At 47.6% G+C, this 115,343-nt stretch carries 75 protein-coding genes and 1 riboswitch (2 of these 76 cut by a window edge); of the genes, 56 read left to right on the forward strand and 19 right to left on the reverse strand.

Annotation, left to right across the window (positions count from 1 at the left end):
* From ilvD to H065_RS0112855, 3 genes are all read right to left on the reverse strand, one after another.
* A protein-coding gene (gene ilvD, locus H065_RS0112845; RefSeq protein WP_026136204.1) for a dihydroxy-acid dehydratase crosses the window boundary here: on the reverse strand, positions 1–849 show its 5' portion. The gene continues 825 nt to the left of window position 1, outside the view; only the first 849 of its 1,674 coding nucleotides appear in the window; its start codon is at positions 847–849; its stop codon lies beyond the left edge, outside the window.
* 295 nt (positions 850–1,144) lie between these two features.
* Positions 1,145–1,393 carry a KGG domain-containing protein gene (locus tag H065_RS0112850; protein ID WP_017813475.1) on the reverse strand — a complete coding sequence of 83 codons (249 nt, stop codon included), beginning with the start codon at positions 1,391–1,393 and terminating at the stop codon, positions 1,145–1,147.
* A gap of 121 nt (positions 1,394–1,514) precedes the next feature.
* Complete coding sequence (locus H065_RS0112855; RefSeq protein ID WP_238557955.1) at positions 1,515–2,603, reverse strand: acyltransferase family protein; 1,089 nt, start codon at positions 2,601–2,603, stop codon at positions 1,515–1,517.
* 212 nt (positions 2,604–2,815) lie between these two features.
* On the opposite strand from H065_RS0112855, the gene H065_RS0112860 reads away from it, so the two are divergent.
* The 6 genes from H065_RS0112860 (at position 2,816) to mgrA (ending at position 8,765) form a co-directional block, all read left to right on the forward strand.
* The gene (locus H065_RS0112860; RefSeq protein WP_017813477.1) at positions 2,816–3,778 is read left to right on the forward strand and encodes a sugar kinase; all 963 of its coding nucleotides are present in this window, start codon (positions 2,816–2,818) and stop codon (positions 3,776–3,778) included.
* Positions 3,779–3,925: 147 nt separating this feature from the next.
* A complete protein-coding gene (locus H065_RS0112865) occupies positions 3,926–4,588 on the forward strand; it encodes a bifunctional 2-keto-4-hydroxyglutarate aldolase/2-keto-3-deoxy-6-phosphogluconate aldolase (protein ID WP_017813478.1) in 663 nt (220 codons plus the stop codon).
* Positions 4,589–5,003: 415 nt separating this feature from the next.
* A complete protein-coding gene (locus tag H065_RS0112870; protein WP_017813479.1) occupies positions 5,004–5,816 on the forward strand; it encodes an alpha/beta fold hydrolase in 813 nt (270 codons plus the stop codon).
* A gap of 254 nt (positions 5,817–6,070) precedes the next feature.
* Positions 6,071–6,844, forward strand: coding sequence for an HAD family hydrolase (locus tag H065_RS0112875; RefSeq protein WP_017813480.1), 774 nt, complete (start codon positions 6,071–6,073; stop codon positions 6,842–6,844).
* Positions 6,845–6,935: 91 nt separating this feature from the next.
* The gene (locus H065_RS0112880; RefSeq protein ID WP_017813481.1) at positions 6,936–7,676 is read left to right on the forward strand and encodes an NAD-dependent protein deacylase; all 741 of its coding nucleotides are present in this window, start codon (positions 6,936–6,938) and stop codon (positions 7,674–7,676) included.
* A gap of 78 nt (positions 7,677–7,754) precedes the next feature.
* Positions 7,755–8,765, forward strand: coding sequence for an L-glyceraldehyde 3-phosphate reductase (gene mgrA, locus H065_RS0112885; RefSeq protein ID WP_017813482.1), 1,011 nt, complete (start codon positions 7,755–7,757; stop codon positions 8,763–8,765).
* Between the two features lie 270 nt (positions 8,766–9,035).
* Here the strand turns inward: mgrA and H065_RS0112890 are convergent, their stop codons facing one another.
* Positions 9,036–9,899 (reverse strand): AraC family transcriptional regulator, encoded by an 864-nt coding sequence (locus H065_RS0112890; protein ID WP_017813483.1) that lies wholly within the window; start codon positions 9,897–9,899, stop codon positions 9,036–9,038.
* Between the two features lie 251 nt (positions 9,900–10,150).
* Here H065_RS0112890 and H065_RS0112895 point away from each other — a divergent pair, with 251 nt between their 5' ends.
* The 10 genes from H065_RS0112895 to H065_RS0112940 all read left to right on the forward strand — a co-directional run bounded on the left by H065_RS0112895 (position 10,151) and on the right by H065_RS0112940 (position 44,761).
* Entirely contained in the window at positions 10,151–11,323 is a 1,173-nt protein-coding gene (locus tag H065_RS0112895; protein ID WP_017813484.1) for a galactokinase, read from the forward strand.
* 274 nt (positions 11,324–11,597) lie between these two features.
* Entirely contained in the window at positions 11,598–12,590 is a 993-nt protein-coding gene (galE, locus tag H065_RS0112900; RefSeq protein ID WP_017813485.1) for a UDP-glucose 4-epimerase GalE, read from the forward strand.
* Entirely contained in the window at positions 12,583–14,190 is a 1,608-nt protein-coding gene (locus H065_RS0112905; RefSeq protein ID WP_017813486.1) for a UDP-glucose--hexose-1-phosphate uridylyltransferase, read from the forward strand. Before galE ends, H065_RS0112905 begins: the two co-directional genes overlap by 8 nt.
* A 936-nt stretch (positions 14,191–15,126) precedes the next feature.
* Complete coding sequence (fabI, locus tag H065_RS0112910; RefSeq protein WP_017813487.1) at positions 15,127–15,900, forward strand: enoyl-ACP reductase FabI; 774 nt, start codon at positions 15,127–15,129, stop codon at positions 15,898–15,900.
* A 12-nt stretch (positions 15,901–15,912) separates the two neighbouring features.
* Positions 15,913–17,397, forward strand: coding sequence for a class I adenylate-forming enzyme family protein (locus H065_RS0112915; protein WP_017813488.1), 1,485 nt, complete (start codon positions 15,913–15,915; stop codon positions 17,395–17,397).
* Between the two features lie 120 nt (positions 17,398–17,517).
* The gene (locus H065_RS0112920) at positions 17,518–18,741 is read left to right on the forward strand and encodes an aldehyde dehydrogenase family protein (protein ID WP_017813489.1); all 1,224 of its coding nucleotides are present in this window, start codon (positions 17,518–17,520) and stop codon (positions 18,739–18,741) included.
* Complete coding sequence (locus H065_RS0112925) at positions 18,738–20,441, forward strand: thiamine pyrophosphate-binding protein (protein ID WP_017813490.1); 1,704 nt, start codon at positions 18,738–18,740, stop codon at positions 20,439–20,441. Before H065_RS0112920 ends, H065_RS0112925 begins: the two co-directional genes overlap by 4 nt.
* Positions 20,442–20,470: 29 nt before the next feature.
* Positions 20,471–21,712, forward strand: a complete 1,242-nt coding sequence (gene fabF / locus H065_RS0112930; protein WP_026136205.1) for a beta-ketoacyl-ACP synthase II — start codon at positions 20,471–20,473, stop codon at positions 21,710–21,712.
* 20 nt (positions 21,713–21,732) lie between these two features.
* Positions 21,733–22,131: a 3-hydroxyacyl-ACP dehydratase FabZ family protein gene (locus tag H065_RS0112935; RefSeq protein WP_026136206.1), complete on the forward strand. Its 399-nt coding sequence runs from the start codon at positions 21,733–21,735 to the stop codon at positions 22,129–22,131.
* A 28-nt stretch (positions 22,132–22,159) separates the two neighbouring features.
* Positions 22,160–44,761 carry a non-ribosomal peptide synthase/polyketide synthase gene (locus H065_RS0112940; protein ID WP_017813493.1) on the forward strand — a complete coding sequence of 7,534 codons (22,602 nt, stop codon included), beginning with the start codon at positions 22,160–22,162 and terminating at the stop codon, positions 44,759–44,761.
* Between the two features lie 603 nt (positions 44,762–45,364).
* Here H065_RS0112940 and H065_RS0112945 read toward each other — a convergent pair.
* Positions 45,365–46,459, reverse strand: coding sequence for an alpha/beta hydrolase (locus H065_RS0112945; protein WP_017813494.1), 1,095 nt, complete (start codon positions 46,457–46,459; stop codon positions 45,365–45,367).
* 616 nt (positions 46,460–47,075) lie between these two features.
* On the opposite strand from H065_RS0112945, the gene H065_RS0112950 reads away from it, so the two are divergent.
* The 7 genes from H065_RS0112950 (at position 47,076) to ptsP (ending at position 57,012) form a co-directional block, all read left to right on the forward strand.
* Positions 47,076–48,242, forward strand: a complete 1,167-nt coding sequence (locus H065_RS0112950) for an iron-containing alcohol dehydrogenase (protein WP_017813495.1) — start codon at positions 47,076–47,078, stop codon at positions 48,240–48,242.
* A 371-nt stretch (positions 48,243–48,613) separates the two neighbouring features.
* Entirely contained in the window at positions 48,614–49,156 is a 543-nt protein-coding gene (locus H065_RS0112955; protein ID WP_017813496.1) for an NfeD family membrane protein, read from the forward strand.
* 150 nt (positions 49,157–49,306) lie between these two features.
* The gene (floT, locus tag H065_RS0112960; RefSeq protein WP_081604128.1) at positions 49,307–50,911 is read left to right on the forward strand and encodes a flotillin lipid rafts scaffold protein FloT; all 1,605 of its coding nucleotides are present in this window, start codon (positions 49,307–49,309) and stop codon (positions 50,909–50,911) included.
* A gap of 288 nt (positions 50,912–51,199) precedes the next feature.
* On the forward strand, positions 51,200–52,051 hold the full coding sequence (glcT, locus tag H065_RS0112965) for a glucose PTS transporter transcription antiterminator GlcT (RefSeq protein ID WP_017813498.1): 852 nt from the start codon (positions 51,200–51,202) through the stop codon (positions 52,049–52,051).
* A 411-nt stretch (positions 52,052–52,462) separates the two neighbouring features.
* Positions 52,463–54,517 carry a glucose-specific PTS transporter subunit IIBC gene (gene ptsG / locus H065_RS0112970; protein WP_026136207.1) on the forward strand — a complete coding sequence of 685 codons (2,055 nt, stop codon included), beginning with the start codon at positions 52,463–52,465 and terminating at the stop codon, positions 54,515–54,517.
* A 514-nt stretch (positions 54,518–55,031) separates the two neighbouring features.
* On the forward strand, positions 55,032–55,307 hold the full coding sequence (locus H065_RS0112975; protein ID WP_017813500.1) for an HPr family phosphocarrier protein: 276 nt from the start codon (positions 55,032–55,034) through the stop codon (positions 55,305–55,307).
* Entirely contained in the window at positions 55,300–57,012 is a 1,713-nt protein-coding gene (gene ptsP / locus H065_RS0112980; RefSeq protein WP_017813501.1) for a phosphoenolpyruvate--protein phosphotransferase, read from the forward strand. The genes H065_RS0112975 and ptsP overlap by 8 nt, the downstream gene beginning before the upstream one ends.
* 218 nt (positions 57,013–57,230) lie before the next feature.
* On the opposite strand, the gene H065_RS0112985 is transcribed toward ptsP, so the two are convergent.
* The 5 genes from H065_RS0112985 to gcvT all read right to left on the reverse strand — a co-directional run bounded on the left by H065_RS0112985 (position 57,231) and on the right by gcvT (position 62,922).
* Positions 57,231–57,554 carry a putative quinol monooxygenase gene (locus tag H065_RS0112985; protein WP_017813502.1) on the reverse strand — a complete coding sequence of 108 codons (324 nt, stop codon included), beginning with the start codon at positions 57,552–57,554 and terminating at the stop codon, positions 57,231–57,233.
* 147 nt (positions 57,555–57,701) lie between these two features.
* Positions 57,702–58,253, reverse strand: a complete 552-nt coding sequence (locus tag H065_RS0112990; protein WP_017813503.1) for a GNAT family N-acetyltransferase — start codon at positions 58,251–58,253, stop codon at positions 57,702–57,704.
* 586 nt (positions 58,254–58,839) lie between these two features.
* Entirely contained in the window at positions 58,840–60,375 is a 1,536-nt protein-coding gene (gene gcvPB, locus H065_RS0112995) for an aminomethyl-transferring glycine dehydrogenase subunit GcvPB (RefSeq protein ID WP_017813504.1), read from the reverse strand.
* Positions 60,372–61,727, reverse strand: coding sequence for an aminomethyl-transferring glycine dehydrogenase subunit GcvPA (gene gcvPA, locus H065_RS0113000; protein ID WP_017813505.1), 1,356 nt, complete (start codon positions 61,725–61,727; stop codon positions 60,372–60,374). The genes gcvPB and gcvPA overlap by 4 nt, the downstream gene beginning before the upstream one ends.
* 79 nt (positions 61,728–61,806) lie before the next feature.
* Entirely contained in the window at positions 61,807–62,922 is a 1,116-nt protein-coding gene (gene gcvT, locus H065_RS0113005) for a glycine cleavage system aminomethyltransferase GcvT (protein ID WP_017813506.1), read from the reverse strand.
* Between the two features lie 272 nt (positions 62,923–63,194).
* Positions 63,195–63,292: riboswitch (glycine riboswitch) on the reverse strand.
* Positions 63,293–63,473: 181 nt separating this feature from the next.
* On the opposite strand from gcvT, the gene gcvH reads away from it, so the two are divergent.
* The 4 genes from gcvH (at position 63,474) to H065_RS0113025 (ending at position 66,513) form a co-directional block, all read left to right on the forward strand.
* A complete protein-coding gene (gcvH, locus tag H065_RS0113010; protein WP_017813507.1) occupies positions 63,474–63,866 on the forward strand; it encodes a glycine cleavage system protein GcvH in 393 nt (130 codons plus the stop codon).
* Positions 63,867–64,331: 465 nt separating this feature from the next.
* A complete protein-coding gene (locus H065_RS0113015; RefSeq protein WP_017813508.1) occupies positions 64,332–65,177 on the forward strand; it encodes an SDR family oxidoreductase in 846 nt (281 codons plus the stop codon).
* A 208-nt stretch (positions 65,178–65,385) separates the two neighbouring features.
* Positions 65,386–65,919, forward strand: coding sequence for a DUF2569 family protein (locus tag H065_RS0113020; RefSeq protein WP_017813509.1), 534 nt, complete (start codon positions 65,386–65,388; stop codon positions 65,917–65,919).
* Between the two features lie 81 nt (positions 65,920–66,000).
* Complete coding sequence (locus H065_RS0113025; RefSeq protein ID WP_017813510.1) at positions 66,001–66,513, forward strand: GNAT family N-acetyltransferase; 513 nt, start codon at positions 66,001–66,003, stop codon at positions 66,511–66,513.
* 162 nt (positions 66,514–66,675) lie between these two features.
* Here the strand turns inward: H065_RS0113025 and H065_RS27905 are convergent, their stop codons facing one another.
* Positions 66,676–66,846, reverse strand: coding sequence for a hypothetical protein (locus tag H065_RS27905; RefSeq protein WP_017813511.1), 171 nt, complete (start codon positions 66,844–66,846; stop codon positions 66,676–66,678).
* Between the two features lie 342 nt (positions 66,847–67,188).
* Between H065_RS27905 and map the strand changes: the two genes are divergently transcribed.
* The 6 genes from map to H065_RS0113065 all read left to right on the forward strand — a co-directional run bounded on the left by map (position 67,189) and on the right by H065_RS0113065 (position 76,281).
* A complete protein-coding gene (map, locus tag H065_RS0113040) occupies positions 67,189–67,935 on the forward strand; it encodes a type I methionyl aminopeptidase (protein WP_017813513.1) in 747 nt (248 codons plus the stop codon).
* 396 nt (positions 67,936–68,331) lie between these two features.
* Entirely contained in the window at positions 68,332–71,226 is a 2,895-nt protein-coding gene (gene pulA, locus H065_RS0113045; protein ID WP_017813514.1) for a type I pullulanase, read from the forward strand.
* 132 nt (positions 71,227–71,358) lie between these two features.
* On the forward strand, positions 71,359–72,396 hold the full coding sequence (locus H065_RS25915) for a Ppx/GppA phosphatase family protein (RefSeq protein ID WP_081604126.1): 1,038 nt from the start codon (positions 71,359–71,361) through the stop codon (positions 72,394–72,396).
* A 179-nt stretch (positions 72,397–72,575) separates the two neighbouring features.
* The gene (locus H065_RS0113055) at positions 72,576–73,949 is read left to right on the forward strand and encodes a GntP family permease (RefSeq protein ID WP_017813516.1); all 1,374 of its coding nucleotides are present in this window, start codon (positions 72,576–72,578) and stop codon (positions 73,947–73,949) included.
* Positions 73,950–74,026: 77 nt separating this feature from the next.
* Positions 74,027–75,604 (forward strand): gluconokinase, encoded by a 1,578-nt coding sequence (gene gntK, locus H065_RS0113060; RefSeq protein WP_017813517.1) that lies wholly within the window; start codon positions 74,027–74,029, stop codon positions 75,602–75,604.
* Between the two features lie 206 nt (positions 75,605–75,810).
* Positions 75,811–76,281, forward strand: a complete 471-nt coding sequence (locus H065_RS0113065) for a GNAT family N-acetyltransferase (protein ID WP_017813518.1) — start codon at positions 75,811–75,813, stop codon at positions 76,279–76,281.
* Positions 76,282–76,477: 196 nt separating this feature from the next.
* Here H065_RS0113065 and H065_RS0113070 read toward each other — a convergent pair whose 3' ends face one another.
* Positions 76,478–78,193 (reverse strand): glycoside hydrolase family 13 protein, encoded by a 1,716-nt coding sequence (locus H065_RS0113070; RefSeq protein ID WP_017813519.1) that lies wholly within the window; start codon positions 78,191–78,193, stop codon positions 76,478–76,480.
* A gap of 223 nt (positions 78,194–78,416) precedes the next feature.
* Entirely contained in the window at positions 78,417–79,001 is a 585-nt protein-coding gene (locus H065_RS0113075) for a GNAT family N-acetyltransferase (RefSeq protein WP_017813520.1), read from the reverse strand.
* Positions 79,002–79,296: 295 nt separating this feature from the next.
* Here H065_RS0113075 and H065_RS0113080 point away from each other — a divergent pair, with 295 nt between their 5' ends.
* The 4 genes from H065_RS0113080 (at position 79,297) to H065_RS25920 (ending at position 85,044) form a co-directional block, all read left to right on the forward strand.
* Positions 79,297–80,766 (forward strand): carboxylesterase/lipase family protein, encoded by a 1,470-nt coding sequence (locus H065_RS0113080; RefSeq protein ID WP_017813521.1) that lies wholly within the window; start codon positions 79,297–79,299, stop codon positions 80,764–80,766.
* Between the two features lie 248 nt (positions 80,767–81,014).
* Entirely contained in the window at positions 81,015–82,070 is a 1,056-nt protein-coding gene (locus H065_RS0113085; RefSeq protein ID WP_017813522.1) for an HD-GYP domain-containing protein, read from the forward strand.
* A gap of 328 nt (positions 82,071–82,398) precedes the next feature.
* A complete protein-coding gene (locus H065_RS0113090; RefSeq protein WP_017813523.1) occupies positions 82,399–84,426 on the forward strand; it encodes a S9 family peptidase in 2,028 nt (675 codons plus the stop codon).
* A gap of 33 nt (positions 84,427–84,459) precedes the next feature.
* On the forward strand, positions 84,460–85,044 hold the full coding sequence (locus H065_RS25920; RefSeq protein WP_051058723.1) for a GNAT family N-acetyltransferase: 585 nt from the start codon (positions 84,460–84,462) through the stop codon (positions 85,042–85,044).
* 114 nt (positions 85,045–85,158) lie between these two features.
* On the opposite strand, the gene H065_RS0113100 is transcribed toward H065_RS25920, so the two are convergent.
* Complete coding sequence (locus tag H065_RS0113100; RefSeq protein WP_017813525.1) at positions 85,159–85,899, reverse strand: S-layer homology domain-containing protein; 741 nt, start codon at positions 85,897–85,899, stop codon at positions 85,159–85,161.
* Positions 85,900–86,311: 412 nt separating this feature from the next.
* Here H065_RS0113100 and H065_RS0113105 point away from each other — a divergent pair, with 412 nt between their 5' ends.
* Positions 86,312–86,491, forward strand: coding sequence for a hypothetical protein (locus tag H065_RS0113105; RefSeq protein ID WP_017813526.1), 180 nt, complete (start codon positions 86,312–86,314; stop codon positions 86,489–86,491).
* A 299-nt stretch (positions 86,492–86,790) separates the two neighbouring features.
* A complete protein-coding gene (locus H065_RS0113110; protein ID WP_017813527.1) occupies positions 86,791–87,579 on the forward strand; it encodes an alpha/beta hydrolase in 789 nt (262 codons plus the stop codon).
* Between the two features lie 218 nt (positions 87,580–87,797).
* On the opposite strand, the gene H065_RS0113115 is transcribed toward H065_RS0113110, so the two are convergent.
* The 3 genes from H065_RS0113115 to H065_RS0113125 all read right to left on the reverse strand — a co-directional run bounded on the left by H065_RS0113115 (position 87,798) and on the right by H065_RS0113125 (position 90,466).
* Positions 87,798–88,871, reverse strand: a complete 1,074-nt coding sequence (locus tag H065_RS0113115) for a mechanosensitive ion channel family protein (protein ID WP_017813528.1) — start codon at positions 88,869–88,871, stop codon at positions 87,798–87,800.
* 180 nt (positions 88,872–89,051) lie between these two features.
* Positions 89,052–89,309, reverse strand: coding sequence for a GlsB/YeaQ/YmgE family stress response membrane protein (locus H065_RS0113120; RefSeq protein ID WP_017813529.1), 258 nt, complete (start codon positions 89,307–89,309; stop codon positions 89,052–89,054).
* Between the two features lie 257 nt (positions 89,310–89,566).
* Positions 89,567–90,466, reverse strand: coding sequence for a manganese catalase family protein (locus H065_RS0113125; protein ID WP_017813530.1), 900 nt, complete (start codon positions 90,464–90,466; stop codon positions 89,567–89,569).
* Positions 90,467–90,880: 414 nt separating this feature from the next.
* Between H065_RS0113125 and deoR the strand changes: the two genes are divergently transcribed.
* The 3 genes from deoR (at position 90,881) to H065_RS0113140 (ending at position 94,013) form a co-directional block, all read left to right on the forward strand.
* The gene (deoR, locus tag H065_RS0113130; RefSeq protein WP_017813531.1) at positions 90,881–91,822 is read left to right on the forward strand and encodes a DNA-binding transcriptional repressor DeoR; all 942 of its coding nucleotides are present in this window, start codon (positions 90,881–90,883) and stop codon (positions 91,820–91,822) included.
* A 283-nt stretch (positions 91,823–92,105) separates the two neighbouring features.
* Positions 92,106–92,555: a MarR family winged helix-turn-helix transcriptional regulator gene (locus H065_RS0113135; RefSeq protein WP_017813532.1), complete on the forward strand. Its 450-nt coding sequence runs from the start codon at positions 92,106–92,108 to the stop codon at positions 92,553–92,555.
* Positions 92,556–92,642: 87 nt separating this feature from the next.
* Entirely contained in the window at positions 92,643–94,013 is a 1,371-nt protein-coding gene (locus H065_RS0113140; RefSeq protein ID WP_017813533.1) for an MFS transporter, read from the forward strand.
* Between the two features lie 88 nt (positions 94,014–94,101).
* On the opposite strand, the gene bglS is transcribed toward H065_RS0113140, so the two are convergent.
* Complete coding sequence (bglS, locus tag H065_RS0113145) at positions 94,102–94,815, reverse strand: beta-glucanase (RefSeq protein ID WP_017813534.1); 714 nt, start codon at positions 94,813–94,815, stop codon at positions 94,102–94,104.
* Positions 94,816–94,878: 63 nt separating this feature from the next.
* Positions 94,879–96,408: a glycoside hydrolase family 43 protein gene (locus H065_RS0113150; RefSeq protein ID WP_017813535.1), complete on the reverse strand. Its 1,530-nt coding sequence runs from the start codon at positions 96,406–96,408 to the stop codon at positions 94,879–94,881.
* 615 nt (positions 96,409–97,023) lie between these two features.
* Here H065_RS0113150 and H065_RS0113155 point away from each other — a divergent pair.
* From H065_RS0113155 to H065_RS0113220, 14 genes are all read left to right on the forward strand, one after another.
* The gene (locus H065_RS0113155) at positions 97,024–97,278 is read left to right on the forward strand and encodes a hypothetical protein (protein ID WP_017813536.1); all 255 of its coding nucleotides are present in this window, start codon (positions 97,024–97,026) and stop codon (positions 97,276–97,278) included.
* 24 nt (positions 97,279–97,302) lie between these two features.
* Positions 97,303–102,786, forward strand: coding sequence for an RHS repeat-associated core domain-containing protein (locus tag H065_RS0113160; protein ID WP_152425893.1), 5,484 nt, complete (start codon positions 97,303–97,305; stop codon positions 102,784–102,786).
* Positions 102,787–102,788: 2 nt separating this feature from the next.
* Positions 102,789–103,079, forward strand: a complete 291-nt coding sequence (locus tag H065_RS0113165) for a hypothetical protein (RefSeq protein ID WP_017813538.1) — start codon at positions 102,789–102,791, stop codon at positions 103,077–103,079.
* A gap of 405 nt (positions 103,080–103,484) precedes the next feature.
* On the forward strand, positions 103,485–104,150 hold the full coding sequence (gene deoC / locus H065_RS0113170) for a deoxyribose-phosphate aldolase (RefSeq protein WP_017813539.1): 666 nt from the start codon (positions 103,485–103,487) through the stop codon (positions 104,148–104,150).
* Between the two features lie 194 nt (positions 104,151–104,344).
* The gene (locus H065_RS0113175) at positions 104,345–104,740 is read left to right on the forward strand and encodes a cytidine deaminase (RefSeq protein WP_017813540.1); all 396 of its coding nucleotides are present in this window, start codon (positions 104,345–104,347) and stop codon (positions 104,738–104,740) included.
* A 220-nt stretch (positions 104,741–104,960) separates the two neighbouring features.
* Positions 104,961–106,142, forward strand: coding sequence for a NupC/NupG family nucleoside CNT transporter (locus tag H065_RS0113180; protein ID WP_017813541.1), 1,182 nt, complete (start codon positions 104,961–104,963; stop codon positions 106,140–106,142).
* Between the two features lie 190 nt (positions 106,143–106,332).
* Complete coding sequence (deoB, locus tag H065_RS0113185; protein WP_017813542.1) at positions 106,333–107,514, forward strand: phosphopentomutase; 1,182 nt, start codon at positions 106,333–106,335, stop codon at positions 107,512–107,514.
* Between the two features lie 288 nt (positions 107,515–107,802).
* Positions 107,803–108,516 (forward strand): purine-nucleoside phosphorylase, encoded by a 714-nt coding sequence (deoD, locus tag H065_RS0113190; protein ID WP_017813543.1) that lies wholly within the window; start codon positions 107,803–107,805, stop codon positions 108,514–108,516.
* A 230-nt stretch (positions 108,517–108,746) separates the two neighbouring features.
* Complete coding sequence (locus H065_RS0113195) at positions 108,747–110,048, forward strand: pyrimidine-nucleoside phosphorylase (protein WP_017813544.1); 1,302 nt, start codon at positions 108,747–108,749, stop codon at positions 110,046–110,048.
* Between the two features lie 416 nt (positions 110,049–110,464).
* A complete protein-coding gene (locus H065_RS0113200; RefSeq protein ID WP_145953948.1) occupies positions 110,465–110,638 on the forward strand; it encodes an aspartyl-phosphate phosphatase Spo0E family protein in 174 nt (57 codons plus the stop codon).
* Between the two features lie 313 nt (positions 110,639–110,951).
* Positions 110,952–112,373, forward strand: coding sequence for a helix-turn-helix domain-containing protein (locus H065_RS0113205; protein ID WP_017813546.1), 1,422 nt, complete (start codon positions 110,952–110,954; stop codon positions 112,371–112,373).
* A 322-nt stretch (positions 112,374–112,695) separates the two neighbouring features.
* Entirely contained in the window at positions 112,696–113,313 is a 618-nt protein-coding gene (locus H065_RS27020; RefSeq protein ID WP_017813548.1) for a DUF1269 domain-containing protein, read from the forward strand.
* A 307-nt stretch (positions 113,314–113,620) separates the two neighbouring features.
* On the forward strand, positions 113,621–114,652 hold the full coding sequence (locus H065_RS0113215) for an FIST signal transduction protein (RefSeq protein ID WP_017813549.1): 1,032 nt from the start codon (positions 113,621–113,623) through the stop codon (positions 114,650–114,652).
* 11 nt (positions 114,653–114,663) lie between these two features.
* Positions 114,664–115,343: the 5' portion of a methyl-accepting chemotaxis protein gene (locus H065_RS0113220; RefSeq protein WP_017813550.1), read on the forward strand. Its footprint extends 271 nt past the window's final position; only the first 680 of its 951 coding nucleotides appear in the window; the start codon lies at positions 114,664–114,666; its stop codon lies off the right edge, out of view.

Genomic DNA, 115,343 nt, shown 5'->3' on the forward strand with positions numbered 1-115,343 from the left:
CTCGGCTTCGTGTGCCAGTGCCAGCGTGTGCAATACCGTATTGGTGGAACCGCCCATTGCCATATCCAGTGCAAAAGCATTGTCGATGGCTTCCAGTGTAACGATATCACGCGGCTTCAGATCCAGCTTGATCAGTTCCATTAGCTGCTTAGCGGATTTTTTGACGAATTCCTTGCGGTCTTCGGAGACAGCGAGGATCGTACCGTTACCCGGTAGTGCGATACCAAGTGCTTCGGCCAGACAGTTCATGGAGTTGGCTGTGAACATACCGGAGCAGGAGCCACAGGTTGGACAGCCGAACTGTTCCAGTTCCAGCAGACTCTTGTCATCGATTTTACCTGCCTGATAAGCACCTACGCCTTCAAAGACAGAAGTCAGGGAAATCGAACGGCCTGTGCTGTCTTTACCAGCTTTCATCGGTCCGCCGCTGACAAACATGGTCGGGATATTCACGCGCAGTGCGCCCATCATCATACCCGGTGTGATTTTGTCACAGTTCGGGATACATACCATGCCATCGAACCAGTGAGCAGAGACTACCGTTTCCAGGGAATCTGCGATAATCTCGCGGCTTGGCAGGGAATAACGCATGCCGATATGACCCATGGCAATACCGTCATCAACACCAATTGTATTGAATTCGAATGGAACGCCGCCAGCTTCACGGATCGCTTCCTTGACGATTTTACCGAATTCCTGCAGATGCACATGTCCCGGTACGATATCGATGTAAGAGTTACATACCGCGATAAACGGCTTGCCAAAGTCTTCCTCTTTTACCCCTGCTGCACGCAGCAAACTGCGATGTGGCGCCCGATCAAAGCCTTTCTTGATCATATCGGAACGCATCTTTTTGTTTGTGTTGACTGCCATGGTGTCGGTTTCCCCCCAAATATATAATATAGTAGCTTTTTTGCTTTAGCGCGTTTGAACGCCAAAGGCACAAGCTGAAAAGAAGATGCATAATACGACAGGATACTACACGAATTACACAAAAGTTTTTAATAGAGTCTATCATAACTGCTATCTTTTTACTAGCTTATATTATATAACATCACAAAAAGCAGACGTCTCTGCCGATTGTGACCAGAGAAGTCTGCTTGATCTTGCATTATGACAGAGCATAATGCATCTATAGGGAGAATTAACGGCTGCCGCCCTTACGTCCAATTTCTTTGTAGAAATCTTTATCATGGGACTCTGAAGTTGCTTCTCCGCCTTTGCGCCCGATCTCCTGATAGAATTCCTTGTCATGGGATTGGGAAGTGGCCTGACCACCTTTTTTACCAATTTGCTGATAGAACTCTTTGCTGTGATTTTTGGAAGTAGCCTGTCCGCCCATGCGCCCGGCTTCTTCGCGGCTCATTTTCCCAGTACTTTTGCTGCGTGCCATAACAATATCACTCCTGTCAAAATAGATTAGGTAAAGCTACATGTAGTTGCTCTTTAATTACCCGGTCCATTTGCCATGAAACGATATTTAGCCATTTATTTAGATATCGACTGCGAATTCTTCAGCGCAAAAACGAATATCGGCGCTGTGCGTGACGGAATTTAAGACGTACATAACGCGGAAGCTCCGGTTCTACCCAGTAATGTGTCCAGTGCCGGACAGCTGGCTGGGCAAGCAGCAGCGTGATCAGAATTGCCAGTACGATCATTAGCATAACTCCGGTTGTACTACTGATATGACCAAATATACCGGAAGCTTCCATCGTACGGACAAGCAGACCATGCAGCAAAAATACATACAATGTGCGCCGTCCAAGCTCGGTAATATAATGGGATCGCCACGGAACAAAAGCGAGAAAAGCGAGAGAGGCAATCAACTGCAGCACATACATACCCAGTCTTCCTGCCAGACCTTGCCATAGATCTACACCCAGCTGGATAAAGGTCTGGTTGCCGTAGAACCAACCGGTATTCAGCTGCCATTCTGCCAGAACGAATCCGGCAAGCAGTATTATCGACAATCCGGCGGCTAGCAGCTGACGATAATTACGGAACCAGGCTGTAAATCGTTCAAATCTGAAGTGATAACCGATAATGAAAAAAGGAAAATAGATGAGCGTCCGCGATAATGCCAGCCATACGCCGTCTACAGGCAATGAACCTACGAGCAGTCCAAGTACAACCGACAGAGTGAGCTGCTGGGCAAAGGTGAGCTGACGCATCATGATCATCATCAGCCGCCACAAAATATGTCCGGCGAGAAACCAGAGCAGCAGATAGGGGGCAAAAAACGAATGTGTAATCCCGTGCACCCGAAATACCGTAAAATCCAGCAGCGAATAGATGCTCTGAAACAAAATATACTGCAGCCCGATAGTGCGCAGGATTTTAAGTCCTGTGCGACCATAGAGATTGGAACGGGCAAAATATCCGGTAACCAGTACAAACAGCGGCATATGGAATGAGAAAATCCACAGGAAAATACCATGTGCCACATCGGAATGATGGATCAATGGTTCCAGCATATTTCCGATCACCACACATATAATTAACAGAAAACGCAAATTTATAAAGTAAGTCTCGCCTGCTGCGGAGCAGTGGGCATGAGCTGATGTACGCGGCGGTTGATAGAGATGGCTGATATTCATCATTTTCCCTCCACAAATTCTGATGATTTAAAAATAAGACAAAAAAGATTTTAATATTGTGATTAAATTCACAATAGAAAGCGTTCTCTGTCATTAAAATTGTGTATATATGATGAAGCTGCATCATTGACAACAAAGAAAGCGGTTGCGAAAATGGATAATATGACCAGCTACATACCACGGCATGAAATGATGCCGAATCAGGAGGATGGATAATGAATAATAAGAATGGTTATCCGGAAGTGGTCACTTTCGGGGAATCCATGGGTTTGCTGACTGCGGAAGACTCCCGCGGACTGGAATATGCGGCACAGCTGCGAAAATCATTCGGCGGTGCGGAGAGCAATCTGGCGATCGGTATTGCACGACTCGGTCACTCAGCCGGATGGTGCGGTCGACTCGGCGATGATCCGTTGGGTCATATGATCCAAAAATCGATCCGGGGAGAAGGCGTGGATGTATCCCGCTCTATTCTGGCAGAGGGGGAACCCACCGGGCTGATGCTGCGTGAAAATGCGTCGGGTCATGCATCCGTCTACTATTACCGCAAGCTGTCAGCGGCCAGCCATATGACGCCGGAAGATCTGGATGAGGAGTATATCCGTAATACCCGCATCCTGCATGTGACCGGTATTACGGCAGCGATCAGTGCATCCGGACTTGCTACAGTGAACCGGGCCATGGATATTGCAAAAAAAGCCGGTGTAACCGTATGTTTTGATCCGAATCTGCGGCTGAAGCTATGGACACTGGAAGAAGCTCGTCCGGTACTGCTTGCGCTGGCGGAGAAATGTGATTATTTCCTGCCCGGGCTGGATGAACTGGCATTGCTATACGAGACAGAAGATCAGAACGAGATCTTTGCCCGTCTACGTCAGCTACATGCGGTAAGCATTGTCAAAGGCGGTCCTGATCTTACGTATGTGGTCGAAAAGGATAATACGCTGGAAGTTCCCTATTTCAAAGCAGATCGTGTACTCGATACAGTCGGGGCAGGTGATGGATTCTGTGCTGGCTTCATTACAGGATTGCTGCGCGGCTATACGATTGAAGAAGCGGTACGGCTGGGTAATCTGAATGGTTCCATGGTAATTCAGGCAGTCGGAGACTGGGAAGCATTACCGACAGACAAGCAGGTACAGGCCAAGCTGAGCAACAAAGTCCATGTAGAGCGTTAATTGGATGATTGCAGAGGTTGTTAATTACAGGTTATGAGAAGATGGAGTTTAAGGTGTTTGATAGACATATATCAGCAGAACATAAGCAGTTCTGACAGGTATATGGATTTATTTCTAATCTAATTTCGATAACGAAGGAGTAACGACATGAAAAAACTACAACTGCTGCAAAAAATGATGGATAATGGTGTGGTCGCTGTACTGCGTGGAGATTCTGCAGATCAGGTATTCGCGATGGCTGAACAGGCAATTGCCGGAGGGATCAAAGTTATCGAAGTTACACTGACGGTACCGGGAGCACTGGGTGCCATCGAGAAGCTAAGCCGGATGTACAGCTGGAAATCGGATGGCGACAATTTTGCGATTATCGGAGCAGGTACTGTACTCGAGCCGCAAACTGCACGTGCAGCCATTATGGCAGGTGCCGAATTTGTTGTAGGTCCATCCTTGAATCCGGAAACCGTAAAAATCTGCAATCTGTACCGTATCCCTGTCCTGCCGGGTGTAACGACACTGGAAGGTGTTCAGCATGCATTGGAACTGGGTGTGGATATTGTCAAACTGTTCCCTGGCAACCTGTATCAACCATCCATTATCAAAACGCTCAAAGGTCCTATGCCACAGGCCAACTTTATGCCAACAGGCGGAGTATCTCTGGATAATCTGGGAGAATGGATCAAAGGCGGAGCAGTAGCTGTAGGGATTGGGTCCGATCTGACGACAGAAGCTGTCAAAACAGGCAACCTCAGTCTGGTACGTCAAAGAGCCGAGCAGTACATGCAAGCTTACCGGGAAGCCAAACAGGGATAATTCCCCTTTTTAATCATTTTTGCAGACGTGTGCATAAAAAATAAAGAAAACTGCTTCAAATGAGGATGTACAACAGTGCAGATGTTGCAGGATGGATAAGCTGTATTTATCTGTAAAACACATCAAACATATCGGTGCAGTCACCGGGTCCTAATTATTACTCCTAAATAACTATTTTGATCGGAAAGACGACCGAAAGTGTATTCCGTCTCATGGAAAGTGGTATACTACACATAGAGCAGCCTGTTGTCCTGCCAAGGAAACAGGCTGCTCTTGTATATCAGCAAGGCTCCGGCGGACTATAGATCAGGGTATCTGTTCATATCGGCACAAGCAAAAAGCAAGCTGGCGTTTATGACCCATTTCTGATCTGATACAATCCATAATGACCGGACTTGAAGTGGAAGGAGAACTTATGTTTAGACGGAAACGTAAATACGCAGGAAGTTATGGAGGCAGCCGCCGCGGCGGACGTGCCGGCAAGATTGGCAAGATTCTACTGGGTATTCTGATCGTGCTGCTTATTGTGGGCGGACTGGCTGCCTGGTATCTGTTGACGCCTTATGGGCCGACAGGAGAAGCAGAGCAGGCATTAACTGCACAGCAGCAAAAGGTAACCGTACATACGACAGAGAACTGGATAGCATTTGATGCGGCCAAGCCGAAAGGCAATAGTGTGATTTTCTATCCTGGAGCACGGGTGAAACCGGAAGCGTACAGTCTTTTTGCCAGAGATCTGGCTGCATCGGGTCATTCCGTATATATTATGAAATTCCCATTTAATTTTGCTTTTACCAAAGCGGATGCGGCCGATGCCGTAATCAGCAGCCATCCCGATGAGAAGTTTGTAATCGGAGGACATTCACTGGGTGGCGTGTTTGCTTCACGATATGCAGTCGCTCATACAGACCGGATTGCCGGTGTCTTTTTCCTGGCATCCTATCCGGATCAAAATGGCAATCTGGCGGAGCTCGGTCTGCCGGTGATGTCGATTACAGGCTCCAATGACGGTGTCCTGCAAAAAGACAAGTATGAAGCTTCCCGTTCCATGCTGCCAGCGGATACGGCTTACTATAGTGTACAGGGCGGCAACCATGGACAGTTCGGCAGTTATGGTGAGCAGAAAGGCGATCAGCCTGCCCAAATCAGCGAGAAAGAACAGCGCGCCCAGACGGTCAATGCCTTGATCAGCTGGATGAAAGGCATCCCGGCAGACAGCAAAAAGTGATCATTCCGATCTGAAGATGGTCCAGATATGGAAGCGGAGTCAGTCCTCTATTAGGTATAAATACTGGGCTGCAGAACTGGCTCATAGAGAATTGTGCAATGTCAGCAGATCAGCAAATAAATACCAAAGCATGATGCATCCAAGCAGTGTCTTTTTCCGTTGTTTTATCCGGGGGAAGACACTGCTTTTTGTATAGGTGGTTTTGGGGGTAAACTAATAAGGAAGATCATAGAATCACGGAAAGGAGACAATCAGTGGCAATTATCACGTATCAGTCACGTCAGATTCACTGTGATGCCATACTATGGGACAAAGATGGAACACTGCTTGATTTTATGCAGCTGTGGGGCAAATGGGCGGAGCTGCTGCTGGGTCATATGGAAAATTACTTACATGAGCGTGGTGATTCTTTTACAGGCAGCCGTGAAAAGGTCATGGGAACGATCTATGATCATTCCGGCCGCTTGGTTGGTTATGATCCACGGGGGCCGATAGCCATAGCTTCTGCACCGGAAACGGTAGCGATTCTGTCCTGGCAGCTGTACAGCGCCGGTGTACCTTGGGACGAAGCGGTGCAGCATATTACAGACTTCAGTCGTCAGGCGATGGAGCATATGGAACAATCGAGGCCTGTTCAGCCGCTGCCCGATCTGGTACCGCTGCTGGACAGCTGCCGCCAGGCTGAAGTGCCGATGGCAGTCGTGACTTCGGACTATACTTCCGAAGCAATCAAGCATCTTCGCTGGAGCGGGCTGGAGACTTACTTTACCGAGATTATCGGCAGTGATCAGGTAGCGACAGGCAAGCCTGCACCGGATCTTGCTCTGCTGGCCTGTCAGCGTCTGGGGGTTCTTCCGGAACGAACCGTATTGATCGGAGACAGTAACGCCGATATGCAGATGGGCCGCCATGCAGGCTTGGATTGCTGTATCGGTATTTCGCCGACTGCGGGAGTTTCTGGACATTTGCCGGATGCAGATATTGTTATTGAACATTACGGAGAACTGCAGATGTTATCCATGAGATAGCCTGTCTTGCTGGTCCTGCCATAGAGGGAGATGAATTCTCTCCTGTTACATGGATATAGATCACAATTAGCAAATAAGGAGTGATTAATAGATGGATAAAGTAAACCAGCTGGCTCAGTGGATCAGGGAATCCGACCGAATCGTCTTTTTTGGCGGAGCAGGAACATCAACCGAGAGTGGAATTCCGGACTTTCGATCGGCTGCCGGACTGTATCAGGAAATGGGACAGCGTGGATATTCGCCGGAAGAAATGCTGAGCCGTCGATTTTTTGACCGGGAGCCAGAGCTGTTTTATGAATTTTACCGGTCCAAAATGCTGTACCCGGATGTACAACCCAATCCGGTGCACACGATTCTGGCTGAGCTGGAACAGCAGGGCAAGCTGCTAGCCATCATTACGCAAAATATTGACGGACTGCACCAGAAAGCAGGTAGCCGCAATGTGCTGGAGCTGCATGGTTCGGTACACCGCAATTACTGCATAGACTGCGGACAGAAATATACGCTGGCAGATGTGCTGGCACAGTCCGGCGTACCACGCTGTCCGGTGGATGGAGGCATTATCCGTCCGGATGTAGTGCTGTATGGAGAGTCACTGGATGCAGACGTGATCGACCGCGCAGTAGCAGCACTATCCTCTGCCGATCTGCTCATTATCGGTGGGACTTCGCTAACGGTGTACCCGGCTGCCGGATTCATCTCTTACTTCAAAGGCAGACATACGGTACTGATGAATGCCTCGACTACAGCGCATGATCGTCATGCCGATCTGCTCATTACCGATCCAATGGGACAGGTGATGAAACAAGTGCAGCAGCTGTTGGCAGAATGAAGATTGCATAATGATAACGCTTCCGGTATGATTTGTGAGGATATATGGATTTTATTCAGCTGAAGGGTGGGAATTACTTTGGTATATGTAGCTGCGGAAAATCGTTATGAGAATATGAAGTATAATCGTACCGGTCGTACCGGTCTGAAATTGCCTGCGATCTCGCTGGGGTTGTGGCATAATTTTGGAGGAATCAATTCCTATGAGAATTCCAGAGAGATGCTGACACGCTCCTTTGATCTGGGGATTACTCATTTTGACCTGGCGAATAACTATGGACCACCGGCAGGATCGGCAGAAGAGACATTCGGTCAGGTGCTCAAACATGATCTGGCTGCTTATCGGGATGAGATGATCATCTCGACCAAAGCCGGTTATTATATGTGGCCCGGTCCATATGGCGAATGGGGCTCCCGCAAAAATCTGGTAGCCAGTCTGGACCAGAGCCTGAAGCGGATGGACCTGGACTATGTGGATATTTTCTACTCTCACCGTTTTGATCCGGAGACGCCGCTTGAAGAAACAATGATGGCGCTGGATCATATCGTACGCTCCGGTAAAGCATTGTACGTCGGTATCTCCAGCTATAATGCGGAGCAGACCCGTGAAGCAGCACGTATTCTCAAAGAGCTCGGTACGCCGCTTGCGATTCATCAGCCGCGTTATTCCATGCTGGATCGCTGGATCGAGAACGGTCTGCAGGATACGCTGGATGATGTGGGAGCAGGCAGTATTGCTTTTTGTCCACTGGAACAGGGTGTACTGACCAGTAAATATCTGAATGGCGTACCGGAAGATTCCCGTGCTGCCGGTTCTTCGGTCTTCCTCAAGCAGGATCAAATCAAGCCCGAGACAATCCGCAAAGTGCGTGCACTGAACCAATTGGCTGCAGCTCGTGGGCAGAGTCTGGCACAGATGTCACTTGCCTGGGTGCTCCGTCATGGCCGTCTGACTTCCGCATTGATCGGAGCAAGTCGTGTATCCCAGATTGAAGAAAATATCGTTGCGCTGAACAATCTGGAATTCTCTGCAGAAGAACTGCAGCGCATTGATACCATTCTCAAATCATCGTCCGACCACAGCGAATAAACGGATACGATAATAGCATCATAGCTTCCGATATGGACTTGACCAGACAAACTTGTTCAATCAAGTATAAAAGGGTCTGTAGATTCGTAACATAAGGGTTATACAGTTGACCTTACCATGATTCTGTCGGAGGCTGTACCTGCCATTATCGACCCTGCTATTGGCTGAATAGGCGATAACACATATCAGAAAAGGCTCCCTTGATTGAGGGGGCCTTTTTATTTGTTTTGCAAGAAGTAGACAGATCGTATTCGATCAGGCATATCCACCTCACATTCGGGGCTGGATCGAGGCACGGTACTGGCTTGGAGAGACCCCATAGAAGCGCCGGAATTGCTTGGAGAAATACAGCGCATCGGTCAGTCCTACCGAAGCGGCGATCTGCTGGGTGGATAATTCCGGTCGTTCCCGCAGCAGCTGACGCGCTTTGTCGATCCGAAGCTTGAGCAGGTAGGTAACAGGGGTCATCCCGGTTTCTTTTTTGAAAATACGGGACATGTAGGCACGGTTATAACCGATACTACTGCACATATCCTCGATCGATACTGGATGGGCATACTGGCTGGACATATAATGGATCATCTGCTTGACGGTTCGCCGGGTGATGGATTCGGCTCCAGGCAGCGCCGCCTGACGGGTAAGGCGTTCGCTGGCTTCCGCCATAATCAGATGCAGGTAACCCAGAGCAGCCAGATCGGAGCTTTCCTTTTGGGTATAAAAGGCCTGTAGCATGGACTGCAGATACGAACCGATCGGACCCGGATCTTCGTGCTGTTCCGAGCGTGCAACTGGCGAACCGGCATGAAATCCGGTTTGCTCGGCCAGAGCATCTGCCTGTTCACCAGCGAAAGCGACCCAGTGATAATGCCAGGGCTGCTGACGATCGGATACATAGCTGACCAACTGGCCGGGATGAATCAGAAAGGAATCACCTGCGCTCAGCTTGTATGTGTGATCTTCGGTAATAAACTGTCCCTGTCCACTATCGATGTAATGATACAAATAATAGTCGTAGATTTTGGGACCCAATCGGTGGGATGGTGGAGTCTGGCTCTCTCCGGTGAACAGTACATATAGTGTACCCTCATCATGGAAGATTGGATTGGGAGCGACCTGATAGGTTTTTTCCGGCATCGATGCAGTGACCTCCTCGCTTGAAATAGGGCAGAAGAACATCTGTAGAAGGAGTGAAGTTAAATGAATATGAGTATGCCTTGTGAATAGATGTCGTTTTATAATAGAATTATACAATAGTGAAGTCACATTTATCCATATACATAGCACATCTGTTCATTACATATCATAACGCTTTCAGGATATACTGGGATCAGAACAAAAGAGAACTGATAGCAGATTGAATTTATTGAATAAGGTGGAATCAACCCATGAATCAGGAACAGATGAAACAGGCATTTACAGATAAATACGGTGCAGCTGGCGATATCCGCGTCTTCCATGCTCCCGGTCGCGTAAACCTGATCGGTGAACATATAGATTATAACGGCGGCTATGTACTGCCCGCAGCGCTGGAGTTCGGTACGGCGCTGGCTGTAAGAGCCAATGAAGATGGCAAGGTACGTCTGGCATCGGTGAATTTCCCCGAGCTGGCAGGAGAGTTTGCAGTCGAGACGATTGGTACGGAACGTACCGGTGAATGGATGGATTATCCGCTCGGTGTTATCACGGTACTGAAGCAGCAAAATCAGCCGCTGACCCGTGGATACGATCTGCTGTTCTTCGGTAACATCCCGAATGGTTCGGGATTATCCTCTTCCGCATCGATCGAGGTTGTTACCGGCTACGCATTGATTAGCATGGAGCAAGGTCACATTGACACTGTCGAAATTGCAGTTATGTCCCAAAAGGCAGAAAATGAATTTGTCGGTGTTAACTGCGGCATCATGGATCAATTTGCTGTTGCCAACGGGGTCAAAGATCATGCGATTCTGCTTATGTGCGATACGCTGGAGTATGAACGTGTACCTTTCCGTACGGGTCAGTACAAGCTGGTAATTGGCAACACCAACAAGCGCCGCGGACTGGTGGATTCCAAGTACAATGAACGCCGTTCCCAATGTGAAGCTGCGCTAACTGCCCTTCAGCCGCATGTGGATAACCTGAATTACCTTGCCCAACTGACACCCGAGCAGTTCGGTCTGCTGGAAGAACAAATACAGGACAGCATTGTGCGTGATCGTGCCCGTCATGTCGTAGAAGAGAATGCCCGTGTGCTGGCTTCAGTAGAAGCGCTGAGACAGGATGATCTTCAGCAGTTTGGACAGCTGATGAACGCTTCACATGAATCTCTGCGTGATCTGTATGAAGTAAGCTGCACAGAGCTGGATGTGATGGTAGAGGAAGCGCGCCGGATTCCCGGCACACTCGGCTCCCGTATGACAGGCGCGGGATTCGGCGGCTGTACGGTATCACTGGTGCATGAGGGTGATACCGATCTATTCGTACAGCAGGTAGGTCAGGCTTACCGCGAACGTACCGGACTGGAAGCGGACTTTTACATTTGCGGCGTCGGTAACGGCGTAGAGGAATGGAACGGATAACAGGAAGCGTACAGATAAACGAATAACAAGAAGCATACAGATAATGGATGCATCAATGTAATCGAAGCAACAACGTCTCATTCATAATTCATCCAAAGTTAAAATTCAGACGGTATAATATAACAATAGATGCGAACAGAACATCAGGAGCGCATAGAGCAATTTAATTATAATAACAGCCATCCGCCATACGGACTGACCGGTACATTATGAAAACCGATGTATTCGGAACAGACAGATCTTATGGCGGAAGGACTGACAGGAGGAAGAAAACATGGCTATTTTGGTAACAGGTGGCGCAGGATATATTGGATCGCATACGGTAGCGGACCTTTTGGAACGCGGCGAAGAGGTAGTGGTAATTGATAATCTGATGACAGGTCATCGTGAAGCCCTGCTCGGAGGCAAATTATACGAAGGCGATCTGCGCGACAAGGAACTGCTGGCCCGCATTTTCAGTGAGAACAACATCACGGCGGTAATCCACTTTGCAGCCAGCTCGCTCGTCGGCGAGAGCATGCAGAATCCATCCAAGTATTATGATAACAATGTGTACGGCGCAATGTGTCTGCTGGAAGAAATGCAAAAAGCCGGCGTCAAAAATATCGTCTTCTCTTCCACAGCTGCTACCTATGGCGAACCGGAAAAAGTGCCGATCGAAGAAAGTGACCGCACTGAGCCTGCCAATGTGTACGGCGAGACCAAGCTGGTTATGGAGCGCATGATGGCCTGGTTCGACAAAGTACACGATATTCGCTATGTAGCCCTGCGCTACTTTAATGCAGCAGGTGCACATGCCAGCGGCAAAATCGGTGAAGACCACCGTCCGGAATCTCATCTGGTACCACTGGTACTGCAGACAGCACTGGGTCAGCGTGAACATATATCCGTCTTCGGCGACGATTATCCGACAGAAGATGGCACATGTATCCGCGACTATATCCATGTCAGCGATCTGGCGGATGCGCATGTCAAAGCGGTAGAGTATCTGGGAGCCGGTGGCGGCAGTAATGTATTCAATCTGGGTAACGGACTCGGCTTCTCTGTAAAACAGGTTATTGAAACAGCCAAAAAAGTAACCGGACGCGATATCCCGACGAACTATGAACCACGCCGCAGCGGCGATCCTGCCGTACTGGTCGCTTCTTCGGACAAAGCACGCAGCGTGCTCGGCTGGAAGCCTTCACGCGATCAACTGGAAGATATCATTGCCAGCGCATGGCAGTGGCATGAATCTCATCCACAGGGATATGGTAACCATGAATAATATGACCGAGCGTACAACCGAACAAAACAGCGCATTGCTGGCTATCGATGAACTGATCAAGTTCGCGTTTGCCAAGCAAATGATCAAAATAGCCGACCTGGATTATAGCCGTAATCTGCTGCTAAGCAAGTTCCAGTTTGATGAGCCATATAATCCCAATGTGGCGATCTTGAGTATGGTAAATGAAGGGCAAGCAGCTGCAGAGCCGCAGATCATGATCGATACACTGATCGATTATGCACATAGCATCGGGCAGCTGCAGGAGAATACCGATACGTACCGGGATCTGATGGATGCCGAGATTATGGGGCTGCTGATGGCACGCCCGTCGGAAGTAACGGCTGACTTTTACGATACGCTGGACCGGGAGGGGATTGAAGCAGCGACAGACCAGTTCTATCAGCTGTCGATCAATTCCAACTATATTCGTATGGATCGTATCTCCAAAAATGTATACTGGAAGCAGCCGACAGGCTACGGCGATCTGGAGATGACAATCAATCTGTCCAAGCCGGAGAAAAGCTCGGCCGAAATCGCACAGGCTAAGCTGATGCCGCCGCCATCCTATCCGAAATGCCTGCTGTGCCGGGAGAATGTTGGTTATGCCGGACGGATCAACCATCCGGCTCGTCAGAATCTGCGTGTTATTCCGCTGCAGCTTAGCGGGGAATCCTGGTTCCTGCAGTATTCGCCATATGTGTATTATAACGAGCATTGTATCGTGTTCCATCATGATCATGTACCGATGCAGCTTACCAGTCAGACGTTCCGCCGTCTGCTTGATTTTGTGGATGAGTTCCCGCATTACTTCCTCGGCTCCAATGCCGATCTGCCGATCGTGGGCGGTTCGATTCTGACCCATGATCATTTCCAGGGTGGTCGTCATACATTCCCGATCGAAAAGGCAGCTGTCGAGCAGGTCTATCAGCATCCGGCTCGTGAAGGACTGACACTCGAACTGGTGAACTGGCCGATGAGCGTCGTGCGTCTGCGTGCCTATAATGACTCGCAGCTGCTGGAAGCGGCGAATGATATCTATGAACAATGGAAAGTGTACAGCGATGAACAGGTAGATATTCTGGCTTCATCGGAAGGTCCGGATGGTGTACCTGTGCGTCATAACACGGTTACACCGATTGTACGCCGCCAGGGCGAGCAGTACGAGATGGATCTGGTGCTGCGCAATAATAGGACGAGTGAGCAATATCCCGATGGCATTTTCCATCCACATCCGGAGATGCATCATATCAAGCGGGAGAATATTGGCCTGATCGAGGTCATGGGTCTGGCGATTCTGCCGGGCCGCCTAAAAGAAGAACTCGATCTGATCGCTTCCATTCTGACTGGCGATGCTGCCCTGCTTGAAGCGGTACGTGCGCAGCCGGATCATCAGCTGGCTCTGCATGGACCATGGATTGAAGTGATGGTCGATCAGTATGGAACCGAGCTGGAACATGATCAGGCGACTCTGGCTGTACAGGACGAAGTGGGTCGCAAATTTGCCCATATTCTGGAGCATGCCGGCGTATACAAAAAAGATGCTGCCGGTCGTGAAGGGTTTGCACGCTTTATGACACATCTGGGATATCGCTTAAAATAATATTATATTAAACCGCGTTAACCTGACGGGTACATTCTGTTAACACTGTCTCTGTTTTTTTATATGATGACCAAAGACGATTCCTTTGTATACAAAGGGTCGTCTTTTTTTGATGTAATTTTATAAAGAATACGCAGGTAACAAGATAGATCGTACAACAGGGATGCTTCTGCAATATCCCGATTATCAAGCTGGATGATAGCAGGCAATCCATATATAAAATAGACTCTTCTTCATCTGTACTTAAATACGTACAAATATCGAATTATGGCAGTATGTCACAAAAACCGAAAAACAGGTGGATATCGTTGCGACCTGCTGCAGTACGCAATTTCTGTAAGCTGAATGTTAAGAATCGGGAAGGATAGGAAAATAAGGAAGTGAAGTTGAAACTGGTAATAAGTGGTGGTTATAATACAAGAAAACATACCAAATCTTCCCAAATGAAAAGAGCCTACACAAAACACTATACCTAAACTCTGTATTTCGAAAACAGGATGCCTGTCTCTGTTATTGATCTGGTAACTAAGAGGATAAATGACTCTATACAGCAGCGGTAGCTTTAGAGGGTTGTGGTACATAATGGTATAACGCTGCGCTTTTGTTCCAGCGACCCAAGCACAATTTGAGGGGAAAAGGAATGCATACTTAAAAGCGTATCCGCTGCATAATCTTTGAGGATTCTTGGGAGTCAGCCAGATGTAAGAGTCACCAGCGTCTTTTGCAAAACGACGAATATGGTGCTTTTCGTGATGCTCTTTTTAAATAGGATTAATTAACATATATACAATAATTGTTATTTTTGAGTTATTTTTTGTTAAATTTTCGAAAAACGTATTTACAGCTCTCTCTGGATGTATTAAGGTAGCCTTGTAAGTTCGATACACATTATTATTTTTTTTATTTTAACTATCAAAATTTAAAAAAGGAGAGAGTATGGGATTAAAATTGCTGGCAAATAAAAATATCTTGATTATGGGGGTGGCCAATAACCGCAGCATTGCCTGGGGGATTGCCCAATCGCTCGCTGAACAGGATGCACGGCTCGTTTTTACATACGAGAATGAACGCGTGAAGAGCCGTGTTGAGAAGCTGGTAGAGTCTATTCCCGGAGCTGTTTTGCTGCCCTGTGATGTGCAAAACGAATCGGAGATCGATCAGCTGGCCGCTTATTTGTCTGAACATATAGGTGTACTGCATGGATATGTTCATAGTATCGCTTATGCACGTCCGGAAGATCTAGATGGGAACTATGTGGATACATCGCGTGAAGGGTTCGGTCTGGCGCAGGAAATCAGTGCCTATTCGCTGGTTGCTGTAGCCCGCCGTATTTATCCGCTGATGACCGAAGGCGGCAGTATCATGACCATGACCTATATCGGCGCAGAGCGTGCTATCCAGAACTACAATGTAATGGGCGTAGCCAAAGCCACGCTGGAAGCTTCAGTACGTTATCTGGCCAATGATCTGGGTATGCATGGTATCCGCGTCAATGCGATTTCTGCAGGTCCTATTCGTACACTGGCTGCCTACGGAATCAAGGATTTTAACGGCATGCTCAAAAAAATCGAAGAAACTACGCCGCTGCGCAAAACGGTAGATACGGCCGAAGTCGGAGATACTGCCGCTTTCCTGATGTCGGACTGGTCCCGCGGTATTACGGGCGAAGTGATCCATGTGGATGCCGGTTATCATATTACTGGAATGTAAGGAGGAGCCCTTTTGCTGACCGCACAGATGAAATGTCAGATTATTTCAGTGGACGGCAGATCGAGTCGGGAACAGCTCGAACAGGATGCAACCGGGATTAGCCGGTTATTGTCGCTCCGAGGATTATCCTCAGACAGCAGGGTCATTCTGAAATCCGCCAACTCGTACTTGTTTATCGCTGCGTTGTTTGGCCTGTGTCATCACGCTGTATCGATAGTTGTCGTTGATCCGCAGATTGGTCTGGATGAGCTGCTGTATATTCATGGCGAGACCGAATCGGATCTGCTGCTTGCGGATATCGATCCGCAGCTGCCAGGATTGGAAACTGTGCTGCTCTCCGAGTTGGCAGAGAGTGTGGCGGTGTCGCATCGAATGGCAATCCAGTCTCCACAGGAGACCCTTTCGCTGGATGCCTGGTGTGCCCGGCGTGATGCACTGATTCTGTATTCATCAGGCACCACCGGCAAGCCCAAAGGCATTGTCAAATCGGGACAGCTGTTTATGGAAAATATCGTACATTCGATTCGGGCGATGGGCTATCAATCTTCGGACTGTATGCTGCCGGTTGTGCCGTATTCCCATTTTTATGGAATTTCATTAATCTTCTCATGGTGGTTAACTGCCTGCTCCCTCATCGTATGTAACCCACAGAATCTACGGAGCGTGATTACCAATATTACTCGTGAACGAGCTACAATCGTAGATGCCAACCCCTCTGCTTATTACACCTTGTTACGCATGTTAGCCCGTAAACCAAGACAGCTGGAAGCCCTGCAACATGCTCCGGTTCGGATGTGGTGCGTGGGCGGATCTCCTCTGACGAGAGACCTTGAAGAAAAGTTTGATGCTTTGTTCCACAAGCCGCTGCTCAATGGCTACGGATTGTCGGAACTGGGAAATGTAACCCTTGGAACGCCCGGTAATCCGCATGGCTGCGGTGCTCCGCTGCCTGGTATTGAAGTTCGGGTACTGGATAATCAGGGGAATCTACTACCCGATCAGGAGATCGGTGAAGTATGGATACAGACGCCCGGTTGTATGGAAGGCTATCTCCATCGCCCGGATCTGACCGAAGCAGCCATTATTAACGGCTGGTTCCGCACCGGTGATATGGGATTTACCGATAATGGCAATCTTCATGTTGTCGGACGCACAGGCAAAACGGTAAACCGGATGGGCTACCTGGTCTCGCCTGCCTATATCGAGAGCCGAATCAGTCTGCTGGGCTGTCGCTCATGCGTTATCGCACTGGAAGATGAACTCAAAGGCAGTCTGCTGATCACCTTTGTGGAAGACGAAGCTGTTCTGACGCTCGCCGAACTGCGCAGGGAAATGAACCAGATTCTGCCGACCTATATGTATCCGGATCTGCTGATTCCACTGCCAGGATTTCCACTGAATCGTAACGGTAAGGTAGACCGGCTGGAATTAGAGAAACTTGCTATAACCAAAACTACAGAGCGTAGTGTGCGTAAATCCGCCGAAACAGTAGTGTGAAGCAGATAACAACGATTTAATAAACTACAATTTGTAGTTTTTATACTGACCTTTCTTCGGTTTTAAACAAGAAAACGACGAAAGATCAGAACCAATTCAAGAGAGAAGGGATGATTAATAATGAGTATGGACCAGAAGCTGACGGAGGATTTGTTGTTGTTGGAAAGGCACGGAGCGGTACTGAAATGCCTGAATTATCTGATGACACAACGTCAGGAAGTACTGGATATCCTGTCACAAATCTCGTCGTATCGTGCTGCGAATGCCGAGATTGATTCTACGATCATGACACTGCAGGGGGCACTGGAAGAAGTGCGCAACAACAAGCCGGGCTGGCAGCAGTCGATGGCGGTATTTATGCCTTCGAACGTTATTCTATACTCCTATGCGCTGTATCTGCTGATTCCTTCGCTGTATGTAAACGAGATTGCGTTCCGCCCGGCTTCTTATGTGGCTGAAAATGTAGGTCTGCTGCATGAGAAGCTGCAGGCGGTACATGGTCTGCCTATCCATCATCAGAAGGTCAGCCAGAAAGTATTCGTAAATGAATATGTCAAACCGGCTGATATCGTTGTTTTCACTGGTGGATACTCCAATGCAGAACAGATCAAAAAACAATTGCGCAAAGAGCAGCTGTATATTTTCTTCGGTCAGGGAATCAATCCATTCATTATCGGTCCGGATGCGGATCTGGCACTGGCAGTAACCGATGTGATCCGTATGCGTCTGTTCAACTCCGGTCAGGATTGCCTCGGACCCGATATTATTCTCGTTCATCAGGAAGTTGCAGATACATTCAAGAATTTGCTGATCGAGCGTGTGCAGGGATTGACCTATGGACACAATCAGGACCCGGATGCACACTATACGCCTATTTTCTACAAAGACACGCTGTATAGCGTATCCGAATATTTCAATACGCATGATCAGTTTATCGTATATGGTGGCGGGATTGATTTCCGTACCAAAAAGATGGATCCAACGGTTCTGTACAGCACGCTGGATGAAAACCTCGACATTATCGAGTATTTCTCGCCAGTGTTTAACGTAGTGAGTTATCGGGATGATGAACAACTGATTCAGCGTATCTCTTCCAGCTACTTCAGCGAGCGGGCGATGGGCTGCAGCCTGTATGGCTCCGAGCATCTGAGTGATATTTTGCGCCGCAAGCATACGCTGACGATCAACGAAACACTGGAAGATGTGGATCAGGGGAACAAGGCATTCGGCGGCTATGGAACCATGTCCAACTATATTTTCCACAATAACAATCTGGTCTCCAAACCGATCCTGATCTCGGCAGTTGTTGCAGAGTACCTGCAGGACAAGAGGACTCTGGTATGACCGCTTCACTACCTGCCTGGGATATCGTCGTACGCTATCTGGAATCTGTGGGTGTGAAGCATCTGTTCGGACTGCCCAGTGATGATCTGAAAATTCTGGAGCCGTTATCCAAAGCCGACATGGAATTTGTCATCTGCAAGGATCAGCGCAATGCGGTATTTATGGCTTCCGGATATTCACTGGCTACCAGTCGTCTCGCCGTCTGTGTGGTAGGGAAAGGACCGGCGCTCAGCAATACGCTGACCGGTCTGCTGGAAGCGCAGAACCTGAGCGTTCCGCTGCTGTTGTTGGCGCTCGGAACCGGTGGAGACAAGCTGGGAACACGTTCTTTTCAGGAAGCTGATCAGATGTCAATGGTGAAGCCACTGGTCAAATGGGCTTACCGGGTTGAGCATGGTGAGCGGCTGCAATGGGCGCTCGAAAGAGCTGCCTTTATGGCAGTCAATGGCGCTCCCGGTCCAGTGTATATCGAACTGCCAGAGCAGCTGGTTGATCAACTGTCACCGGTACAAGAGCCTTTTGCTCCACTGGAACGACTGAGTGTACTGCCAGGACGTGATCAGCTGGAAGCAGCAGATATACTGCTGCGAAATGCACGTCGTCCGCTTATTCTCACCGGTGGTGGCATGAAAAATGGAGACGGCAGTCGATTGGAACAGCTGGCTTCCAGATATGGAGCTGTCATATTTGCAACGGCGTCAGGTCGCGGAACAGTGGATGAGTATCATCCGCTGTTCGGCGGAGTCGCCGGATTGTACACGGATGTCAGCTGCCGGGCGCTATGGGAAGAAGCCGATCTGGTCATTGCGCTGGGCAGTCGCTTGGAAGAGACAGCAACTTTTGAATGGGAATCGTGGCTGGAGCAGAAGCCTTTGATTCAGGTCAATATGGAGCTGAATGATCTGGCGCATCAGTACAAAGGACTCAAGCTGCTGGGTGATGGATATGCCGTCCTGGATCACTGGCTGGAGCAGCCGCTTCGTCCGGCAGATTCGGACTGGGTACAGCGGATTGCCGATTGCAAAGCGGCAGCCGTAGAACGCCGGGAAGCTGCAATGATCGAAATCGCTGCAGAACCTGGCTTGCATGTACCGGAGCTGCTGAAGATGATCAATAACGAGTGCGGCGAAGAACTGGTGCTGGTACAGGAGAATGGGCTGCAGGATATGTGGTCATATTTCTACCCCTATTTTGCTTTTGGCAAGCAGGCATGGTCGATTGTACCGAGTGATCAGACAAGTCTCGGATTCGGAGCCGCGGCAGCGCTTGGAGCCGCAGTAGCCGGGCAGCGTCCGGTAGTAGCACTGGTGGGAGATGGTGCGTTCAACCTGTTCCGCTCGGATCTGATCACAGCAGCGGAATACCGTATTCCTGCACTGTATCTGGTACTTAACAATGGCGGATACGGATGGCTGCAGAATCAGCTGGGCTATCAATCTTCTACACTGAATGGTTCCTATCCATTCGTATCCGGTCAGGAGCAGTTGGATGTGAGCAGTATTACTCACGAATTTGTGGATAACCGGGTCATTCGCAGCCGCGAAGAAGCGGAACAGCAGCTGGCTGCAGCCTGGGAATCCTATCGCGAAGGCCGCTTGGTCATCGTCGATGTTCAGGTCACGCTGACGGATATCCATGAGAAAATCCGCCATGTATATGGAGACTTCCCGCTGCCGGAACGGTCGGCAGTTACGAAATAATCTCAACAACAATAAAGGACGTGAACCTATTGAAAAGGCGTGTAGTGGTGACCGGTCAAGGTGTAATCACACCGGTTGGACTGAATACCGAAGACTTCTGGAAATCACTGGTTGAAGGTCGCAGTGGAGTAGGTCTGGTAGATCATTTTGATGTATCCGATATCCCGACCAAGATTGGAGCTCAGGTCAAGGACTTCGATCCCCTAGAATATATGAGCAAAAAAGAAGCCAACAAAATTGCACAATTCACCCAGTTTGCATTGGCTGCTGCCCATCAGGCGATGAAGCAGTCCGGTCTGGTCATCAATGAAGAAAATGCGTCCCGTATCGGTGTTGTTATCGGCTCGGGAGCAGGGGGTCTGGATGTGGTGGAAGAGAATTATCGCAAGCTGACCGAGATCGGTCCCAAGCGGGTGTCCCCTCATTTTGTAACAGCCATGATGATTAATTCGGCACCGGGTGAAGTTGCGATTGCTTTTGGCGCCAAGGGTCCTTCGTTTGGAGTGGTTACGGCATGTGCAACCGGCAGTAATTCTATCGGTGAAGCGCTGCGCACGATCCAGTACGGTACTGCCGATGCAGTAATTGCCGGAGGCGCAGAAGCGAACTTTAGCCAGCTTGATCTGGCGGGATTTGCCAATATTCATGCGCTGTCCAGACGCAATGAAGAACCGCAGCAGGCCAGTCGTCCATTTGACTCGGCGCGTGACGGGTTCGTCATCGGCGGGGGAGCCGGCGTAGTGATTCTGGAAGAACTGGAACATGCACTCAAGCGGAATGCGACTATTCTGGCAGAAGTAGTCGGCTATGGTTGTACAACCGATGCCTATCATATTACAGCTCCGGATCTGAGCGGCGAAGGCGCAGCCGATGCGATCCGATTGGCTCTGCAAGATGGCGGACTTCAGCCGGAAGATGTGAATTATGTGAATGCACACGGAACCAGTACTCCTTTTAACGATCAGATGGAAGTAAACGCCTTACGCAAAGTATTCGGCGAACATGCACCGAATCTGGCGATCTCTTCGATCAAGTCGATGACCGGTCATCTAATGGGCGGTGCAGGAGCGGTAGAACTGATCGCTACCGTGCAAAGTATGCTGCACAGTACCGTTCCGCCAACGCTCAACTGTGACGATCCGGATGATAAGGAACTGAATTTTGTACCGAATGTAAGCCAGGAAAGGGAAGTTAATGCAGCCATCAGCAACTCTTTTGGTTTTGGTGGACATAACGTATGCATCGCTGTACGCAAATGGAAGGGAGAGTAACTCCTTTGGATTTGACCAAGATTCATATTCCTGACGTACTTCCTCACCGCTATCCATTTCTGATGATTGATGAGGTATCCGGCTACGAGACATCCGGCTGGGCCAGGGGGTACAAGCTGGTCAGCTGGAACGAATGGTATATCAGTGAAACCCAGCCTTATATGCCGTCTACACTCATTGTGGAAGCACTGGCACAGCTGCTGGCTTTTGCCACGATTGACGAAGCAGGTATTTCCTTTTTGACCACATTAAAAGGAGTGCGTGTCCATGGGCAGGCTGCTGCCGGAGATCGTATTGATCTATATGTGGAAGTGCTTCGCCGCCGCAAAGGTTATGTACTTGGCAAAGGAACAGCTTCTATAGGAGAACGAATTATCCTCGAAGCGGATGAGATCGTGTCCTACGATCTGAAGCGTTAAGACCATCATAGAAAGGGAGTTAACAGAAATGCAGCTATATTCCTTAACGAATGCCCAACAACGGATATGGTACACAGAACTGCTATATCCAGGCACTTCCGCATCCCAGCTCTCTGCGACGATCCGAATGACAGGGAAACTGAATCTGCCTACTTTTATGAAAGCAATCAATCTGGTTATTCGTCAGTATGATGCTTTTCGCCTGCGCATTACTACCGTGGAAGGGGAACCGCGCCAATACGTGGTTCCTTATGAAGAACAGCAGTTCGAATGCGTAAGTCTTGAAGACTTTGACAGCATGGAACATCTGGAAGCCTGGCTGGAAGAGCAGAAACGCCAGCCGTTGCCGGTAATGGATTCCTGTATGTTCCGCTTCCTGTTCGTACGGATCAGTGAAGAGGAATACTGGCTGAATATCAAGGTTCATCATATCATTTCCGACGGAATCTCGATGGTGCTGTTCGGTAATCAGTTTACCGATTATTATATCGAGCTGATGCAGGGCAAAGAGCCGGTGATCCCGGAAGACTGTTCCTATATCGATTATCTGACAGCCGAGGAAGAATATGTGGAATCCGAGAAATATGCCAAAGATCGCGCTTACTGGATGGATAAATTCGCCGATATTCCAGAAGTGACCGGCTGGAAATCGTATAACCCGATGACAGTTAGCACGGCGGCAGTGCGGGAACATTTTGAAGTACCGGGTTATCTCAAGGACGAGATTCATGCCTTTTGCCGGGAAAATCGGATCTCGCTGTTCCAGCTGTTCATGAGTTCCATGTATGTCTATATGCACAAAATGACCAATCAACAGGATATTGTGATTGGTACGTCCCTGGCCAACCGTCGTACCAAAAAAGAAAAGCAGACGATGGGGATGTTTGTCAGCACGATTGCCGAGCGTGCACTGGTAGACAAGGATATCCAGCTGCTTGATTTTGTCAAAGGAGTTGCCCGGGGACAAATGTCGGTACTGCGGCACCAACAGTATCCATATAATCAGCTTATTCAGGATTTGCGGGATGCGCATCACCATAATGATCTGCAGCGGTTATTCGGTGTATCGATGGAATACCGTCCAATCAGCTGGGTCGATCTGGAAGGAATCCGTATCTTGACGGATTATGACTTCTGTGGAGACGAGATCAATGATCTGGTGCTGCATATTACGGAGATGCTGGATGAGGACCGGATGATGCTGCATGTCGATTATCGCAAAGAGCTATTCGATCATGCGGAAATTGCCAATATGGTCGATCATCTGGGCATGATTACCGCACAGATTGTACGCTATCCGGAGATGACAATCGGGAATGTCTCCCTGCTGAGTGAAGCGGAGAAACAGCAGGTATTGTCCTTTTCCCAAATGGCTGAAGCGGATTATCCACGCGAGCAGAATATTCATAGTCTGTTCGAACAGCAGGTGCAGCGCACACCGCAGCATATCGCTGTACAAATGGATGAACAATCTCTTACATATCAGCAGCTGAATGAGCAGGCGAATCGTGTAGCTCATCAGCTGCGCGCTCGTGGAATCGGTGCGGATTCCCTGGTGGGTGTGATAGCGGAACGCTCGCTGGATATGGTCGTCGGTATGCTGGCCGTACTCAAAGCCGGCGGTGCCTACGTGCCGGTCGATCCGGAGTACCCGGAAGAGCGCATCCGCTATATTCTGGAAGATTCCGGTGTGCAGGTCGTGCTCAGTCAGGTACATCTGCAGGGGCAGATTCCGTTTGACGGGATCTGGATTAATATCCACGAAGCTGCAACTGAGGGGGAGACCGTCAATCTGCCGCATGTATCGGGACCGCGCAATCTGGCATATGTCATCTATACATCAGGCACCACCGGCAAGCCCAAAGGCACACTGATCGAACACAAAAACGTTGTTCGACTGCTGTTTAATGATCGGAACCGTTTTGACTTTGATGATCGTGATGTATGGACGATGTTCCACTCGTTCTGTTTTGACTTCTCGGTCTGGGAAATGTACGGGGCGCTGCTGTATGGCGGCAAGCTGATCATTGTCCCATCGATGGTTGCCAAAAGTCCCGAATCGTTCCTGCAGCTGCTCAAGCAGGACGGCGTGACCATTCTCAATCAGACACCGACCTACTTTTATCAATTGATGCAGGCGGAGCTTGCACATACAGGCAGTGAACTGAACCTGCGCAAAATTATTTTCGGCGGTGAAGCCCTTAGTCCTTATTTGCTCAAAGACTGGCATGATCGCTATCCGCGCACACAGCTAATCAATATGTACGGTATCACCGAGACAACGGTCCATGTCACGTACAAGGAAATCGGAGCAGCCGAGATTGCTGCAGGCAAAAGCAATATCGGGGTCACGATTCCGACGCTCAGCGCCTATATTCTGGATGAACAGCGTCGTCTGCAGCCGGTAGGTATTCCGGGCGAACTGCATATTGCCGGAGATGGTCTGGCACGAGGATATCTGAATCGTCCAGAGACCACTGCCGAGAAGTTTATCGAGCATCCTTTCCAGTCTGGTGAACGCATGTATCGTACCGGTGATCTGGCACGCTGGCTGCCGGACGGCAATCTGGAGTATCTGGGACGGATTGACCATCAGGTCAAAATTCGTGGCTATCGGATCGAATTGGGTGAAGTGGAAGCGCAGATTCTGCGTATTCCGTCTGTACTGGAGACCATTGTACTGGCACGTCCGGATGAGCAGGGACAGGATCTGCTCTGTGCGTATTACACCGCCTCCGCAGAACTGCCTGCGGCAGAGCTTCGTCAGCAGCTGACTGCAGCGATGCCGGCTTATATGGTGCCGTCCTACTTTATCCAGCTGGATCGTATGCCGCTCACATCGAACGGCAAGCTGGATCGTCGTGCACTGCCTGAACCGGTGACCGGTGTGCAATCTGCTGTAGAATATGTGGCTCCGAATACGCCGGAAGCTATGGCACTTGCTGCATTATGGCAGGATATACTCGGTGTGCAGCGTGTAGGTATGCTGGATAATTTCTTTGAAGCAGGTGGACATTCCCTGCGAGCTGCACAGCTGTCTTCGCGGATTCAGCAGGAATTCGGCTGCACAATTTCGCTGCGGGATATTTTCCAGGCACCGACGCTTGAGAATATGTCCCTGCTGCTGCAAAGCCAGATTCCGGTGCTGTACGAATCGATTGCTCCGGCAGCGAAGAAGGATTACTATCCGGTATCTTCGGCGCAGAAGCGGCTGTATGTACTGAGCCAGCTGGAAGGCGGCGAGACAAGCTACAATATGCCTGGTGTCTTTATGATGGAGGGAACACTGGATACGGAGCAGCTGCAGACGGCTTTCCGTGCATTGATCCGTCGTCATGAATCCCTGCGTACCAGCTTCCATTTGCAAAATGGGGAGCCAGTACAGCAGATCCATGAGCAGGTAGAGTTCGCGCTTGACCATATCGAAGCGGACGAAGCGCAATTGGATCAGGTTATCGAGCAGTATGTACGTGCTTTTGATCTGAGCCGGGCTCCACTGCTGCGTGCCGGTCTGGTATCGCTTGGTGCAGAGCGTCATCTGCTGCTGTTCGATATGCATCATATCGTATCTGACGGGATCTCGATTGCGATTCTGACCGAAGAATTATCCGCTCTGTATGAAGGAGAGACACTGCCGGAGCTGGCTATCCAGTACAAGGATTATGCAGTATGGCAGCGCGAACAGCTGGAACAGCAGCGGATGAAAGAAATGGAAGCCGCCTGGCTGAGCATTTTTGAAGAAGAGATTCCGGCTCTGGATCTGCCAACGGATTATGTCCGTCCGGCGGTGCGGCATTTTGCCGGTAACCGGATCGACTTTGCCGTAGGATTGCAGGAGAGTGAAGCGATTCAGCAGTTGACCCGTGAGACAGGAACTACGCTGTATATGGTGCTGCTGGCTGCGTATTCCGTACTGTTGCACAAATATACTGGGCAAAATGATCTGGTTATCGGTTCTCCGGTAGCGGGTCGTCCGCAGGCCGAGCTGGAAGGCACCATCGGTATGTTCGTTAATACGCTGGCAATGCGTGTACGTCCGGAAGGCACTGTTACTTTCCGTGATTACCTCGCAGAAGTGCGCGAGACCGTACTGCACGCTTTTGACCATCAGGAATATCCATTTGATCTGCTTGTGGATCGTCTACAGCTGGATCGTGATTCCAGTCGTAACCCGGTTTTTGATACTCTATTCGTTTTGCAAAATATGGATCGCAGCGAACGGGGAATGGGCGATCTGCGCTTTACGCCATATCCGCAGGAGGCCCATATTGCCAAATTCGATCTGTCGCTCAATGCAGCAGAGGAAGCAGATGGACTTGCTTTTAGCCTGGAGTATGCAACTTCACTGTATCGCCGCGAAAGTATCGAACGTTTGGCTGCCCATTTCCTGAAAGTGATGGAGTCCATCAGTGCCAATCCTTCGATCACACTGAATGAGATTGAAATCATTACACCGGCAGAGAAGCAGCAGATTCTGGAGCAATTCAATGATACGCAGGTTCCTTATCCGCATAACAGTACGATTCATGAACTGTTCGTGGAGCAGGTCAAGCGTACACCGGATCAGATTGCACTGGTCAACGGAGACCGTAGAATGACCTATTATGAACTGGAACAGCGCTCTGCTGCTCTGGCCCGTACTTTGCTGGCTCAGGGAATGCAGCCAGAAGAACCGGTAGCGGTCATGAGTACCCGCAGTATGGAAATGGTCGTGGCTCTGCTCGGTATTCTGCGTGCAGGCGGTGCCTATGTACCGGTTGATCCGGAATATCCGGAAGATCGTGTACAGTATATGCTCGGCGATGGCGGCGTCAAATTGATGCTCGTTCAGGATTGGGAAATGGCCCAGGGAGATTTTGGTGTTACGGTGCTGAATCTGAATGACAAACATGCCTATACGGATGGTCATTCCCTCCCGCAGTCTGCAGGACACGCCGGATCACTTGCCTACCTGATGTATACATCCGGTACAACCGGTCGTCCCAAAGGTGTTATGATCGAACACCGCAATGTAGTTCGTCTGGTAAAAAATACCGATTACGTTCAACTCGATGTATCAACGCGGATTCTGCAGACCGGATCGGTTTCCTTTGACGCTTCGACTTTTGAGATCTGGGGAGCACTGCTTAACGGCGGACGACTCTACCTGGCTGATAACGATGTGATTCTCGTCGCCGAACAGCTCAAGGAAGCGATTCGGTCATGGGAAATCAACACCATGTGGCTGACTTCACCACTGTTCAATCAGCTGACCCAGCAGGATGATCAGCTGTTCACAGGTGTACATACACTCATCGTCGGTGGCGATGTATTGTCTGTACCGCATGTGAATCGTACACTTGCCAATCATCCGCAGCTGACGATTGTTAATGGCTATGGTCCGACCGAGAATACAACTTTCTCTACAACACATCGCATCACAGGCCCAATTCATGGCAGTGTGCCAATCGGACGCCCGATTCACAACTCTACTGCCTATGTGGTGGACAAAGGGTTCCATCTGCAGCCGGTAGGCACATGGGGAGAACTGCTGGTCGGCGGCGATGGCGTAGGACGCGGCTATCTGAATCAGCCGGAGATGACAGCAGACAAATTCCTTCAGGACATTATTCGTCCAGGTGAAATCTGCTATCGCACCGGTGATATGGCGCGCTGGCTGCCGGACGGTACAATCGAATACAAAGGGCGGATTGACGAACAGGTCAAAATTCGCGGCTACCGGATCGAATTGCCGGAGATTGAAGCACAGATTCTCAAGCTGGATGCCATCCGTGAAACAGCGGTTATCGTGCATCTGGACGAAAATGGACAAAAGCAGCTTTGTGCCTATTATGCCGCTGACAGCGAATGCTCACCTGCAGATGTCCGTCATCTGCTCAGTCAGCAGTTGCCGGGTTATCTGATTCCGTCCTACTTTGTCCAGGTAGACCGAATTCCGCTGACCGTCAATGGTAAAGTGGATCGTCGCGCACTGCCTGCACCGCAAACCGGAGTGCAGCAGAGCGGACGTACCTATACAGCACCGCAGACTCCGGCCGAACAGGCACTGGCACGCGTCTGGCAGGAAGTACTGGGAACCGGTCCGGTGGGCGTGCATGATCATTTCTTTGAACTCGGCGGCGACTCGATCAAAGCGATTCAGGTATCTTCCCGTCTGCTTCAAGCCGGCTACCGGATGGAAATGAAGCAGCTGTTCAAATATTCGACGATTGCCCAACTGGCTCCACTGCTGCAATCGGCAATACAGCATATCGATCAGAGTACGGTGGAAGGCGAGATGATACTCACTCCGGTACAACGTTGGTTCTTCGGGCGAAACTTGCAGGAGCCGCAGCACTTTAACCAGGCTGTCATGCTGTATCGTGCCGAAGGCTTCGATGAATCTCTGGTAGAACAGGCTACTGCTGCACTGGTGGCTCATCATGATGTACTGCGTGCGGTATTCACTGCCGGTGCAGAAGGTTATACCGCATGGAATCGCGCTGCCGATGCAGAGCAATTGTATAGTCTGGTTGTTCATGAGCTGCGTGGACAGCAGCAGTCTGCCGATCGGATCGAGCAGCTGGCTACCGATATTCAGTCGGATATGAACCTGTCCGAAGGACCGCTGGTGAAGCTGGCAATTATGCGCTGCGATGATGGCGATCATCTGCTGATTGCTATTCATCACCTGGTCGTGGATGGTGTATCCTGGCGGATTCTGCTGGAAGATCTGGCTGCAGCCTATGAGCAGGCAGCACAGGGACAACAAGTACAACTGCCTCTGAAAACTCATTCATTCCGTGAATGGAGCCAGGCGCTGACCGAGTATGTCCGCAGTCCGCAGATGAGTATACATCGGAATTACTGGCTTTCCCTGCAGACGGAACAAATAGCGACTCTGCCTGCCGATCACCAGCCGCAGTCGCTGGAACGCAGTGGCAGTCGATCCGAGACGATCCGCTGGAATGCAGAAGAGACCGATCAGCTGCTTCGTCAGGCGCATTATGCCTATCAGACCGAGACCAATGATCTGCTGCTCGCTGCTCTCGGTATCGCCCTGAACAACTGGTCCGGACAGAATCGCTTCCTCGTGAATCTGGAAGGACACGGACGCGAGCAAATTATCCCGGATATGGATATTACGCGTACAGTCGGCTGGTTTACAACCCAGTATCCTTTCCTGCTGCAGCATGCGGGTGCAGGTACAACAGCCGACTGGATCAAAGGAATAAAGGAAGGACTACGCCGTATTCCAGGCAAAGGCATCGGCTACGGACTGCTGACCCGGATGGATGATCAGCTGCCAGCCGATTATCAGCCACTGATGCCGGAGATTTCCTTTAACTATCTTGGTCAATTCGATCAGGATCTGAGCAGTAATGGACTGGCATTGTCACCCTACTCTACTGGTGAAGCACAAAGCTTGCAGGATCAGCTGGAATACAAGCTGGATCTAAATGGAGCAGTAGTTGATGGACAGCTGGAACTGACCATTACGTATCATGGTGAACAGTATGAGTCTTCTACCATCCGTCAGCTGGCGGATCAATTGGAAAATAGTCTGCGCGACGTTCTGCAGCATTGTCTCACCCAGGAATATCGCGAGCTGACACTGAGCGATATTATGGCCAAAGGCATTTCCAATGAGGAACTGGAAGAACTGGTACAGCATACCCGTCACATCGGCGAGATCCAGAACATCTATAATCTGACGCCTATGCAAAAAGGGATGCTGTTCCATCATCTGCTGGAGCCGGAAGATGGAGCTTACTTCGAACAGGCTGCCTTTGATGTGAACGGCAGCTTCCAACCAGAAGTATTTGGCCGTAGTCTGAATCTGCTGGTGAGCCGTCATGATATTCTGCGGACTAATTTCCATACCGGATGGGGCAGCGAACCGCTGCAGACCGTATTCCGTGATCGTCCTGCCGAGCAGATCTACGAAGATCTGCGGGGAATGGATGAAGAGGCACAAACAGAATATATGCAGACTTTTGCCAACCGGGACAAAGCACGCGGATTTGACCTTGCCGAAGGCAGTCTGCTGCGTATCTCTGTTCTGCGTACAGGCGAAGAAAGCTTCCGGCTGATCTGGAGCTTCCACCATATTATTATGGATGGCTGGTGCATTCCTCTGATTACGCGCGAAGTGTTTGATTATTACTTTGCTTATATAGAAGGAAAAGAACCGGAACTCCATGATGCACCGCCATACAGCGAGTATATTCAATGGTTGGAGCAGCAGGATCATGAGGAAGCGGCGGGTTACTGGAGCCGTTATCTGGAAGGATATCGTTCTCTGACAACACTGCCAGCGATTGCAGATGCAGCAGTGCAAACATCTACAGGAACAGAATCAACATCGTCTGCGACAGCGCAAGCATCTGACGTGGGGACCAGCTATATTGCCGAACAGATGAAGTACAGTGCTGGTGAGTCATTAACTGCACAGCTGGAGCAAGTAGCTCGCGAGCATGGCGTGACTATGAATATTCTGATGCAGTCGGTATGGGGCATAGCCCTGCAGCGTTACAATCATACCCATGATGTTGTATACGGTACAGTCGTATCAGGCCGCCCTGCCGAAATTCATGGGGTAGAGCAGATGATCGGATTGTTCATCAATACGATTCCGGTTCGTGTGCAGACGGCACCAGGCATGACATTCCCGCAGCTGATGAAGCAGCAGCAGGAGCAGTACGTGGATGCCCAGCCGTACAGCACACACCCATTGTTCGAGATTCAGGCAGCTACTTCACAGAAGCAGGAACTGGTATCGCATATTCTGGTATTTGAGAATTATCCGGTCGAGCAGGAGATGGAGCAGGCTGGTGGCGAAGCGTCTTCCTTTGAAATCAAGGATGCGGAACTACAAGAGCAGACCAACTATGATTTCAACCTGGTCGTACTGCCCGGACGTGATATGCAGCTGATGTTCCAGTACAATGCGGCTGTATACAGTATCCACGATATCGAGCGGATTCAGCAGCATGTAGTCTGTCTGCTGGAGCAGGTAGCGAGCCAACCGCAGATTGCTGTCGATGAGCTGACACTGATTGATACAGAACGTTATCAACTGCCTGCCTGGAAACTGGCTGCAACCTATCCGCCGGAATCGATCTTGTCCCGTCTGGCCGAATTGGAGCAGAATGCCGAACAGGAGCAAGCGTATGAGATTGTGATCGTAGATCGTCAGCTGCATCATCAGCCGGTAGGCATTATGGGTGAACTGTGCATGGCTGTTGGATCCCTGAGTGATACTGTAATCAATCAGCAGATCGGAATGATGACATCTTCCAGTCATCCGCTGCGTGATGGAGAGCAGGTATATCATACCAGTGAACTTGCCCGTCTGCTGCCGGATGGAACGATTGAATATATGGGCCGTCTGACAGATCTGGAACTGGCTGGATCGGTATCGCAGGCAGATACGGTATTCCAGGCACCACGTACAGCGACTGAGCTGACACTGGCAGCGATCTGGCAGGATATTCTTGGGGTAGACAACATTAGTGTAACGGATAATTTCTTTGATCTTGGGGGTCACTCGCTGCGCGTAGCTCTGATGGCCTCACGCATCCGCAAAGAATTGAATCGTGAGATCAAGCTGCGCGAAGTTTTCGAAGCACCGACGATCACCGAACTGGCACAGGTACTAGATAGCCAGGCAGAGGATCAGAATGAACAGATCACTACAGATATTACAGCTGCGGAAGTGCGGGAATACTATCCATTATCCTCGGCACAGAAGAGGTTGTTTATTCTCGGACAGATGGAGAATGGCAAAGTCAGCTACAATATGCCGGGTGTGATGCAGGTGGATGGTCCACTGGATTCGACTCGTCTGGAGGAAGCATTCCGTGATCTGATTCAGCGCCATGCTGCTCTGCGTACCACTTTTGTCACGGTAGAGGGTGAGCCGGTACAACAGATTCTGGAGCAGGTTCCGTTTGCTATCCATCATGAGGTGGCAACTGAGGAGCAGGCAGAGCAGGTAATCAGCCGGTTTGTACGTCCGTTTGATCTGGCACAGGCTCCGCTGCTGCGTGTAGGTCTGATTCAGCTGGCAGAAGAGCGTCATCTGTTGTTGTTCGATATGCACCATATCATTTCCGATGGTGTGTCCATGAATATTCTGATCGAAGAAGTAGTTCGTTACTATCATGGTGAACAACCTGAGCCGTTATCGATTCAGTATGTAGACTATGCCGTCTGGCAGCAGGAACATATCCGCAGTGAGGCCATGCGTCAGCAGGAAGCCTACTGGCTGGAGACATTCCGCGGCAGTCTGCCGGTGCTCGATCTGCCGACAGATGAAGTGCGCCCGGCGGTGCGTGACTTTGCCGGTCATACGATTTCTTTCCGTATGGATTCGGAACTGAGCAAATCGCTGTATGAACTGGCAGCACGTACAGGCTCTACGCTATTCATGGTACTGCTGGCAGCCTACAAGACCATGCTGCACAAATATACCGGTCAGGAAGATATCGTAGTCGGTTCGCCGGTAGCTGGCAGACCGTACGATAGCCTGCAGGAAATGATCGGAATGTTCGTTGGTACGCTGCCACTGCGCACATATCCAGCGGGCGAGAAGAGTTTCGAAGAGTATGTGCAGGAAGTAAGAGATATTGCGCTGCAGACTTTTGACCATCAGGAATATCCATTTGAAGAACTGGTAGAGAAGCTGAATATTCCGCGTGACCTGAGCCGGAATGCACTGTTTGATACGATGTTTGTTCTGCAAAATATGGAGCAGACCGAGCGTACGATTCAGGGCTTGCAGTTTACACCATACGAGCTGTCCCATCCGGCAGCCAAGTTTGATCTGACACTTACCGTCACTGAGCTGGATGATGCACTGGAATGCACACTGGAATATGCAACTTCCTTGTACAAACAGGAGACAATCGAGCGCATGGTTGGTCATTTCGTACAGCTGATCCAGTCGGCGGTACAGCATCCGGAAGCTCCGCTGGCCGAGCTGGATATGGTTACACCGCAGGAGAAGGCGGCATTAATGCTGCAATCAGCAGGGTTACCTGCAGATTATCCAAGGGAATCAAGTATCCACAGCCTGTTCACCGCGCAGGCGGCGCGTCATCCGGAAGCGGTAGCCGTACGACTGGATGATCAGTTCCTGACTTACCGTGAATTGGATGAACGCACCAATGCACTGGCACGCAGACTGCGCCAGGAAGGCGTACAGCGTGATCATTTGGTAGCTGTTGTCGCCGATCGTTCACTGGAAATGATCGTCGGTATGCTGGCTATTCTCAAAGCCGGTGGAGCTTACGTACCGGTAGATGCCGATTACCCGGAGGAACGTATCCGGTTTATGCTGGAGGATTCCGGCAGTCAGCTTCTGCTGCTGCGCGGCGAGCTGCGTTCGCAGTTTGACCATTTCACTGGAACGATGATTGAGCTGGATCATGCGGCATCATACAGCGAATCCGCTGCACCGCTCGAATCGTACAATCATCCGGAAGATCTGGCTTATGTTATTTATACATCCGGTACAACAGGCAAGCCAAAAGGAACATTGATCGAGCATCGCAATGTAGTACGACTGCTGTTCAATGATCGCAATCTGTTTGACTTTGGACCGGGAGACACATGGACACTGTTCCACTCCTGCTGCTTTGACTTCTCGGTCTGGGAAATGTATGGAGCGCTGCTGTACGGTGGCTGTCTGGTAATTGTACCGGCGATGACTGCCAAGAGTCCGGCACAATTCCTGCAGCTGCTCAAGGATCGTCAGGTGACTGTACTCAATCAGACACCAACTTATTTCTACCAGCTGATGCAGGAAGAGCTGGGTCACGAGGACAGACATCTGGGATTGCGGATGATTATTTTCGGCGGAGAGGCACTCAGCCCGGCACTGCTCGGCGAATGGAGAAGCCGTTATCCGCATGTACAGCTGATCAATATGTATGGTATTACCGAGACAACGGTTCACGTTACGTACAAAGAAATTACCGAGACCGAGATTGCACTTGGCCGCAGTAATATCGGAACAACGATCCCGACACTCGGCGCTTATATTCTCAATGAACAGCGTCATCTGCAGCCAATCGGTATTGCCGGGGAAATGTACATTACCGGCGATGGTCTGGCACGCGGCTATCTGAATCGTCCGGAGACGACTGCCGAGAAGTTTATCGAGCATGCCTTTGTACCGGGTGAGCGGATGTACCGTTCCGGTGACCTGGCGCGCTGGCTGCCGGATGGCAGTATCGAGTATCTGGGCCGGATTGACCATCAGGTCAAAATTCGCGGTTACCGGATCGAGCTGGGTGAAGTGGAATCCAGATTGCTGCAAATAGACGGTATCCGGGAAGCGGTCGTGATCGCACATACCGAAGCTTCCGGGCAAAAATCGCTGGCTGCCTACTTTACAGCCGATATCCAGCTGACTGCCAGCACGCTGCGCAGTGAGATGGCAAGTGAACTACCGGGCTATATGATTCCATCCTATTTTGTACAAATGGAACAAATGCCGCTGACACCAAACGGCAAGCTCGACCGTCGCGCACTGCCGCAGCCGGAAGCTGGCGTATGGACAGGTGCAGTCTATGAAGCACCGCGTACTCCGGCAGAGCAGGCACTTGCCGAAGTATGGCAGGGCATTCTCGGATCGCAGCAGATCGGTATTCATGATCATTTCTTCGATCTGGGTGGAGATTCAATCAAAGCGATTCAGATTTCCTCCCGCCTGTTCCAGGCCGGGTACAAGCTGGAGATCAAGGACCTGTTCAAATATCCGACGATTGCCGAACTGAGTCCGTATCTTCAGCAGGCAGGACGTACCGCCGAACAGGGCGAGATTATCGGAGCGACCGAATTGCTGCCGATCCAGCACTGGTTCTTCGAGCGTCATCTCGCAGAGCCGCATCATTACAACCATGCGATTATGCTGCATCGTGCCGATCGTTTTGAAGAGCAGGCGCTGCGAAGTACCATGGATGCGGTTATCCGTCATCATGATGCGCTGCGCATGATTTTCCGCAAGGGCGAGCATGGCTATACCGCATGGAATCGCAGCACGGAGGAGGGCGAGCTGTATACGCTGGATATTATGAATATCCGCTCTGCTGCAGAGCCGGAAGCTGTTATTCGTCAAGAAGCGGACCGTGTACAGGCAAGCTTCAATCTGGCACAGGGACCACTTGTACAAATGACACTGTTCCAGGCCGAAGATGGCGATCATCTGCTGATTGTTATTCATCATCTGGTGGTCGATGGCGTCTCCTGGCGAATTCTGTTCGAAGATATCGCAGCAGGATATGAACAGGCATTGTCCGGACAGCCGGTTACCCTACCGCAGAAGACCGACTCTTATCGTCTGTGGGCAAATGAGCTGGCTGAATATGCAGCAGGTTCTGCACTGGAGCAGGAACGGAAATATTGGAATTCGATCAGCGGTAGCTATATTGCACCACTGCCAAAAGATCATGATGTGGCAGCAGGGACAGTGGCTGACAGTGAATCGGTACAGGTATCCTGGTCTTCCGAGGATACGGAACTGCTGCTGCGTCAGTCAAACCGAGCCTATTACACCGAGACCAATGATCTGCTGCTGACTGCGCTGGGTATGGCACTGCGTGACTGGGCAGGAACCGAGCAGGTGCTGATTAACCTGGAAGGTCATGGACGCGAGATGATCCTGCCGGATATGGATATTACCCGTACCGTCGGCTGGTTTACGACCCAGTATCCGGTTCGCCTGGAAATCCCGGTACATTCCGATATCTCACCGCTGATCCGCCAGGTCAAGGAAACCTTGCGGGCCGTCCCGGAAAAAGGCATTGGGTATGGGCTTCTGAAATATATGAACAGTACCGGACTGACAGCAGGTGCTGCCGAACCGGAAGTATCCTTTAACTATCTGGGACAGTTTGACCAGGATCTGGACAACAATGCACTGAGCATGTCTCCATATAGTGTAGGCCAATCACTGGGCGGTCAGACACCACTGCATTATGCACTGGATCTGAACGGCATGATCGCGGATGGACAGCTGTCGATCTCTATCATGTACAGCCGCAATCAGTATGAGCCGGAACGCATTCACCAGCTGGCCGATATGCTGAAATCCCGTCTGACCATGGTGATCCGTCACTGTGCTGTTCAGGAACAGCCGAAGCTGACACCAAGTGATCTGTTATTCAAAGGACTGACGATTCCCCAGCTTGATCGTCTGATGGAACGTACTACTTCCACAGGTGAACTGGAAGATGTATACCAGCTGACACCGATGCAAAAAGGAATGCTGTTCCATAGTCTGATGGAGCCGGACAGTGTTACGTATTTTGAACAGGCAAGCTTTGAACTGCGCGGACAAATCAATATCGAAGCATTCAAAGGCAGCCTGCAGGCGCTGATGAGCCGGCATGCCATTTTGCGGACCGGGTTCTACAGTGATATTCATGACGAGCCGCTGCAGGTGGTATTCCGTCACAGAGAGATGCCCGTCGATTATGTAGATCTGCGCTCCCTGTCTTCCGAGCAACAGCAAGAGCGGATGCAGAAGTATGAAGAGCAGGATATGACACATGGATTCCGTTTGGATACCGATCCGCTGATGCGAGCAACAATTTTCCATCTGGATCATGGCTGCAGGGTGCTGTGGAGCTTCCATCATATTATTATGGATGGCTGGTGTATCCCGATTGTGACCGGCGAGATTTTCACACATTATACAGCGCTGTGTCAGAATCAGCAGGCACAGTTGCCACCTGCACCGCAGTATAGCACGTATATTGAATGGCTGAACCGGATGGATCAGGATGCCGCTTCTTCCTACTGGAAGCATTATCTGGCGGATCACGAGGGACACACCATTTTACCGGAGACAGCCAAAAAATCCGGTGGTGCCTATGTGCTGGAAGAACAGACTCTTCAGTTGGGTCATGAACTGACAGCGCGTCTGGATCAGATTGCAAGACAGCATCAGGTAACGGTGAATACCCTGCTGCAATCGGCATGGGGAATTATGCTACAGCAGTACAATGGCAGCCGGGATGCCGTATTTGGCGGCGTCGTATCCGGTCGTCCGGCCGAGATTCCGGGGATCGAGGATATGGTGGGTCTGTTCATCAACACTGTGCCGGTTCGGGTTCAATCTCAGGCGGATGATACTTTTGCCGGCGTTATGCGTCGCGTACAGGAGCAGTCGCTGGCCGGTGGTGCCTATGATACGTATCCATTGTACGAAATCCAGAATTATACCGAGCAGAAGCAGGATCTGATTTCGCATATTATGATCTTTGAGAATTATCCGCTGGATGAGCAGGTAGAGCAGTCGGGCAGTGAAGATGCGGATGCACTGGAAGTCACGGACTTCCGCATGTTCGAACAGACTAACTACGACTTTAACCTGATCGTTATTCCGGGACAGGATATACGGATTTGCCTGCGCTACAATGCTTCTGTCTATCAGGAAGATACTATCGCACGCACCCGCGGTCATTTGTTGCAGCTGCTGCAGCAGATTGCGGATCAGCCGGAAATGCCGGTAGACCAGCTGGCCCTCGTGACGCCTGCCGAACAGCAGATGCTGCTGGAAACATGGCATGGCATGATCGCAGATTATCCGCAGGATCGCTGCATTCATCATCTGTTCGAAGAACAGGCACAGCGTTCACCGGATGATGTGGCTGCTGTCTGCAGCGAGCAGAGTATGACTTTCCGCGAGCTGGATGAGCAGTCGAATCGTCTGTCCAATCATCTGGCAGCCCGTGGACTGGGTAAAGGAGATACAGTGGGTCTGCTGATGGATCGTTCACCGGAACTGATTGTATCGATTCTGGCAGTATTGAAGCAGGGCGCAGTATTTATTCCGATAGATCCGGAATATCCACAGGATCGCACCGAATATATTTTACAGGATTCTGGTGTACAGATTTTGTTAACCCAGCGTCATCTGAATGGAACGGTAACCTTTGACGGTCTGACCCTAGAAGTGGATCAACCGGAAAGCTATAGCGATAACGCACAGCGTCCAGATGTAGAAGTAGTTCATCAAGACCTGATCTACATGATCTATACTTCCGGTACAACGGGCAAGCCAAAAGGAACCATGATTACCCATAAAGGTCTGCTCAACTATATCTGGTGGGCCCAAAAAATGTATAGCAATGGCTCAACCATGAGTTTCCCGCTGTATTCATCGATTTCCTTTGACCTGACGTATACGTCGATCTTTACCCCGCTTATTACCGGCGGTCAGATTGTGATCTACGATGCGGCAGACAAAATTGGTGTGATCCAGCAAATTGTGCGGGAGAATGCAGTCGATATTCTCAAATTAACACCGACACATCTGAGCATTTTCAAGGATATCCAGCTGCCGGAGCAGTGCCGTATCCGCAAGTTTATCGTCGGCGGGGAGAATCTGAATACCCAGCTGGCTCATGCCATATATGATCTCTACGATGGCGATGTAGATATTTATAACGAATATGGTCCGACAGAGACGGTGGTCGGCTGTATGATTCACCGCTACGATCCAGCTACGGATCAGGGCGAATCGGTACCGATCGGACTGCCGGCAGATAATTTCAATATTTATCTGCTAAACGAACAGATGCAGCTGGTACCGGTAGGTGTAGCCGGAGAAATGTATATCAGTGGCGATGGCGTAGCGCCGGGTTATCTGAATCGTCCGGAATTGACTGCAGAGCGGTTTATGGACGATCCGTTTGTACCGGGCAGACGCATGTACCGTGCAGGCGATCTGGCCAGAAGGCTGCCATCCGGAGCGATTGAATATCTCGGACGGATGGATCATCAGGTCAAGATTCGGGGCTACCGGATAGAGATGGGCGAGATCGAAGCGCGTCTGCTGGATCTGCCGGCAGTTGAAGAATCGATTGTTGTCGCCTGGAAAGATCCGGCGGGTCAGACCTCGCTGTGTGCTTACTTCGTTGCAGACCGCGAGTGGACGATCAGTGAACTGCGTGAGCAACTGGCTCGTGAGCTGCCGTCATATATGATTCCATCGTACTTTGTACAGCTGGAACAGATGCCGCTGACACCAAATGGCAAGCTGGATCGCAAAGCACTGCCAGAACCGGATCTGAGTACACTGTCCAGCAGTAGCGCCTATGTGGCGCCGCGCACCGAGGCAGAGCAGGCACTCGCAGAAGTATGGCAGAGCACGCTAGGTACTGCCGCTGTCGGTATCCATGATCATTTCTTTGAACTGGGTGGCGATTCGATCAAGGCGATTCAGGTTTCTTCCAGACTGCTCAACCTGGGCTACAAGCTGGAGATCAAGAACCTGTTTACGTATCCGACGATTGCCGAGTTGGCTCCTCAGCTGGGTCAGGTTCGTCATCAGATTGATCAATCCGAAGTGAGTGGACAGGTCAGACTGACACCTGCGCAGCAGTGGTTGTTCGAACATCAGCAGCAGGATCTGCATCATTTCAACCAGTCAGTCATGCTCTATCATCCGGGACGAATGGATACCCATGCATTGGAAAAATCCATCGTTCGAATTACCAGTCATCATGACGCACTGCGTATGGTAATTCGTATGGAGGAAGATTCAATGACTGCATGGAACCGCAGCATTCAGGAAGGTCCTTTCCATACACTGGACATTGTGGATCTCACTGCAGAGGCGAATCCGGTATCACTCGTAGCTGCACATGCACAGCGTATTCAGGAGAGTCTGTCCATTACCGGAGGACCGCTGATGAAGCTGGCACTGTTCCAGTGTGAAGACGGGGATCATTTGCTGGTCGTGATTCATCATCTGGTTGTCGATGGTATTTCCTGGCGCATCCTGCTGGAAGATCTGGAAAATGGCTATGAGCAGGCTTGCCGCGGCGAAGATATCAAGCTGCCACAGAAAACAGATGCCTACCGTACATGGGCAGATCAGATTGCCCGTTATGCAGACAGCGAGCAGGCAGAGATCGATCGCCGTTACTGGTCACAACTGCCGGATCAATTTGCCCAGCTGCCGAAAGATGAACATCATTCGGTTCTGCATGTACAAGACAGCGAATCCGTTACGATCGAATGGAACCGGGAGATCACTGCCCATTTCCTCAAAAAAGCTTATCGTGCCTACAATACGGAAGCCAATGATCTGCTGCTTACCGCCCTGGGAATGGCGGTACGTCAGTGGAGCGGACTGGAACAGGTAGCGATTATTCTGGAAGGTCATGGACGGGAAGAACTGGTGCCGGATCTGGATATCAGCCGTACCGTAGGCTGGTTCACCAGCCAGTATCCGGTCGTACTGGACATGTCCACCCTGGAGCCGGGAACAGCGATCAAGACGGTCAAGGAAGGACTGCGCCGTATCCCGAATAAGGGTGCAGGCTATGGCATTCTGAAATACATGTCTTCGGATGCCGGCACATGGGCGCATCGTCGCGAGCCGGAAATTGCCTTTAACTATCTGGGACAATTTGACGATAGTCAGGCGGACGGAGTACTGCAAATGTCCAGCTATCCGACCGGACGCGAAGTCAGCGGACAGATGATCCAGCATCAGGCACTGAATATGAACGGTCTGATCGCGGATGATGTACTAAAACTGACAATTAGCTACAATCAACGCCAGTTCCGCAAGGAAACGATCGAAAGGCTGGCCGGACTGCTGCATGAGTGCTTCAGCCAGATTATCGAGCATTGTGTATCCAGACAACGTACATCGCTGACACCGCATGATGTACTGCTTCAAGAGGCAACACTGGAACTGATCGAAGCTTTGGAAGCACAGACCGCTTCGATCGGCGAGATGGAGAATATGTACTCCCTTACGCCAATGCAAAAAGGGATGCTGTTCCATAATCTGCTGGATTCGCGCTCGGAAGTTTACTTTGAGCAGGGACGATTCGAGTTGAAAGGCAGCTTCGATATTGTCGACTTTGAGCGCAGCTTCAAGCATATGATTCAGCGGCATGCCATTCTGCGTACCAATTTCTACAGCGGTTATCATGATGTGCCGGTGCAGGTTGTATTCAAGGATCGTCCTTTCCGTATTGCCTACGAAGATTTGCGCAGTTGGAGCGGACATGAACAGCAGCTGCAGATTGATGCACTGATGACCAAGGACAAGCAAAAAGGATTTGATCTGGCCCGTGACCCACTGCTGCGCGTAACGGTTATGCAGACGGCAGATGATTGCAATCTGCTGCTGTGGAGCTTCCATCATATTATTATGGATGGTTGGTGTATGCCGCTCGTGATCCAGGAGGTATTCGATACGTATGCGGCGCTGCATGAAGGTCGTACGCCGGAGCTGGCGGATACCGTACCTTACAGCCGTTATATCCAGTGGCTGAATGAACGCGGGGAAGAGGAAGCATCTGCCTACTGGAAACAGTATCTGTCCGGTTATGATCGTCAGACTCTGATTCCGCAGGCACGCCTGCAGGGTCAGGCCAAGCAGTACGAATCCGAGAAAATGGAATTTGCTCTGGGTACCGTACTGACCGAACGTCTGGAACAGCTGGCCCGTCGCCACCGGGTGACGATGAATATCCTGATGCAGTCTGCGTGGGGATTGGTACTGCAGCGGTATAATGCCAGCCGTGATGTTGTGTTTGGCAGTGTCGTCTCCGGACGTCCGGCCGAGATTCAGGGAATCGAAAGTATGATCGGTCTCTTTATCAATACCGTGCCGGTTCGTGTCCAGGCGATGGAAGAAGACAGCTTTGCCGATTTGCTGGCTCGTCAGCAGCAGCTCTATGTACAGGGACATGATTATGACTTCTATCCATTATATGAAGTGCAGGCACAGAGCGATCAGAAGCAGGAGCTGATCTCGCATATTATGGTATTCGAGAATTATCCGGTTCAGGAAGAACTGGACGAGCGTCAGGTTGGCGGAAAATCGGGCTTTGAGATTACCGATGTACAGATGTTCGAGCAGACCAACTATGACTTCAACCTGATTGTGATGCCGGGACATAATCTGCAAGTACTGTATCGTTATAACGGTACGGTATACGATCAGGAGAGTATTGAGCAGATTCAGGCTCACCTGGTACAGATTCTGGAAGAAGTGGCTGCCAAACCGGATCAGCCGGTGAACCGTCTGGATATGATGACAGAAGCAGAGCAATCGATGATTCTGGAACAGTGGAACGATACGGTCGCACCTATCCGTACCGAGAGTACTTTGTATAGCGTGCTGGAAGAGCAGGCAGCCCGCATACCGGATCAACCGGCACTGATCAGCGGCAATCATCAGCTAACCTATGATGAACTGAATCGCAGAGCCAATGCACTGGCGCGTACACTGCGAGCCAGAGGAATCACACCGGATCAGCCGGTAGCGATTATGCTGGAGCGTTCCCTGGAGATGATGATTGGTATCCAGGCTATCCTCAAAGCCGGCGGTGCCTATGTACCGGTCGATCCGGAATTCCCGGAAGAACGTATTCGGTATATGCTGGAAGATTCGGGAGCACAGCTGATGCTGACACGCAGCGCTTGGCAGAATCTGATTCCACTGCCTTATATCCAGCTGGTCGATATTGAGGATGAAGTCAACTATGATGCTGACGAATCCAATCTGGAGCCATTGTCCGGACCGGAACATCTTGCCTATATCATCTATACATCCGGGTCAACAGGCCAGCCAAAAGGCGTTATGATTGAACATCGTTCGGCAGTCAATCTGCTAGATCAGCTGCAGGCGGAGTATCCGATGCAGCAGGGAGATCGATTCCTGCAGAAGACGACGATTACGTTTGACTTCTCTATTCCGGAGTTGTTCAGCTGGTTCTTCGGTCCGGGCACCCTGGTTATTCTGCCGCCGGGCGATGATAAGAATCCGGCTGCTCTGTTGGAAGCCATCGACAAGTACCGGATTACGCATCTCAATCTGGTACCGTCCATGCTGCAAATTCTGGTACAGCAGCTCAAAGTCAGCGGACGTGACAGTATGAGCAGTCTGAAATACCTGTTCGCCTGTGGTGAAATCCTGCCATCGCGTCTGGTTGGAGAATATTATAAAGTGGCTCCATATAGCCGCCTGGAAAATATTTATGGACCGACAGAAGCGACTGTATACGCAACACGTTATACAACAACACCGGATACGGCTGCATTGCCGCTTGTACCAGTTGGCAAACCATATGGCAATATGGAAGTGCTGATTGTCGATGAACATGCAAGACTTGTACCGGTCGGCGTACCGGGCGAACTGGTCATTGGCGGGAAAGGCCTGGCGAGAGGCTATCTGAACAAACCGGAGCTGACCACTGCCCAATTCACTGCTCATCCGTACAAGCCGGAAGAACGCATTTATCGTACCGGTGATATGGCCAGATGGCTGCCGGATGGTAATATCGAATATCTGGGACGGATGGATCATCAGGTCAAAATCCGTGGTTACCGTATTGAGCTCGGAGAGGTAGAGTCTCAGCTGCTGCGTATTCCGGCTGTACAAGAAACAGTAGTGCTGACTCTGCAGGATGCTGGTGGAAGTGCACAGCTATGTGCTTACTTTGTCGCCAGTCAGCCGCTTGGCACGGTTGAACTGCGCTCGGCATTGGCAGAGGAACTGCCTGCCTACATGATTCCGAGTGCATTTATCCAGCTGGATCAGATGCCACTTAACGTAAACGGCAAGCTGGACCGTAAAGCGCTGCCTGCACCAGAGCAACTGCAATCGTCGGCAGACTATGTAGCACCAGCGACTGCGCTGGAGCAGCAGCTGGCGGATATCTGGAGCGATGTGCTTGGTGTAGAGCATGTAGGCATGAACGATAACTTCTTTGAACGGGGCGGTCATTCTCTCAAAGTGCTTACACTGATTCAGCGTATTCAGCACGAGCTGAACGTAGAAGTCGGCCTGCAGACCGTATTTGCCCATCCGGTACTGAAAGATCTGCTGCTGCAGTTCGATCAGACTGCGTCTGGAAGCCCTAGTACCGATGAGATGGAGATTATTCGTTTCCACAGCAGCAGTGACCGCAAAGTCTTCTGCTTCCCGCCACGTGTCGGTTACTCGCTGGGTTATTACGAAATGGCAAAAGAACTGCAGCAGGATGCCGAAGTAATCGGTCTGGAATTTATCGGGGATCGTCTGCAGGGTGAAGACATGCTGGAACAGTATGTAGATACCATTACAGGTATTCAGCCGGAAGGACCGTATTTGTTCCTTGGGTATTCGCTCGGAGGCAATCTTGCCTTTGAAGTAGCCAGAGCGATGGAAGCGCGCGGTTATGCCGTGAGCGAGGTGATTATGGTCGATTCGATGCGCAAAACAGCCAAAGACGAGATGACTCCGGCAGAAATGGAGAATATCGTTGATACCGTATTGAACAGCGTAGCAGATCAATACCGCGAATTCCTGGGTAATCCGGATGATCGCGAAGCCGTCCGCAATAAAATGCTGGTCTACTCCGCTTACCGAAATGATCTGATCAATGCAGGCGAGATTCAGGCCAATATTCACGCATTGATTGCCGAAGTGGACTGCAGTGGTATGAAGCCTACTGATCATCTGCAATGGCAACGTTCCACAACCGGTCAGTATGCAGAATATCCGGTACAGGGAACCCATGATGTACTGCTGGATGCGGAATACGTTGGACCGAATACATCAGTCATTCGCCGTATTCTGATAGAAGCTGGTATATCTGAAGGACAGCAAAAGCCAATTTTATCCTGATATCCGATCCAGGATCGATTCGATCAGATCACAAGTCTATCCTGGATCGCCCAATTTAAGCTTGACCTCACGCTGCCGCTTCAACAAAATCTGGTAGAGCAACAGAGCAACAGAGCAACAGAGCAACAGAGCAACAGAGCAACAGAGCAACAGAGCAACAGAGCAACAGAGCAACAGAGCAACAGAGCAACAGAGCAACAGAGCAACAGAGCAACAGAGCAACAGAGCAACAGAGCAACAGAGCAACAGAGCAACAGAGCAACAGAGCAACAGAGCAACAGAGCAACAGAGCAACAGAGCAACAGAGCAACAGAGCAACAGAGCAACAGAGCAACAGAGCAACAGAGCAACAGAGCAACAGAGCAACAGAGCAACAGAGCAACAGAGCAACAGAGCAACAGAGCAACAGAGCAACAGAGCAACAGAGCAACAGAGCAACAGAGCAACAGAGCAACAGAGCAACAGAGCAACAGAGCAACAGAGCAACAGAGCAACAGAGCAACAGAGCAACAGAGCAACAGAGCCAGGGATATAGATACCCTGGCTCTGTTGCTTTTATTTTTGTTAATCAAGCTCATATCTGTTTGGCTGTATACAGGTTGATCAGGAGGATGCAGAAGAGTTAGTCTTCGGACTTTTACCATCACTGGGAGATTTCTGCCGAATCTCGGTCAGCAGTTCTTCGATAACCCGGATCACCAGCTTGGGCTGATCATGAATAATCATATGTTCACTTCGCTTGGCTATAATCAACTTGCTGTTATTCGAAATAGAGAGCATCTCGCGCTGTCCAATCTGCCAGCTCAGTTCAATCTTGTTATTCGCTTCTTCACTAATTCCAAAGCGGGTGAGATCCTGTTCCTGTCCCCGGGCAATAATGCGCACAGGCAGGTTGCCGAGCTTCTGACCACGAATTGCATCTTCGGTCGTACTGGCGAGCTTGCCTTCTTCAGCTACAGCTTTAAAATATTTCGGTGAAGCGACCACATTTATAAAATCCTGCCGATCTTCCGGTTCGACTCGCCCGGTCAGCATAAAATTGGGGAATAGTCGAAATGCACCTATCTCATCCAGAAAAATCGAGATATACGGTGAAGGGGTAGAACTGCCTGCGTGTTCTTCCTTGTAAATCTCTTCTGTACGCTCGGCATCATTTTCCGGTCGTGCATCGATCAATACCATACCCGCAATCTCATCCGGATACGTTTGTGCGAATAAACGGGAGTACATACCACCGAGAGAATGACCGGCGAGCAGATATGGACCCGGAATATCCGCTTTTTGTAGAGCAGCATGCAGTTCTTTGACAATGTTCTGCCCGGTTCGAGGCAGTGGACTGGTATCGCTCCAGGCGTAACCTGCCCGGTCGTAGGTCACGACAGTAGCTCCTGTAGATGCTGCCAGCTGCTCCGGAATTTTCCGCCAGGAGAGACTGGATTCTCCACTGCCGGCCTCCAGCAGAATAGTCGGTGATCCTTTCCCATAGGTATGGACATGCAGGCGATAGCCATTAATGTCGATCATTTTACCCGGCGGTGGATAAGCGGATTGGGAGTGACGAGAAGCCACATTTTCATAAATAAATCCTGCTGCCAGCAGAAGGACGACGACTCCGACCAGTGAACCGGCAGTGCGGAGAATGATCTTTTTCCAGGAATGTCCGCTTTTGTGGTGCTCTTCAGAGTGGGGTGTTTTCATAAGTAGGGTAATCCTTTCTTCAATAGTGTGAACGGATGGAGTAGATCAATAGGATATGGATAGTACAAGTCAGAGGAGAGACTGCAGACAGATTAGTCTGATTTAAGTAGAAATTGGTAAATCCTCTACACGTATATTGGACACGGAAGAGGCAATTTTAACTACCTAGCAGGTAAAATGGACCAAATTCAATCTATGGGTGGAGCTGTTTCCCTTGGTTGAATTTCTGCCTCATCTATTTGGATGAAATCGAACCAACTATTATGCTCTGATCTCATTATCAGTATCCGCATAACTATCGCCGTATAGAATAAAGCCAATCATTCAGGGAACAGATAATCCCGATGTCAGCAGAACAGTTGGCTAATCCAGTATCCATAAACGATTCGTGCTGAAAAGCTATGAAGCTCCCGTTTGGCAGGTGTCTGTTGTGGTTAAATCTGCAAAGGACACGTCGGATTTTATTTTTATGCCATGACAGTGTATACTTGTAAAGTAGTGAGAAACCGTAACTTACTTATCACTTCCTATCAACATTCTGATTCGAGGAATGAGAAGGGAGTCGTTTCTCATGTGTTTTCCTAAATCTTATATCCTGTAAGGGAGGCTATTTCAGATGAAATCATTTGAATTTTATAATCCAACACGCCTGATTTTTGGTAAAGGCCAATTGGAGACATTGAAGCGTGAAGTGCCAAAATACGGCAAGAATGTACTGCTGGTATACGGCGGCGGTAGCATCAAGCGTGCAGGTCTGTATGATCAGGTAATCAAATACCTGGGCGAGATCGGTGCGAATGTAACCGAACTGGCAGGCGTAGAACCTAACCCGCGTCTGACTACCGTCCACAAAGGTGTAGAACTGTGCAAAGCCAATAATATTGATCTGGTACTCGCTGTCGGCGGCGGCAGCGTTATCGACTGCGCCAAAGCGATCGTAGTCGGTGCCAAATACGATGGCGACATGTGGGATATCATTGAACGTAAAGCGGCTGCAACCGATGCACTGCCACTCGGCGTGGTACTGACAATGGCAGCAACCGGTTCCGAAATGAACTCCGGTTCTGTTATCACTAACAGCGACACGCAAGAGAAACTGGGCTGGGGCAGCGCGTATTCCTTCCCGGCATTCTCGATCCTGGATCCGGAATTCACGTATTCCCTGCCTAAAGATCAGACAGTATACGGTATGGTGGATATGATGTCCCATGTACTGGAGACGTACTTCCATCCGGAACAAAATACACAGGTACAGGATGGCTCCTGCGAATCCGTACTGCGTGCTGTTATCGAAGCGGCTCCCCAGCTGATCAATGATCTGGAGAACTATGAACTGCGTTCGACTATTATGTATTCCGGTACAATGGCGCTGAACGGCGTACTGAGCATGGGCGTAACCGGTGACTGGGCAACCCATAATATTGAGCACGCGGTATCCGCAGTGTACGATATTCCTCATGGTGGCGGTCTGTCGATCCTGTTCCCGAACTGGATGCAGTATAACCTCAAAGTCGACCCTGCCCGTTTTGCGAAGCTGGCGGTTAACGTATTCAACGTTGATCCTGCAGGCAAGAGCGACGAAGAGGTAGGTGCAGCAGGTATCCAGGCTCTGCGTGATTTCTGGACATCGATCGGTGCACCTAGCCGTCTGGCCGACTACGATATCGACGACAGTCAGATCGACCTGATGGTCGAGAAAACACTGAAGTTCGGACCTTCCTTTGGTAACTTTGCCAAACTGCAGGCAGACGATGTACGCGAAATCTATCGTATGTCCCTGTAAGCAGGAGAGTTTTGGAGCCGAAGTATTAGATTTAATGAACGAACTGTAATGGTAAGATCAGTCCGACTATAACATTTCGTATTCAAAAGCACAGTTTCTTTGATCCTATGGATCATGGGAAGCTGTGCTTTTTTGACATATCCCAAAGGAATAGAACCATCTGAATATGCGTAGCAATGAGAGATGAATAGAAGAGGGAAAATCGAATTTTTGTAATTTGATTTCCTTAAAAGGTAAAAATATGCAACCTCATCTGTATTTATACGTAAATAAAGGTATATCGCCAACCAGCAGTATTTTTGCTTTGAATAAAGCCGGTCTTGAAGGCTATGCGGCGATTATGTCACAAAAACGGAAAGGAGACCGCAGTTATGGAAACGCTATATTGGACTTGTCTGATTATCGGAGCAGTATACGCGCTGTTCAGCCTGCTTTTCGGTGACTTGCTGGGTGACGTCCTGGGCGGATTGGAATTGCCTGGAGTTGACGTGTTCAAGCCGATTGTGCTGGCAGGTATGGTTACCGTATTTGGTGGAGCTGGTATTTTGCTCGCCAGGTATACAGATATGTCTATAGGTGTCGAGTTATTACTATCCATTCTGGCGGCTATTGCAGGAGCATTGTTTGTGTTTTTCGTCTATGTCAAACCGATGGAGAACAGCGAAGTATCCACATCCTATTCGATTCGGGAGATGATCGGACGAATTGGAGAAGTGACCATACCTGTACCGGGTAAAGGGTATGGCGAAGTCATGATCAAGGTAGCAGGTGGCAATACGGTACATATCGCGTCGAGTTTTGAGCATTGTCCTATCGCGGCAGGTGTCCGTGTCGTCATTGTAGAGGAGTCGGCAGGTGTCTTGGCAGTAGCGGAATTTGAACAGGGTCTGGCAGCAGATCCGGCACCACTATAAATAAAACTATACAGCTGTAATCCAGCGATGTCTGACTCAAACAGGTCGTATTTGGAAATAAGCACGTGACGGAAGTAGTAATCATAAAACAAGCAGTCTTATCCATTTAGCTTTAAATACATGTTCAAAGGGGAGAATACAATGACAATAATGAACGAAATGATTCTGATTCCTGCCATTGTAGTAGTTGTTCTGATCGTACTGGGTATTACATTCTGGGCACGGTACAAAACCGTTAGTACAGATGAGGCAATGGTCGTGACCGGTTCTTTTCTCGGCAGCAAAAACATCTCGGATGATGGTGCCGGACGCAAAATCAAGATCGTACGCGGCGGCGGTGCATTTATCTGGCCGATTTTCCAGAAATCCGAGTTTCTGTCCTTGCTGTCCCACAAGCTGGATGTCACCACACCGGAAGTGTATACCGAACAGGGTGTACCGGTACTTGCTGACGGAGTAGCCATTATCAAGATCGGCAGCTCTGTCGAAGATGTAGCAACAGCAGCAGAGCAGTTCATGGGCAAGCCGATCCAGGCGCTGCAGGGAGAAGCCCAGGAAGTGCTGGAAGGTCATCTGCGCTCGATTATGGGTTCCATGACTGTAGAAGAAGTGTATCGCAACCGTGACCGCTTTGCGCAGGAAGTGCAGAGTGTTGCCGCCCGTGATCTTAAAAAGATGGGTCTGCAGATCGTTTCCTTTACGATCAAGGATATCCGCGACAAGCATGGTTATCTGGAATCCCTCGGTAAACCGCGAATTGCAGCCGTGAAGCGGGATGCCGATATCGCTGAAGCCGAAGCGCTGCGCGACTCACGCATTCAGAAGGCCCGTGCCGAAGAAGAAGGACAAAAAGCCGAGCTGCTGCGCGATACTCATATCGCCGAGGCAGAAAAAGAAAAAGAACTGCAAATTGCCGCTTTCAAAAAAGATCAGGATACGGCTCGCGCCGAAGCCGATCAGGCGTATCAGATTCAGGAAGCCAAAGCCAAACAGATCATGATCGAAGAACAAATGAAAATCGAACTCGTCCGCAAAGAGCGCGAGATCGATCTGAAAGAAAAAGAAATTACGGTACGTGAGAAACAATACGACGCCGAAGTGAAAAAGAAAGCCGAAGCCGATCGTTATGCTGTCGAGCAGGCGGCGCAGGCAGACAAAGCCCGCAAAATGCGTGAAGCCGAAGCCAAACAGTACTCTATCGAAACCGAAGCCAAAGCATCTGCCGAGCAGCAGCGTCTGGCGGGTATGGCGACAGCCGATGCCGAACGTGCCAAAGGTACGGCGGAAGCCGAAGTCATCCGTCTTCGTGGTCTCGCCGAAGCAGAAGCCAAGCAAAAACTGGCTGAAGCTTTTGAAAATTATGGCCAAGCAGCTATTCTCGATATCGTTGCCAAAATGCTGCCGGAACTGGCAGGCAAGATCGCAGAACCACTTGGCAGCATTGACAAGCTGACTGTCGTCGATACAGGCAAAGGAGAAGGTGGAGGCGCGACCAGAGTCAGCAATTATGTGACTGAACTGATGGCGACTGCTCCTGAAATGCTGAAAAGTGTATCCGGTCTTGATCTGGAGCAGCTGATTCAGGGATTCGCTGGCAAAAATAACACTTCTACCGACCGTCAACCTGTACTTTCCGATAAGGCTTATACAGCGCCTATCGAAGCAGGCGATATTCACCCGGTGGAGCTGACAGCACCGACTATGGATGTCCAATCGACCAACCGCATCCCGGATGCAACACTAGATAAAGAATAAAAGTAATCGATACTTCATATTCTTATGATATAGAGTAGCAGCCATTTGCATACTGGTTTATTGTTTGTAACTGTAAGGTAGTAAGTGTATAATACGTGTATCTGTGTACAACGATTCTGGATATCCGGCAGGGATATTCATGAAATAGGTCAAAAGACGATGAAGCCGGATAAATAAAGGCTTCATCGTCTTTTTCGCTCTAACGGAGCAATGTGCAGATTATGTTGACTAGCCTGTTATTTTTTGATAACTTAGTCGGGATAAGGCGATAGTAAAAGGGGTGCAACTGTGAGCAGCCTACAAGTGGCTAAAGTACTGAATAATAACGTAATTATTGCAGATCATCCTCAGTATGAAGAGGTCGTCGTGATCGGCAAAGGAATCGGATTTAACCGCAAGACACGCGATCAGATTCCACTCAACGTCGTCGAGAAAATGTTTATTCTAACCAATCAGCAGGAGCAGGAGCAGTACAAGCAGCTGGCTACACAGATTGATGAACAGATCATTGAAGTGATTAACGAGATTATTCACTTTATAAATAAAGAAAGCAAAACTCCGCTCAACGAGCATATTCATATTGCATTGACCGATCATATCGCATTCGCCATCAAGCGTGCCGAACAGGGTATGACCGTACAGAATCCTTTTTTGTACGAGACACGTGAAATGTATCCGACCGAGTATCGATTGGCGGAACATGCCCTGGAAATGATCAAAAACAAACTGGGTGTCAGTCTGGAGGAAGACGAGATCGGCTTTGTTGCCCTGCATATTTACAGCGCATTGACGGACCAGCATATTACCCAGATCAAAGCGCATTCCCGTTTGATTGCGGATATGGTTAAAGTAGTAGAAGACAGCCTGAATATTACTATTACTGGTGACAGTCTTGATTATTCGCGGCTGCTGACCCATCTGCGGTTTGCCATTGAGCGTATCCGCCGCGGCGAGAAGGTAGCAGCGACACGCCGGCTGGAAGAGATGCTCAAAATCGAGTACCCGGAAGTGTATTCGCTCGCCTGGAAGCTCACCAAAATGATGGAACGTCGTCTGCGCCGCCCTGTATATGGAGCAGAAGTTAGCTATCTAACGATGCATCTGCAGCGGTTTGTCGAGAAAAATGAAACCGAAAATTAAGTCTACAATTTTTTTGGTTGAAAAGGCTTGCATGTTCAAAATGAGAGTGCTATAATTCAGAACGTAATCAACAAACGAATAGCGGTTATAACGTGTTACTGATTCGATCAGGCATGAGTTAACAACGTATTTGTAGCGAAGCTGCATGGCAGAGGGCGTATTCTATCCTTATCTGCACGCATAGCTTTATGTTACAGGTACATTGTTTGCTCATGCCTTTTTTGCATGCTATCCGCAAAGCGGTTGTTGAACGCAGTAAGGTCGAGGAATCATGAAAGTTCCATTTCTGTAATAAATTAGACGAATTGGTTTAAATTATTACATGTTTGGGTCATACACATTGAAGAAGTGAATCCTGCCTGCACTGCAACTCAAAATCATACATTATATTCAAGAGGGGAAGTGGCTGTATTGTTTAGACGTCTGTTCGGCGTTTTGCAAAAAGTTGGTAGAGCACTGATGCTTCCGGTTGCAATTCTGCCAGCTGCAGGTCTGCTGCTGGGTATTGGTAACCTGTTGGTTAATCCGGACTTTTTGCAGTATATACCTGCACTGAATGCCAAGTGGGTTCAAATTACTGCTGAAGTAATGATGAACTCCGGGCAAATCGTATTTGATAACCTATCCTTGTTATTTGCCGTCGGGGTTGCCGTCGGTCTCGCAGGAGGAGAAGGCGTTGCCGGTCTGGCAGCAATTATCGGTTATCTGATTATGAACGTAACCATGGGTACAGCAATGGGTATCAAAGCTGCGGATGTGGGTACAGGCAACTTTGCTCTGGCTTCCGTACTGGGTATTCCTACACTGCAAACCGGTGTATTCGGCGGTATTATCGTCGGTATTCTGGCAGCATCCATGTACAAGCGTTTCTTCAAGATCGAACTGCCGTCTTACCTGGGCTTCTTTGCAGGTAAACGTTTCGTTCCAATTATGACTGCTGTAACATCCCTGATCCTCGGTCTGATTATGATCGTGGTATGGCCTCCGATTCAGTCTCTGCTGAACAACGTATCTCACAACATGGTTGATGCGAACCCTACATTGTCCGCATTTATCTTCGGTGTGATCGAGCGTTCACTGATTCCTTTCGGTCTGCATCATATTTTCTACTCACCGTTCTGGTTTGAATTTGGTGAATATGTCAATAAAGCGGGCGAACTGGTACGTGGTGACCAGAAGATCTTTATGGCTCAGCTGCGTGACGGTGTACCGTTCACAGCGGGTACATTCATGGTTGGTAAATTCCCGTTCATGATGTTCGGTCTGCCTGCGGCAGCACTGGCGATCTATCATGAATCCAAGCCACAGCACAAAAAATATGTTGCAGGTATCATGGCTTCTGCAGCACTGACTTCTTTCCTGACAGGTATTACAGAGCCGCTGGAATTCTCATTCCTGTTCGTTGCTCCAATCCTGTTCGGTATTCACGCAATCTTCGCAGGTCTGTCTTTCATGACAATGCAGATTCTGGGCGTTAAGATCGGTATGACTTTCTCCGGTGGTCTGATTGACTTTATCCTGTTCGGTGTTATTCCGAACCGTACCCCTTGGTGGGACGTTATCATCGTCGGTCTGATTCTGGCGGTTGTGTACTACTTTGGTTTCCGTTTTGCTATTCGCAAGTTCAACCTCAAGACACCAGGTCGCGAAGACACTGTTGCTTCCGAGGAGAACAGCTCTGGTGGCAGTGCAACACAAGACGAACTGCCTGGCAAGATTCTGGACGCATTTGGCGGCCAGGAAAACATCTCCAGTCTGGACGCTTGTATCACTCGTCTGCGTATCCAGGTTAAAGAACCGAAAAATGTTAACAAAGACCGTCTGAAATCCCTGGGCGCTTCCGGCGTACTGGAAGTGGGTAACAATATTCAGGCAATCTTCGGTACACGTTCCGATACGATCAAGTCCCAAATGCAGGACATTATCGCTGGACGCACACCGCGTGCCACACCTCCAAGTGTAGATAATGAACCAGCCAAAGGAACTGCTGAAAATCAGGTTAACGTAATGACGGAGGAAGTAATCGTTGCTCCGGCAAGTGGTGAGCTGCTGAATATCAGTGAAGTACCGGATCCGGTATTCTCGCAAAAAATGACCGGTGACGGATTTGCGATCCTGCCTTCGAGCGGAACTATCGCTTCTCCGGTAAACGGTAAAGTATTCAACGTATTCCCGAGCAAGCATGCGATCGGTATCATGTCCGAAGCAGGCAAAGAGATTCTGGTACACGTTGGCGTGAACACCGTCAAACTGAAAGGCCAGGGCTTCACTGTTCTCGTTGCCGAAGGTGACGATGTTATGGCAGGTCAGCCAATCCTTGAAGTAGATCTGGAATATGTAAAAGCAAATGCTCCATCTATCATTACACCAGTGATCTTCTCCAATCTGCCGGAAGGTGCAGCGGTAACGCTGAAAAAATCCGGAACAGTCAAAGGCGGAGAAGGCGACATCATCACCCTCAAGTAATCGAAGTTCCTTTACAACTTGTATAATACAATCCGGCAAATACAGTCTAAGGACAATGTTTTTGCCGGATCATAGGCTCTATAATGCACTAAGTACTTGATAGCCAATGCTGATTATCCAACTGAATAGTCCAACATCCAGAAAAACAATCATAAATTTGACGAATCAGCTTGATAAGGCTTGGTAAGCTGCTTAACCTCAGGGTTTTCTGTCTAAGTAGTATTAAGTGTATGTATGCAGGATGTGTTCCACAGCAAACTATAGGCGGTTCTTCGGAACTTCGCCTATAGTTTGCTATCATTATAAAATGAAAGCATATTTTGGTAAAAACGAGCATTTGTTTGGTAAAGAAATGAATTTGCCTAAATTTTGCCGCAAATTGCTAGGATTTGCTGAAAAAAGTCGAAATTTTTTCTTCCAGAACGTGCATCATGGTTTATAATGCTGTACAATAGAGTGGATGGCTTGATATTCACATCTATACTACTAATAACAGAAAGCGAGTGACTTTATAATGGAAAAAACATTTAAAATCGTTGATGAAGATGGTATCCACGCACGCCCAGCAACTGCACTGGTAACAGCTGCTAACAAATTTGCTTCTACAGAATCTTTCGCTGAAGCTAAAGGTAAAAAAGTAACCCTGAAATCTATCCTGGGTGTTCTGTCTCTGGGTCTGGAGCAAGGTGACACTATCGTTCTGTCCACTACTGGTGCAGAAGAAGAAGCGGCTCTGCAAGCTCTGACTGACGTAATGGTTAACGAAGGGCTAGGCGAAATCAATGGCTAATATTTTGGGAATTGCGGCGTCTTCGGGCATCGCCATTGCCAAAGCATTCCGTCTGGAACATCCTGAGTATGAAATCACCAAACGCTCAGTAAGTGATACCGATGCGGAACTGGCTAAACTTGATTCTGCTTTGGCACAATCCAAAGTAGAACTTGAGGCGATCAAAGAGCGCACATTGCAAGAAATGGGAGCAAAAAAGGCAGAGATTTTCGAATCTCACCTGCTCATTCTGAATGACCCTGAATTGATCGATCCGGTAAAAGACAAAATCTCTTCCGATATGATCAATGCTGAATATGCACTGAACGAAGTGGCTTCTCAGTTTGTAACCATGTTTGAGAACATGAAGAGTGCTTATCTTCAAGAACGTGCTGCGGACATGCGCGACGTAACGAAGCGTGTGATCAACCATCTGATGGGCGTTAATTTCCAAAGCCCTGCTGAAATTCGTGAAGAAGTGGTCATCATTGCTGAAGACCTGACGCCTTCCGATACAGCTCAGCTGGACCGCAACTATGTAAAAGGCTTCACAACGAACATTGGCGGACGTACTTCCCACTCTGCGATCATGGCACGCTCCCTGGAGATCCCGGCAGTAGTAGGAACAAAAGAAGTTATGGACGTTGTACAAAACGGTGACATGGTTATCGTCGATGGTCTCGAAGGTAACGTAATCGTAAATCCGGATGAAGCGACTCTGGCAGAATACCGTGCAAAACGTGAGGCTTATGAAGCTCAGGTAGCAGAATGGCGCAAACTGCGCGATGAAGCAACGGTATCCAAAGACGGCGTTCACGTCGAACTGGCTGCCAACATTGGTACACCAAACGATGTAGCTGGCGTTCTTGATAACGGCGGCGAAGCAGTGGGTCTGTACCGTACCGAGTTCCTGTACATGGGCCGTGACGAACTGCCATCCGAGGATGTTCAGTTCAATGCTTACAAAACAGTACTCGAAAAAATGGCAGGCAAGCCTGTAGTTGTTCGTACACTGGATATCGGTGGCGACAAAGAACTGCCTTACCTGGTTCTGCCAAAAGAAATGAATCCGTTCCTCGGTTTCCGTGCAATTCGTCTGTGTCTGGATCGTCAGGATATTTTCCGCACTCAACTGCGTGCGCTGCTTCGTGCAAGCGTATATGGTGAACTGCGCGTTATGTTCCCAATGATCGCTACACTGGGCGAATTCCGCGAAGCGAAAGCGGTTCTGATGGAAGAGAAAGAAAAACTGGTTGCTGAAGGTGTATCTGTATCGGATAACATCCAACTCGGCATCATGGTTGAGATTCCTTCTACAGCTGTTCTGGCTGATCAGTTTGCCAAAGAAGTGGACTTCTTCAGTATCGGTACTAACGATCTGATCCAGTACACAATGGCAGCTGACCGTATGAACGAACGTGTATCCTATCTGTATCAACCATATAACCCGTCCATTCTGCGTCTGGTTAAAATGGTTATCGATGCAGCGCACAAAGAAGGCAAATGGGCTGGAATGTGCGGCGAGATGGCAGGGGACGCTACAGCGATTCCATTGCTGCTCGGTCTGGGACTCGATGAGTTCAGCATGAGTGCAAGCTCGATTCTGCCTGCACGCAGCCAAATCGCCAAACTGTCCAAAGCTGAAATGCAAGAGCTGGCTACCAAAGCACTCGATATGCAGACAGCAGAGCAGGTTGTCGAACTCGTTAACGCTATTCAGGCGTAATTGCAGGATACCGTTTTCGGTCTAGTTATTCTTTTTTCCAACAATCCCATTAAGCTGATTTCCTGAAATGATTCGGGAAATCAGCTTTTTTTCTTTTTTATTTGTGCAAAGATGAACAAGAGTTATGAGGGGATTCGCTTCGGGAAAGGATCATTCCGGTGGCCTCCGGTTAAGAATGGATATTTTTGAATCACCGCTGTCGCGGTAGATATCCATTCTTAAATGTCGCTCTTTGGAATGATTCCTTTACCACCGAGAGGGTGGAGGATGCTGATTCTTTCCATTCCGGTAATAATGGGTTTGGCTTTTTGGATTAGAGTCTGCGTGACTTTCAGTTGAAGGGATGCCTGGTGGGCTTGTTCGCTGCTCCATACTTCATAGACGTACACACAGTTCGGTTCGTTTGCGGTGATGTTGACCGTGTAGATTTCGCATTCTTGCAGATCGTTCATGGATTCTGCAGCGTCGAGCAGGATATGAACCATGGTATCGCGCTGATTTTCCTGTACTGTAAACTTGCCAAACAATCCGAATCGGCTCATAAGAACCCTCTTTTCGTAAAGTAATAGGTGGTATTTAGCGAAAATAATTGGGCTGGATAACATAGAACAGGAGGTCTAGCTTATTTTATTATATGGTCGCATCTCATCGGAGTCGGTTTGCAGAAATCGAATTGCTTGAATGTTAAATCAATTCGATGTGTGGCAGCCTAGTTCATAGTAGTTGTTATTGTTGAACTCGAAGCTTTTGATCACATCGAGGCCAAGCTTCTGGGTGTGTGCAGCGTAGGATCTTGGATTGATATGATTGATAAAAGTGATCAGGATCGGGTATCTTTGGCTCATTTGTGTTTTAGAGAATTCAAAAACCTTTTTAAGTACTTCTGTGCCCCGGTATTCGGTATCGATACAGATCGGTCCATATTGATAGCTGTTTTCGGTAGATAGCACCTTACCTTTGTACTCGGTGTGCTGTAGATCACCGATCATATGTTGGAAAAGAGGCCATTTGGACCAGTATTCCCAAGAAGCTGCCATGACGTAAGCAACGACTTTATTCTGATCACAGGCGATAGTGATACCATTTTCTTTTTCAATCAATTCCTGAAATTGCTCATCTGTAAAGAGCGTGGTAACAAAGCCATGTGGTTTGTCTTCTTCGCTGATGGTGGTGACATGGTATTTTTGTTGTAATTCTGCGATAGCAGGGATATCCTCGATAGTAGCATTTCTATAAATCATGATTGTCCTCCTGTGCGGGATGAAATGGAATTTCTCGATCTGAGCTTATGCTCCAGTTACAATTCCTATGTAGAGTACGTATGGAATTGTTTTGAGTATAGCTTTTAAAAAACGATCTTTCAACTGCTGGGTAGCTTTCTTGTGGTCATAAACAAATAGCCGTTCAATGCACAATGATAGGTAGTTGTTGATGAACTCTATGTATTTAGTACATGGGGTTGAAAAGAAAGCTTGTATGACTATTTCCAGTATGGATAGACAAGGTATGATACATTAAGGAATCAATCTGGGTAGACCAGCAGATACCTCAAGAAAGTATATTAAGGAAATGATGTAGTAAAGTCGGTAGAGAACATAAATACGAAGGAGCTTATCATCATGATAAGCTCCTTCGTATTTTTTATGGATCATAGTAATCATATAAAAGGATACGGATATCTTTTACACTTAATATTGTCTTTTATGATCAACATGAGCTTATATCATCAACATGATCCCATGCGATAAATATTATCTTTTCTAATAAACACCATCTCGGGCATAGTGAAGCTGCCCTTACAATAACGCATCCTGAAATCTTCTGGAATTAACTGCAAGCGCAGTTGAGTACCGGCTTACGTGCTGCAGTTGCTTCATCCAGACGTTTGACCACCGTCGTGTATGGTGCATTAATTACCAATTCCGGTGTTTCTTTAGCTTCATTTGCAATCTGGATCATCGTGTCGATAAAAGCATCCAGTGTTTCTTTGCTTTCCGTCTCGGTCGGCTCAATCATAATACATTCTTCCACATTAAGCGGGAAGTAGACGGTAGGCGGATGGTAGCCAAAGTCGAGTAGTCGTTTGGCAACATCGAGAGTACGTACGCCATACTGCTTCAATCCTTTACCGGACATCACGAATTCGTGCTTGCATACATTGTCATATGGCATGATGTAGTGATCTTTGAGGCGATGCATCATATAGTTGGCGTTCAGTACAGCACATTCGGATACCCGGCGCAGACCTTCCGGACCGTAGGTACGGATATACGTGTACGCACGCACCAGGATACCAAAGTTGCCATAGTAGGCTTTGACCCGTCCGATTGAATCCGGTGAACCGGAGCGTAGTGTGTAGCTTCCATCTTCTTTTTTCTCAACGACCGGCTCCGGCAGGAATGGCAGCAGTTTGTTTTTCACACCAACAGGGCCAGCACCTGGACCACCACCGCCATGCGGGGTACTCATGGTCTTGTGCAGATTGAGATGGACAACGTCGAAGCCCATATCGCCTGGACGGGTAATTCCCATGATCGCGTTGGAGTTGGCTCCATCATAATAGAGCAGACCGCCAGCTTCATGCACAACTTGAGCAATCTCGGTAATCTGTTCTTCGAACAGTCCCAGTGTATTTGGGTTGGTCAGCATCAGCGCTGCTGTATCCGGTCCAACGGCTGCACGCAGAGCTTCCAGATCGACCAGCCCTTTTTCATTCGAAGGAATAGTAATGGTCTGGAATCCGGCTACAGTGGCACTTGCCGGGTTCGTACCGTGCGAAGAATCAGGCACGATGACTTTGGTTCGATGCTCACCGCGTTTTTCGTGATAGGCACGAATCATCATCAGACCGGTCCATTCACCATGTGCTCCGGCTGCAGGCTGCAGGGTTACAGCATCCATACCGGTCAGAGCCGCCAGATCGTTTTGCAGGGTATGCAGCATCTCCAGTGCACCCTGAATACTGATCTCCGGCTGATACGGATGAATTTTGGCGAATCCGGCATAACGGGCTACATCTTCATTGATTTTGGGGTTATATTTCATCGTACAGGAACCGAGCGGGTAGAATCCGTTATCCACACCAAAGTTCAGGCGGGACAGCTCGGTATAGTGACGGATGACATCGACTTCGTATACTTCCGGCAGGGCAGCAGCTTCACTACGCAGCATCTCCTGAGGAATTACCGAACTGGTCTCTACGCGAGGAACATCACATTCTGGCAGAGAGTAGCCGACCCGTCCAGGCTGGCTGAGTTCGAAGATCAGTGCTTTTTCCTTGATTACTGCACCAATCAATTCATTGGATGCTGTAGCTGTAGACGGAGTATCTGTATTGGTTGTCGTTACCGTTTCGTTTGTCATAGGGATGCCTCCAGTTGGGTAGCCAATTGATCAATCTCGGATTTGGTACGCTTTTCCGTTACGGCAAACAGCATGTGACCGGATAATTCCGGATAGGATAGACCCAGATCATATCCACCGATAACGCCCTGCTCCAGCAGCTTCAGATTCAGCTCGGCAGCAGAGGTGCCTTCCGGCAGAGTAATCACGAATTCATTGAAGAATGGGGACTGGAATGTCAGCTTCAGACCAGCTACAGAAGACAGTTTCTGTGCAGCATAGTGGGCTTTTTGAATATTCAGATCTGCGACGTCGATCATGCCTTGTTTGCCCATAATCGACATATAGACCGAGGCAGACAAGGCAAGCAGCGCCTGGTTGGAACAAATATTGGAAGTCGCTTTGTCACGGCGGATATGCTGTTCACGGGTCTGTAGCGTTAGTACAAAGCCGCGCTTGCCATCACGGTCTTTCGTCTGGCCGACGATTCGTCCAGGCATACGGCGCATCTGTGCTTGCGATACAGCGAAGAATCCACAGGTAGGGCCACCGAGAGACATGGAGATACCAAGCGGTTGTGCATCACCGACTACGATATCGGCTCCGAGCTTGCCCGGTGCTTCCAGCAGTCCGAGTGAAATTGGATTGGTACTGACAACGAGCAGAGCACCATTCTCATGAGCCAGATCTGCAGCAGCACGTATACCTTCAATACCACCAAAGAAGTTCGGGGATTGTACCAGTACAGCTGCTGTCTGATCGTCCAGTACTTCGGCGAGTGCGCTGATATCCGTTACTCCGTCACCATAGGCAACTTCAACTACTTCCAGATTCAGACCGCGTGCATAGCTGCGTACAACAGCGCGTGCTTCCGGATGAATTGTGGAGAAAGCGACAATCTTGGTCCGTCCGGTTGCGGAAGCTGCGAGTGAAGCGGCTTCTGCCAGAGCAGTTGCTCCATCGTACATACTCGCATTGGCTACAGCCATTCCGGTCAGTTCACAGATATAGGACTGGAATTCAAAAATCGCCTGTAGCTCGCCCTGGCTGATCTCCGGTTGATATGGAGTATATGCGGTGTAGAATTCGGAGCGGGAAATTACATGGTTGATGACCGATGGGACATGATGATCATAAATGCCTGCTCCAAGGAAGCTCGTATAACGATCGGTATCGGCATTACGCCCAGCCAGTTGTCCCATATGACGGGTGAGTGCATACTCGTCCAGCATCTCCGACATAGGCAGCGTACCCTGATAACGGACAGCTGCAGGAATATCTTTGAACAGATCCTCGATGGATGACGCGCCGACAACAGCCAGCATATCGGCTTCATTTTGCGGCGTCATCGGAATATAGCGATGCAATTTCATTGTATATACTCCTTTCGGCAGATCAGGCTGCCGGATAATGGGGAAAGATGTTCAGTGTGAAGAATACTTAAGCGAACAATCAGACAGTTACCGGCTTTCTTTTATAAAAAGGAGCCTTGACCACTTCGGCTTTGAGCATTTTGCCGCGAATCTCTACCTCGATGACAGTTCCGATAACAGCATGTTCGGCTTCAATCAAAGCCAGTCCCAGATTGCGTTTGAGAGTAGGAGACTGTGTACCGGTAGTGACTTCGCCAATCTGGCGACCTTCCAGGAATACGGGATAATGGGAGCGGGGAATACCACGATCGATCATTTCCACGCCAACCAGCTTGCGGGGAGCCCCCTGTTCCTTTTGCTTCAGCAGCACATCGCGACCGATAAATTCACCTTTATCCAGTTTTACAAAGAAACCAAGACCAGCTTCCAGCGGTGTAATATCTGCAGACAGCTCCTGGCCATACAGCGGCAGCTTGGCTTCAAAGCGGAGTGTGTCCCGTGCTCCTAGTCCGCATGGAACGAGTCCATCCGGTTCACCTGCTGTCAGCAGTCCGGTCCAGATCTGACCTGCCTGATCGGCAGGAGCATAAATCTCATAGCCGTCTTCACCGGTGTAGCCGGTACGGGACAGGATTACTTTGGCACCAAAGAGCTCCGCATCGGCAATAAAGGAAAAACCGGGGATATTGCTGTACACTTCACTGCCAGCTGCTTTGGCCAGAATACTGGCGGCCAGCGGACCCTGCAGAGCGATCAGCGCAGTCTGCTCGGAAATGTTCTTCAGGGTTACACCTTCCGGTAAATGCTTCTCCAGCCATTCGATGTCTTTGTCGATATTGGAGGCATTGATAACGAGCATATAATGTTCTTCGCCCAATCGGTACACGAGTAAATCATCCACGACTCCACCAGTCGGATAGCACATTAGTGTGTACTGAGCCTGACCGTCCTGCAACCGGGATACATCATTGGTAAGCATATTTTGCAGATAAGCTAGTGATCCGTTGCCGCTGATCATAACCTCACCCATATGGGAAACATCGAATAGTCCTGCTTGTTCGCGAACGGCTTCATGCTCTTTTTGAATACCTGTAAACTGGACAGGCAGGTCCCAACCGCCAAAATCAATGCAGCGTGGAGAACCGGATGCAGCATATAACGGATATAGCGGTGTACGCTTGAGTTCTGTAGTCATGAATGATTCACCTCATGGTTTATTTGATAAAAACAAAAAACAGAGAGGATCAGGAAATAAACAGGCATCGCCCGCATTTTCCTTTTCCTCCCTGTCCTTGGTACCTGAGAGTTACCTTATTCATCCGATGCGTAATGATCATACAGCATAATCCATTGTGGTATGCTATACTCCTCATAAAAGCACAGAGCCGATATAAGTTTCCCCTTTGGTGATCCGCTCAGGTATGATTATGATAGCTGTTCATAACCGTCGGATTCTCTCCAGAGCCGCGTCCAGTACAGGTCCTTTTGCCTGAGAGATTCACCTTGACGGCTTACTCCTTCGGCGCTGCCCTGGTGCTGGTGGCAGTCTCTCCCTGTACGTTCATCCGCTCACATATTATGTTATGTATTTCCGAACATTCAGTAATAAGAATGTTAAAAATGTATGTATATTATATTAATACTTGATTCATAGAGGGATGTCAAGACTCTTGACAGCGTAATCTTCCTTACTATACGCTTGTGGCATCATAACCAAATCATGACATGAATCGGAGGAATAGGACAATGAGTGAGATCAAAGACCAATTGTTGTACAGTGAAGAGCACGAATGGGTAGAACGTATTAACGAAGACACGGTACGTATCGGCATTACCGACTTTGCCCAGCACCAACTGGGAGATATCGTATTTGTAGAGCTGCCAAAAGCAGGACGCGAAGTAGCTGCTGATGAAGAAGTAGGAACAGTTGAATCTGTCAAAACGGCATCGGAGTTGTTCTGTCCGCTGGCAGGTACGGTCGTTACGTTCAATGCGGATCTGGAAACCGAGCCTGAACTGGTTAACTCCGACCCTTATGGACGCGGATGGATGATCGAATTGAAAGTTACCGGTGATCTGGAAAGTGCGTTATCCAAACTGATGGATGCCAAAGCCTACGCCGAGCACGCTCAGGATTAATCGGTCGGCCAACAGATGGTGATAGCATGTTTATTTCTTGTATAGTTGGCTGTAGATGAGTCACTGCAGGTACAGGATTAACAGTCAACCATACATATAACCTTTACAGAACCAATACTTATCCGAAAATGGATATCATATCTGTTTCCTGGATAAAGTGTATTTCAACTGCGAACACATTACGTACAAGCACATTACGCAAAAAGAGATCCAGCAGCTTGCATACTGTAGCTGGGATAGCATACAGCTATTCTGGGGCAGCCAAGCTTGTCTGCTGTCTGCCGCTCATCAAGCAGGCCATCTTTTTGGTGTAATGTGCTTTTTGCTGTACAGGTCGTTATCCAGGATACAGTCTAGGACAGGATGCATGTTGGTTAGCAAGGATATCCGGTACGTCCTCCTGCATATGCGTGAAAAAGTCTCCTGACGTTTATTTAAAAGAATAAACCCAACAGGAGGAATACGATGAACGCAAAGCGGATATTCATTACAGGCGCCAATTCCGGCATGGGTCTGGCAGCAACTATCGAACTGGCCCGGCGTGGACATGAAGTAATTATGGGCTGTCGCAATGAAGAACGCGGCCAACAAGCGCTACACCAGGCGCGTCAGGAGAGCGGATCCGACAATATTACGTTGATGAAATGCGATCTGGGATCACTTGCGACCATCCGTCATTTTGCAGAAGAGTATAACAAGCGTTACGATTATCTGGATGTACTGCTTAATAATGCCGGAGTCGTTAACCTCAAACGTAAAGAGACATCCGACGGCTTTGAAATGAGTATCGGAGTGAATCATCTGGGACATTTCCTGCTGACCCATCTGATGTTGGACAGCCTGAAGCAAGCCAAAGCAGGACGTATTGTGGTCGTCAGCTCGGGAGCTTACAAATTGGGCAAAATTCATTGGGAAGACCCCAATCTTCACAGTGGCTATAATGTTATCAAAGCCTATGCGCAATCCAAATTAGCCAATATTTATTTTACCCGCATACTGGCCCAGCGGCTGGAAGGAACTTCGGTAACAGTTAACAGTCTGCATCCTGGGGCAGTAGCTACCAGTATCGGAATAGACCGGGAGACCGGTTTTGGCAAACGAATCCTCGCTTCAGTCGCCCATATGCCGTTTTTCCAAACGCCGGAGCAGGGAGCGGAGACAGCGATTTTCCTCGCAGATGATGCGTCGGTAGAGAGCAAATCGGGTGCTTATTATTACCGTAAACAGCTGCATCCCCTGCGCTCCAAAGCGGAAGATCAGCAGGAAGCCGAGCGGCTGTGGACATGGAGCGAACAGCAGGTGGGTCTGTAAAAATCTGCAGCTGAATCTATACCCTATGTATACTCTGACATTTACCATATATCGACTTGGTGAATACCGGGGAAATCAGATCATAATCACCCCATCCATAGTAAGAGTTAAAATGTGATTCTTCTGGAACCTGTGGTAGACTGAATAAGAATGTTGTTGCGGCATCAGGGACTGATGCTAATTTTCAGAGAAAAGAAGGTACGAAAAAATGAATAATAATTATCCGCCTAATCCGAATGACCATGAACGTGAACATCCGCCCTATGGTGCACCCCAGCCACCGGGCCCACGTCCTCCGCTGGTCGGTCTCGGTGGCTGGCTGGTCGTGTTCCAGATCTATATGTATTGGAGCCTGTTTATAGCACTGGTATCGATTCCTACCTACATAGCGGTGTTGTTCCTGGCAGCCAACGAAGATGCGCTTCCGGAGGAAGTACGCTCTGTGCTGTCCATGTATGGAGATAATCTGCAGTCGCTGTCGGTGTATGAGCTGATTGTAGCGATAATCCAGTTTGTGCTGCTGGTATTGATGATGGTACTGCTGTATACACACAAAAAGTCATTCCCGCGACTGGCCAGAATGTATCTGATTCTTAGTCTGGCTTTTGCTGTTATCGCCTTTTTCGTGGTGCCGCCTACATCGGGCATGGTAGCTTCGATGATCTGGGGAGCCGTATTAACACTGGCATGGAATATGTACTTTACACGTTCGGTACGTGTCAAAAACACATTTATTCGTTAAATTCTGCTCCCGGGTGAGGGAATAGACGAATCAGCATTCAGGTGGTATCGTAGATAAAAATAAATTCCAGGAGTGATACCCTTGAACAATGCTGTTTCCTATGAAATCAAGATTGCCCGGCAGGAGGATCTGCAGCCAATCGTAGAGATTTACAATGCTTCCATTCCAGCGCGTCTGGCAACAGCCGATACCGAACCGGTCACGGTGGAGAGCCGTCAGGCTTGGTTTGACGAGCATGTACCGGAACGCCGCCCGCTCTGGGTACTGTGGCAGGAAGGACAGATTGCCGGATGGGCGAGTCTGCAGACTTTTTATGGACGTCCTGCTTATAATGGAACTGTAGAATTGAGCGTTTATGTGCATAATGATTTTCAGGGAAAAGGTATTGGCAGCAAGCTGGTCAGCTATGCGATTGAGCAGGCTCCGGCGCTGCATATACATACACTGCTTGGATTCGTATTTGCCCATAATGATCCGAGTCTCAGTCTGCTGCGCAAATTCGGTTTCGAGGATTGGGGTCATCTGCCGCGTGTAGCCATTCTCGATGGAGTCGAGCGCCATCTGGCTATTCTGGGCAAGCGTCTGGACGCTTGACGGTACAGTTCGAGTATAAATAGGTAAAACAGCAAAACCGCCTGTTCCTTTTGGGGACAGGCGGTTTTGTATGTAGCTGTATTCCTATAACAAGTTCGTTCTCATACGAAAAATGTTGTGAGGCTGGCGCAGACCGATACCTTTACAAGCTGCGACTGCACGTCAGCTATGGACTTTTTCAATCTGATTGTATAGTGGTTGACCTTCATGCTGCTGCTTGTCGCGAATAATGTCTTTTAAAAGTAGTACATAGTCATCCAGATTGAGCAGTCCAGCGAGTAGTATCAGGGGAGCGAATAACATCCATTTGCCTATGCGAATCAGAGTACGCATCCTAACAGCTCCTTTCCAAAGAGAATAGTTGTTATACGATAATACGTACCTAAGGTTTCAATGCTGGATATGCGACCAGTTGCTCAAACCGAAAGTTAGGTTTACTATATAATAGATAGTGATAGCTGCTGAAGCAGCTTCGTATGTATAGAAAAAGAGCATATAGATATCTTCATAGCCTGATCTCGATATCTGTTCCATCCTAATCTTCATGCTCTATATAAACAAATAGTTGTCACAACAAATAAATTCCATATATTGTAAATTAGATAATAACAATCATATTATCTTTCTCATCTGCTCCAGAATGGGATTGTCGATTACGAAAGGAAGTCTATATCCATGATTATACTGAAATCAGCCAAAGAAATTGAAGAAATGAAAACAGCGAGCCGGATCGTAGCTGACTGCCATCGTCATCTGGCACAGATGATTGCGCCAGGCATCACCACAATGGAGATCAATGATTTTGTGAAAAAGCATATCAAGAAATTGGGTGGTCAGCAGTTCACAAATGGATACAACGGATTTCAATACGAGACCTGTGCCTCGGTCAATGATGTCATTGCTCACGGATTTCCAAGCCGTCAGCCTTTGCAGGAAGGCGATGTACTCAAAATTGATATTGTCGCCGAATATGGCGGTTGGCTGGGCGATTCTGCCTGGTGTTATGCTGTCGGTCAGGTATCCCCGGCTGCCGAGCAGCTGATGCGGGTGACCAGGGAATGTCTGTATATGGGCATCGAACAGGCCGTGTCTGGCAACCGTCTGGGAGATGTGACCTCTGTCATTCAGCAGCATGCCGAGAGTCATGGTTACGGCGTGGTGCGCGATCTGCTGGGACACGGCATCGGACGGAATCTGCATGAGCAGCCAAGCTTTGCTCACATCGGGCAAGCCGGCAAAGGACCCCGCCTCAAAGAGGGGATGGTATTTACCATTGAGCCAATGATCAATGAGGGAACGTATCGCATGACTGTCGATCAGGACGGATGGACTGCACGAACAGCCGACGGTACACTGTCTGCCCAGTACGAGCATACCATTGCGATTACGGCCGATGGCCCTATTATTCTCACAGAGCAATAAAAAACGGAGAAGCAGCTGTGGAATAATTCCGCAGCTGCTTCTTATATTCCCGGAGGAAACTCAAAATTGTAATTTTTTATTCAAATGAGGTAATTTGCGGTAATAATAATTCAAATCATAAGCATATACCTGTATAGAATTATAAAACCCAAAAACGACTATATCCTTCTATGCTAACGATTGCATTGGATAGATATTCCTTCTTTCCCATATCCAATCGAAAAGATATAGGACTAAAGTTTTACAAAACCTTCAAAAATTAGACAAAATTTCCGATGAATAAAATAGATGAATAACTTCGCCGTATGGGTTAATAAACCGATAGAGAAAGAAATAGATTCTTCAATCGTGAATAAATACAGAATACAAAAGTCTATGTAAATGGTGGTGAATAATATGCTGGATAAAATGAATCACTCGCTGACCCGTAATATGGATATTGCGACTGACTACTTTTATGATATAGATGATTTGGGCATTCAATACACGCCGCAGCACAGCATTTTCAAGGTGTGGACACCGGATGCAGTGCGTGTGGATCTGGCCTTGTATAATGAGCCTGGGGAGTATGACCATGAAGGTCTGGTTCATGATCACACCGGTGGTCTGGAGATCCCGATGGAATCGGAAGAAGGCGGCGTATGGGTACTGCATCATGATGGCGATCTGGCCGGCAAATATTATATGTACCGGGCAGAATTCCGGGATGGCAGTGTAGAATATGCTGTGGATCCTTATGCCCGTGCAGTCTCGCCGAATGGACAGCGTACTGCTATTGTAGATCTGCGCAAGACGGATCCGGAGGGTTGGGAAAATGATATTCGTCCGCCGATGGCAAGCCTGACGGATGCAGTCATTTATGAATTACATGTACGGGATTTCTCGGTGGATTCCGAAGCGCCGATCCAGCACAAAGGTAAATTTCTTGCTTTTACCGAAACCGGACTATGTGATGAGTATGGCAATAGTATCGGGATAGACCATCTGCGTGAGCTGGGTATTACGCATGTGCATTTGCTTCCGATTGCGGACTTCCAGACAGTCAATGAACTGACTGTGGATGATCCGAATTCCGAGCAGGTTAAATATAACTGGGGCTATGACCCGCAGCATTACAATGTACCGGAAGGTGCTTATTCAACCGATCCATGGGATCCGACATCGCGTATCCGTGAATTCAAAAAAGTCGTACAGGCACTGCATGGCGAAGGTATGCGTGTTGTACTGGATGTAGTGTATAATCATACTTTTTCGGTGGACGATGGTCCGTTTGACCGTCTGATTCCGGGCTATTTCTATCGTACCGATGAGCGTGGACAACTGACCAATGGCTCTGGCGTGGGCAATGAGATTGCTACCGAGCGTCCAATGGTACGCAAATATATCAAGGATTCGCTTCGTTACTGGGCAACGGAATATCATCTGGATGGATTTCGTTTTGACCTCATGGGACTGATCGATACCGAGACAGTTACCCAGCTGACTCAGGAGCTGCGCCGGGATATCGATCCATGTATCCTGATCTATGGCGAGCCGTGGACAGGTGGCTGGTCGCCGCTGCCGCAGCAGACGCTCAAAGGTGCCCAGCGCGGCAAGGGGTTCGCTTTATTTAATGATAACTTCCGCAGTGCAATCAAGGGTGGAAGCGATGATGACACTCGTGGTTTTGCTACTGGTGAATTTGGCAAGGAAGGTGATCTGGTCAAAGGCATCTACGGCTCTATTGGTGACTTTACGGATCATCCAAGCGAGAGTATCAACTATGTAACTGCCCATGACAATCTGAATTTGTGGGATAAAATTGTACGTGTAAGCGGAGCGGAGAAAGAGCTGTCATTCCTGCATATGGACAATGGCAGATTGCCTGATGGACGCGATGTAGCAGCAGCCGTACAAGAAGCGGATCCTTATAAATATATTGATCCCGAGCATGTAATGGATCAAGAGTGGGTACGCCGTTCTATTCTGGCCAATGGTATCGTATTGACCAGCCAGGGGATTCCTTTTATCCACGCAGGCGATGAGCTGCTACGCAGCAAATATGGTGATCATAACAGCTACCGAAGCCCTGACGCGATCAATGCGATCCGCTGGAGCAACAAGCAGCGTTTCCGGCAGGTATTCGATTATTATCAGGGACTGATCCAGCTGCGGATGAGCCATCCGGCATTCCGTATGAGCGACCGTAAGGAAGTGGAAAAGAATCTTCGTGTGCTGCGCAGTGACCAGCAAGTTGTGGCCTTCCAGCTGGGTGAGTATGCGCATGGCGATATATGGCGCCATATTATCGTGATCTATAATTCGGCTACTACCGAACAATCGGTGACTTTGCCACAATTCAGCCGCCAATGGCAGGTTGTCGTCAATGATCGCGCAGCAGGTGTACATCCACTTGCCTCGGTGCTGGGTGGAGAAGTACTGGTGGCGCCATTATCAATGATGGTGCTGTTCGATGAAGAAGATCAGTACAAGCCTATTCCGGCGAGTCTGGAATGGGAATATACACCAAGCATTATGGAACCCGGTGAAAAGCTGCATCTGAGAGTAGTACCTCGCGATCAGCGGGGACGGATCTATACAGCGGAGCGTGTGCGCTATCAGTCTTCCAATGACAAGGTCGTCTCGGTTCGCTCTGACGGACAAATGAAAGCACTGAGCGAAGGTTCCAGTACGATCTGTGTATCCTGTGGAAATGTAGAGAGCTGCCTGCTGCTGCATGTAGAAACATTGGTGCCGCATATGGTTAATCTGCAAGGAGAACATCAGGTATACATTGGTAAAAGAATGCGCCTCAAAGCAGATGTTCTTGATCAGTACGGACGTCCGATTGCGCGTCCCAAGCTGACCTGGAATTCCAGCGACAAGCGTATCGCCCGCGTCAACAAAGATGGTGTAGTCCGCGGTATTCACCCGGGCAAGACCAAAATTACCGTTACTTCGGGCAAAGCAACAGCCCAATGGTTTGTAGAAGTTATGCCTTATGTACCTCGCAGTATTGAAGTCGAATACGAACGTCCGAATCAGGATTACCGCGGCTGGAATCTATGGGTATGGGGATCGGTACTCGGTCACCGTCAGGTGGATTTTGAACGTGTAGAGAATGGTCGTGCGATTGCAAATATTCTGATTGCTCCTGATGAGACCAATATCGGATTTATTATCCGGCTCAAGGAATGGCAAGCCAAAGATATTGATACCGATCGTTATATTTTTGTTGATACCAAACAGGATACGATGAAAGTGGTTATCAAGAGCGGCGATCCTGAGTTTGATATTGAACCAACCGGCTGATCAGAACAGAGCCGCCCTGAATTGGGCGGCTTTTTGTCCTTTTGTCGAAGCCGATCCAGTGATCTGGTGCATTGGTTGTGGAAATCATGGACTGTTCCTGTTAAAATCATAACCAACCCGTAAACGTGAATAATGACTTTACCGAAGGAGGAACTCGTTAATGACGATGATTACAACCAGGGATGCGTGCATGGCGAGGACACAATGAGCGATAATCGTAATCGGCTCGGAGTCATTGATATTGGTTCGAACTCCATCCGTCTCATTATCTATGAAGCGGGTAGTGACCGTACCAGCCGTATGGTACACAAGGCCAAAGAAACGGTACGTCTTGGTGTACGCAGGGATGAAAACGGCAATATGAGTGAGCAGGATATCTGGACAGTGATTCCGATCCTGCACAAATTCAAAGATATTTGCAAAGCCAATAGAGCAACACAGATCCGGGCAGTTGCTACGGCTGCGGTTCGCCAATCGAACAATACACAGGATATCATCGCCCGCTGGGAAGAAGAGACGGGGATTGCTGTGCAAGTATTATCCGGGGAAGAAGAAGCTTATTATGGTTTCTTGGGAGTGACCCGTTCGCTGCCTGCCCATATTCATGAAGGATTCATCGTGGATATTGGAGGCGGCAGTACAGAGATCTCTTATTTCAGGCATGAGGAACTTTTGCATAGTACGTCGCTACCCTGCGGAGCGGTTAATATGACGATGCAAAATGGCGGCCGGGATACATGGAACGAAGAGTCCAGACAGCGTCTAGCTGGTAAGATCAGCGGTCAGCTGCAGGACTACCCATGGACAGCGGATCATGCGGGTCTGCCGCTTATCGGTCTGGGCGGCGGTATTCGGGCATTGGCACGCATGGAAAGGGAACGCAGGCATCAGCTCAAACCTGCCGGCGATCCCTTTCCGATCGAAGCGGATACGATCCGTTTTTATGCAGATGCATTGGCTGGGCTCAATCTGGAAGAACGTATTCACCAATTTGATCTCGCTGCAGATCGGGCGGATATTATTGTTGCTGGCACTATGATCCTGAGTACCGTGTTTGAGCATATGCAGTGCTCGGTACTGCTGGCCAGCTGGCGCGGACTCAGCGATGGACTTGCTCATCATACCTTTAATATTGCACAGACGACGCAGCGCCAGATGAATGGCCAATAATAAATGAACAAACAGCCCCTTTTGTATACTCCGGTATATAAAGGGGGCTGTTTGACATAGATCAGGAATACGCATAAATACGCGTATACAGGCAGTGCATCGTTTGAAAAATATCGAAAACAGGTTAATAAGAAAAAGATTCATACCTATCACGGTGAGCGGACAGGAGGAAGAAGCGAATGTATTCTCTTTTTGGACTGAGTCATGAAGCGACCTTGCTATTATGGGCACTGATAGCTATTGTCATTTTGATTGTCATGATTGCCAAGTTTAAATGGAATCCTTTTGTTGTACTGCTGATGGCATCATTATTTCTCGGTTTGATTATCGGGATGAAGCCGCTGGATGTAGTGGATTCGGTACAGAGCGGACTGGGCGGAACACTGGGATCTATCGCTATCGTCATTGGACTGGGTACAATGCTCGGCAAAATGATGGCGGAGTCCGGTGGAGCCGAGCAGATTGCGACTACACTGATTAACCGGTTCGGCGAAAAGCGTATACCATGGGCAATGCTGATCGTAGGATTGATCGTCGGTATGCCGGTCTTTTTTGAAGTAGGTATTATTCTGCTGATCCCTATTCTGTTCACCGTGATCCGCAAAACAAATATATCACTGCTCAAAGTGGGTATACCGATGCTGGCCGGATTATCGACCGTTCATGGTCTGCTGCCTCCGCATCCTGCACCGATGATTGCGATTGATGCTTTTGGCGCCAATATTGGAATGACGATTATGTATGCACTAATTGTCGGTATACCGACTGCCATTATTGCAGGCCCGCTGTTTGGTACATATATCGGTAAGCGGATTGTGGTACAACCTCCGCAGGGACTATCCGAACAGTTCACTTCCCATCGGTCGGATCAGTCTGAACGTTCATTGCCGGGATTTGGCCTGACGATGCTGACGATTCTTATGCCGGTGATTCTAATGCTGACCGGTTCTATTGTCGAGATTGCTGCGCCGGATAGTAGCAGTGGTCTGGCGATGTTTTTCCGTTTTCTCGGTAATGAGGTTGTTGCAATGTTTATTGCGACGGTATTTGCCTTTTTCTCCCTCGGATTTGCTCAGGGATTCAGCAAGGAAGAGATCTCCAAGTTCACCAGTGAATGCCTGGCACCGACCGCTTCGATTATTCTGATTATTGGTGGAGGCGGCGCGTTCAAGCAAATACTGATTGATAGTGGCGTAGGCGAAGCCATTGCCAGCGTAGCGACAGCTGCCCATGTCAATGTCGTAGTATTCGCCTATCTGGTAGCGGCGCTGATCCGTGTTGCTACGGGTTCGGCTACTGTCGCCATGACGACTGCAGCGGGCATTGTAGCACCTGTCCTGGCACTGACGCCGGGAGCCAATGTTGAACTGGTCGTACTTGCTACTGGTGCAGGATCACTGATTCTGTCCCATGTGAATGATGCCGGTTTCTGGATGGTCAAGGAATTCTTCAATATGTCTGTACCGCAGACACTGAAGTCATGGACAGTGATGGAGACCCTGCTGTCGCTGGTCGCGTTTATTATCATTTTCATATTGAATATAATGGTATAGAGACATAGCTGTTCAGATACAGAATTGTGATACGGAAAAATAACCACGAATTTATGACGGAAAGTAGGTAGACGAGTATGAGCGAAGCCAAATTTATGATTGGTGTGGATATGGGAACTACCAGCACCAAAGCAGTCCTATTTGAAGAATCAGGTAAAATCGTCGCCCAGGGCGCTGTGGAATATCCACTGCATACCCCAGTTCCGTCGGTAGCCGAGCAGGACCCAGATCAGCTGTTTCGCGCGGTGATTGATTCTATTCGCCAGGCGATAGACAAGAGCGGCAGAGGACCAGAAGATATTTTATTTGTTTCTTTCAGCTCGGCAATGCACAGCATGCTGGTTGTAGATAAAGAAGGCAAGCCGCTGACCCAGTGCATGACCTGGGCGGATAATCGCAGTGCTCCTTATTTCAAACAGCTCAAAAGTGAGAAAAAAGGTCACGAACTATACATGCGTACAGGCACACCGATCCATCCCATGTCTCCTTTGACCAAGATCATGTGGATTACGCGGGAGCATCCCGAGATTGCCAGTGCAGCGCACAAATATATTTCTATCAAGGAATATGTATTCATGAAGCTGTTTGACGAGTATGTAGCCGATCATTCCATGGCTTCGGCAACCGGACTCATGAATCTGAAGCAGCTGGACTGGGATGAAGAAGCCCTGTCGACAGCAGGTATTACCCGTGAGCATCTGTCAAAACTGGTGCCAACCACTCATATTATGCACGGATTACATGATACGTATGCCGCAGAGATGGGCTTGAGCTCTTCGGTTCCCTTTGTACTGGGAGCTAGTGACGGCGTACTGTCCAATCTGGGTGTAGGTGCGATTGATCCGGGCGTTGTCGCTGTAACGATCGGTACGAGTGGAGCGATCCGTACGGTTACCGATAAGCCTGTGACCGATCCCAAAGGCAGATTTTTCTGTTATGCACTGACTGAAGATAAATGGGTTATTGGGGGGCCGGTGAATAACGGAGGCATTATTTTCCGCTGGATTCGTGATGAATTCGCTGCTTCCGAAGTGGAAACAGCCAAGCGGCTTGGCCTGAGTGCCTATGACGTGCTAACCCGGATCGCCGAGAAGGTACGTCCCGGTGCAGATGGACTGCTGTTCCATCCGTATCTGTCCGGTGAACGGGCGCCGCTGTGGAACCCGGATGCACGAGGATCATTTTTTGGCCTCGCTTTGCATCACAAAAAAGAGCATATGATTCGCGCTGCTCTGGAAGGCGTGCTGTTCAATCTGTATACAGTGATGCTGGCTGTGGAAGAACAAATTGGCGTCCCTCAGAAAATCCACGCGACCGGCGGATTTGCACGTTCCGAGCTGTGGCGCCAGATGATGGCCGATATTTTCGATCAGCGGGTGATTGTACCGGAAAGTATCGAAAGCTCCTGTCTTGGTGCAGCAGTACTTGGTCTGTATGCCCTGAAGCGAATTGATTCCCTGGATGAAGTATCCAAGATGATCGGTACAACCTACGAGCATAAGCCGTACAAGGAACATGCGGCTATTTACCGGGAGCTGCTGCCCATCTATATTCGTATTTCCCGCAAATTTGCCGAAGATTATGAAGATATCAGTGCTTTCCAGCAGCGTATGCTGGAGAAGGGCATGACGAGCGAGCCTGTAGAAGATCTATAATGTATTTGCAGCCCGGCCGCCGGATCTGGCACAAGAAGATCCGGCGGCCGGGTTATATGTATTGGGTGAGATTGGTGCCGAATAAGTGAAGAAGGATACGATCCAGTGGATTATTCGACGTCAATCAACGAAGAGGGTAAAATAGAAGAGAACCTGATCAAACAGTAAGATTCAGCCATCCCAATACAGCGAGAGGAGATTAGAAGATGATTGAATTGATCCCAATGGACAGCAAGCAGTATGCGGAGTTTTATCAACTGTCGACGACAGATTATGCTGCTGAGAAAGTGGCAGCCGGAGAATGGAGCGAAGAGGAAGCTATGGATCGGGCTGCCGAATCCTTTCATAAATATCTGCCGAATGGAGCGGATACAGAAGGGGCTTTTATTTACAGTATATTCGAGACAGAGCAGCAGCAAGCTGTAGGACATGTCTGGATGAATATCACCGATACGCCAAAAGGAAAATATGCTTTCCTGTATGATATCCTGATCTACGATGGTCATCAGAACAAAGGGTACGGACAGGAAACCATGAAGGCCCTGGATGAACTGGCAATTCAGCAGGGGGCTATCCGTATTGGACTGCATGTGTTCGGTCATAACCAGCGCGCTCTGCATGTTTATCAAAAGGCCGGATATGTGATCACCGACTATCAGATGTCGAAGACGTTATAATCAGGTCTAAACTGGCAATACAATTATCTTATGTATTGAAATAGAACGGCTATCGATGTGACCAAGATTGTACATACACCAGCTGCTGAAAGCACCATGACCGCTGAATAACATCCAAAAAGCTCTGCTAGCATGCCACTGTATCCATACAGGGCATATGCTGCAGAGCTTTTTGAATTATTCACAATTAAGCGTATTACATACGGTAAATTAATGCTTCGTACGGACGCAGATGCTTCAGTTCTTCAATCGTATGTTCATCTTCCCGGACGACCGGACGCGAGAACTTGGTATAGTTACCATGCAGCTTGATCATATGGTCTGCCCATTCCACACCTTCGCCGCTCCAGTCAATGTCTACTTCACGATCAGCAAAATTCAGAACGACCAGCCACTTCTCATCTTCCCATTCTCTGATAAAGGCAAAGATCTCTTCGTGCTCTGGCAGCAGCAGTTGAAACGAGCCATAGGACATAATCGGATTCTGTTTGCGCATCTGGATAAGCTGGCGATAATAGTAGAATACCGAATCCGGGTGATTTTCCTGCTCGCTAACACGTTTGCCTTCGATCTGGTCCGCAGGAGGCAGACTCATCCACGGCTCTGCTGTACTAAAGCCTGCGTATTCATTACTGTCATCCCACGGGATTGGAGAGCGTGCCCCATCACGGCTGCGACGGTGGATATTGGCAAGTGCCTGTTCAGGAGAGAGGCCATCCTGCAGCGCCTGCTGATAATAAGCCAAAGTGCCGGCATCCCGGTAGTCTTCAATCCGGTCATAGTTGGTATTGCCCAGACCAAGTTCTTCTCCCTGATAGATAAGCGGTGTACCCGGAATCGTATGGAGAAAAGTTGCAATCAGCTTGGCTGCAGTCACTTCATATTCACCGGTGCCAATCAGATCCGGTATAATGCGTGGATGATCATGCGTGCTGAGATAGAGAGCATAACCTCCCTGGCCAAATACACCCGAATACCAGTTACTCACCGATTCTTTTAACTCGCGAATAGACCATTCCCGTGATCCCCATGGGTTTTTGGGATCTTTGCCGATCCGGATCAAATCCATGGCGAGTACCATATTCATTTCTTGTCGTTCGGGAGCGGTATAGCGTACGACTTCCTCCATCGTTACCGAAGGTGCTTCTCCAAGCGTGATGACTTCAGGATACCGGGAGAAGGTCTGTTCATACATTTCCTGCAGAAACTCATGAATCCGCGGTCCATTTTTGTAAAACTCCTGTCCGGGTGGATGAGGTGCATCTGCTGGAGCATCCGGCAGTTCCGGATCTTTGGAGATCATATTAATCGCATCCAGACGGAATCCATCAATGCCTTTGTCCAGCCACCAACGGATCATGGTGTATAGCTCCTGACGCATATTTTCATTTTCCCAATTCAGATCGGGCTGCTTGCGGTCGAACAGATGCAGATAATATTCACCGCTCTGTTCATCACGAGTCCAGGCCGGTTCATTCAGGAAAGACATCCAGTTGTTAGGCTCCTGTCCATCACTTCCCGGTTCCTTCCATATGTAATAATCCCGGTAAGGGCTGTCCTTGGAACTTTGAGCTTGCTGGAACCATGGATGCTCATCCGACGTATGGTTGATCACCAGATCCATAATTAGTTTGATACCGTTCTCATGAAGTTTGGACAGTAGCTGTTCAAAGTCTTCCATTGTGCCATAACGGGGGTGAATCTGTTGATAATCGCTAATATCATAACCGTTATCTACCATGGGTGATTCACAGATTGGCCCAAGCCAGACAATATCGACGCCCAGCTTAACGAGATAATCGATCTTGGAGATAATGCCCTGCAGGTCTCCCCAGCCATCGCCATTACTATCCTTAAAGCTTTGTGGATAAATCTGATAAATGACGGATTCTTTCCAGGATGGTGCATTCATGTGTCAGCCCTCCGTTAAAGTAATATAAAATGATAAACAGGATATGAAAATAAAGATAGGATTTCTATATTCTTCCTAATGAATGGTTAAACGTAACCATCCTTCATTAAACAGCAAACAACCGGACACACTAAGCGTCCAGTTGGTCCTACAGGTTATATAATCAAATTACAAAAAGTAGTACATGTAGTCGTACAGATAACTAGCAGCGTCTACAGTCAATCTACTTGTTCGAAGGGGAGATAATGGGCAGCTGCTTGATCATCCGGTGATAGGCATGGCCGCGAATGTGAATCATTCCATCTTCGGCATAACCAAGCCGTTCATACAGTGCTCTAGCTTTGCTATTATCTACATCGACGATTAACAACAGACGGGGGTATTCCTGCTCTGCGGCCAGCTGCTCAAAGCTGGCAATCAGCTGTGATCCTATTCCTTGACCCTGAAAAGAAGGATGAACCGCTATCGAATCCAGATAGTACTCATCCGGATGTGCTTCCGGAATCACATCATCAGTCGGCTGTCCCAGCTGCTGCAGTCGCTCGATAATAGGTGCATCCAGCTGATCAATATCTTTGCCATGATAAGAAAGTGCGAAGCCTGCTACCTGTCCTTCTTGCTCGGTCACCATTACATTCTCGTAACTAAGCCGATTTCCTGGACTGCGAAAAAGCTGCTCCATTACTTTCATAGCCTGGTCGATCTGTTCGGTGCCTGTCAGTACATAGGCAATATCACCAATGGCATCATAGATCAGGGGGATTACAGCGGATGCATCCTCCGGTCGTGCTTTTCTTATTATCATCATTGTTGGCCTCCTTTGAAAGAACTGTATATTTTGAGTATATCATGTCAATTCCGTATTTGCAGAAAGGGAAAGTCTTTCCAGGAAGACAATAGATTGATCCGGGAAGCTTATTCGGTCTGGCTGTTCGTTTTGCTGAATATTGTGGCAGAATGGCTGGTTCTGTTTAATGAAGATAGTGGGGTATTTAGTATACTTAACGATTGTATGATAGCAAACAGGGTACAGATACGAGTATTCGTGCAGGAATCAGATGATACTGTACCAATCATAGCAGACGGAAGGATGGCGATTGGCAATGGAAACGACTCAAATTCGTACTCAATATGGAGAAGTACAGGGTGTACGGGAGAATGGTGCAGTGATATGGAGAGGGATTCCATATGCCGAACCTCCGGTTGGAGATCTGCGGTTTCATATGCCTCGTCCGCCGCAACCATGGGAAGGTGTACGGGAAGCGACCCGTTTCGGTCCGGTCTGTCCGCAGCCCGGTAATGAACTGGACAATAGCATGTTTGGACCATCCAATGCGCGTCCGGTACAGTCAGAAGATTGTCTGTATCTGAATATATGGGCATCCGACAAATCCACAGAGAAGCGCCCGGTCATGGTATGGATTCATGGAGGAGCCTTCGTGACTGGAGCAGGCAGCCTGCCGATCTACGATGGGGCTTCGCTTGCAGTAAATGGAGATATGATCGTGGTAACGATTAATTATCGTCTTGGACCACTCGGCTTTTTGGATCTGTCTTCGTATGGCAATGCATATGCAGCCAATCTTGGACTGCTCGATCAGATCGCAGCACTGGAATGGGTACGCAGCAATATTGCAGCTTTTGGCGGAGATCCCGAGAAGGTTACCATATTTGGCGAATCGGCAGGGGCGATGAGCATAGGTGCTCTGCTGGCGATGCCGTCAGCCAAAGGATTATTCCGCGCAGCCATTATGCAGAGCGGCGCATCACAGGTTCTGCCACCAGAAGCGGCCAAGCGAATCGCGGACGGTTATCTGCGGGAACTGGGAGCAAGTCCGGATGATCTGTCGGTTCTGCATTCGGCATCTACAGCAGAATTGCTGCAGGCAGCAGAGCGACTGCGGCAGTCCGGACAGGAAAATATTCTATCCCTGCTGTTCCAGCCAGTGATCCATCCGCAGACACTGCCGGTAGAGCCGGTGGTCGCGATCGAGAATGGTGCAGCCAAGGATATTGCACTCATTATCGGTACCAATCAGGATGAAGGTTCATTATTCATCAATCAATCTTCGCAAATCCTGCCACGCGAGCAGGTCAGCGGGGCACTGGAAATGATGACCGGACTCAACGGAGATCATCTGGTTGACCAGTATCCGATGACTGTACAGGGACAGGCGCAGATTATGACGGATCTGTTCTTCTGGCGTTCTGCGGTTCGGTATGCGCAGGCACAGATCGCTCATGGCCCGGTGTGGATGTACCGATTTGACTGGAGTCAGCCTGGTCATTCATGGCTTGGAACGGCTACTCATGCAGCGGAAATTGCTTTTGTATTCAACAATCTGCCGCTGCTGAGACATATCGGCGTACAGCCGGATGAATTGACTACCAATCTGGCTGTACAGATGCAAAAAGCATGGATTACATTTGCCCATACAACGACACCGGCGACGATGGAGATTCCATGGGGCGATTACAAAAAGCATGATCGCACTACGATCATATTTGACCGTCAGATCAATCTGGTAGAAGATCCGGATCATGACAAGCGGGTACAGTTGATCGGAGACTAAGCCTGCAGAATATGAAATATAAAGTAGAAAAAGCGAAGCGGAATCCCCGTTTCGCTTTTTTTATTTCCAAAGAGCGGGGAACTTACATAAATGTGCAGATAGCTACCGAATTATTAAGCAGTAAGTGCTATATAATTAAAGGCTGCATCTGCCGATAACTATTATATTTCACAGATATCTGCTCTACATAATGCAAGACTATCTGACTAGACACTAAATAGCAGGTATACATAAACGGAGGGGTACTATTGTTAATCCATATTTTTGATCTCAAGCAGGGAGACACGCTGCTTGCAGATGCATTTAACCGTCAGGGCGTTCCTCTCTTAAAACAAGGAACTCAACTGACCGATGAAGATATTACGCTGCTTACGCGTCATCAGCTCGATTATGTGGATGTTGCTTCCTCGCAGGGAACAGCAGCATTTACCGAAAGGGATACAGAGCATGACCTGATCGGACTGCCAGCCGGTCTCAAGGAAAGTGTGGAACAGTCTCTGCAGGCGTACCAGTCTCTGTTTCTGGAAGCGCTGACCAAGGGCAAATTCAGTGCCGAACTGGCAGATCATCTGATGGAGCCGCTGCTGTTGAATTTGAATGGGCAAAATGATATTGTCTCCCTGCTCTTGATGCTGGAAGCCGAAGATGATCATATCTACAGCCATTCACTAAAAGTTGGTCTGCTCAGTTATTACATTGCTGACTGGCTTGGTTACTCTGAAGAAGAATGTTACCGGATCAGCCGCGCCGGCTATCTGCATGATATCGGCAAAAGCCGTCTTCCTTCTATTATACGTTCCGACCGCGAGAGCATGAACGAATCGGAACGCAAAGAGCTGAAAAAGCATACCCAGTACGGTTACGACCTGATTATGGAATCCCTGAACGACAAAACTACCGCACTCGTCGCGCTTCAGCATCATGAGCGTAACGATGGTACCGGTTATCCGCAGCGCCTTTACAAAAATGGAATTCATGCGTATACCCGGATTGTATCGGTAGCCGATGTATTTGTGAATATGACTTCTGCCAGCAGCGATGGCAGCAAGCAGGGACTGGTGACTATCTTGCAGAACATCCATGAACTTGGATTTTCCAAACTGCATGAGAAACCGGTACAGGCATTGATTCATCATATGTCTCCCAACCTGGTCGGCAAAAAAGTCCAGTTGGATAACGGCGAAAATGGCATGATCGTGCTCGCCAACCAGACTGATATGTTCCGTCCGCTTATTCAGACAGACAAGCAATTTATCGACCTGTCCAAAGAACGCAAGATTCGCATCAGCAAAGTATTTATTTAAACCGCTAAATTAATATTCTCGTTAAGTATGTAATCAAACGTTCTCCATCAGGATACGATTCACCCTATTGTAATCTATCTATAGTATTTCAGATCACCCGGAAGAAATAGTTGGCACCATGTATTTGATGCCGATTGGTTCTTCCGGCTTTTTGTATTGAAATACAGATGTATACGCAGTTAGCGGAAATAAAAGACTCTGCAAATGTATTCACATGGTCTGTTACATTGCGGAACCTGTCTCCCTGCGCTACTATGCATATAAGGGTGAGGCTGGAAGATGCTAACAGATTCATTTCCAGAAAGCGCCCCGAAGGGAGACAATGGATATGACCGACAAAAGAAATGTACAGGCAGAAGATTTATATCAGTTTCAATGGACAGAACAACCGGCAGCCTCTCCGTCAGGCGAGTGGGTCGTCTATGTAAGTCGGCAGGTCAATGACAAACGTGACGGGTACTACTCCCATTTGCGTATGATCCGGCAGGATGGAAGCGGAGATTATCGGTTTACATCAGGAGAGAGAGATCACTCACCCGCATGGTCACCGGATGGTCGCAAGTTGGCTTTCCTGCGTAAAAAGGATGATCATACCCAGGTGTGGATGATACCCGCAGATGGAGGGGAAGCTTATGCAGCGACGGATTTGAAGCATGGCGTTGCTTCATTCGCATGGTCACCCGATGGCAGTTGGCTGCTCTTGCTGGCAGAAGAGAACAAAGAAGAGCATCTATCAACAGAAAATACCAAAGTAGAACAAAACAAGTCCTCTGACTCGGCATCCTCCAAATTATCTGCCAGTAAAAAGGCAGTCGTTATCGACCGAATTACATACAAGTCCGATGGTGGAGGCCTCTGGCAGGGACGTCGTACACATCTGTATCTGCATTCACTGGTAGATGATTCTGGACGCTGGCTGACAACAGGTGATTATGATGTGCAAAGCTATGTCTGGTCACCAGATAGCACCCAGGTAGCTTTTACTGCCCATATTCCATCTGCAGATGAAGCAGATCCCGATTTTGTACTGACCAATGATTTGTATACGCTTTCTATTCAGGGAGAGGGATTGCACCGCTGGACACAAAATGACTATGGAATCGTCTCGCTGGCATGGTCACCGGACGGTCAACAGATCGCTTTTATTGCAAGTGATCAGTCCTATCATAATGCCACGTTGACCCGGCTGTATCAGCTGACGTTGCCGGATGGTACTATTTCCTGTCTGTGTCAGGATTCCGATATGCTAATTGGCAATTACCTGGTCGGAGATAGCGGTATATCGTCAACGGCAGAACCGGTATTCAGCGCGGATGGCCAGCTGATTTATACGCTGCTGTCCGAACGTGGAGCGGTTCAGCTGATTGCAACGGCGGTAGATGGTTCGGGACATCAGGTGATACTGGATGGCCAGCGGAATATTCATTCCTTTACCCTGACAGCGCATGAACATGTGGTGTTCGTCGCTGCGGACAGTCTGCAGCCGGGTGAGCTATTCCTTCGCGATACGGCTCAGCTGCAGGAACAGCAGCTTACTCACTGGAATGACGAACTGTTGTCAGGGCTTCGGCTCAGTGTCCCGCAGGAGCTTGAGCTTACGGCCGTGGATGGTCGTCCGCTGCAGGCATGGCTGATGCCTCCGGTTCAGGAATATGACGCCGATAACCGTGCCCCTGCTGTTTTGGAGATTCACGGCGGACCGCATATGATGTACGGATTTACATTTATGCACGAATTCCAGCTGCTTACTTCACAAGGATATGCCGTAATATTCACCAATCCCTGTGGTAGTCAGGGATACGGTCAGCAATTTGTAAATGCTTGCCGGGGTGACTATGGTGGTGGTGATTATCGTGATCTGATGGAAGTGACCGATTATGTACTGGAACATTATGACTGGATCGACAAAGACCGGCTCGGTGTAACTGGCGGCAGCTATGGTGGGTTTATGACCAACTGGATCGTCGGACATACCGACCGCTTCAAGGCTGCTGTCACCCAGCGCTCGATCTCCAACTGGATTTCCTTTTACGGCGTGAGTGATATCGGCTTTTACTTTACCGAAGATCAGATTGGCGGTACACCGTGGCAGCAGCTGGAGACGCTATGGAAGCATTCGCCGCTGGCTTATGTGGAGAATGTGAAGACGCCTATTCTGATTCTGCATGGCGAACAGGATCTGCGCTGTCCGATTGAGCAAGCCGAGCAGTGGTTTACAGGACTCAAGCGCCTCGGTGCCGTAACACGCCTCGTGCGCTTCCCGGATGCCGATCATAATCTATCGCGCAATGGACATCCCCAGCTGCGAATCCAGCGTCTGGAACAGATTGCGGGCTGGTTTGAGCAATATTTATAGAATCTATTTGCAAATGGAGCTGATGAGCTATTGATGTATAGAGACGGAGAGGTATGTATAAGCCCGATGGAACAACAGGATATGTATCGCCTCTGGGAAATCGGTTATCAGGAAGCAGCACCCGAATGGAAAAAGTGGGATGCTCCTTATTATGAGCATATTCCACTTACCTATGAGCAGTTCTGTGCGGGAGAGCAAGAGATGCTGCTGCAAAGGCCGGATCGTTGGGGTATTGAAGTCAGTGGAGAGCTGGTAGGAATGATCAGTTACTACTGGGAGCATGAGGCATCACTGTGGCTGGAGATGGGCATTGTGATATTCGTTCCTTCCTACTGGAGCGGAGGCTATGGTACGCGTGCAATTCGAATGTGGATGAATCATCTGTTTACGACGATGCCGCTGGTGCGGGTTGGCTATACGACCTGGTCAGGCAATGAGCGGATGATTGGCGTAGGTTACAAGCTCGGTATGACGATGGAAGCGCGTCTGCGCAAAGTCCGTTTGTACAATGGAGTATATTACGATTCGATTCGCATGGGTATTCTGCGTGAAGAGTGGGAAAGTCATACCGGGTCTCCACATCAGGAAGTGGAACAGGTCAGGTCTGTGCCGGAGTAGATATTTGAATAGTCAAAAGGAAGCTATATATAATAGTCCAGTTATAAAATCAGAGAACCCGAAGCGGTCCAACAGCCGCTTACGGGTTCTTTGATTTTTTGAAATGATCTATCGTTATGATTGAGGTGTGTTCTCGCTTGATGCTGTATCGGCGGTGCCTTCTCCGGCTGCAGGATCAGCATCTGCTGCAGGCTGACTCATTTGAGGATGCTTTTGCAGATAATCCAGCGCATTGTAGATCATGACTGCCGCTTCCGCACGGGTGATTTTTTCCTTGGGTGCAAAGTTGCCTTTGGCATCCAGTTTATTGATATTCATTGCCAATGAACGCTGTACTGCTCCCTGGTAGGAAGGATTGAGCTTGGCATCGTCATTGATCGTAACCGGTTTGATATTGATCATCGGCAGATTGCCTGCTTTTTGCATGGATGCCATCAGATAATTGGTGAATTGCTCACGGGTCAGCTCGGCTGCAGGATCAATCGAGCGCGGAACTTCCACTCCATTTACAGCAGCGATAATAAATGCATCCGAATACCATGCTCCATCTTTGACCTTGGTATAAGAGTCGCTGGCTTGTGGTGCCTTGATAAATGTATATTGTGCCAGACTCAACTGGAAGCTGTTCACCAGCATCTGGATGCCCTGAGCGGCATTTAATGTCTGATTCGGTTTGAACTCGGTAGCTGTTACTCCACTGACAAACCCACGATCTTTGAGAGATTCGATCTTTTGTTGTCCCTGCACATTACGAATATCCGTAAAAGTACCCTCTGCTGCCAGTGCCTGTCCGCTAATTGAAAGTGTCAGCACTGAAGCTGTCAGAAGAGACAACCATTTAGGCTGTATTCCCATTTCCTATTCCCCTCTCCAGACTATATTTTGGTCATTCCTACTCCTACAGACGTGACTACTTCCTATTAGGTTGCAGTTTCGATACCTTTAATTATTTATTTCAAAAATAAGTATCACCTAATCATGACTGCTTTTTTCGACATATGTAGGTCTTTGGTTTTAGTTATAGTCAAATAATGACAAAATTAATCCTAAGTAAGGTTGAGAGATTTTTGACGAAACCAGGACTGCTGAATCATTTATGAAATACTGCCAAAAACGGGACTATTTAATGTTTTCAATAGGAAGAATAGAGGGTATAACTTAATTAACTAAAGTATCACGTAGGAAACAATAGGAACCCACTAGGAAGTCACTTCCTATTCCGGATAAACGAAACTTAAACCACTATCATAAAGGAGCGTGAAAGGTTATGAACATCAACTTAAGCGTATATCAAGCAACTCCCTACAATCATCAGCAATTCAGACCACAAGCGGCAACTATGACAGCGGACAACACCAGTGTAAATACTGGCGGACAAAGTTTCCAAGAACTGCTGAATGCTCAAATGGCAGCTACTACAAGTGTAACTACGTACAGAAGACGTTAATAGGATCACCATTTCATTAGCAACCGTCATCTTTATTTATAGGGTGGACGGAATATAAATAACAGACTTTCCAGGACCACACATAAGCAGCAAAGTCTTGAAGCATTCTATTTAACGTTAATGATTATGTACGGTTATGGAGAGAATCCATGAAGTACAGGGTGAACTACATATCAGGGCATGTTCCGATCCGGAGCATGCCCATTATTATGTCTACAAGAGAAATCGCTTTCATTATTAAAAAGAGGTATGATAAAAGAGGCAACGACAGCAACTTCATTTCCGGGAGGTATTCGAGTATGGCTTTAATGCAATGCAATTTCTATTCAGAGGTACTGGGCTTATCGACTTCCATGAACGTTATTATTCCCCAGGAGACGCATACCCAGATCGGTATGGAAGGTCATGCTGCCAGTGGCAAACATCCTGTACTGTATCTGCTGCATGGGTTATCGGATGATCATACGATCTGGCTACGCCGCACATCAATAGAACGTTATGCAGCAGCCTATGGGCTGGCGATTGTTATGCCCAATGTACATCGCAGCTTTTATACGGATATGCAGCAGGGCGGCAAATACTTTACATTCGTCAGTGAAGAACTTCCTCGGCTCGCAGAATCCTTTTTCAACCTCTCTAATCGCCGTGAAGACCGTTTCGTAGCTGGCCTGTCTATGGGAGGCTATGGAGCGCTCAAGCTGGGTATGAGCCTGCCAGAGCGTTATGCAGCGGCAGCCAGTCTGTCCGGAGCAACCGATATTACTTCCATGTACACTCGTAGTGATGAGGATTATGAGGCTGAAGTACAGCGAATCTTTGGCTCGCCGGAAGAAGCCAGAGGTTCGAATAATGATCTGTTCCATCTTGCACAGAACTTGGCATCGACCAAAGACACTGCAGCATTGCCGCAGTTGTACCAGTGCTGTGGCACCGAAGATTTTCTCTATGAAGATAATATCCGCTTCCGGGATCATATGAGAGAGCTGGATATCCCGCTGACTTACGAAGAAGAACCGGGAGAACATGAGTGGGGCTATTGGGATACCAAGATTCAGCGTGTGCTCGAGTGGCTGCCGCTGTCTCGCTAGGAGAAAGGGTTAATTCAATGATCCAGAGAGTCGAACAGGCACTCTGAACGTCATCTATATGCAGGCTAGTAGTATTATCCACTCCAATCCTGTACGGCTACACTCTTCAGACAAGAATCAAGCAACATATAATATTAATATCTAGCAAAAAGCAGCCCTGTCATCCATAATAGGGCTGCTTTTTGCTGGATATTAGTACAGTGAACCATATAACAGAATTACGCTTTGTCCGGTTCCTGAACGAGCACGCGATGTGTAGGATAGGCCAGCTTGGCTTCTTCTTCATGAAGAATCTTCATCACCAGCAGATTCAGCTTTTGCCGATATTCCAGATTATCTCCCCATGCAGGAGATTTGGTAAAACATTGTACCATGATTCCCAGACTGCTTTCGTAGAACTCATTGAATTTGACCATAACAGATCCTGGAGCAACAGCTTCGTCATTCTCCAAATGCTCGGTCAGCCGATCGACGATTCGTTCAATACGGTCTCCCGGTGTCTGCAAGGAGAGCTTGATATTGAAAAATATTTTGCGTTTGCCCATTTGGCTGCCGTTCGTAATCGCCGATGACGCCAGCTTGGAATTTGGAACGATAACCAGCGCATCGGTAAATGTACGTATTTTGGAACTACGGAATGTAATATCTTCGACGATGCCTTCTATATCTGGTGTAGAGATCCAGTCTCCTTTGGAAAAAGGTTTCTCCAGAATAATCACAATCCCTGCGATAATATTGCTGAGTGATTCCTGGGCAGCCAGCGATATGGCGAGCGTACCCAGACCCATACCAGCGACTACACCATTAATGCTGAATCCCCATTCGGCACCAATACTGGTCACTGCCAGTACAACAACGATAAACCGGATCAATTTGGACAGGAAAGGAATGATCATGCTCGAAGAATCGAGACCGAACTTTTTGCCTACACTTTCCAATAGAATGGAGGAGGCGGCAGACACATTGTAGAACCCCCAACCCAGCAGGATCACACTGATACTGCGGTAGATCCGATTGATATCGATCACAAAGCTCCACTGTTCATGCATAAAGTAACGCAGTGCTGCGTATGTACCGATCAGAATAAAGAAATACTGCAGCGGCTTCTCAAATGCCTCTGCCCAGCGAATTAGCGCCGGATGTTCTTTGAACCGTCCAATTACAAATGCAAACAAATACCGGGTAAACAGCTTACGGAACAGTAAAAATAGAATCAAAATGACGATGGATACGAACAGATCGATCCAGCGTACATTGTAATACCATTGTATCAAGCCATCAATAAAGTACATATTCACCATCCTTGTTATATAAATTGTATCTTTAATGATTACCCTTTTCGTAACGCTGCGATTGATAATTTGGAGGGGGAAATTCATACCAGTCTTTTCACACAGCAAAAAGCCCGCTCTGCAAAAGAGCGGGCTTTTCTACGGGGAACGTTAATGTTCCGTAATCATCTATCCGATTAGTTAGCTACGCGTACGACGCATAGAACGGAAGATCATGCTTGCGATGAATACCAGTACCACGGCACCGATAATCGATTGAATAACGAAGAATCCACCAATTTCCGGACCCCAGTGACCCAGCAGCATGTTACCCAACCAACCACCGATGAAACCTGCGATAATATTACCAATGATACCACCCGGAATATCGCGGCCTACGATCATACCTGCGATCCAACCAATAATACCACCTACGATTAATGACCAAATGAATCCCATAATGTTTTCCTCCTAATATAAATAAGTATCTTTATTAAGATATTCGAATAATTTTTCAAGATAACTTAGGATATCCGTGAAGCTAGTAAGTTAGTTTGGAAAATGTATTCGATTATCTCTTCACGTCTATTTATTAACCACTGATAACCAATTTAAACCGTATGTTAAAAATTTAATAAATAAATGGGTTGGCAAGCCACCTGGCAAAGCACAAAAAAGCCTGCACCAGCAAGGGCGCAGGCTTGATAAAACCTGATTTATTTAATATTTCCGTTCGCTTTGAGACGCTTGGCAATCTCGGCAAAATCTTCCTGGGAAATGCCCGGTGCGAACTCTTCTTCCACTTCCGGATACTCGGGTACAGGAACACCTTCAGGGAATCCATGGATGACTTCCAGCGGTAATCCATCTTCCGGATGGGTACCTTTCCAGATCTGATCAATGGCTTTGAAGTCTTCAGTACTGTGAGTATACAGCTTGGTGTGAACACCTTTGTCCTCGTATTTACGTGCTTCATTGAATGCTTTGTTGCTCAATGAAGGAACAGGTACCAGTTTGGTAACATCTACGCCGGTAGCCATTTGCAGAGCTTTGGCATACGCCACAACGTGCACACCACCACGAACCAGCAGGAAGCCTACGACTTCGCGTGCTGCCGGATGATCTGTCATTTCATAGACTTTCATCTTATGTGTTCTGGCACCACACTCCAGGAAGAAGTTGTGCAGCAGATCCTCTACCAGATTACCACTGTTGAACACATTGTCGCCTGTCCATGGTCTACCCATGGAATCACGCGGCATAGCTCCCTGGGCACCAGCGAGGTATGGATAGCTGAGCCTTGCATTTTTCACTGAATCAAGAGGAGTATCGTCTGGTTCCTTGTAGGACGTGGAGCCGGACTGAATCTTGTTAATTCCGTGTGCGACAAGCTCCACATGCCCCAGCTCTTCGGCAGTAATACTCGTTACCAGATCGTAGAACGGCTTGAGCTTGGTCTTGTTACGGAAATTAAAAGACTGGTACAGATAATTGTTCAGAGTCGACATCTCACCGAATTTGCCGCCCAGCAGTTCCTGTACAGCAGCTGCTGCATTAGGGTCGGGACGGTCCACATCCGGGATTTCAATCATAATCTGGTCAAGACGTGTGAACATAATCATACCTCCAATATTCAGTTGTTTTGACTTTTTCCTTCAATATCGTATTGCAAAAAACTATATTGATGAAAATAAAGCCTATACTACCAATACCCTAATTTATCCACTACAAACGTTAAAGGGACGAAATACCATAATCTTCATTTAACGTTCACAATATAAATGAAATGTGGAAAAATATATGTTAAAGAAAATGCTTCTCCACACCGTTCCATCATCAAGCTAAGAATAGCAAAACAGAGTAGGATACATGCATATTATCATCATGTAGATGTATATTATGCAGAGGGTGCAGCAAAGTAGTTTGAATCCACTTATCGTAATTATTTTGGGAAAAATGTATAATATGTAAACGGTATCTGTGCATGCAAGGGCACAGACAAGATCACGATAGAGATGTGGGATGAAACGATGGATCATGAGAAACAGCGGCTCAGCATCGAGACCGCCCGGTTATATTATTTGTCGGATTACAGTCAGCAGGAGATTGCCTCAAGACTGGGAGTATCCCGGCCGACGGTATCCCGCCTGCTGCAGTATGCCAAGGAAAAAGGTTACGTGCGGATCAATATCGTCGATCCGCTGGAAGATCTGGATGAGCTCGCCGAGCAGCTCAAACGCAAGTACAAGCTGGATACCGTGCATGTATGCTATTCTCCAGTCAATGAATACAAGGAGATCCAGAAGCATATCAGCAAGCGGGCTGCGGACTATCTGTATGAGATTGTGCAGGATTCGGATATTATTGGTGTAACCTGGGGAACGACCATGTATTCGGTAGCCCGGCAGCTGGAACAGAAGCAGGTACGCGGCGTAGAAGTCGTTCAGCTCAAAGGAGGTGTCAGTCACTCCCATGTGAATACGTACGCAGCCGAGACAGTCAATCTGTTCGCCGAAGCTTATCACACGAGTGCACGCTATCTTCCTTTGCCAGTAATTTTCGATAATATTGAAGTGAAGCGTATGGTTGAGGAAGATCGTCATATCCAGCGTATTATTGAACTGGGCCGTCAGGCGAATATTGCCATGTTTACCGTGGGGACAGTCAAGGAAGATGCCTTGCTATTCCGGCTGGGCTATTTTAACAAAGAAGAACAGCAGCTGCTGCAGCGAACCGGTGTAGGCGATATCTGTTCACGTTTCTTCGATAAGGACGGTAATATCTGCAGTCCCGCGATCAATGATCGGACGGTAGGGATCGATCTGCCTGATCTGCGCAAAAAGGAAAAATCGATTCTGGTTACCGGCGGCCAGCGCAAGATCGAAGCAATCGAAGCGGCTTTGGTAGGGAAATATGCGAATATTCTGGTTACCGACCAGTTTACTGCCCAGGCGCTGCTGACTGGTACATAAGGCGGTATGGAGATCAAGTGAGATCTAAGCGAGTCACGGGCTCAGACCCCTATCATGGGAAGATGCTAATGTGTTGATCCCGTATATATTGTTTTTCGAATACAGCATGGAAACTGGAACTTACCAGCATCCATGCTTTTTTTATCTGAATTTTACAATGTAAAATCTTAATCATTGTATTGACAATAGTTGCGGACTAAACTAATATTGGTTCGAGTTCGAACTAATGTAATCGTTCATGCACATTCGAAACATTGCACCGGAAAGGAAGTAATTATTGCTCATGGATTCCCAATCGGTACCTTCCAGCGAGACGATGGATAGTCCTGCCCATATCGTCAAAGTGCTCTACATTATGATCCGGCGCGAGATTGAGGCGGTACTGCGTCCGCTCGGTCTGACGCCCCAACAGGGACAGGCGCTGCATGCTTTATCCCAATCACCGGGGCTGACCAATACAGAACTGGAGCATCAGCTGATGATCGAGAAATCAAGCGTTACCAGTCTGATGAACGGCATGGAGAAAAAAGGCTGGATCACCCGCCGCAGCCATCCGGAAGATGCACGGATGCGTCAGAATGAATTAACTGAAGCTGGACAGCAGATGAATCGATCCGCTCATGCTGCAGTAGAAGAGGTCAAACTGCGCTCACGTAATGCGCTGACAGACGAGGAGCTTCGGCAGCTTACCGGATTGCTATCCAAGTTGCACCAGGTTTATCGGCAGTCTTGAGAGTGTTATAGCACTTTCTATGGTCTACCAAGCAAGCTTGTTTCATACATTTCATATTTTGAATTATAGAAAGGAATCTATCCCCTCATGAATCAGGAACAACAGGTTTACCCGAACGGCGATAAATTGATGCGGGTGCTTGCTTTTACACTGGTATTTTCCGTGATGAACGCCTCTATGTTCAATGTGGTTATGCCGATCATCAGCCAGGAATTCCATATCGGTGCATCCGAAGTCAGCTGGCTGCTGACCGCCTATATGATCGTCTATGCTGTCGGCTCCGTCACTTATGGCAAGCTGGCGGATAAATATCGTCTCAAGGATCTGCTTACATTTGGTCTGATCTTCTTCGCACTCGGTTCAATCGTCGGTCTGACGGCTACGCATTTCTGGATGATGATTCTGGGTCGCGTGCTTCAGGCAGCAGGAGCGGCTGTTATTCCTGCTACTGCGATGATTGTCCCGGTTCGTTACTTCCCGCAGGAAAAGCGCGGTGCAGCGCTCGGCATGACAGCGGTCGGTCTGGCACTCGGTACCGCGATTGCTCCGATTGTAGCGGGCCTCGTGACCAGCTTTGCCAGCTGGCGCTTTTTGTTCCTGCTGTCTATTCTGCCGCTGATTGCCTTGCCATTTTTCCGTAAATACCTGGACGATGCCAGAGGCACCGCACAGAAGATTGATTTTCTCGGCGGTGGACTGCTCGGGGGTACGGTAGCCTTGCTGCTGCTCTCCATTTCGCAGAGTAACTGGATCAGTCTGGTAGTCGGCGTTATTTTGCTCGTGCTGTTCATTATTCGTATCCGCACAGCCAAAGAGCCATTTATCCAGCCTCAGCTGTTCCGCAATCGTCAGTATTCGTTCAGTCTGTTTATCGCGTTTCTGGCGACAGGTATGAGCTTTGGATTGCCGTTCCTGACACCACAGTTTCTGTCCAGTCTGAATGGATTGTCGCCTGCCATTATCGGTCTGATTATGTTCCCGGCAGCGATCTGCTCTGCGATTCTGGGACGTCAGGGTGGACGACTCGCTGACCGCAAAGGCAATTCGTATCTGGTCTATATGGCTACGACGCTGATCTTTATCTGCTTTGTTACCTTGTCGATTATGGTGGGGATCTCGCCGTATGTGGTATTGTTCCTGCTGATCTTTGGTAATGTAGGTCAGACCTTTATGCAGATTGCCATGTCCAATACAATCTCCCGTACATTGACCAAGGATCAGGTAGGGGTAGGCATGGGTATGTTCTCTCTGCTGAACTTTATCGCAGGTGCGATGGCGACGAGTATTATTGGTAAAGTCATTGATAGCGATGCGCGCGGGTTCCATCTGAATCCTGCCGCATTGTTCAGCGAGGCATATACATTCAGTAATATCTTCTCCGGATTGGCATTGCTGGTTGTACTCGTAATTGTGCTGTATACCGTGCAATCAAGATGGACAGTGGGGCAAGCCAAGTAAACGGATATGAAGATATGTTTTTACAACAAAGAAAAGACAGCCCGGTAATGCGGCTGTCTTTTCTTTGTATTTCCCTGAGAGCGGCTTATTAATTGCTTGTGTATTTGACCCAGTCATATTCGGCGTATAACGGATTGGCTCCATTGTAGGAACCCAGCCACTCGTCCACACCTTTGCCATTCCACAGATTCATCATGATTTTGCCGGGATTGCTTGGAATATTGGTTGTGGCAGTGTGCTTCAGTACGCCATCTACATACCATTTGATCGAATTGGGCTGCCAGTCAAATGCATACGTATGGAAACCGGCGGAAGCATCAAATCCAAGATTGATCACTTTCTCGTGGTTGCCTACGCCATTGGTATAGTAGTTGAACTGTACCTTGGTGGTATCTTTACCCAGAAATTCGATATCGATCTCATCCCACGGTGCACCATCGGAAGGTCCGGTGTAAGTGAAGAAGGAAGAGACAATACCTGTGTTTTTGGCAGGTTTCATGCTTACTTCATATAGACCATATCTGTATTTGTTGGTGGAGCGGTATTCTGCGCAATCGAATTTGTTGGTCGCCGAGCTGGTCAGACCGAGCTTTAGCTTGCCGTCACTGGTAAAGTTAGCATTTTTTGCACGCCAGGTGCAATTGAACATGTCTCCGTTGGAATAGCCGTCTGCTTTTTGCCAGGTGCTGGCATTGAAATACGTTAATGGCTCCCAGAATACAGTTCCCGCAAATGCGCTTACCGATACAAATAACGACAATACTCCTGCAGTGAACAGCGTGAACAAGGACTTCTTTTTCATAAAACACCTCCATAGATGATAGGAACCCAAAATTATATGACAAGGTCATGGCTGGCTTGCGGATCAGGACGTAAATTGCCAGTAATCCAGATTAAATAGATCGGCACTTCCGGACCCGGTAAATACCAGATAGACACTGTGCACACCGGTTACGTTATTGATCGTAGTCTGCATTTCTTTCCAGTTCTGCATCCCGCCGGTAGGAGATACTTTCAGAGTACCTACCAGAGGACCTGTCTCGCTGTCCAATCGTACTTCAATCGCTCCACCGATATTTGCAGCGACATTTGCCTTGAAGTTTTTCGCTCCGCCAGCGCCAAAGTCGGCTTTGCTTACAGCAATCCAGTCACCATTGTGGATATGGGTCACATCCAGATTGCCAATTGGACCACCGCCTGCTTGGGTAGGCTCTGTATGAATGCCTGCTTGCCAGGCGATTGTCTCGGCTTCGGTCCGGATATAGGGATTGATCGTTCCGACCTGAGGCGCGCCCGTCATATTGGCTTGTACTTCGGCGATGCTGCCGTCAGGGTTATGCACCAGTTTGTTAATATGCGGAGAACGGTAACCTTTGCCGGTTCCGATCTGTGCTTTGCTGACTGTCTGGGCATGGTAGACCACATACCATTCATTTTTAAAATTGAATACCGCATGATGGTTATTGCCGCCTACACCAAAAAAGGTATATGGATTTTTGAGGAAATGACCTTTGTATGTAAAAGGCCCCATGGGATTGTCGCTGACCATATAACCGATCTCGCCTGCCGGGAACTGTGCAGGATGGCTGCCTGCAAAATTGATGCAGTAGGAATAATAATATTTGCCATTGTATTTGTGAATGCCGGAATCCTCGAACATATACGGAGCATCTATGGTGGAAGCACTACCGGTGACGCTGATCATGTCGGCGCCCAAACGGATCACTCTGGCTGTTTTCGGATTGGCGATAGAAGCAGGATCTGATTCGTTCGGGATACCGCCGCCGCTGTACAGGTAGCCGTTACCATCATCGTTCAGTAATACCGCCGGATCAAATAGCCAGGTGACACCAGCCATACCAGGTGTATTCTGGGTCAGCAGCGCTTTGCCCAGTGGATCGGTCCAAGGTCCGACAGGAGTATCTGCGGTCAATACGCCGATCCCGGATCCGCCATTCGCGAAGTATAAAAAGAACTTGTCTTTGCCATTGATTCTCTTGGTAGCGACTGCCGGAGCCCAGGAGTTGGCAGCCCACTTAGCAATGCCTCTGCCACCATTTTTGTTATTGGCTCCTGCTACCGGGATCGTACCATGATCGGTCCAATTGACCATGTCCGCCGAGGACATCACCTGGATGCGATCCAATGAGCTAAAGTCGTTCTCTTTGATCGAGCCATCGCTGTTATATACATACGTATCGCTGGACATGTAGACATATACTCTGCCGTTATATACCAGTGAGTAAGGGTCCGCTCCCAATTTGTGATCCATTAGAGGATTGGCATTGCCCGGAAGCTTGGCCAAAGGCCGATTGGCAGCATCTGCATTCAGCGGGGCCAATACACTGAATAATAAAGCGAAAGCAAGCAACAAACCGAAACACTTTCTGATCATCTGTATACCTCCATTTAATTTGTAGGGTGTGACTGGATGGGTATGGTATGAAGCTGAGATATATTTGCTTTTAAAAGGGCAATATAGTCTCAGACATGTACCTGAGAGGAAGAAACAGAGAAATTTTTGATGAATGATAACGCTTACAAATTTAAAAGGCTCAGTAGTTTTGAACAACGAATATACCAGACCGTTTCCAGTTGAGAAACATAAATATGTATTAAATTGTAAATAATGTGTATTCGGCATTATGATAACATGGCACTTTTGATATAACAACCTGTTAACTGTATAAAAATAACGCTATGCAGCATAGTGGTATTGCGGTGATTTTATGAATTTATTTGCATCTATTAATTGATGAAGAAGAGCTTTTATTCACTATTCGATTGGTTAGCTTTATATGTCATATATGTTGTTAAATGAATACAAATATTTAAATAAAAATTATAAAAGTTTATAAATATACATTATTCCTATTTTTGTAAACAGGCAGTATAATCTATTTTAAGGTCTTCCAGGCTTATAAATGGCTATTAAAATAAGATAATTTAATTTATAAGCCAATTTACTCTGTTTTACTTGCTAATACTATCAAAGAAAGGAGGAAAAAAATTGTATTTGATTAAAAACCACCTTCGTATAGCATTGATTCTTTTGTTTTCTTTAAGTGTCGTTTTCTCTAATACTCTTATAGCATCTGCTGCATCTACCCGAGTCTATGAGTATGATATCAATGGTAGATTGATCACTACGTATACAGCAACTCAAAAGGTCACGTATATTTACGATAAAAATGGTAACTTGCTTAGTAAAAAGGTAGAAAAAGGGAACTATAATGCAAATTTAAATACAGCCAATAAAAAATAAAAAACATTCAAAGGGGATATACAAGTGAACATAGTCAACCGACTAAAGATTCCAGTAGTCTGGATTCTTGGCCTTATGCTGGTATTCGAGACTATTGGATTGCCCGTATATGCAGCTGGTAAAGCTGTATCCAAAGAAACATTTTCTTCTGTTCAACCACCTAGCCGGACTGCCTCAGCTCCTGATACAGATCCGGATCAATGGACTACGGTTGCCAAGAGTGTATATGGTGATGTATATGAAGAAGATGATACGGAAATAGATGTACTGGAAGAAAAGCTCAAACAACTGGATTATTCAACGAGTAACTTCCGAATGAATTCTTTCGTAGTCCAATCAGAGACCAGTGTAATTCCAGAGCCAGAACCAATCAGTGAGCTGGGAGAAGATAAGATTTACCTACTGCTCAAAGATGGTGCAGAACCTATTGATATTTACTGGATTGAATATTTGCATCGAATCACTGGCAAAGATGGAGATCAGATATGGAAGGACTACCAGCACCAGAAAATAAAATGGGCAGAATTGGAACAGCAATATAGCAAAGCTTCTGTTACAGAAGATGTATACAAAAACGTACAAGATGATACATATGGACCCATGCTCTCTACAAAGGGTCTAAATGCGATACGAGGATTTACAACTGAAAGTTCCAGTGCCTCGGCAATGACACTGTCAGCTGCTTTGGATAGTGCATTGGATGACATGATTAATGATCAACGAATTGATAATCTTGGTAAGCAACAATATGATGAGAATCCAGAAAATACAGAAGCAATTAGTACTTCAAGCGGAAGTTTGACTTGGAATGCTAACCAAATTCATCTTCCCGGACGAGATGGACTCGATTTGGATATTGGAGTGCGTTACGATTCTTTGGATACTTCAGCTTTTAAAAGAAAATCTTCTAAAAAAGGTACTGCCAGTGTATATAAGCGCAGCTATACTTATGAGCGAAATGATTTGGGGATGGGCTGGTCTTTTCAACTTCCTTCCGTAGAAGGTGGAGGACCTAACTGTAATTATTCTCAATTTGTTTATCATTCAGGTACAGGACAAAGCTATAGACTTTATACAGCTTTTGAAAATACTACAGTAGATATCAAAAAAGAAAGTGGTAGCCTTTTAACATTCACTAGACAAATTCCTAGCGATGAGCAGTTCTCGAATGGGGAATTACAAGCGTGTTATCTAATGAAACATCCGAATGGTAATCGTGAGTACTTTTCTTCTTTTGGTCTACTCATTGGTAAAGTAGATCGTTATGGTAATACTATTTCTTATCATTATCAGGATCGAAAAGTGAACTCCGAAGTAACTGAAGGCTGGGGTGGTTTTGTCCCCTCTTATATTACAGACACTGTTGGTCGTAAAGTTACCTTTGATTATGAAACCAAGCTGAATCAAGGGGATGATTTCCAAGGGGAAAATATCATTGTTACTGTATATAATCCTCAAGGTCAGCCCCAACAAAAAGTAGTTTATACCAAAAGTAGAGTTAAATTGATCCAAAATGAAAAGGATCAAGGATATGTACCGCTGCTACAAAGTATTACAAATAATATGCAAGAGAAGCAAACCTTCGATTATAGCTTGGTTAATGCTTCTTTCCGCTTTGAAAGTCCTAAGGATTTTGTGGAGGAACCTTATTTCTTGTTAAATCAAGTAACTTCTCCTCGTTCTGCTACACATTATGAGTATGAGCCGGCAAGTCGTAGACCCGGTAACAGAGGAGAGAGCACAGAATACAGAATTCGCTCACGCTATGATGTTCCTCTTCTGGCGAATGGTAGTCAGGGTAATAGAATGAATCAAGTCGATTATACTTATATCAATGACTATACCAAATATTATGATATTAATCAGGCGAATGGCGGGGACCGTACCTTATACCGCTACTCTCAAACTGCCCATATTAAGAGCAGCACAGCAACTGGTGGAACTGAGATTACTAATACTTACAATGGTAAACATCAGTTACTTTCCACGGAAACCAAGAATGCTCAAGGTGAGACCAGTACAACGAATTATCAGCAGTTTGATTCAACTTATGAATATAATCCTACCAAAATACAAACCATTCAACAGGATGCGAACGGTACCGTCACTCGCTACAAAGATATTACCTATGCAGACTGGGGCGGTACATTAGCTGAAACCGATAACTTGTTGGAAAGCGACTATAACAACGCGGATACCAAAGCGCGTCATACTATAAACTATACCTATGATCCGACGTATCATTTGCCACTCAGCAAATCATGGTATCAAAGCGATAACAAACTAATCAGCGAACAATACAGCTATAACACCTCCGGTCGTCTGCAAAGTACAACCAATGCCGCGGGAGAAGTAACCAACTATAGCTATGAGTCTGCACCATCAGGTCCAAACCAGATTCAAAAAGTCACTGAAACTCGCAAGGTGCGCGATGGTATGAACACCAGCGTCACGACAACATTCGGTGCCGATTATAACTATGCCTATCCAACCGAACAGACTCAGACGCTGACCAATGCAGGCAAAAACACACAAACCGTCCGTCAGACGATGAAATACGACAGCGGCACTGGTCTGTTAACAGAGCAAACCGATAGCGATGGACGCAAGACAACGACGACCTACGATGCTCTCGGCCGACCAACCCGGATTGTCTCTCCATCGATCACTAATCTGGATGGCACCGTGTACGCAGTAGAAGACCAGTATGCCTACACCAATCGTGCTTACAGTACTGAGGCAGACAGCGTCAACAGCGGTATCCTGACAATACGAGTAGACAGTATCCGTCAATATACCAACACGGCGACAGGTGCGACGACTATACTGACACGCCAGTCCTCCTATTACGATGGAATGGGCTTCCTGCGTGTCGATGAGACGTACAATGGCACGAATGGCTGGACCCGTTCCCAATATCATCCGGACGATCAGGGGCGTGCCGTCTATGTCATAGACCCGGCGGGTAATACACAGACTGCAGCCTACGACGCATGGGGCCAGCAGATGGAATTTACAGATGCTCAGGGCAACCTGTTTGTGAACAAAGCCGAACTGACTCAGCATAAAGCCAAACGATTTGCTGTTGCAGCCGATCAGGTAGCTGCCTATCGCTCCAATCCTGGCAATGCAGCGATTCAGCTTAACTATGTCGAGCAATCCTACGATGCATATGGACATATGATAGGAATGCTCGCTTACCAGGATGGATCAGCACGCAGCCAGCCAATTAGAGAGAGCTATACGTATGATCTAGTAGGGAACGTGCTGTCTTATATCGATCCGAATAATAACCGCAACAGCAGCGGTGTGACTACAGTCTTTACGTATGACGGATTGAACCGTCTGACTTCTGTACAGGACGCGATGGATCAGACGAGCCGGTATGATTATGATGGAATCGGCAGCCTGTCTAAAGTGACAATTAGTGACACAACAGGCCAGAACGAAACGCTGTACAGCAAAGACTACAACGAGCTTGGCCAGATGACGAAGAAGACGGACCCATCCGGTAACAGTACCGATCTGACATATAATCAGCGTGGTCTCAACGATCAGCAAACGGATCGCAATGGCACCGTGACGAATTATCAATATGACGAACGCGGTCAACGTACCGTAGCTACTCTAAAAGGTACAGATGGTAGCACGCTGCAGACCAAGAGCATCTTTGGCAGTGACGGTAATCTGCTTACAGACCGTCATGAACTGTACCTGAACGGTACCAAAACAGCCACGCAGACAAGTACCATCGATAAGCTGGATCGGGTCACCAATCTGGTCTCGACAGCCAATGGATATAATGCACAGCTGAATGTGACATACGATCCGTTGGATCGGATCATGAGCCAAAAAAATAGCTTGAATGGCAATAGCCTGTTTACTAACTATGGCTATGATAAATCTCGTCTAACCCAGGTACAGACCAATGGTGGCCAGACCCGCACGACAGCCAAGACGGCGAACGTACAATACGACTACACACCACTTGGTCAAGTGCGTAGTATCACATTCCCTACCCTGTCAGATGGAACGACCCTGCGTGAGAGCATGAGCTACGATCTGCTGAATCGCCTGTCTCGATTGACCAATACAAAAGGCGACCAAGTGTTGTCGGTGTATAACTATCAGTACGATGCCAACGGTAATACTACAGGGATCAAAGAACAAGTACAGAGTGGTGCAGCTCAGACTTCCACATACTTGTATGACAAGTTAAATCGTCTCACAGTGGTGAAAAGAGCAGACGGCAGCGAGACCCAGTATACGTATGATTTGCGCGGTAACCGCAAGACGATGAGTGATACGCAGGAACTGCCAGAGACAGAGCCGGCAAGCTATACGTATGATCTGGATGACCGCCTCACTTCAGTGACAGGAAGTAAAGGTAAAATTGTCATTCAATATCTGTCAGACGCTTTACGTTATCAAAAAGTACACGGTACGGTAACTACTCATTATGGATATGACATTAGGGATCAAGTAGTCGCAGAAAAAACTGCAGATCATGCATTTGCCTATATTCGTGGTGACCGTACGCTTGTCAAAAAAGATCAGAATAATAAGAAAGATTATTATTATCTTTATAATGGTCATGGCGATGTTGTGCAGATGGTTGGAACCGATGGTAATCTTGTAAATAGCTATCAGTACGACGAATGGGGCAATATTGTAAAACAAAAGGAATTAATATCTAACAGCTTCAAATATGCAGGTGAAGCTTATGATGAGGAGAATGGATTGTATTATCTGAAAGCAAGGTATTACGATCCAACCATAGGACGATTCCTGAACGAAGATACGTATGAAGGCCAAATTACGAATCCACTGAGTATGAATGGCTATACGTATACTCATAATAATCCGCTTCGGTATATAGATCCCAGCGGACATAATACTATAGAAGAAGCCGAAGAATCTGACATTGGAGGAGGCATTGGTCCTGCGCCCTCTTACTCCGCTTCGAGAGCTGGAGGAGGCGGTGGAGGTGGAGGAAGAGCAAAGTCTACCACATCTTCTAAGGAAAGCGGTCAAAAGAAGTCTAATCAGCCTAAACCAGCTCCTAAGCCAGACAGTGCAACAAATGCAGATGCACTTGCAGCGGAACAACGGGATCAAGTAAAGCAGGCTGTTAAGGACAATAAAAACAATACAGCAGGTTTATATGGGTTTAAAAACGGTATTACAAGCGATGAAATCATTTCAATAAATAAAGTATTTGGTGGCAGTATAGAAATGAATGGAACAGTTAGTTCATTACTTAATGGAGCTACAAGGTTTGATGGGTTTTGGGGGAAAACAGCTTATATAACAAGAGGAATTGCTGGAGGACATTTATTTGATAATGGAAATAAGCGAACTGCGTTAGCTGTTATTGAGGAATTAATAAAGAGAAATAACATATCTACAGGCGTTAGTAAAAATAAAATGGAGGATATTATTTATCAAATTTCTACTGGAAAAATCAAAGAAGTTTCAGATATTGAAAAGGCATTAAGGGGGTTTTAATTATGGATTTTGAACTTTATAAGCAAGAAATATTTTATTTAAGTGAATCATTAGGTTTTACAATGGATAAATTAGTGGGAATTGATTGTTTTATGCCTTTTTTTCAAAAAATAAAAGAAGATTCTTCTATTTTGATTATTAAATTAGATGGAGAACGTAAAGATAATATATTTACTTTATTAATTTCGGGTAATATTTTAGGAGAAAATAATTATATTCGTACTGAAACTTCTGATTTAGAAGGTGGACTTAGTTTTATTATTATTGAGTATGCTAAAAAAGCATGGAAATAGTCAATACAAGTCCATATTAATTCTTTAGACTTGTAAAATTATATGTATTTATAAATATCTATGAATCACTCTGAGAAATTAAATTCTTAGAGTGATTTTATTCTCATATTCGCTAAAATCTACTGTATCTTTATATTCTGTAACAACCTCCCAAATCCTCACGAAAAATTCACATGCCAATCCACGAATTTTGTGCTATCATACAATAGTTTTCCCCTTCTGACGAATGTTCGTCCGCCTCTGAACAAACTTTCAAAAACTGTTTTACATTTGTTCATACCAGTGCTATGATGTTAATGCAAACAAGATATACTACTGATTTGCCATATACACAGCATGTAATTTGTTATCCAGGGTAATAACAAGCGTATGAAATTATGAATAGTTTAAAGGAGCGATACACATATGAACTTGGCCAAACTTATTGACCATACATTGTTGAAAGCGGACGCAACAAAGGCGGAAATCACCAAACTGACAGATGAAGCAAGAAAATACCAGTTTGCTTCTGTCTGTGTAAACCCTACTTGGGTAGCCTACTGCGCAGAGCAGCTCAAAGGCAGTGGAGTGGATGTATGTACGGTAATCGGATTCCCTCTGGGAGCAAATACTCCTGAAGTGAAAGCTTTTGAAGCAGCTAACGCGATCGAGAACGGTGCAACTGAAGTCGATATGGTTATCAACATCGGTGCTCTCAAAGACGGCGACAACGATCTGGTACTGCGTGATATCCAGGCGGTTGTGAATGCTGCCAAAGGCAAAGCACTTGTGAAAGTTATCATCGAGACTTGCCTGCTGACTGACGAAGAGAAAGTTCGCGCTTCCGAATTGTCCGTTCAAGCTGGAGCAGACTTCGTGAAGACATCGACTGGTTTCTCTACAGGTGGAGCAACAGCAGAAGATATCGCTCTGATGCGCAAAACGGTAGGACCTGATGTTGGGGTCAAAGCTTCTGGCGGCGTGCGCAGCCTGGAAGATCTGAACCAGATGGTTGCAGCTGGCGCAACTCGTATCGGTGCGAGCTCCGGTGTGAAGATTATGGAAGGTGGCCAGGCCACTTCGGATTACTAATTCACAGTACCTTTCCAGGGCGGTTGTTCCTTTGTCAAATAGGGAACACTGACACGGAATCAGGAATTACACAGGACAGAGAGACTGTCGGAGGTTGCAGTACACCTTGATCATTCATCCCAGTGGCAACCTTCCGGCAGTCTGGCTTTCCGGCTTCATTATCGTCAATTTTTATGCCCAAGGAGGCTAGTACGATGAAAGAACAACTGATTCAGGCAGCTATTGAAGCACGCCAGAATGCCTACGTACCTTATTCCAACTTCCAGGTTGGTGCAGCGCTGCTTGCAGACGGCAAAGTGTACGGTGGAGCCAATATTGAGAATGCTTCCTACGGACTGACCAACTGTGCAGAACGTACAGCGATCTTCAAAGCCGCTTCCGAAGGCATTCGCAAGATTGATGCGATTGCAATCGTAGCCGACACAGATGGCCCGGTATCTCCATGTGGAGCCTGCCGCCAGGTTATTGCGGAATTCAGCGACGAGAATACTCGCGTCTATCTGACGAACCTCAAAGGCGATGTTACCGAGTGGAGCGTATCCGAGATTCTGCCGGGATATTTCCAAGCCAAAGATATGGATAAAAAGTAAGACTTGCTTTTGATCCGTACAAGCCAGATGATTCATCTGGCCCTATCATTTTTAAAAGAATAATCCAGATAGGACTCATTCTTTTGGCAAACCATGTAAGCGCTTTATGATTATGAAGAAAGCGTTTCGCAAATTTTTCACAGCAAGTTACAATATCGACCGTGATGAACGGGTTCCTGCACCATATTGGATGCAGACTTAGAATAGGAGCTAATCGTTTATGAAATATCTTATCGCTATTATTGGTATTCTCGTAGTATTCGGATTGACTTATATTGCAAGCAATAACAAGAAAAATATCCGCTATCGTCCGCTCATCATCATGATCGTGCTCCAGGCGATATTGGCCTTTGTCCTGCTTAATACTACAGTAGGAGCATTGCTGATCGGCGGATTCTCAACCGTATTTAATCACCTGCTTGGATATGCACATATGGGTACGGACTTTGTATTTGGTGGCTTCGCTTACAAAGAAGGTTCCACACCATTCTTTATCAGCGTATTGATGCCAATCGTATTCATCTCCGCATTGATCGGTATTCTGCAGTATTTCAAAATTCTGCCGTTTATCATCCGTTACATCGGTCTGGTACTGAGCAAGATTAACGGCATGGGTAAGCTGGAATCCTACAATGCAGTAGCATCTGCAATTCTGGGACAATCCGAAGTATTCATCTCTGTGAAAAAGCAAATCGGCATGCTGCCGAAGCACCGTTTGTACACGCTGTGTGCTTCTGCAATGTCTACAGTGTCCATGTCCATCGTCGGTTCTTACATGACGATGCTGCAGCCGCGTTATGTAGTAACTGCACTTGTACTCAACCTGTTCGGCGGTTTTATCATCGCTTCACTGATTAATCCATATCGTGTAACTCCTGAAGAGGATATACTGGAAGTGCAGGAAGAAGAGAGACAGAGCTTCTTCGAAATGCTGGGCGAGTACATTATGGATGGATTCAAAGTTGCCATTACGGTAGCTGCGATGCTGATCGGTTTCGTTGCATTGATCGCGATGATCAACGGACTGTTCGATCTGATCTTCCATATTACGTTCCAGGAACTGTTGGGTTATGTGTTTGCACCGGTTGCATTCATCATGGGTATACCTTGGAGCGAAGCGGTTACTTCAGGTAGTCTGATGGCGACCAAGCTGGTATCCAACGAATTCGTAGCGATGCTGGATCTGGGTAAACATACCGAGCTGAGCGCACGTACGATCGGTATCGTATCCGTATTCCTGGTATCCTTCGCGAACTTCTCTTCCATCGGTATTATCTCCGGTGCGGTTAAAGGCCTGAACGAGAAAAAAGGTAACGAAGTAGCCAAGTTTGGTCTGAAGTTGCTGTACGGCGCGACCATGGTCAGCGTATTGTCTGCGATCATCGCCGGTCTGTTCCTGTAAGAAAGAGTATTTCCAATCGTAACTTATCTGTTGTAAAATAGTCCTTTGCACAATTTTACAGCTCATCAGCTTGTTGAATCGTACCTCTCAGACAGCCCCTGCTGTTTGAGCATGACTACAGGGTGTTATATCCTGTATGGATATGGCGTATGATTCAGCAAGCTGTCTATTTTGAAAGGAGTAATAAACGATGACACCATTCAAACGCGTACACTTGGTAGTAATGGATTCTGTAGGTATTGGTGAAGCACCGGATGCTGCAGAATTCGGCGACGTTGATGTCGATACATTCGGACATATCGCTCGTGAGAACGGCGGACTGAATATGCCGAACATGGCGAAATTGGGATTGTCCAATATTAGCGAAATTGAAGGCGTTCCGGTAGCAGAGCAGCCGCTCGCTTACTACACCAAAATGCAGGAAGCTTCCCGCGGCAAAGATACCATGACAGGTCACTGGGAGATCATGGGACTGTATATTGATACACCGTTCCGCGTATTCCCGGATGGATTCCCGGATGAGCTGATTCAGCGTATCGAAGAGAAAACAGGCCGCAAAGTTATCGGCAACAAGCCAGCCAGCGGTACCGAGATTATCGACGAGCTGGGCGAAGAGCATGTGAAGACCGGCGCGCTGATTATCTACACTTCTGCGGATTCCGTACTGCAGATTGCAGCGCACGAAGAAGTCGTTCCTCTCAAAGAACTGTACGAGATCTGCGAATTCTGCCGCGAGATCACATTGGATGATCCGTACATGCTGGGCCGCATTATTGCACGTCCATTTATCGGTGAAGTAGGGAAGTTCACCCGTACATCCAACCGTCATGACTACGCCCTGAAGCCATTCGAACCGACGACGATGAATGCTATGCAGGACGCAGGACTGGACGTCATTGCAATTGGTAAGATCTCCGATATCTACGACGGTGAAGGCGTAACCGAATCGATCCGCACCAAGTCCAATATGGATGGTATGGATCAACTGGTAAACGTATTGTCCAAGCCGTTCCACGGCATGAGCTTCCTGAATCTGGTCGACTTTGACGCCCTGTTCGGTCATCGCCGCGATCCAAAAGGCTATGCAGATGCCCTCGAAGAATACGATGCACGTCTGCCGGAAGTATTCGAGAAAATGGAAGAAGACGATCTGCTGATCATCACAGCTGACCACGGTAACGATCCAACCTACACCGGAACCGATCATACCCGTGAATACGTACCACTGCTCGTCTACTCCAAACGTTTTGCAAATGGTGGCCAAGAACTTCCACTACGCAAAACTTTCGCTGATATCGCTGCAACCGTAGCCGAGAACTTCAGCGTCAAAATGCCTGAATACGGCGAAAGCTTCCTGTCCGATCTTAAGTAAAAGATCGAGATATGAACAAAAAGTAATTAGCATTGGCTATATTGCTTGAAAGATAACTTCATTTTCTTTTCGGTTCAACGAATTGTGATTAATGACTTTTGTAAAAGTAGTCAGAGTGCTCCTAGCGCAGTAAATGGAATCGGACGGAGAGTCTCCTTTAAGAATGAATATCGACTGCTAAAGGCAGTCATTCAGGATATTCATTTTTAACAGAGACACGACGCCGATCCATTTACGGAGCGCTGTAGCATAACCATGACACTAATTTTACTTTGGAGGTATATACAAATGAGTGTTCATATTGCTGCAAAACCAGGCGACATCGCCGAAACAATCCTGCTGCCAGGAGATCCACTGCGCGCGAAGTACATCGCTGACACGTATCTGGAAGATGTAACTTGTTATAACGAAGTACGCGGTATGCTCGGCTTCACCGGTACGTACAAAGGACAACGCATTTCTGTACAAGGTACAGGTATGGGTCTGCCATCGATCAGCATTTATGCCAATGAGCTGATCAGCGAGTACGGCGTGAAGAACCTGATCCGTGTAGGTACATGTGGCGGTATGCAGGAGAATGTCAAAGTACGCGATGTAATCATCGCTCAAGCGGCAAGTACAGATTCCAGCATGAATAACCACATTTTCGGTGGATACAACTTTGCACCGGTTGCCAGCTTCCCACTGCTCAAAGCAGCTTATGATCGTGGTGTGGAAAAAGGTCTGAATCTGCATGTAGGTAACATCTTCAGCTCTGACTCCTTCTACCGTGATGACAAAACGATCACAGGCCGTCTGATGGAATATGGCGTGCTTGGTGTAGAGATGGAGACCAGCGCGCTGTACACACTCGCTGCCAAGTTCGGTGTGAACGCTCTGACAATCCTGACAGTAAGCGACCACCTGCTGACAGGCGAAGAGACTACATCCGAAGAAAGACAAACCACGTTTAACGAGATGATGGAAGTCGCTCTGGATGCAGCGATCTCTTTTCAAAAGTAAGAGATCAAGCATTAAGTAAGAAATACAAATAGACGAGAAGTGGTGGCTGCGTGAGGACGAGAAGATTGCAGCACGATCGTTCTCGAAATCATAAGCCAGCATTTCTCCAGAATTGCATACAGTACAGCAGCATCTGATCCTAACCCGATTAGCGGTTGGATGCTCTGCCGCTGCTTCCCATGATGTTAGGTTGATGTCAAATATTTCATTATAAGTGAGGAGATTTTACAATGAGAATGGTAGACCTGATTGAGAAAAAACGCGATGGTAAAGAACTGACTACAGAAGAAATCAACTTTATTGTTGAAGGATATACCAACGGAGACGTGCCGGATTACCAGATGAGCGCGTTTAACATGGCTGTATTCTTCCAGGATATGACCGAGCGTGAACGTGCGGATCTGACGATGGCTATGGTAAACTCCGGTGAGACGATTGATCTCTCCGCTATCGAAGGTGTCAAAGTCGACAAGCACTCTACAGGCGGTGTAGGCGATACTACAACTCTCGTACTGGCTCCACTCGTAGCAGCTCTGGATATTCCGGTAGCCAAAATGTCCGGACGCGGTCTGGGACATACTGGCGGTACGATCGACAAGCTGGAAGCCGTAGAAGGATTCCACGTTGAGATCACCAAAGACGAATTCATCAAGCTGGTGAATGAAAGCAAAATCGCTGTTATCGGACAAAGCGGTAACCTGACGCCTGCAGACAAAAAACTGTATGCACTGCGTGACGTAACAGCTACAGTTAACTCGATTCCGCTGATCGCAAGCTCCATCATGAGCAAGAAAATCGCTGCTGGTGCAGACGCAATCGTACTGGATGTTAAAACAGGCGCAGGCGCATTTATGAAAACACCGGAAGATGCCAAAGAACTGGCACATGCCATGGTAAGCATCGGTAACAATGTAGGCCGTAAAACAATGGCAGTTATCTCCGATATGAGCCAGCCGCTCGGTCTGGCAATCGGTAACTCCCTGGAGATCCAGGAAGCAATCGATACACTCAAAGGACAAGGACCAAAAGATCTGGAAGAACTGTGCTTTGCACTGGGTAGCCAAATGGTCTTCCTGGCAAACAAAGCAAGCTCTCTGGAAGAAGCAGAGCAAAAACTGAGAGAAGTAATTGCCAACGGTAAAGCGCTGGAGAAATTCAAACTGTTCCTGGCTAATCAGGGCGGCGATGCATCTGTCGTGGATCATCCGGAACGTCTGCCACAAGCGAAATTCCATATCGAAGTACCTGCCAAGCAAGATGGTGTTGTCGCTGAGCTGGTAGCCGATGAGATCGGTACAGCAGCTATGCTGCTTGGTGCAGGACGCGCTACCAAAGAATCCGAGATTGATCTGGCTGTAGGTCTGATGCTGAACAAAAAAGTAGGCGATTCCGTCAAAGCTGGCGAATCCCTCGTAACGATTCACTCCAACCGTGAGAATGTGGACGATGTAATGGCTATGCTGTATGAAAATATCCGCATCGCGGATCATGCAGATGCACCAACACTCGTATACGGCACAGTTACCGAGTAATAGAATAGCACATGGATATGCTGTAATTGCAGCAGTGTATCCTGAGCTTATTCAGGGTCAAGCAGACGAATAATCATTTTTAAAATGAAGCAATCAACGTACCTTTATAATCTTTTGCTTTCTGCTAACTGTCATTCAGACAGCAACTTTTCTCAACAGTATGATATTGAGAAAGGTTGTTGTCTATTTTTTTACATAAATATGGAATTATACATAAAAATAATACAAATTTTGAGAGCCTGTCCGCCGATATAAATAATAGTCGTCTTTACCGCAAGATTGCTGGCAGCTGGTCGTTAAGCGCAGCTCTACCAAGAGTAGGATGTACCCTTATGAAGCTCAAGGTAAATTCAAACCAATAATAGGATGAATATAAAAGAATACTATAGAATCAGAGGAAGGGATGACAGGTGGACATGATCGGATGCTTAAAAAGGATTGAACAGGAGCGTGAAGAACTTCATTATCTGGTAGAACAATACGGATTCTCGGATCACCGTGTACTGGTCAAGTCTCAGCAGCTGGATCAGACACTGAATGAATTTAATCGAAATGCCTGCATTTATGATAGCAGCAAATTAAAAATGTAAATCTCGAAACCTCGAAGTTCCTTTGGCACTCCGAGGTTTCTTTATATGATGTTGCCTTAAAATCAGAATCCTTATCGAAGGCAACATGTATTACACTATATGGTAATAATGGAATGTATACTTATGATTTTTAAAAAATAAAGCACATAGAGAAAGCTAAAAAACAACAAATGAATAAATGATCGAATAATCAGATTGCAGGTAATACAGCTATAAATAGATGATTCCTAAAGTTTTAATAATATAAAATAAGTGCGTTGGAATATACAGTTGTGGTAGTATATTTACCAGGTGAAGTAAGGAGAGACGGAATATGCAGAACACGCTTAATATTCGTTCCATTGTGGAGCAGGAACTCCAACAAAAAGGATATAATCTAAGTCGCTTTAGCCAAGTATCCGGGATGAACCGGGGAACACTCAGCCTGATTCTTAATGGAAACCCTTCCAAGCTGCCTTCTATTCCCCAGCTGGATAAGATCGCCGAAGCGCTGGGCTATGAGCAAGGATGGCTGTACGAACTATACCTAGAAGAGTGCTTTGACCGGGAAGTCCCTCACTGGCGGCGACTCAAGAATTTCCTGTACCGCTGTATTCAGTTGGATAAAGAAGAACTCATCGACAAGGCGCTTCATCGCCTGATGGAAGATTGCAGCCAAACCGCGGCTGTATTTGATGCTGCTGAAGAATGGTATGAAGAAGGACATCGGCAGATACTGCTGCCTTTCTATCGCTATGTCACCGTAAATGAGAAATACCGTCATGCGGAACGTCTGGCTGTTAGCCATTATCGGATCTTCCGTCTGAGTCAAAGCGAAAACTTTGAAAATAATCTCCGTGCAGCGATCACCTTTGAACCGTATCGTCATGAATTGCCTGTGGGTTTTCGGTTAGATGGTTTATTAAAGCTTGCTAATATTTATTACAATCAACATATATGGGAGAAAGTAGAACTTTATGCAGATGAATTGAGAGAATTGGCTACTGAAGTATACGAAAATAAAATTTCTTTACATGAAGATCAAGATAGGGAAAAAGGCTTAGAAACTGAACGACATTTGGTAGTGTATTTTGGACAAGGGTATGTCTTAAAAGGTAATGCTCTAGCTAATGTGAAAAAATATGACGAAGCTTTAACTTATATTTCGGGTTATCAAAATCTATATTGGTTTAATGGGCTAGATGAAATTGGACAAAAGGAAGTTCTAAAATTATCACACTTTTCAGAAGCTAATTTTCTTGCAGTCAATCTCTTAAAGGGTAACCAGAGCTATTTAACTCGATATACAGAATTTTTAAGAAGTAATCCTAACGAGTTATTGCCGGGACTTATGGTAATAATGGATGCTGCTAACCAACATCATTTTTTAGTCGATCATATATTAGACGAATTCATGATACCTATAGAAAAAATGAAAGATGAACTTCAATATCAAAATGGATATTATCAAAGTACTTCAAGCATAGAAAGATATGAAGATTTGTACAGAAAATTATCGGTTTATTTTTTGAAATATCAAAGATATAATGAGGGTATAGAAAATCTGTTGAAGGGTCTTTCTATTAGTTTAAGAGTAAATAATAAAAGTAATTTATTGGCCTACTTAGCAATGGGAGAAGTGTTCAGGAATTATGCAACCAATAGTCAAATAAATCGTTTCGAATTTATTATGAGAGAGGTGTTAAAACTTGAAGAAGTTCAACTTAGCAATTTTATCCCTGATAATGTTAAGTAGTTTATTGATTATTCCTATAAGTTCTGCAAATCAATCTTCTACGGATCAAATATCTCTAAACATGCATGGTAATGGAGGATGAATTTAATGAAAGCCATCAAAACATAAGTTTCGATGGCTTTTTTATTATCTCTATTTCATTCTTCAACAAAAGCCATTCGTATAAATGCTTAATAACATACATATGCTTAACTACCCTCGTAATGATCACATCTTCTTCACCTAACTTATTATTTGCGCATCTATAAACGGGTAATATACATAAGACACACCGATCATCTTCTTAATCATCCAATTTTCTTACAAAGAAAGCAGGTGCATCATGGAAAATGTAATGACGGTCGTATTCAAAGAAGAGAGCAAAACGTATCAAGCCCTATCCGAGCTCAAAAATCTGCGTCTCAGCGAGCAATTTACTGTTCTTGAGGCTGCAATTGTCAAAAAAGAAGGCGGACAGGTACAGTTCAAAGACGGATTTAGCGCAGATGGTGCAGTAGCCGGCAAATGGATCACAGGCGGTCTGCTTGGTTCGCTGATCGGGATATTGGGCGGACCTCTGGGCGTGCTTCTGGGCGGCAGTATCGGCTCCATGATCGGAGCTTCCATAGCAGCAGACAAGCTGTCAGAGGATGTGGGCATGATTCAGGCCACTGTCCGTCAGCTGGACGAAGGACAGCTCGCTCTGATTGCTATTGTGCAGGAAGAGAATATGAACGGATTGAACCAGGTACTGAACCCGCTCGATCCTGCTTTTATGATGCGTCGGGAAGTTAATGAGGTGAGTGCCGAGGTAGATCAGGCACGTCAGGTAGAACGTGAACTGGAGAAGGAAGCACGCGAGCGGATGCGCAGTCAGCGTCTGGAAGAGTTCAAAGACAAAGCAGAAGATATTCGCGACCGGGTACGTGAACAGTTTGATAAGTTAAAACAGCGATTCTGATACGCCCGTCTAATTTTAGCGAAATTTGTCCTTTAATTATTTACTTGTATAAAATTTAGTCGAGGAAAAGCCGATAACTAAATAAATTGCTGATTGAACAGTCATTCTGCAGACGATATAAGAATTATCCATCGTTTGCAGAATGACTTTTAATTTGAAGAAAAGATTACATATTGCGTTTAGGTAATATGTATTTTTTTATCAATCATTATTCAATTAACTTAATTATTTAATAGTCTTATATTAATTCCGGTAGCCATACTATACCGCCTGCTCGCCACTATCTCTGTAAGGAGAGGAAGATACGATGAAATCACTATATTTCAAAACAACCATTCAAGCCAAAGACTACATCGAGTCTAACCCTGATAAAGGTATTGTTTTGTTTACAACTGTCGAAAATGTTAAGGAAATAAGCACGTTTGCCACAGAGCATGTAGTGTTGTGCTCCACAGCCGGCGAATACACTTCTGAAGGATTCAAGGAAGGCGTTATCAGCGGATTTGCCTATCAGCGAGATCTGGTAGAGGTCATCGAGATCAAATCACCAGCCATCCTCAGTATTGAAGAGCTGCAATCCGGCTACAACAAAGTACGCAATAACAAAAATGCGTTCATGTTTATTTTGTACGATGGATTATCCGGACAAGAGGAAAGTGTAATGACAACGCTATTCTTTATGGATGAGAAGTTCAAGGTTATTGGTGGTAGTTCCGGCGACTATGTGAAGTTCAAGGAAACAGCAGTCTATATCGGTAGCCGCAAAGTAAACGGAGTAGCGCTTTATTTCAACTGGCCAAGACGAACCCAGCTACTCAAGGAAAATCTTTACTACACTACAGGTCAGCGTCTGCTCGTGACCGATGCGGAACCTCTCAACCGGCTCGTACGCACCTTCAATAACCGTCCGGCAGCCGTAGAATATGCGAATGTACTCGGTATCCCTGAGCACCAGTTGGAACAGGCATTTATGAACAATCCGCTGGGCAAGGTAATCAAGGATAGCACCTATATCACCTCACCGATGAAAGTAAACCCGGACAAGTCGATTACCTTCTACTCTCAGATTGCTCCCAACACGTATGTCGATGTGCTGCAGCCGTCAGATGTTCATCAATGCTTTCAAGAAACGCTCAATGCGATGGAATTCCAGCCAGCATTTATTCTGTCGGTGCACTGTATTCTGCGCAGCCTGAAATTCAAAAATGAAAACACATGGAAAAGCCTGGATGACAAACTGCTCAGTGTGAGCCGCAACCAGGCAGGATTTATTAGTTATGGCGAGCAGATTCACAACAAGCACTTTAACCAGACGATGGTACTTTTGGCATTTGAATAGGGGGAAGCAAAATGCTGAAAAGCGTATTTAAAATTAAAAAGCCGGATGTAATCGAGATTAGACCGGAGATCCAGCAACTTCAGGTAGAGAAGCCATTTTCGGCGCTGCCTTATGTATATATGTTAACGCATGAAATAGAAAAGAATGTTCAGTTGGTTCTGGCCGAGGAACGCAATATTACCTACGGATTCAAGCAAGCTGCCGCTTCATTGAACGAAACGACAGAGGAAATTAAAAGTATCGAGAATGTACTGCATGATCTGGATAAAGAAACCGAGACGATCATCAATGAGGTAGCTTCCAGCATCGAAGTCTCGCAGGATACGATTATGGATACACAGAATTTGGTGAATCAGTCCGCTGGGAATATGAATGAAGTGTCTACCGTTTTCGAGAATATGGTCGCCGTATTCAATGCGATTGAAGTAAAATACAAAGAGATCAATCAATTTGCCAGCACGATCACCAGTATTGCCACCCAGACCAATCTGTTGTCGCTTAATGCCTCGATTGAAGCTGCACGGGCGGGAGAAGCAGGAAAAGGCTTTGCCGTCGTAGCCAGTGAAATCAAATCTCTGTCCGATACGACCAAAAAAAGCGCCACTGATATTCTTGATCTGCTAGGAGACATGAGTCATATCCTTGAATCGATCCGCCTGGAATCCAACAAAGGAAAAGATATTGTAAAAGT

Origin of the sequence: Paenibacillus shenyangensis (genome assembly GCF_000346635.1) — a bacterium.
In the GTDB taxonomy this organism is placed as follows: domain Bacteria; phylum Bacillota; class Bacilli; order Paenibacillales; family Paenibacillaceae; genus Saccharibacillus; species Saccharibacillus dauci.

Excerpts from the sequence above, each read along its gene's own strand:
- H065_RS0112850 (WP_017813475.1), bottom strand. The coding sequence starts at position 1,393 with ATGGCACGCAGCAAAAGTACTGGGAAAATGAGCCGCGAAGAAGCCGGG.
- H065_RS0112855 (WP_238557955.1), bottom strand. The coding sequence starts at position 2,603 with ATGATGAATATCAGCCATCTCTATCAACCGCCGCGTACATCAGCTCAT.
- H065_RS0112860 (WP_017813477.1), top strand. The coding sequence starts at position 2,816 with ATGAATAATAAGAATGGTTATCCGGAAGTGGTCACTTTCGGGGAATCC.
- H065_RS0112865 (WP_017813478.1), top strand. The coding sequence starts at position 3,926 with ATGAAAAAACTACAACTGCTGCAAAAAATGATGGATAATGGTGTGGTC.
- H065_RS0112870 (WP_017813479.1), top strand. The coding sequence starts at position 5,004 with ATGTTTAGACGGAAACGTAAATACGCAGGAAGTTATGGAGGCAGCCGC.
- H065_RS0112880 (WP_017813481.1), top strand. The coding sequence starts at position 6,936 with ATGGATAAAGTAAACCAGCTGGCTCAGTGGATCAGGGAATCCGACCGA.
- H065_RS0112890 (WP_017813483.1), bottom strand. The coding sequence starts at position 9,899 with ATGCCGGAAAAAACCTATCAGGTCGCTCCCAATCCAATCTTCCATGAT.
- H065_RS0112895 (WP_017813484.1), top strand. The coding sequence starts at position 10,151 with ATGAATCAGGAACAGATGAAACAGGCATTTACAGATAAATACGGTGCA.
- galE (WP_017813485.1), top strand. The coding sequence starts at position 11,598 with ATGGCTATTTTGGTAACAGGTGGCGCAGGATATATTGGATCGCATACG.
- H065_RS0112905 (WP_017813486.1), top strand. The coding sequence starts at position 12,583 with ATGAATAATATGACCGAGCGTACAACCGAACAAAACAGCGCATTGCTG.
- fabI (WP_017813487.1), top strand. The coding sequence starts at position 15,127 with ATGGGATTAAAATTGCTGGCAAATAAAAATATCTTGATTATGGGGGTG.
- H065_RS0112920 (WP_017813489.1), top strand. The coding sequence starts at position 17,518 with ATGAGTATGGACCAGAAGCTGACGGAGGATTTGTTGTTGTTGGAAAGG.
- H065_RS0112925 (WP_017813490.1), top strand. The coding sequence starts at position 18,738 with ATGACCGCTTCACTACCTGCCTGGGATATCGTCGTACGCTATCTGGAA.
- H065_RS0112940 (WP_017813493.1), top strand. The coding sequence starts at position 22,160 with ATGCAGCTATATTCCTTAACGAATGCCCAACAACGGATATGGTACACA.
- H065_RS0112945 (WP_017813494.1), bottom strand. The coding sequence starts at position 46,459 with ATGAAAACACCCCACTCTGAAGAGCACCACAAAAGCGGACATTCCTGG.
- H065_RS0112950 (WP_017813495.1), top strand. The coding sequence starts at position 47,076 with ATGAAATCATTTGAATTTTATAATCCAACACGCCTGATTTTTGGTAAA.
- H065_RS0112955 (WP_017813496.1), top strand. The coding sequence starts at position 48,614 with ATGGAAACGCTATATTGGACTTGTCTGATTATCGGAGCAGTATACGCG.
- floT (WP_081604128.1), top strand. The coding sequence starts at position 49,307 with ATGAACGAAATGATTCTGATTCCTGCCATTGTAGTAGTTGTTCTGATC.
- H065_RS0112975 (WP_017813500.1), top strand. The coding sequence starts at position 55,032 with ATGGAAAAAACATTTAAAATCGTTGATGAAGATGGTATCCACGCACGC.
- ptsP (WP_017813501.1), top strand. The coding sequence starts at position 55,300 with ATGGCTAATATTTTGGGAATTGCGGCGTCTTCGGGCATCGCCATTGCC.
- H065_RS0112985 (WP_017813502.1), bottom strand. The coding sequence starts at position 57,554 with ATGAGCCGATTCGGATTGTTTGGCAAGTTTACAGTACAGGAAAATCAG.
- H065_RS0112990 (WP_017813503.1), bottom strand. The coding sequence starts at position 58,253 with ATGATTTATAGAAATGCTACTATCGAGGATATCCCTGCTATCGCAGAA.
- gcvPB (WP_017813504.1), bottom strand. The coding sequence starts at position 60,375 with ATGACAAACGAAACGGTAACGACAACCAATACAGATACTCCGTCTACA.
- gcvPA (WP_017813505.1), bottom strand. The coding sequence starts at position 61,727 with ATGAAATTGCATCGCTATATTCCGATGACGCCGCAAAATGAAGCCGAT.
- gcvT (WP_017813506.1), bottom strand. The coding sequence starts at position 62,922 with ATGACTACAGAACTCAAGCGTACACCGCTATATCCGTTATATGCTGCA.
- gcvH (WP_017813507.1), top strand. The coding sequence starts at position 63,474 with ATGAGTGAGATCAAAGACCAATTGTTGTACAGTGAAGAGCACGAATGG.
- H065_RS0113015 (WP_017813508.1), top strand. The coding sequence starts at position 64,332 with ATGAACGCAAAGCGGATATTCATTACAGGCGCCAATTCCGGCATGGGT.
- H065_RS0113020 (WP_017813509.1), top strand. The coding sequence starts at position 65,386 with ATGAATAATAATTATCCGCCTAATCCGAATGACCATGAACGTGAACAT.
- H065_RS27905 (WP_017813511.1), bottom strand. The coding sequence starts at position 66,846 with ATGCGTACTCTGATTCGCATAGGCAAATGGATGTTATTCGCTCCCCTG.
- map (WP_017813513.1), top strand. The coding sequence starts at position 67,189 with ATGATTATACTGAAATCAGCCAAAGAAATTGAAGAAATGAAAACAGCG.
- pulA (WP_017813514.1), top strand. The coding sequence starts at position 68,332 with ATGCTGGATAAAATGAATCACTCGCTGACCCGTAATATGGATATTGCG.
- H065_RS25915 (WP_081604126.1), top strand. The coding sequence starts at position 71,359 with ATGACTTTACCGAAGGAGGAACTCGTTAATGACGATGATTACAACCAG.
- H065_RS0113055 (WP_017813516.1), top strand. The coding sequence starts at position 72,576 with ATGTATTCTCTTTTTGGACTGAGTCATGAAGCGACCTTGCTATTATGG.
- gntK (WP_017813517.1), top strand. The coding sequence starts at position 74,027 with ATGAGCGAAGCCAAATTTATGATTGGTGTGGATATGGGAACTACCAGC.
- H065_RS0113065 (WP_017813518.1), top strand. The coding sequence starts at position 75,811 with ATGATTGAATTGATCCCAATGGACAGCAAGCAGTATGCGGAGTTTTAT.
- H065_RS0113070 (WP_017813519.1), bottom strand. The coding sequence starts at position 78,193 with ATGAATGCACCATCCTGGAAAGAATCCGTCATTTATCAGATTTATCCA.
- H065_RS0113075 (WP_017813520.1), bottom strand. The coding sequence starts at position 79,001 with ATGATGATAATAAGAAAAGCACGACCGGAGGATGCATCCGCTGTAATC.
- H065_RS0113080 (WP_017813521.1), top strand. The coding sequence starts at position 79,297 with ATGGAAACGACTCAAATTCGTACTCAATATGGAGAAGTACAGGGTGTA.
- H065_RS0113090 (WP_017813523.1), top strand. The coding sequence starts at position 82,399 with ATGACCGACAAAAGAAATGTACAGGCAGAAGATTTATATCAGTTTCAA.
- H065_RS25920 (WP_051058723.1), top strand. The coding sequence starts at position 84,460 with ATGTATAGAGACGGAGAGGTATGTATAAGCCCGATGGAACAACAGGAT.
- H065_RS0113100 (WP_017813525.1), bottom strand. The coding sequence starts at position 85,899 with ATGGGAATACAGCCTAAATGGTTGTCTCTTCTGACAGCTTCAGTGCTG.
- H065_RS0113105 (WP_017813526.1), top strand. The coding sequence starts at position 86,312 with ATGAACATCAACTTAAGCGTATATCAAGCAACTCCCTACAATCATCAG.
- H065_RS0113110 (WP_017813527.1), top strand. The coding sequence starts at position 86,791 with ATGGCTTTAATGCAATGCAATTTCTATTCAGAGGTACTGGGCTTATCG.
- H065_RS0113115 (WP_017813528.1), bottom strand. The coding sequence starts at position 88,871 with ATGTACTTTATTGATGGCTTGATACAATGGTATTACAATGTACGCTGG.
- H065_RS0113120 (WP_017813529.1), bottom strand. The coding sequence starts at position 89,309 with ATGGGATTCATTTGGTCATTAATCGTAGGTGGTATTATTGGTTGGATC.
- H065_RS0113125 (WP_017813530.1), bottom strand. The coding sequence starts at position 90,466 with ATGTTCACACGTCTTGACCAGATTATGATTGAAATCCCGGATGTGGAC.
- deoR (WP_017813531.1), top strand. The coding sequence starts at position 90,881 with ATGGATCATGAGAAACAGCGGCTCAGCATCGAGACCGCCCGGTTATAT.
- H065_RS0113135 (WP_017813532.1), top strand. The coding sequence starts at position 92,106 with ATGGATTCCCAATCGGTACCTTCCAGCGAGACGATGGATAGTCCTGCC.
- H065_RS0113140 (WP_017813533.1), top strand. The coding sequence starts at position 92,643 with ATGAATCAGGAACAACAGGTTTACCCGAACGGCGATAAATTGATGCGG.
- bglS (WP_017813534.1), bottom strand. The coding sequence starts at position 94,815 with ATGAAAAAGAAGTCCTTGTTCACGCTGTTCACTGCAGGAGTATTGTCG.
- H065_RS0113150 (WP_017813535.1), bottom strand. The coding sequence starts at position 96,408 with ATGATCAGAAAGTGTTTCGGTTTGTTGCTTGCTTTCGCTTTATTATTC.
- H065_RS0113165 (WP_017813538.1), top strand. The coding sequence starts at position 102,789 with ATGGATTTTGAACTTTATAAGCAAGAAATATTTTATTTAAGTGAATCA.
- deoC (WP_017813539.1), top strand. The coding sequence starts at position 103,485 with ATGAACTTGGCCAAACTTATTGACCATACATTGTTGAAAGCGGACGCA.
- H065_RS0113175 (WP_017813540.1), top strand. The coding sequence starts at position 104,345 with ATGAAAGAACAACTGATTCAGGCAGCTATTGAAGCACGCCAGAATGCC.
- H065_RS0113180 (WP_017813541.1), top strand. The coding sequence starts at position 104,961 with ATGAAATATCTTATCGCTATTATTGGTATTCTCGTAGTATTCGGATTG.
- deoB (WP_017813542.1), top strand. The coding sequence starts at position 106,333 with ATGACACCATTCAAACGCGTACACTTGGTAGTAATGGATTCTGTAGGT.
- deoD (WP_017813543.1), top strand. The coding sequence starts at position 107,803 with ATGAGTGTTCATATTGCTGCAAAACCAGGCGACATCGCCGAAACAATC.
- H065_RS0113195 (WP_017813544.1), top strand. The coding sequence starts at position 108,747 with ATGAGAATGGTAGACCTGATTGAGAAAAAACGCGATGGTAAAGAACTG.
- H065_RS0113200 (WP_145953948.1), top strand. The coding sequence starts at position 110,465 with ATGATCGGATGCTTAAAAAGGATTGAACAGGAGCGTGAAGAACTTCAT.
- H065_RS0113205 (WP_017813546.1), top strand. The coding sequence starts at position 110,952 with ATGCAGAACACGCTTAATATTCGTTCCATTGTGGAGCAGGAACTCCAA.
- H065_RS27020 (WP_017813548.1), top strand. The coding sequence starts at position 112,696 with ATGGAAAATGTAATGACGGTCGTATTCAAAGAAGAGAGCAAAACGTAT.
- H065_RS0113215 (WP_017813549.1), top strand. The coding sequence starts at position 113,621 with ATGAAATCACTATATTTCAAAACAACCATTCAAGCCAAAGACTACATC.